The organism is Achromobacter sp. 01N37, assembly GCF_056399725.1.
The window spans coordinates 282,662-396,629 of sequence record NZ_JBFTRX010000004.1; the positions used below are offsets into that span (position 1 = coordinate 282,662).

Consider the following 113,968-nt stretch of genomic DNA (forward strand, 5'->3'; position numbering starts at 1 on the left):
TGTGCTTGGCGTTTTTGGGCAGGACTTGCTGGGTGGGGAAGAGTTTGCGGGGACGCCAAAGTCGGCCGCGCGGGCGGCCTTTTTTTGCATATGAGGGTGCCTTGCGCTGGGTGTTCGCTGCGCGTTTTGGGGGGATTGTTTGTGGGGGCTGTGGATAAGGGTGTGGGTAAGGCGGTGGATTTTGGGTGGATAGGCGGTGGATAAGGTGGGATAACTTTTGGTGACGCATTTGGTGCGGGCTTGAGTCGGGTTTTCCCTTGATTTCTAGTACGCTGCGCGGTGGCCCGGCGCTTGCCGGGCTGGACTCTGTTTGGATGCACTGTTTGCCATGACCCTGACGTTCAATGGGCGCGCGTTTGCCGCCCTGCTTGCCGTGACCGCGCTGCTGGCGCTGATTGCCCTGTATGGCGCGCCCTATCCGTTCTTGCGTGGGTTTTTGGGGGATGTGATTGCCGTGGGGTGGGCGTATCTGGTGTATCGCACCTTTATCCGGGCGCGCGTGATGACGCTGGCGGTGGCGGCGTTGCTGACGGGGTATGCGGTGGAGTTTGGCCAGTATCTGGCGCGCGTGTACGGGTGGCAGCTTGAGCAGCCGGTGTTGCGCGTGGTGTTGGGCAGCGTGCCCGACTGGTGGGACGTGCTGGCTTACACGGTGGGGTTTGTGGTGGTGTTGATGCTGACGCTGGGTAAAGAGCGGCGGCAGCAGAAGGCTGAATTGCTGAATGCCCGGATGCGGGCCAGCTTGCGCGCCCGCCGTTAGGCGGCGGGGCGATGTAGCCGGGGCGCTCGCCCCGGCTGATTCCGATTGATCACGCTTGGCAGATCGGTTCGTCGTCGTTGCGACGGACTGCGGGGGCGGCTGCGCGCAGCGGTTGCAGGCGGGCGGCGCGGAACGGGGCGAAGAGTTCGGCCCAGGACGAAGGGAACAACGGGGTTGCGTGGCGCACCGCGTCGCGGCGGGCGTAGTGGCTCAACAGTTGCTGGCCGATCGGGGCGTCTCCCAGAGGATGGCGGGTAGTCATGGTATTTCCGTATTGCATTGATAATGTATTCATTGTACTCGGCGAGGCCCTGCTCGTAAACCCTGCCCCGCGTCTGGCTGCTACGCGGCAAGTCATTGATATGCAACGGTCTGACCCTGTTTAGCTTGTGCGTCTTCGGGATTGCCCTAGCAGTTTGAAACGGTAGACGGTATACAATGTTCTTCATGGCCGGGCTGAGCCAGCCTGGAATCTCTCCCACTGGACTGGAGCGTGTCATGGCAGAACTGATGAACCGAGATGAATTCCGCACCGCGTTGGAAAACGCGATCAAGGGCAAGAGCGCGAATGCGTCGCCCTTTTCCATTGCCTGGGCGGAAGGCAAGCTGAGCCGCGAGCATTTGCAGCGCTGGGCGGAAAACCACTATCACTACGTCGGCCCCTTCGCGGACTACCTGGGCTATCTGTACGCCCGCACGCCCGACACCTATACCGAGGCCAAGGACTTCCTGCTGGCCAATATGTATGAAGAGGAAATCGGCGGCGACCGCCATACCGATCTGTTGATCCGCTTTGCCGAAGCCTGCGGCACCACCCGCGAACGGGTGACGAATCCGGACAACATGTCGCCCACTACGCGCGCCCTGCAAAGCTGGTGTTACGCCGTGGCCATGCGCGAGGACCCCATCGTGGCGGTGGCGGGTTTGGTGGTGGGGCTGGAATCGCAGGTGCCGTCGATCTACCGCAAGCAGACGCCGACGCTGCGCGAGAAGTACGGCTTCACGGATGAAGAGGTGGAGTTCTTTGATCTGCACATCGTGTCGGACGAGATCCACGGCGAACGCGGCTATCAGATTGTGCTGGAGCATGCCAATACGGTGGAGCTTCAGCAGCGCTGCCTGAAGATCTGCGAAATCGGCGCGCAGATGCGGCTGCTGTACACCACGGCGCTTTACACGGATTACGTGCAGAGCGACATCAAGCTGCCCGAGCTGGGCCTGGCCGCCTGATTGCCTGGCTGGCCGATACCCGCCGGTTGCACGGTGTATGCCGGGCAACCGGCCCGCAGTTCCTGGACGACAGACTCATGCCTACCGTTGTATTTCATAAAGGCGGCCAGACCTACACCGACGAGGTGAAGGACAACACCAATCTGGTGGTGCGGGCCGGCATCAAGCAGTTTCCGTATCCGCATCTGCGCTACGAATGCGGCATGGGCAAGTGCGCGAAGTGCGCGTGCCGCGTGCTGGCGGGGGCGGAGCATCTGCCGCCGGTGAACTGGAAAGAAAAGAAGCAGCTGGGTGATCGTATCGATCAAGGCTATCGGCTGGCGTGCCAGTTGTGGCTGAGCAGCGATGTGGAATTGCTTCAGGACGTGGAGGCATGACGGCCATGGATTCCGCATACGTGATTTTGACGACCAAGCCCGGCGTGTTCCGCACCGAAGTCGGCGACGAGGTGGACATCATCGAGACCTATGACTACGTGTTCTACGGGCGCGCGCTGGCGGTCTTTCGCATTGCGCGCCTGCATGGCGATACCCGGCTGATCGTCACCGAAGAGACGCCGCCTTACGTGGTGAATCGCGTGCCGTCCAAGTTTCTGGAGAAGTTCTCGTCGGTGGAGGCGGCCCGCAAGGAGCTCGCGCATCTGACGCGCTTTGGCAGTACGGAATCGACCTTGACGCTGCGGCCCGCCGCCGCTGTCGCGGAGCATTGAGCATCATGGTTCAGATCACATTTATTTCGAACGGCGGCAAAGTCGCGACGGCGCCCGAGAACAGCAATCTGCTGCGCGTCTCGTTGAAAGAGAAAGGCGGCATCCCGTTCAAATGCGGGGGCGGCCTGTGTGGCACGTGCAAGTGCCGCATTGAAGAAGGGCTGGAACACACCGACGCCATCAAACCCAAAGAGCGCAAGCACTTGCGGCCCGAGGACTTCGAGGCCGGCTACCGCATGGCGTGTCAGACCTTCGTGAACGGCGACGTGAAGGTGTCGTGGGTGGTGCAGAACGGCAAGGGCGTAGTGGTGGGCGCGGCGTCCGATCCGGTCGAAGCGGCGACTTGAAACGACGCGGCGTGATTAGACGCGCTTAGACGCGCGACGACAAGACGAAAATGAAAAGACGCCAGATGACACGACGCCAGATGACACGACGCAAATGAAAAGACGCAAATGAAACGACCCAAATGAAACGACCCAAATGAAAAGACGGGGGCCTTGCGGCCCCCTCTTCTCTTTGCGCCTTTTTTAGTCCGCCGACCCGTGTTGCTGCGCGTCGGTATACGCCTTGGCGGCGTTGTGTACATGCTGGCTGGCCAGCAGCGCGGCCAGGTCGCCATTGCCGGCGATGACGGCGTTCAGAATCTGCGAGTGCTCGTCCCAGTTCGCCTTGGCGCGATGCATGTTGCTGGGGGCGAACAGCAGCGCCGTGCGGTCACGCAGCGAACGCATCAGATCGGTCAGCACCACGTTGCCGCCAATCGTGGCCAGCATTTCGTGGAACTGCGAATTCAGCGCCAGGAACTTGTCCAGCTGTTCGCTGCGGGCGGCTTCCGTGCCTTCGCGCAGGAACGCTTGCAGGCGTTCAACGGTTTTGGCGTCGCGCCGCTGCGCCGCGAGTTTCGCGTTCAGGCCTTCCAGGGTGGCGCGCACTTCGACCATGTCGTAGGCAATGGCGTCGGACAGCACCGATACCGATGCGCCGCGGCGCGGCTCGATGGTGACGAGCCCTTCGGCGGCCAGCGCGCGCAGCGCCTCGCGCACGGGAATGCGCGACACGCCCATCTCTTCGGATAAGCGGCCTTCCACCAGGCGGTCACCGGGGGTGAATTCGCCGCTAAGAATGCGTTCGCGCAGCTTGTCGCGAATGACGGCGAACAACTGCGGGTGCTGCTCGCCGATCTTCAGTGGTGCGGAAGACTGCGTCTCTACGGCTTGGGTGCTGACAGGCGAAGTGGTCATGGCGAGCATGGTTGGATTAATGGATACATTCTCCATTGTATTACCGGGTGTAGCCGAATGCAGGTTCGGAAGCGACGCAAATCAAGCACCCCAGAACGCCTTGGCCAACACGCCTATCGCGCCCAGCGCGCAAGCCGCGAGCAAAACACTGCGCACGGCATGCGGTGGCAACAGGGTGCGCAACCGGTTGGAGACCGCAAAACCCGCCAGCAGAAAGGGCGCAAGGCTCAGCGCCAGCCCCGCGTGGTAACCCGTATAGCGATCAGCCAGCGCCAGCATCGCCAGCGAGAAAATCGACCCCAGGAACAACACCACACCCAAGGTGGCGCGCAGCTGCGGGGGCGCGGTGTGTTGCAGCACGATGGCGATGGGCGGTGCGCCTACAGAGGTCATCGTGCCCATGATGCCCGAGGCCACTCCCGCGCCCGACACGCGGCCCGGCGTGGCCGTAAAGCGCAAGCCCGCCACGCTTAAGCCCACGGCGGCCAGGATCATGCAGGCGAACAGCACGCCCAGCGTTTGCGGGGCGAAGCGCGCCATGGCGTAGATGGCGATCAGCGTGCCGACCGCGCGGCCGGCCAGCGCATAGGACACGGCGGACCAGTCGATGAAGGCGCGTTCGCGCAGCGCGGTCAATAACGAGATGAAGCCGCCAAGCGTCAGCAGCGGGCCGGGCGCCAGCTGAGGAAAGAACATCGCCGCCACGGGCGCGGCAAACATCGCAAAGCCGATGCCGCCCACGCCTTGCGCCACGGCGGCGCCGAACACCACCACCGCCATGGCGGCGTAGTGCCAGGCATCCGGGAACGTCAGGGTGGATAGCATCTAGGGCTATGTTCCTTTTTGTATACGATAGTCAGATAGGCCTAAGTGGCTGATACCCGAATGCGTCGTAGAGCCTAGGGTAATCCCTTGATTTTCGGCGCTTATTCATGGGTTTTTCAGAATTATCGGTTTCCCTAGGCGCTGCATATTTCGGTTGGTATGGCTTACAACGAAATATAGTATACCGATTGTGGCGACCTAACAGCCACGTCACAAGGGGAATCGCGCATGCAAGCGGACGTCGTGCTCAACGCTGCTCACTGGATGTATCTGATCAGCGTGGCCGCCATCATCCTGACGATGATTTTGCGGGCCAACGTGGTTGTGCCATCGGTAATCGGCACGTTTCTGGTGGTGTTTGCCATCACCGGCAATCCGATCAGCGCGCTGATCGGCATCTTCTCGGCCAGCTTCGTGGCCGCCAAAGAGCTTTTCAATATCTTCCTGGTCATTACCTTCATGACCGCACTGCTCAACGCCTTGAAGACCTTGCAGGCGGATGTGCGCATGGTGCAGCCGTTCCGGCGGGTAATGCGCGGCGGCCACTCGTCGTTCGTGATCATCGCGCTCTGTACCTATGTGATTTCGCTGTTCTTCTGGCCCACGCCCGCCGTGCCGCTGGTGTCCGCGATTTTGCTGCCCGCCGCCATCGCGGCCGGGCTGCCCCCGCTGGCCGGCGCCATGGCGATAGCCATTGCCGGCCAGGGCATGGCGTTGTCGTCCGACTATGTGATCGGGGTGGCGCCCAGCATCAGCGCCAAGGCGGCGGGCGCGGCGGTCAGCGCGGCCGTGGTGGCCGACCGCGCGCTGGTGCTGTCGCTGATCACCGGCGCGGTGGCGCTGGTGACGGCCTACCTGCTGATCCGCAAGCACATCGTGCCCGCCAACGCCGCGCTGCTGGACGCCTGGCAGGCCCGCGCGCAAGACGGCAGCCTGGCGCGCATCGAGCAATCGGGTTCCTTTGACAAGGCCGAGCTGGCGCGCGGCACCATGGGCGCTGATCCGGCATTGCCTACCGGCCCCGCCATCAGCGACGAAGAGCGCCGCCGTGTGCGCTGGTCGAAAACCTTCGCGGTGGTGACGCCGCTGGCGTTCCTGGCGGTGATTGCGGTGATGGTGTTGCCCCGCATGTTTCCGTCGCTGCCCGCCTTGCGCGGCGGCGATGCGGCGGCGCTGGTGGGCGGCGTGGCCTTCGTGGTGATGATGTTCGTGACGCTAGCCGCCGAAGGCCCGCGCAAGATGCTGGACGTCTGCCCCGAACACGTCACGGACGGCTTCGTCTTCGCTTTCAAGGCGATGGGGTCGGTGCTGCCGATTGCGGGCTTCTTCTTCGTGGGCGCCAATGAAACCGCCGCGCAGATCCTGGGCGTGCCGCAGGCGCAAGCCCCCGGCCTGCTGTTCGAAGTCATCTCGGCCGGCCAGCACCTGATCCCCGAGAACCACTTCCTGGTGGCCTTTGGCGTGCTGCTGGTGGGCATGATCACCGGCATCGACGGCTCAGGTTTCGCCGGCCTGCCGCTCACCGGCACGCTGTCTGGCGCGCTGGGTCCGGTGGTGGGCGTGGACCCGGCCACGCTGGCGGCGGTGGGCCAGATGGGCGCGGTGTGGACGGGCGGCGGCACGCTGATCGCGTGGTCGTCACTGATTGCGGTGGCGGGGTTTGCGCGGGTGAACGTGCTGTCACTCGTGCGGGCATTACTGCTGCCGGTGTTGTTGGCGCTGTTCGTTTCGACGATTTGCGCCGTGCTGATCTGGAGTTGACCCGGTCGGCATGCAAAAAGGGCCCTGCGGGGCCCTTTTTCTTATCTCTGGCGGTGCCCCTGACCCCTGACCCATCAGCCAGGGTTTCCACGGATCGTCGCCTACTGATTAAAGTATACAATGTTCATAAGCTATCTCAGACGACCAATCCGGCCACTCCGTATCAACAAAGGAAGCGCACCCGTGGACGATCTTTCGCAGCAGGCCTTCATGAATCACATCGGCGGCGCCTGGGTGCCCAGCGCCACCGGCCGCACGGCCCCGAATATCAATCCGGCGGACACGTCCGACGTGGTGGGCTTGTTCCCCCTGTCCGACGCCGAAGATGCCGGCCGCGCGGTGGCCGCCGCCGACGCCGCGTTCGCCGCCTGGCGCGACGTGCCCATCTCCAAGCGCGCTGCCATCCTGTTTCGCGCCGCCCAATATCTGGAAGACCACGCCGACGCCTTCGCCCGCGAGCTGACCCGGGAAGAGGGCAAAAGCCTGAACCTGGCCAAGGACGAAGTGATGCGCTCGGCGCAGACGATCCGGTTCTACGCGGTGGAAGGGCAGTCTTTCACCGGTGAAACCTTCGTCAACGATGATCCCGACATGGTCGTCTACAGCCAGCGCGAGCCGCTGGGCGTGGTCACCGTGATCTCGCCGTGGAACTTCCCCATTTCGATTCCCGCCCGCAAGATCGCGCCCGCGCTGATCGCTGGCAACACCGTCGTGTTCAAGCCGTCGTCGGATGCGCCGTTGTCCGGCTACCGGCTGACCGAGGCCTTCGTGCAGGCGGGCTTGCCTGCGGGCGTGCTGAACCTGGTGATCGGCCCGGCGTCGGCGGTTGGCCCCGCCATCACCAGCGCGCGCGCTGTGCGCGCGATTTCGTTTACCGGCTCGACCGCCGCAGGCGAACAGATCCACCGCAGCGCGGGCCTGACTACCCGCACGCAGATGGAGCTGGGCGGCAAGAACCCGCTGATCGTGCTGGCCGACGCCGATCTTGACCGTGCTGTAGACCTGGCGGTCAAGGGCGGATTCTCGTTGAGCGGGCAGGCCTGCACCGGCACCAGCCGCGTCCTGGTCGACGCCCGCGTGCGCCAGGCGTTCACCGACAAGCTCGTCGCGCGCGTCAAGACGCTGACCATCGGCAACGGGCTGGACGGCAATTTCGACCTGGGTCCGCTGGCCACGCGCAAGCAACTGGACAACGTGCTGAGCTACATCGCCATCGGCAAGCAGGAAGCCACGCACCTGTGCGGCGGCGACGTGCTCACCGGCCCGGGCTTTGAACGCGGCTATTACGTGACGCCCGCGCTGTTCACCGACGTGACGCAGCAGATGCGCATCGCGCGCGAAGAAATCTTCGGCCCGGTGATCGCGCTGATCGAAGTCGACGGCTATGACGACGCCATCGCCAAAGCCAACGACACCGAATATGGCTTGTCGGCCGCCATCGCCACCACCGACGCGCGCTACGCGCACCGCTTCGCCCGCGACATTCAGGCGGGCACGGTGAAGATCAACCGCACCACCACCGGCAACCTGATCAACGCGCCGTTTGGCGGATTGAAGCATTCCAGCACCTCCACGTTCCGCGAATCGGGACGCGTCGGCCTGGAGTTCTACACGCAGATCAAAACCATCTACCGCGCCGGCTGAACCCGCGCAAACAAAGAGGCTACGAAATGAAGCAGATCTATCGCCTGGAACTGGAAGAAGCCCGCCTGATGGTGCGCGCGGCTATCGCCAAGTCGGAAGCTATCGGCGTCCTGGAATCCATTTGCATCGTGGATGACGGCGGCTATCCCATCGCGCTGGAACGCATGGACGGCGCGCGCATCACCGGCCCGCAGATCGCGTGGAACAAGGCGTTCACCGCAGCCGGGCACAAGCGCTCGACGCATCTGTTCAACACGCCGCCCAACGGCCCCGCGCTGCCCGGCAACGAAGCCTTCGGCATCCAATGGAGTTTCGACGGCAAGTTCGCGGTGTTCGTCGGCGGCTTTCCGATCGTGGTGAATGACGAGGTGATCGGCGGCGTGGGCTTGAGCGGCGGCAACGGCGAACAGGACACGCAAGCCGGCCTGGCCGCCTTGGCGGCATTGGCCGAACTGCTGGAGCCGCGCGGCATGAAAGTGCTGGTGCAGGCCGACATCAAAAAATAACGACGAAACGAGCGAGGCCGCGATGGCATACCGCGTGCATATCCTGGAAACGGACGAGGCGTTCGTTGTGGAGCCGGACGAATCCGTGCTGGACGCCGCCGTGCGCGCGGCGGTGAAGCTGCCGCACGAATGCACGTTCGGCGGCTGCGGCACCTGCCGCATCAAGCTGGAATCCGGCGCCGTGCGCTACGACGAATTCCCCATGGCGCTGACGCCCGAGGAAGCCGCCGACGGCTACGCGCTGGCCTGCCAGGCCCGCCCGGAAAGCGATTTGTGCATCAGCGTGGCCAGCAGCCGGCAGCAGTTTCCCGAGCCGCGCCAACTGCCGGCCACCGTGCACCGCATTGAGGCGTACACGGACGACATCATTCATCTGACGTTGGCGCTGCCCGATGACGCGCTGGACTACGTGCCGGGCCAGTACATGAATGTGCTGCTGCCCGATGGCGAAACGCGCAGTTTTTCGATGGCGTCGGCGCCTGCCAGCGGGCTGCTGGATTTCCATGTGCGCCGCATTCCCGGCGGCCGGTATACCGACCACTGGCTGGGGCAGGCGCAGGCTGGCGCAACATTGAATATCGAAGCGCCGCTGGGCGTGTTCAGCTATCACGAGGAAGACTGGCGTCCGCTCATCATGATGGCCACGGGCACCGGCATTGCGCCGATCAAGGCCATTCTGGAATCCTTGCTGGACAAGGAAGACTGCCCGCCGGTCAGCCTGTATTGGGGCATGCGCACCGAAGCCGACTTGTATCTGCAAGACGAGATCGCAAGCTGGGCAGGGCGCTTGTACGAATTCACCTACGTGCCGGTGCTGTCGCGTGCAAGCGCCAGCTGGGAAGGCCGGCGCGGCCATGTGCAGGACGCGGTGTTGCAAGACCACGCCGACTTGTCCGAGCACGCCTTCTACCTGTGCGGGGCGCCCGCGATGATCCTGGACGCCAAACACCAGCTGGCCGCGCGCGGGGCCAGCCTGGACCATCTGTACGCCGACAGCTTCACCTTCCAACACGCGCTGGCGCCTGTCGCCTGACGCGGCCCGACGTGGCGTGGCGGCGTCCGGCTCGGACGCCGCTAGCATCGCCACCTTTGCCTGCGCTGCGCTACCGGAACACCAGCACCGGTAGCCGCGTCTTGTTCAGCACGCGCTGCGTTTCACTGCCCAACAGAAAGCCGGTCATGCCGTGCCGCCCGTGCGAGCCCATGATGATCAGGTCGCAGCCTTCGCTTTTCGCGGTCTCGACGATGGCTTCGTGCGGGTGATCGTTGACCATGACAACGGTGCTGCAAGGCACCAACGCATGGCGGGCTTCCATCTCCAGGCCTTCCAGATAGCTCTGCGCGTTTTTCCGCGCCTGGTCAGTATGGTGCGCTTGGGTCGTGCCCAGCATCTCGGCCTGATAGACCAGCAGATGGTCCTCCGGTATGGCGCGGATAACGGTGATGGTCGCGCCCATTTCCTTGGCGAAAACGAGCGCGCGCTTGAAAGCCGATTCGGACAGCAGGGAGCCATCCACGGCGATGAGCAAGTGCCGATACATGTCGCTTCTCCTTTAGAAAAAGGAATGTCGAGCAACGAAGGTCGAGCAACGGCGAAATCAGTATAGGCTCGCCGTTATCGGCAATCCAGTCCCGCATAAGGACGAGGCAGCTCTCGCCTTCAGGCGCGGCGGCGCAACGCGTCGTCGCGGGTCGCCAGGCCCTGGGGCAGTGCGTCGATCAGGCTGCGCGTGTAGGGGTGGCGGGGGTGGCGCCATAGGGTGGCGTTGGGGCCTTCTTCCACGATCCGGCCCGCATTCATCACCAGCACCCGGTCCGCCAGATAGTGCACCACCGACAGATCGTGCGAAATGAACAGGTACGACAAGCGGAACTCGGCCTTCAGGTCCACCAGCAGATTCAGAATCTGTGCCTGCACGGACACGTCCAGCGCGGACACTGGCTCGTCGCAGATGACAACGGCCGGCCGCAGCACCAGCGCCCGGGCGATGCCGATGCGCTGTCGTTGCCCGCCCGAGAACTCGCTGGGATAGCGCGCCAGCGCCGCCCGTGGCAAGCCCACGGCATCCAGGATGTGGTCGATGCGCCGCCGCCGCTCATGCCGGTCCGACACACGGTGGATGCGCAGCGCCGCTTCCAGAATGTCGTTCACCGTATGCCGGGGGTTCAGCGACGCATACGGGTCCTGGAAAATCATTTGCACGCTCTGGCGGTAAGCGGCCAGGCGGCGGCGGTCCAGTTGCGCGGTGTCTTCGCCACGCAGCAGGATGCGGCCGGACGCCGGTGTCAGCAGGCGCACCAGCGTGCGCGACAAGGTGGATTTTCCGCAGCCGGATTCGCCGACCAGCCCCAGGGTTTCCCCGGGCGCCAGCTGGAATGACACCCCGTCCACCGCCGTCGCCGCGCCTTCGCGCGTGGCGTATTGCACGCGCAGGTTTTCCACTCGCAGCAAGGGCGGCGTGCCGGGCGGCGCGGGGTCATTGGCCGCGGCGGCCACGCGCGGGGGCGTGACCAGGCCAAACACCGGCCGCCCAGACTCCGGGTCCAGGCGGGTGCGGATTTCCGGCAGGCGGCGCGTGCGGTAGTGGGTGGCGTCGTCCAGCTGTAACGAGGCGCCCAGCAAGCCTTGTGTGTACGGATGGCGCGGCTGGCTCAGCAGTGTTGCCGCCGGACCTTCTTCGACCTTCTCGCCGCCCACCATCACGGCCACACGGTCCGCCCATTCCCCGACCACGGCCAGATCGTGGGTGATCAGCAGCAGCCCCATGCCAAGCTCGGCGCGCAGGTCGTCCAGCAATTGCAGAATCTGCGCCTGCACGGTCACATCCAGCGCCGTGGTGGGCTCATCCGCCACCAGCAGTGCAGGCTGGCAGGCGATGGCGGCGGCGATCATGGCGCGCTGGCGTTGGCCACCCGACAGCCGATGCGGATAGTCGTCCACGCGGCGCTGCGGTTCCGGCACGCGCACCAGGTCCAGCAATTCGATGGCGCGCGCGCGGGCCGCGCGAGCGCTGGCGCCTCGGTGCAGGCGCAGTGCCTCGCCAATCTGCTCGCCCAGCGTCAGCACCGGGTTCAGGCTTGTCATCGGCTCCTGGAAAATCATGGCGATGCGGTCGCCGCGCAAGGCGCAGCGCTGGCGTTCGGTCAGCGCCAACAGGTCCTGTCCGTTAAACGCGATACGGCCAGCGACGCGCGCATGGCGCGGCAGCAAGCCCAGCAAGGCGAGCGCGGTGGTGGATTTGCCGCAGCCGGATTCGCCTACGAGCGCCAGCGTTTCGCCAGCATGGATGTGCAGGTCCAGCCCGCGTACGGCCTGATGCCCGGGAAAGGACACGTTCAAGCCTTGGATGTCGATCAGCGTGGTCATGATGGTTCGCAGGGCGGGCTAGCGCGCGGCGGCGGGCGCAACGGCCCGATGGCGGCGCAGTTTGGGATTGAGCGCGTCGTTCACCGCATCGCTCAGCAGGTTCAGCGCCAGCACGGTGGCCATGATGGTCAACCCCGGCAGCGCCGTCATGTACCAGGCGGTGCGCAACGCCTCGCGTCCGGCGCCAACCATGCTGCCCCAGCTGACCACATTGGGGTCGCCCAGGCCCAGGAACGCCAGGCCGGCTTCTGACAGGATGGCGTGTGCGACCAGCACGGCGGTGGTCACGATGATGGGCGGCAACGCGTTGGGCAGAATTTCAAGAAAGATGATGCGCGCATGGCCCGCGCCCAAGGTCTGCGCCGCCCGCACGAACTCGCGTTCACGCAGCGCGATGAATTCGCCGCGCGTCAGGCGCGCGATGCCCGTCCACGACGTCACGCCCAGCGCGAAGATGATGGTGGATAACGACGGCCCCAGAATTGCCACCAGCACAATCGCCAGCAGGAAGGACGGCACCGTCTGGAACAGTTCGGTGATGCGCATCAGCACCGCATCGACGCGCGGCCCCGCATAGCCGGCAAAGGCGCCCACCATCAGCCCGATGAAAAGCGCGATGGCGGCGGACGCGCCGCCCACCAGCAGCGACACGCGCGCACCGTGAAACAGGCCGGCCAGGATGTCGCGGCCCATCAGGTCGGTGCCGGCCGGAAACTCCACGTCTTCGCCGGGCCAGGTAAAGGGCGCGCCGACCATTTCAAGCGGGTCACCCGGGAACAGCCACGACGCCGTTGCGGCAGCGCCCAGCACGATCAACAGGATGCCCGCGCCCACGGCAGCGGAAGGGGCGCGCAAGAGGCGCAGCACGGCCAGCAGATTCTGCTTCATGTCTTTCTTACCCGAGGGTCCAGCAAGCCGTAGGTGGCATCCACGGCAATGTTCATCAAGGCGACCAGCGCCGCGCTCATCAGCAGGATGCCCAGCAACAGATTGACGTCGCGGCTGGCGATGGCTTCGAACGACAGCTGGCCCAGGCCCGGCCACGCGAACACGGTTTCGACCACGATGCTGCCGCCCAGCAACGCGCTGCTTTGCAAGCCCAGCATGGTGATGACGGGCAGGATGGCGTTCTTCAACGCATGCCGCCAGATCACCCGCGCTTCGCCGTTGCCGCGCGCGCGGGCGGTGCGGATGTAGTCCTCTTGCAGCGTTTCAATCATGGAGGCGCGCGACAGCCGCGCGTAGATGGCCACGTAGTAGATCGCAACCGTTGTCACCGGCAGCGCCAGGTGCCGCGCGTAGTCCAGCCACTTTTCCCAGCCGGTGTAGGCCGCGCCCACATCGCGGATGCCGCCCACGGGCAGCCAGTTCAGGTGCACGCCAAAGCCTACGATAAGCATCAGCGCCGTCCAGAACATCGGCGCGGAATACCCCGCCGTGGCCAGGGCCGACAGCAGGGTGTCCAGCACGCCGTGGGGGCGCCGGGCGGCCAGTACGCCCAACAGCACGCCCAGCGCTACCGACAATGCCAGGCCGGTGCCAATCAGCGCCAGCGTTGCGGGCAAACGGCCGGCGATCAGATCGGCCACCGGCTCGCCATAGCGAAACGAATAGCCCAGGTCCAGTGACGCCAGGCTCTTCAGGTAATAGCCCAATTGCGCCCACACGCTTTGGTCCAGCCCATATGCCACGCGCAACTGCGCCACGTGTTCCGGTGTGATGCCGCTGTTTTCAGAGGCGATGACGTCCACCAGATCCCCCGGCACCAGCTTGAGCAGGAAGAAATTGGCGACGGCGGTGGCTCCTACGACAAAAAGAATCTGAAGCAGGTAACGCAAGGGGCGGGGCAGGCGCATGGTGAGGTTCCCGCGGCCGTCAGGCCTTGCCCAGCCAGACGTTGGCAAAGTTGTTGCGCGAATGTGAGGACGCGTCCGTCACGTTGCGCACCTGCTTGTCCCACACGCCGAACCAGCGGAATTCAAAGAGCCCGATCAGCGGCAGGTCGCGTTGCGCCAGGCGCTGCACCTCGTTGTATTGCTCGATGCGCTTTTTCGGATCGGTCTCGACCTGGGCCGCTTCAATCGCGCGGTCCATGTCGGGGTTGTTGTAGCCCGACACGTTGTACCAGGGCGTGCCTTTCGCTTCGGCCTTGCTCCAGTACCGCGTTTCCACTCCCAGCTGCGGATCGATCAGCACCGTGCCCCACGAACTGATCAGCTGGAAGTTGTAGTCGGTGAAAACGTTGCGCGTCCACGTCGCCAGATCCAGCCCACGCAAGGTGACGTCTATGCCGATCTTGCGCAGCGCCTGGCGCACGAATTCGCCCGTGCGGCGGTAGTCATCGCCAAAGGGGATGTAGTCATGCGTCAACGCAAAGCGCCAGCCGTCGGCCTTGCGGGGAAAGCCCGCTTCGTCCAGCAGCTTTTCCGCCAGCGCCGGGTCATAGGGATACTGCTGCACGTTCGGGTTGTGATACGGCTTCACCAGCGACGGCACCGGGCTTACGAAGGGTTCGGCATAGCCGTTCCATACCGTCTTCACCAGCACTTGCTTGTTGACCGCGTGGGCGATGGCCTGGCGCACTTTCAGCTGCGACAAAATCGGGTCGCGCAGATTCGCTTCCAGCCACAGCCAGGCAGCAAAGCCGTTGTAGCCCGACGTATCCACCGCCAGCTTGGGCAGTTTGGACAGGCGCGTGGCATCGGTGAAGGCGACAGGGTTGCGTTCGCCGTAGGCCACGCCGCCCGTCTCCAGCGCCGTGGCGCGGCCCGACACATCGGGAATGATCTTCCACACGATGCGGTCCAGGTACGGGCGTTCCGGCTGCCAGTACTTGTCGTTCTTTTCCAGCACGATGTAGTTGCCCCGGTTCCATTCCTTGAACACAAAGGGGCCGGTGCCAATCGGCTTGTTGTTGTAGGGGTTGTTCTGGATGTCGGTGCCTTCGAACAGGTGGCGCGGCAGAATGGGCGCGCCCAACGAGTCGATGGCGTTCAACGCCACGGGCGTGGGTTGCGACAGGTGCAGCACCACGGTGTGGTCGTCGGGCGTTTCCACCTTCTGCAAGTACTGAAACACGCGGCGCGCGCTGGGCGCATGCTTCAACCACACCGCTTCCGCCGACCACTTCACATCGGCCGCCGTGAACGGCTTGCCGTCATGCCACAAGACGCCTTGGCGCAGCTTGAACGTGATGGTCTTGCCGTCATCCGACACGGCCCAGCTTTCAGCCAGTTGCGGGCGCGGCTTCAAGTCCGGTCCGTATTCGACCAGCCCGTCGAAGATCTTGCTGACCACGGCGCCGGTGGGCGTGGACGAGTTCAGGTAGAAGGCCAGCGTGGGCGGCTCGGGGTGGACCACGGCGTTCAGCACGCCGCCGCGCGCCGCGCCGTCCACGGTGTTGGGCAGGCTTTGGGTGTCGGCATAAGCGGGCGCGAAGATCACGTTGGGAAACAGCGCACCCGCGCCCATCAGCGCGCCGGCGCTCAGCAGCCAGCGGCGCAGCGGGTTGGTCGGTTCGTCTTGCGGGTCGAGATGGCCGCCCGGAGGCAGTTGCTGCGTCATGAAGGTTTCCTTCTTTGGAAGAGAGTGCCGGCGGTGTCAGGCGGCCAGGCTGGTCAGAGCGGGAAGTTCGTCGGGGTCCAGGCGCAGCAGCGTGGCCAGCAGTTCGCGGCGCCAGGCGTCATACAGCGCAACATGGTTGCGGGTGTCCAGACCGGTGGCGCGCAGGTTCAACTGCCAGGAATCGCGCAGATAGGGGCCCAGCAGGCGCTGCACGTCCTCGTCAGCCTGGATCAGCCCTGCGACCCAGTCTTCGCGTTGTGCGGGGTCGGCGCGCGCCAGTTTTTCCAGCCACCATTGCGTGATGCGGATGCGGTGCGCTTCTTCATCGGGCAGGATGCGGTTATCGCCGAATTCCCGATGTCCCGCGTCCAGCACGCGTGCCGTGCGCCGGTTCACGAACAGCCGCGCCAGGATGTAGTGCTCGTAATGGAATTGCCAGGCCAGGAAGTTCTGCCAATTGCGCAGCGCGAAGCCGCCAACGAGATCCCAGGCTTCCTGCACGCCTTGCTCAACAGCAGCCAGCGGCGATGCGCCTAGCAGCACCGTCGCGCGGCCGAGCGAAAACTCTGCGTGCGCCGCGTCGTCGCCCAGCTGGCGCGCCAGGGCGAATTGAAAGCCGGTGTCCTCCTTGAACGGGCCAGCAATCGCCTGCGCGGCGACCTGGGTGATGAACAAGTCGTGCACCGTGTTCCAGATGGCGTAATCAGCGGCAGCGTGGCGCTCTTCGGCCGTAGCCAGATCACGCGGTGGCTCCAGACGCACGGCAGGAATGTTGGGCGCGACAACCAGCCGGATGTCGTCGAACAAGCGCGCCTCCAAGGCGCCGTCATAGTCCAGCGTCAGAGGCAAGCGGGGCAGGTCCAGTTCAGGCATGGCAGGTGTCGGACGCGGAAAAGTCTCGACTCTAAGCAAGCGCTGACGCCGCCCGCAAACATTCTTTGGTCATGTCGATATGTGCCTATGCGCGCTGCTAACAGTAGGCAACGGGCGCGCCGCGCGCATATACCGATTTCAAATAACCGCATGAGAAATCCGTCCTTCCGCGTGTAATGGCGCGCCGATAGGCTGCATGTTTCCTCAACGCCGGGGCGCACCATGCCGCACGGGTCCAGCAATACGGCTTCAAGCCTTTCACCCCACCACGAACCGGATCAGGCGCCGCGGCGGATACGCCCGGCCCGCATTCATGACGATGCCCAGGCCATTGCCTCCGCGCACGAGCTGGCCGCCGACTTCGCGTTGGGTGCGGCAGAACGCGACCGCGAACGCGGGCTGCCTTGGCGAGAGATCGAACGCTATACGGCAAGCGGATTGGGCGGCATCACCGTGCCGCGCGAATATGGCGGCGCAGAGGTGTCGCATGTGACGCTGGCCGATGTGTTTCGCATCATCAGCGCCGCTGACCCGTCGTTGGGCCAGATTCCGCAAAACCATTTTGGCTTCCTCAATTTGCTTCGCCTGACCGGCACGCCCGCGCAGCAGCGCCGCTACTACGACGGCGTGCTGGACGGCTACCGGCTGGGTAATGCGGGCCCCGAGCGGCATACGAAACACACTAGCGATATCGAAGCGCGGCTCACGCCCGATGGTGACGGCTACCGCGTCAGTGGACGCAAGTTCTATTCAACGGGCGCGTTATTCGCGCACTGGATACCCGCCAAGGTGTTGGACACCGAAGGCCGGCTGGTGACCGTGATTCTGGAGCGCGGTGCGCCGGGGCTGTCCGTCGTGGACGATTGGTCCAGCTTCGGCCAACGCACCACGGCCAGCGGCACGGTGCTGCTGGATAACGTGCGTGTCGAACCTCATGCCATCTTGCCTGCCTGGCAAGCTCAGCAGGCCTCCGTGTTGATCGGGCCATTCGCGCAACTAATGCAGGCTGCCATCGACGTCGGCATCGCCGAAGGGGCGTTGCAAGACGCGGTGGCGTTTCTGCGCGAGCGCTCGCGTCCGTGGGTAGAGGCCAACGTTGAACGCGCCACGCAAGACCCGTATGTGATTGCGGACGTGGGGCAGCTTTACATCGAACTGCATGCGGCCCAGGCCTTGCTGACGGAAGCTGCGCAGCACCTGGACGATGCCCGTGGGCGCGCGCTGAACGGAGACGACGTTGCCGCCGCGTCGATCTCCGTGGCGCGCGCCAAGGCGTTGTCTACCGAGATTGCGCTGGCGGCCAGTGAAAAGCTGTTCGAACTGAGCGGTGCGCGGGCGTCGCTGGCCGAGTTCAATCTGGACCGTCATTGGCGCAACGCGCGCACGCACACGCTGCACGACCCCGTGCGTTGGAAGTATCACGCGGTGGGCCACTACGTGCTTAACGGCCAGCGCCCCAACCGCCATTCCTGGATCTGACGCGATGACGCACGAGAAAATATCCACGTTGGCGCCGCGCCGCGCCGCTGTCATCGAGTCGGGTGCGCAAGCGTTGTCGGTAGCGCGGGCGCTGGCCGAAGACTTCGCACGCGAAGCCTCCCAACGCGACCGCGAACGGCGTCTGCCGCTGGCGGAGCTGGAGCGCTATTCCTTGTCGGGCCTGTGGGGCATCACCGTGCCGCGCGAGCATGGCGGCGCGGGCGTGTCGCGCGTGACGCTGGCCGAAATCACCGCCATCATCTCGGCCGCCGATGGCTCGTTGGGCCAGATTCCGCAGAATCACTACTACGCGCTGGAAGCGTTGCGCGTGAACGGCAGCGCCGACCAGCAGCGCCGCTTCTACGCACGCGCGCTGGCGGGTGAGCGCTTCGGCAACGCATTGGCCGAAACCGGCACGCGCACGGCAGCCGAGCGCCGCACCCGGCTGGACCCGGATGGCGCGGGCGGATGGCGCATCAACGGCAGCAAGTTCTATTGCACGGGCGCGCTGTACGCGCAGTGGATACCGACGGCCACTGTGGATGGCGACGGCATTCAGCGTCTGGCCATCGTGCGCCGCGACAGCCCCGGTGTGGAAGTCATCGACGACTGGTCAGGCTTTGGCCAGCGCGTCACGGGCAGCGGCACCGTGCATTTCACCGACGTGGCGGTGCCTGCCGAAGACGTGTTGCTGCTGGCCGATCCGGTGGCCCCCCCGAACACGATCAAGCCGCTGGCGCAGATCATCCACGCCGCTATCGATTTGGGCATCGGCCAGGCCGCGTTGCAAGACGCGCTGAGCTTTGTGCGCGAGCGGTCGCGTCCGTGGATCGACGCCAACGTTGAACGTGCCGCCGATGATCCGCTGACGATCAGCGAGTTCGGCCGCCTGTCCATCCGGCTGGAAGCGGCGCGCGGGCTGGTCGCCCGCGCCGGCCGCATTCTGGATGTGGCTACGGCCGACGGCACCGCCGCCAACGTGGCCGCCGCCGCCATCGCGGTGGCCGAGGCCCGTGTGTTGACGACCGAAGCCTCGCTGGCCGCAGGCACCAAGCTGTTCGAGCTGGCGGGCACGCAATCCACGCTGGACCACCTGAATCTTGACCGCCACTGGCGCAATGCCCGCACGCACACGCTGCACGATCCGGTGCGCTGGAAGCGGCACGCGGTGGGCAATTACTACCTGAACGACATTGCGCCCGGCCGCGTGGGCACCACCTGATCCTGACGGAGCCAACTTTCATGGCGAAAAAGAAAATCCTGCTCAACGCGTTCAACATGAATTGCGTCGGCCACATCAATCACGGTTTGTGGACGCATCCGCGAGACACGTCCACGCAATACAAGACGCTGGAATACTGGACGCACCTTGCGAAGTTGCTGGAACGAGGCCTGTTCGACGGCTTGTTTCTGGCTGACATCGTGGGCGTGTATGACGTGTACCAGGACTCGGCGGACCTGACGTTGCGGGAATCGATTCAGCTGCCGGTGAATGACCCGCTGCTGACGGTGTCGGCGATGGCGGCGGTGACGCAGCACCTGGGCTTTGGTGTGACGGTGAATCTGACTTACGAAGCGCCGTATCTGCTGGCGCGTCGCTTTTCCACGCTGGACCACCTGAGCAACGGCCGCATTGGCTGGAACATCGTGACGGGCTATCTGGAAAGCGCCGCGCGTGCGATGGGCTTGTCGGAACAGATTGCGCACGATGAACGCTATGACCGCGCGGATGAGTTCCTGGAGGTGGCCTACAAACTGTGGGAAGAAAGCTGGGACCGCGATGCGGTGAAGGCAGACAAGCGTGCGCGTGTGTATGCGAGCCCGGATGCGGTGCGGCGAATTGATCACGAGGGCAAGTACTACAAGGTGCAGGGCTATCACCTGTCGGAACCGTCGCGGCAGCGCACGCCGGTGCTGTATCAGGCAGGCTCGTCGGGCCGGGGCCAAGCGTTTGCGGCACGTCATGCGGAGTGCGTATTTGTGTCGAGCCAGACGAAGGAAGGCTTGCGTAAGCTGGTGGCAAGCGTGCGCGAGTCGGTGGCGCGCGAGGGGCGTGATCCGCGTGATATCAAGTTCTTCATGGGGGTGACGGCGGTGGTGGGCAAGACGGAAGCCGAGGCTCGGGAGAAGCACTCGGAGTATTTGCGGTATGCGAATCCGGAGGCGGGGCTTGCGCATTACGCAAGTTCTACGGGCATCGACTTTTCACGTTATGCGGCGGACGAGCCAATCCGGTATGTGAAGAACAACGCGATTGAGTCGGCGGTGAAGAATCTGACGGTGTCGAGAACGGATCGGACGGTGACGGATCTGCTTGCCGATATGGCGTTGGGGGGGAGATATCCGGCGCTGGTGGGTAGCGCGTCGCAAGTGGCGGACGAGTTGGAGTCTTGGGTGGCTGAGACGGATATTGATGGGTTCAATGTGGCCAGGACGGTGACGCCGGAGTGCTATGAGGACTTTGTGGATCTGGTGATTCCGGAGTTGCAGGAACGGGGGGCTTATAAGACGGCTTACTCGGAAGGGGGGTTACGGGAGAAGCTGTTTGGGGCGGGTAGGGGGGAGCTGCCGTTGGAGCATGTGGGTAAGCGGGGAGTGCGGGTGTATTGAGTTGTGGTGGGTGCGCGCACACATAACCTCATACCGACTAAGTATTTTTCGCCATCTCATCCCGGTGCCAGAATCCTCAAATCATCTCTCGCTCCGAGCCAAGAATCATGCCCTCGCTTCGTCACCTGTTAGCCGCCTCACTCCTCGCGATTCCGTTCATCACCCCCGCACACGCCGCAGATAAATCCACCATCACCGTTGGCATCTCTGTCGGCACGGCGGAAAAGATATTCGATGTTGTTCAGAAAGTCGCCGCCCGTGACGGCCTCACCATCAAGCTCGTCAAGTTCAACGACTATCAGCTTCCGAACGCGGCCCTCAACGCCGGTGACCTCGATGCCAACGCCTTTCAACACAAGCCGTTTCTCGACAATCAGATCAAAGCCCGCGGCTTCGATATTGTTCCGGTTGGCCTGACGATCACGGCGCCGCTGGGCTTCTACTCGCGCAAAATCAAATCACTCAACGACCTGCCTGAAGGCGCGTCTGTTGGCATTCAGAACGACCCGTCCAATGGCAACCGCGCGCTTCGCTTGCTGGCTGCCTACAAGCTCATCACGCTGAAGCCCGAAGCCGAACAGAAGAACACCGCCACGCCGCTGGACGTTGTATCCAACCCGCGCAAGATCAAGCTGGTGGCGCTGGATGCCGCGCAATTGCCGCGTTCGCTGGATGACTTGACGGCGGCCTCCATCAACAACGACTACGCCGAACAAGCTGGCCTGGTGCCTGCCCGTGACGCTATTGGCCGTGAGGCGGCTGACGGCCCCTATGCGAACTTGATCGCTGTCCGCACCAAAGACCGCGACGAGCCTTGGGTGAAGAAACTGGTGTCTGCCTACCAGTCGCCCGAAGTGCGCGCCTACATCGAGAAGGAATTCAAGGGTTCCCTCATTCCTGCGTTCTGACGCGACCTTTGCGAACCCCCATGAGCATCCTTACCTTGACGGGCAGCCCGTCTCAGCGTTCCCGGTCTTCTGCTTTGCTTCGCCATGCCGCGCAACGGTTGCGCGCGTTGGGGCTGGGTGTCAGTGAACTGGGCTTGCGCGATATTCCGGCCGAAGAATTGATTGAAGGCCATTACTCGGGCGCGGCCGCCGGCGCGTTGCGGGCGCGGGTTGGCGCCGCGGATGCGGTGCTGATTTCGACGCCGGTCTACAAGGCTTCGTTCGCCGGCGGGCTGAAGGCCGTGCTGGATCTGTTGGATGAGAAGGCGCTGGCCGGCAAGGTGGTGCTGCCGATTGCCACGGGCGGAAGCCCTGCGCATTTGCTGGCGCTGGAATACGGGCTGAAGCCGGTGTTGTCGGCGCTGGGCGCCCGCCACATCCTGGCAGGCGTGTACGCCACCGACAAGCAGGTGCGCGTCGATGATGACGGCGCCATTCATATCGACGATGACGTGCGCGCGCGCCTGGACGACGCCGTTGACCGTTTGAGCGAGCAGGTGCTGCCGCGCACCATCGTTGTCAACGAAGCCTATGACCTGGGCCGCCTCGCGCTTGCGGGCGGGTTCAGCGTCTGACCCGGAGCTGCACATGGATGTTTTCTGGTTCATTCCCACGCATGGCGACTCGCGCTACCTTGGCACCAGCCAGGGCGCGCGCGCGGCAAGCTATGACTACTTTCGTCAGGTCGCGGTAGCGGCCGACACGCTGGGCTATGACGGCGTGCTGCTGCCCACCGGCCGGTCTTGCGAAGATGCGTGGGTCGTGGCGTCCAGCCTCATCGGCGCCACGCGCCGGTTGAAGTTTCTGGTGGCGATACGCCCCGGCGTCAGCTCCCCGCAGGTGTCGGCGCGCATGGCCGCCACGTTTGACCGTCTGTCCGAAGGGCGTTTGCTGGTCAACGTGGTGACGGGCGGCGACCCGGGTGAGCTGGAAGGCGACGGTGTCTTTGTCAGCCATGACGAGCGCTACGCCATCACGGCTGACTATCTGCACATCTGGCGCGGAATTCTGGAAAACAGCCATCAGGCCGAAGGCTACAGCTTCGAAGGCGAACAGCTGGTGTCCAAGGGCGGCAAGGTGATTTATCCGCCCGTGCAAAAGCCGTATCCGCCTTTGTACTTCGGTGGCTCGTCCGAGGCCGCACATGCGCTGGCCGCCGAGCAGTTGGACGTTTATCTGACCTGGGGCGAGCCGCCCGAGGCCGTGGCCAAGAAAATCGCGGACATCCGTGCACGGGCGGCGGAGCATGGGCGCACCTTGCGCTTTGGTATCCGCTTGCACGTCATCGTGCGCGAAACGGAAGAAGCGGCATGGGCGGCCGCCGACGAGCTCATCAGCCACTTGAGCGAAGACGCGGTGAGCGCGGCGCAAGCAGCGTTTGCCAAGATGGATTCCGAAGGCCAGCGCCGCATGGCCGCTTTGCATGGCGGAAAGCTTAGCGACGGGCAGGGCGGCCGTTCGCATCTGGAAATCGCTCCAAACCTGTGGGCGGGTGTGGGGCTGGTGCGTGGCGGGGCTGGCACGGCGCTGGTGGGTGATCCCAAGACCGTCGCCGCCCGCATCCAGGAATACGCCGATCTGGGCATCGACACCTTCATCTTCTCGGGCTATCCGCATCTGGAAGAGTCGTATCGCTTTGCTGAGCTGGTGTTTCCGCTGCTGCCTGGCAAGGGCCAGCGCCACGCGGGCAACACGGTGCTGACAGGACCGTTTGGCGAAGTCATGGCGACCGAACTGGTGCCAAAGGAATCGGCAAGCTGATGTCTGCGCACTGGTTGCCGATGCTGTCCACGCCGTCTTCGTTGGTCTCCGCTGCGGCAGAGGCTTGGGGGTCGGGCGACGCATGGGCGCTGCTGCGCGTCAGCGTGTGGCGTGTGTCGGTGGCGCTGCTGTTGGGCGGCGCCGTGGGGGTGGCATTGGGTGCGCTGAACGGGTTGTCGCGCACGGCCGGCAACGTGTTGGACGCAGGAGTGCGCGTGTTGCGCGGCGTGGCGGTGTTGGCGAGCATTCCCTTGCTGCTGCTGAGCGCGGGCGCAATAGGGGAAACAAAAGAAGGCGCAACGCTGGGCCTGTTGGCCGTGGGCGTGTTCTTCCCGGTGTATGCCGCCGCGTTTCAAGGGGTGCGCGGGGTGGACGAAAAGCTGATCGAGCTGGGCCGCACGGCAGGTCTTGCCCGTTGGCCGCTGTTGCGCGACGTGATCTTGCCGGGCGCCTTGCCGTCGTTACTGTCCGGGCTGCGAGGGGCGCTGGTGCTGCTGTGGGGCTTGCTGCTTGGCGTCGAAGCCATTCGCACCCTGGCGGCCCATCCCGATGGCAGCACGGCCGTTGACCGCATCGTGCTGACCTTTTTGATTTACGCCGTGCTGGCCCAGGCGGCCGATCGCTTGCTGTCTGCCTGGTCGCGTCATGCGTCGCGCTGGAGCCGCGCGCGGCCCGCCGCTGGCGCTTATTAGGATTTCAACCATGGCCAAGATTCAAGCCATACGAACAACATCCGTGGCGCAGGCCGCTGAAGCCGATGATGTCACTCCGGCGTTCTCCGCAGACCCGGCGCAGGCGCTGGAAACACTGGCGTCGCAGTTGGCCGCGACCGCTGTCGAGCGCGACCGGCAGGGCGGACACGCCGCGCACGAACGTGAACTGATTCGCGCGAGCGGCTTGCTGCGCTTGTCTGTGCCAACAGAATTTGGCGGCGCGGGCGCAAGCTGGTCCGCGGTGTTGGCGGCGGTGCGCCGCTTGGCCGAAGCCGACAGCGCCTTGGCGCACGTCTTTGGTTTTCACCATTTGCAAGTCGCCGGCGTACTGCTCTACGGCACGCCCGCACAGCACGCGTATTTCTTGAAACCCACCGTCGAACGCAATCTGTTCTGGGGCAATGCGCTGAACCCGCTGGACCGCCGCGTGGTTGCGCGCGCCGAACTGGATGGCTACCGCATCGACGGGGTGAAGAGTTTCAGCTCGGGCTCGGTGGGTTCGGATGTGCTGACGTTTTCTGCCTGGCACAAGGCGTCGGATACCGCGTTGATCGCGGCGGTGCCGACGCGGGCTGAGGGCATTACCGTAAACCCGGATTGGGATGCCTTCGGACAACGCCAGACCGATAGCGGCACGGTGCGTTTCGACCACGTCCGCCTGGAAGCCATTCAGGTGCTGCAAGCGCCGGGCGTGACGGCAACGCCACGCGCCACGCTGCGGTCGCAGGTGGCGCAGCTGATCATGACGAATCTGTACCTGGGGCTGGCGCGCGGCGCATTCCAGGAAGCGCGCCGCTATGTGCGCGAGGATGCGCGCGCGTGGTTTGCCGCAGGCGTGCAGCGCCATGCCGACGACCCGTATGTGCAGGAGCGCTTCGGCGAATTCTGGTTGCGCCTGCAAGCCGCAGAGGCCCTGACGGACCAGGCGGGTCTGGCGCTGGATGCCGCCTTGGAACGCGGCCCGTCCGTGACGGCGGACGAGCGCGGCCGGGTGGCGGTGGCGGGCGCACAAGCCAAGGTGCTGGCGCATCGCGCCGCGCTGGAAGTGGGGTCGGAATTGTTCGACGTCACCGGCGCCAGTTCCACCGCCGCGCGTTTCGGCTACGACCGCTTCTGGCGCAATGCGCGCGTGCACACGTTGCACGACCCGGTGGCCTACAAGGTCCGCGATCTGGGCCGCTACGCGCTGCTGGACCAGATTCCTGAACCCACCGCTTACTCCTGATGCCTTCCCGATGACCCAGATTTCTTCTCTTCCCAGCGCGCCGCAGACCGTGATCCGGCTGGACGCCGTCAGCAAGGCCTACGCCACGCGCGCGGGCCGCTTCGATGCCGTGCGCGATGTGTCCTTGTCGATTCGCGCGGGCGACACCTTCGGCATCATCGGCAAAAGCGGCGCGGGCAAGTCCACGCTGCTGCGCCTGATCAACCTGCTGGAACGGCCAGACGAAGGCGCGGTGCATGTGGCCGGCACGGAATTGACGGCGCTGCCCAAGCGCGCGCTGCGAGGCGCCCGGCAGAACATCGGCATGATCTTTCAGCAATTCAATCTGCTGCAAAACGAGACCGTGTTCGAGAACGTGGCCTTTGCATTGCGCGTGCATGGCGGACGCAGCCGCGAACAGATTGCGGCGCGCGTGCGCGACTGCCTGGACATCGTGGGCCTGACCGACAAGATCGCCAGCTACCCCGCGCAATTGTCGGGCGGCCAGAAGCAGCGCGTGGCGATCGCACGCGCCTTGGCCAGCGAGCCCGCGGTGCTGCTGTGCGACGAGCCCACTTCCGCGCTGGACCCCGAGACCACGCGTTCCGTGCTCGCCGTGCTGCGCGACATCAACAAGCGGCTGGGCGTGACGATTGTGATCGTCACACACGAACTCGCCGTCGTGCGCGCGCTATGCCGCCATGTGGCGGTGATGGAAGACGGCCGCGTGCTTGAGCAGGCAGAAATCTCGGGCGCCAACGTGCACCTGTCGTCCGCGCTGGGCCGCGAGCTCATCCGCGAGGCCACCCACCCGTATGAAGAGGTTGCGTAATGCTGGATACCTTTGTGCAGTTGCTGCCCGAACTGGGCGTGGCGGTTGGCCAGACGTTTCTGATGCTGGCCATCGCCTTGGCGGCGTCGATCCTGTTTGGCGGGCCGCTGGGCGTGCTGGTGTTTCTGACGGGGCCCGGCCAGTCGCTGGACCGTCCGGTGTTGCATCGGCTGCTGAGCTGGACGGTGAATACGGTGCGTTCGTTTCCGTTCATCATTTTGCTGGTGGCGCTGGTGCCGTTTACGCGTGTGATTGCGGGCACGTCGATCGGTCCCGTTGCGGCGGCGGTGCCGCTGTCTTTCGCGGCCATTCCTTACTTTGCCCGCCTGGTCGAGCAATGCCTGCGGGAAGTGCCGCGCGGCGTGATCGAGGCCGCCCATGCGGCCGGCGCGTCGGAGCTTCAGATTGTGCGGCGCGTGCTGCTCGTTGAGGCGCGCTCGGGCCTGGTGCTTGCCTTGACGGTGCTGGCCGTGAGCTTTCTTTCCTATTCGGCGGTGGCCGGCGTGGTGGGCGGCGGCGGCATCGGCGACCTGGCCATTCGCTACGGCTACTACCGCTTCCAGACCGACGTGATGGTGCTGACCGTGGCGCTGCTTGTCGTGCTGGTGCAAATCATTCAGGTAGCGGGCAATACCGTCGCGCGCCATATCGACAAGCGTTGAACGCTTGAGGACTCACATGTCATTCCCTCGACTTGCCCTGTTCGCGGCGCTGGCCGCGCTGACCCTCGGTGCGGCGCATGCCGCCGACCCCGCGAAGAAAGAAATCGTGTTCGGCGCCACGGCCGGGCCGTACAGCGACCAGATCAAACTTGGCATCAAGCCCATCCTGGAAAAGCAGGGCTACACGGTCAAGATCGTGGAATTCAACGACTACATCCAGCCCAACTTCGCGCTGGCGCAGGGCGCGTTGGACGCCAACGCGTTTCAGCACGAGGTGTATCTGAAGAACTTCGCGGCCAAGAACAAGCTGGCGCTGTCCGAGCTGGTGAAGGTGCCCACTGCGCCCATCGCCATCTACAGCAAGAAATACAATAGCGTGGACGCGGCGCCTGACGGCGTCACCGTGGCCTTGCCGAACGACCCGACCAATCAGGCGCGTGCGCTGGTGGTGTTGCAGGAGCTGGGCTGGGTGAAGCTGCGCGATGGCTACGACCCCTTGCAGGCGTCAGAAAAGGACGTGGCCGTGAACGTGAAGAAGATCAAGCTGATTCCGCTTGAAGCGGCGCAGTTGCCGCGTTCGCTGGACGACACCGATTACTCGTTTGTGAACGGCAACTTTGCGCTGGCCTCGGGCCTGAAGCTGACCTCGGCGCTGGCGCTGGAGAAGACCACGCCCACCTACCAGAACCTGGTCGCCGTGCGCACCGCGGATATCGGCAGGCCGTATGTGAAAGACATCGCGGCGGCTTACGCGTCGCGCGAATTCCTGGCGGTGACCGATAAGTCATTTGCGGGCTTCGTGAAGACCGATTATCAGCAAAAGCTGGAGGCGGCCCGCTAGGGTGGCGGCCGGCACGCTGATGTTCATCCCGCCGCAGGAGTTCGAGCTGTTGCAGCATCTGGAGGTGCCTGACCGGGCGCGGCGCGATGACGCGGACGCGCCCGTGGAGGAACCCGGCCGGCCGCTGCGCATCAGCCTGCGCAAGCTGGCCAAGCGGGATGGCGCGCGCGTCGTGCTCAATGGGCTGGATCTGGATATTGCCGCGGGCGAGTTCGTGGCCGTCGTGGGACGTGGCGGCGCGGGAAAGAGCAGGTTGCTGCGCATTCTGGCGGGTCTTGACCGGCCAAGCGGCGCGCAGGGGGGGCCGCCCACGCGTTCGCCCGTGCTGTTCGACAACTTTCCGCAATGGGCGTCCGACGAACGGGTGCGGCTGGTGTTTCCCGAAGACCGGCTGCTGCCGTGGAAGCGCGTGTGGCAGAACGTGGCGCTGGGTGTGCCGGGCGATGCGCGGGGCCGGGCGCTTGATGCGCTGCGGCAAGTGGGCTTGGCGGAACACGCCAGCGACTGGCCGGCGCAGTTGAATGCTGCGCAGCGCCAGCGCGTGGCGTTGGCGCGAGCGGTATTGCGCCGGCCCGGCCTGTTGTTGCTGGATGACCCGTTAAGCGGGCTGGATGCGTTGTCGCGCATCGACGCGCAAGCGCTGATCGAACAGGCGTGGCAGCGCGGCGGTTTTACGTCCGTGCTGGCCACGCGTGACGTGCACGAAGCCGTGGCGCTGGCCGATCGCATTGTGGTGATCGACGAGGGTGCGGTGATTTTTGACGAGCGCGTGGCATTGACGCGCCCGCGCGCACGCGGTTCCGCCGCTTTTGCCGCGCTGGCCGCGCGGGTGTTGCGCGCCATCTTGAAAGAAGCAGAGCCGCCGTTGACCGAGCGGCCGCTTGCGCCCGTGATTCAGATTCGGCATTTGCGGCTGGCGGTGTAGCGCCGTCAGTCATTTCCCTTTTACGTGGCGCCCCGGTGGCGCCGACCCTTTCATCAGGAGCAAGCCATGAGCATTCAATCCATCAACGCCCGTAACCAGTTCCGCGGCAAGATCAAGGAAATCATCCTGGGACCGGTGGTGTCCGAGGTAGACGTGGACACGCCGGCAGGTATCGTCACGTCCGTGATCACCACGCGTTCCGTGAAGGAACTGGACCTGCAAGTCGGCACCGAGGTGCTGGCCTTCGTCAAAGCCACCGAGGTGTCCGTCGCCAAACTGTAAGAAAGCGAGATTGGCGCCGGCGCTTCCCCTGCGCCGGCGTTAGGCATATATTGTCAGCGCGTTATCCGGCGGTTTCTTCCTGGTGTTCAGCTTCATGCGTTGCTACACGGAGAACGGTTCATGCGTCGACTGCAAAGGTGGTTCATCGGCTGGGTGTGCCTGGGGCTTGCAGTCTGCCTGCCCGCCGTGGCGCAGACCAAGCTGGACAATGGGCAGTTGGATCAGCTGATGGCGCCCGTGGCGCTGTACCCTGATTCGCTGCTGTCACAAATCCTGATGGGGGCCACGTACCCCGACGACATTGCCGCTGCGGCCAAATGGTCGGCGGCGCATACGTCCGAGTCGGGCGATGCGGCGGTCAAGGCGGTTGAAGGCGAAAGCTGGGACCCCAGCGTCAAATCCCTGGTGGCGTTTCCTTCCGTCATGGACATGATGGGGCGTCAGCCCGACTGGGTGAAATCCGTGGGCGACGCCTTCCTGGCGCAGCCGGACGGGGTGATGGATTCGGTTCAGCGGCTGCGCACGCAAGCGCAAAAGGCCGGCAACCTGAAGAGCACGCCGCAGCAGACGGTGAAGTCCACGACCACCGACACCAACAAGACGGTGGTGGTGATTGAGCCGGCCGACCCGCAAGTGGTCTATGTGCCCAGCTACAACCCGACGGTGGTGTACGGGGCGTGGTCCTATCCGTCGTATCCGCCTTATTACTATCCCCCGCCTCCGGGCTCGGTATTTGCGACCGCGCTTGTATCCGGCATCGGGTTTGGCCTGGGGGTGGCGGCCGTGAATTCGATGTGGGGCGGATTCAACTGGGGACACAACGACGTTGATATCGACGTGAACCGCTACAACAACATCAACGTCAATAACCGGATCGACAACGCCAGAAACAACAACGTGTCGTGGCAGCACAACCCGGCCAACCGCGGCAACACGCCCTATGCGGATGCGGGCAACCGCCAGCGTTTCGACAGCCAACGCCAGGCGGGTTTGCAGAACCGTCAGGCAGCGCAGGGTCAGAGGCAAGGGCAGGGGCTTGGGCAGAGCCAGGGCGGCCGCGCTGCCGGCGCCGCGCCCGCTGCGAATTCCCGGGAAGCCGCACGTGACCGCGCCGCGCAGTCTTTCGAGGGGCGCACGGGGCAATCGATAGCCGGTCATGAAGAACGGGGCGGGGCTCGCGGCCAAGGCGCAGCGGGCCGGGGCGGCGAGGGCGCAGCCGGGCGAGGCGGCGAGGGCGCCGCAGGTCGAGGCGGCCAGGCTGCGGCGGGCCGGGGTGGTGAGGGTGCGGCAGGCCGGGGCGGCGACGCCGCGGCGAGCCGTGGACAAGGCGCCAACGCAGGCGCCGGGCAAGGCTCCCGCGACCGGGCGCAAAGCGGCGCCACCCACACACCACGTTCTTCCAGCGTTTCCACGCAGGACCACCAGGCAGCGGCCCAACGCCAGCGCGCGGACGAATCCGCCGCCCGCGATCGTGCCCGCGCCTCCAACAGCAGCAGCGCGCTGCACGACGCCGGCAACGGCGACCGGATGCGCCAGCAGAGCCAACGCAGCGAGATGAATCGGGGCGGCGGCGGTGGCGGACATCGGGCTAGCGGCGGCGGCGGCGGACGTGCGGGTGGCGGCGGCGGCGGTCATTTCGGCGGCCGGAGGTAAGCACCATGGACAAGGGAGCTTTCATGACGAATGCCTGGGTTCGTGCCCGTACGCTAAGCGCCGCAACATTGTTGGCGCTGGGCTTGGCCGCGCCGGTGGCGGCGCAAAGCGTGTATCCGACGTCGCAGGCCGCGGCCGACGCCTTTGCCGACGCGCTGGCCACCAGCGATTCCGCCGCCATGGCCAAGGTGCTGGGGCCGAACCATAACCAGATCGTGCCGGGCGGCGTGGCGCAGGACGACATCTACCGATTCCTGTCGGCCTGGGCAAAGAAGCACGAGATCATCGCCGACGGCGGCCGTTCCTGGCTGGCGGTGGGAGATTCCGGCTGGACGATGCCCGTGCCGATCGTGCAGTCGGGCAAGGGCTGGCGTTTCGACCCGGCAGCGGGCAAAGCGGAAATTCAGCGCCGCACGATTGGCCGCAATGAATTGAGCGCCATCGAAGCCTTGAAGCAATTGCAGGCGGCGCAGACCCGGTACATGCAGGGCGTGGGCCAGGGCCGTTATGCGAGCCGCCTCGTCAGCCGGCCCGGCAGCATGGACGGCCTGTACTGGCCCGAAGTGCCCGGCGCGCCCGAGCAGGCGTTTGGGCCGGACGCACTCGTCATGGGGCCGGAAACGCCGGTGGCGGATGCCTATTCCGGTTATCGCTTCAAGGTGTTGCCGGGCAGCCAGGACACGGCATACCGCATCGTCGCGTGGCCCGCGCAGTACGGACGCACCGGCATCGGCACCTTTGTCATCGGACCGCAAGGCGGGGTGCTGGAATCGGACCTGGGGCCGTCATCCGCATCCCGTGCAGCGGCCTTGCGCGAACGCGATATCACCGCTGGCGCGTGGGTCGACGCCGACGCGCAACCCGTTGGAACCAAATGATTTTTTGGTGATTCGGGGGACGCTTCGGGCAGGGGTTGTTGCTGGACGGCAACAGGCGCATTCGTTTGTCGCCAAACCCCTGCTTGTTGCCCTTTTGAAAGGCCGCTGTGCCTAAAATGGCGACCATTGGGATCGGTGCCCGATCCTTACTTGCCGGACCTTGAAATTGAATCTCATGCATTTTGTCCGCTACGCCCTGGCAGGCGTGGGGATGGCGCTTAGCGCAGCGGCGGCATCGGCCCCGATTTTCGTCCTGAATTCCCTGGACGCCAATGTCAGCATCATCGACCCGGTCACCTACAAGGAAGTGCGGCGCGTGCCCACCGGCAAAGAGCCGCACCACCTGTACCTGACGCCTGATGAGAAGTCGCTGATGGTGGCCAACGCTACCGGCAACACCATCACGATGATGGACCCCAAGACGGGTGAAGTGCAGCGCACGCTGACCGGCATCGTCGACCCCTACCAGTTGCAGTTCTCGCCGGACATGAAGTGGTTCGTCACGGCGGCCAACCGCCTGGATCACATCGACATCTACGCCTGGCAGCCGCAGCAAAAGGGCGCCGAGCTGAAACTCGTCAAGCGCGTGCCGGCGGGCAAGACGCCCAGCCACATCATGATCGACAAGAAAAGCACCACGGCCTACGTGACGCTGCAAGACAGCGACCAGCTGATCGCCATCGATCTGGCCACGCAGACGCCCAAGTGGACGGTGTCGGTAGGCAAGACGCCGGCCGACGTGTTCCTGACGCCCGACCAGAAGACGCTGCTGGTGGCGCTGACGGGCGACTCCTTCGTCGAAGCCTATGACGTCAGCAACGGCCCGGCCAAGCTGGTCAAACGCATCCCGACTGCGGCCGGCGCACACGCGTTCCGCGCGCAGGGCGACAAGCGCCACCTGTTCGTCAGCAACCGCACCGCCAACTCCATCAGCCGCATCGACATGCAGACGCTGACGGTTGCCGACACGTTCCCCGTGCCGGGCGGCCCGGACTGCATGGACGTGCTGGCCGACGGCAAGACGCTGCTGGTCACGTCGCGCTGGGCGCGCAAGCTGACGGTGGTGGACCTGGAGCAGAAGAAGGTCGTGAACCAGGTGACGGTGGGCAAGTCGCCTCACGGCGTCTGGACGCTGAACCATGCGCCAACGCGTTAAAGGCCCCCACGCCGCGCCCGCTGTCGCGAGCATGCTGCCCCCCAAGGGGGCTTTTTCGCCTTGGGGCGGCCCGGCGGCGAAAAGCGTTCTGGCCATCTGTCTCGCTATTGCCGTCCCGATGGCAAACGCCGCCCCGGTGCAGGCCACCTGCGACAAACCCGTCTACCTGACGTTCGACACCGGCCACATGGGTGTTGCGCCGTTGATCGCCGACGTGCTCAACCGCCATCACGTGAAGGTCACGTTCTTCCTGGCCAACGAACGCACGAAGACCGAGGGCTCGAGCCTGGACGACGTGTGGGCGCCGTGGTGGAAGGCGCGCGCGGCCGAAGGCCACGCCTTTGGCTCGCACACCTATGACCACGTCTACTGGCAGGGCGACCTGCCCGGCGGCAAGTTCCGCGTGAAGCCCAGCGCCGGCCCCGACACGGGCAAGACGGCGCAGTGGACGGCCGAGCAGTACTGCGCCGAGATCAAGCGTTCCGCCACCCGTTTCCATCAGATGACGGGCCAGAACATGCTGCCGATCTACCGTGCGCCGGGCGGCAAGACCTCGCCCGCCTTGCTGAAGGCGGCCAAGGCCTGCGGTTACGAACACGTGGGCTGGGCGCCTGCCGGCTTCCTGGGCGATGAGTTGCCCAGCGACAAATTCCCCAATGCCAAGCTGCTGGACCAGGCGCTGCGCACCATCAAGCCCGGCGACATCCTGTTGGCGCATCTGGGCATCTGGTCGCGCCAGGACCCCTGGGCGCCCGCGGTGCTGGAGCCCTTGATTGTGGGCTTGCAGCAGAAGGGCTATTGTTTCGCTACCTTGAACACGCATCCCGCTTATCGCGATTGGATCGCTACGCATCATTGATTATGGATACGCTTAGTCAATTCTTCGGGGCTTGCCAGCAATGGCTCTTCGAGACGCTGATCCAGCCCGCTCTGTTCCATTTGGGGCTGAGCAACTTCATCGAAGACGGCTACGACGCCACCATGTGGCTGCTGGTCGGCCTGGTGCAGATCGCCGTTTTGGTGCTGGTGTTCGGCCCGCTGCAACGCCTGCGGCCCGTTGAAGCCGTCACTGACCGCCGCCAGATCGGCATCGACGTGCTCTACACGCTGATCCATCGCCTGGGCGTGTTCCGGCTGGCGCTGTTCTTCACGATCGATCCCTTCTGGGACAGCGTGTTCGGCCAGTTGCACATCTGGGGCTTTGCGCCGTTTCAGCTGGACCAGTACTGGCCCGGCGTTACCGACAAGGCCTGGGTCAGCCTGATCATCTACCTGCTGCTGTTTGACGCGGTCGATTATTTCTACCATCGCGCGCAGCATCGTTTCGGCTGGCTCTGGGCGCTGCACGCCGTGCATCACAGCCAACGCCAGATGACGATCTGGAGCGACRACCGCAACCACYTGCTSGACGACATGCTGCGCGACGTGCTGGTCGTGTTCGTGTCGCAACTGGTGGGCGTGCCGCCCGCGCAGTTCGTGATGGTGGTGGCCATTACTCAGCTGGCGCAAAGCTTTTCGCACGCCAACCTGCGCATGCACTTCGGCGCGATTGGCGAACGTTTGCTGGTCAGCCCGCGCTTTCACCGCCATCACCATTCCATCGCCTACGACGCCTCGTCGCCGGGGCCGGTGGGCGGCTACAACTTCGCCGCGCTGTTCCCCATCTGGGACGTGCTGTTCCGTACCGCCCGCTTCGGCGTGGGCTACGGCCCCACGGGCATCCACGATCAGCAGGCGGAATTGGGCGGGCGCGATTACGGCCGCAGCTTCTGGTCGCAGCAATGGCTGGGATTGAAACGCATGGTGGGCCGCGACCGCGAGCCCGCATCGGCGCCACCCGCGCCTCCTGGCGCGGCAGAACGCGCTTGAGTGCGCAACAGGTTGGTAGGGGCGACGCCATTTGGCGTCGCCTTTTTTTGTCTTTGGGGTGATGGGCGGGACGGAAAAAGCAGGACAGAAAAAGTGGGACTGAAAAAGCGTGACTAAGAAGTCGGGCTACGAATCAGAGTTCTCCAATAGTTTTTTTCTGGGGTTGATAGCACCCTGGCGCGTTGAGATTAGCTCGCGCAAGGCTACGCAGTCTTCCATGGCCATGTGCGCGCACACTTGGGAGCCCGCCATGACCGACAACGCCCCAACCGCACGGCGTTACGCCCCGATGTCTTTCGACGCCCGGGGCCAGCCCTTGTTCCACTGGAGACTCACGCCTACGGCCCTCTGCGATCCGGTCATCCTCCTGGTTCCGCCAGCTGCAATACTGCCGGTCATATTCATCCCGGGCATCATGGGGTCGAATCTGAAGTCAGCGCCAGATGCGGGCGAGGCCGGCGAACCGGTGTGGCGTCTGGATGCGGGTCTGGCAGGCAAGCCTTTGGGGCTGTTCAAGCGTTGGAGCGATGAGTACGCGGGTACACGCCAGACCGTTTTGCATCCCAAACGGGTCGCGGTGGACCCCGACGGAGCCGTCCCCGCACGGGGCGCGGGTTCCGTGATCGAACCTCCTGGCGAATCCGCGGCGCAACGCAAAGACGCGGTCATCGCCCGCTATCGTGAAAGAGGCTGGGGGGAGGTCAGCGAAAGCAGCTATCACGCGTTCTTGCTGTGGCTCGAAGACACCTTGAACAGCGCCTACCTGCCGCATCAGTGGCCGGCGTTCCAACTGAAGTCCATGCATCTGGACATGCCCGAGAATGGCTCGCCCCACCCGATCCTCAAGCCCGGGCTCGATGTGCCGCTGGCAGGGCTGGGTGAACGGCTTCTGCGTGAGTTGCCGCATCTGAAGACGGACGAGCTGTCGGCGCGTGCGGCGTACCGGATGCCGGTCCACGCGTTTGGCTACAACTGGCTTGAGGACAACGAAGACGCGGCGGCAAAACTGGCCGTGCGGATCAATGAGATACGACGCCAGTACGGCGGGAACTGCCAGCAAGTCATTCTGGTCACGCATTCCATGGGAGGGCTGGTGGCGCGTCGTTGTGCGCAGTTGCCTGGCATGGCCGACGTGATCGCGGGCGTGATGCATGGCGCTATGCCGACCAATGGCGCCCCGGTGGCGTACCGCCGATGCAAGGTGGGAATGCAGCAAGAAAGCGCGATGGCCGGCGCGGTGATCGGCAGGACCGGCAAGGAAGTCACCGCCGTCTTTGCCCAGGCGCCCGGTGCGCTGCAATTGCTGCCCACCAAGCGCTATGCATTGGGCTGGCTGCGCTTGCGGGACCAGCACTACGCGCCCGCCATGCCTGCCCGCCCCGAAGCGGACCCGTATGCCGAAATCTATCTGCGCCGTGATCGCTGGTGGGCGTTGCTGCGCGAGGAATGGCTGGCGCCGAAGGGTGGGGTCCCGTTTTTCTGGGAACAATATGCCCGGAACATTGGACTCGCGAAGCAGTTCCACCAAAAGGTAGACGGCGCCTATCACCCCAACACCTATGTGTATTACGGGGCGGACGATAAACAGCCAAGTTTCGAAACCATTACCTGGCAAATGCACCCTGGCCGAGGCTACCCGGAACACCCCCTGGGTGTGCCTCCGGACGCCTTTGTGGTATCCACCATGCAGATGGCGGATGTGCGGGATGAAGGGTCCAGCCCCGTGTACGTGGGGGGCAGGCGCGTTGAACGAGCCGCCGCGCTGAGAGGGGGTTGGCCGACCCAATTCATGGAAGTCAGCCATTGGGAATTGCACTGCTCCATGCAGGATGGCAGCGGCGACGGCACGGTTCCCGTCAGCTCGGGCAAGGCGCCTGCCATGCAGGCACGCGAGGGCCAGGTGCGGGCGCAAGTCGGCGTCACCGGCTTTGACCACGAGGGCGCATTCGGCGTCGTGCAGACGCGGCACTTCACCCTGTACAGCCTGATAAAGATTGCAGCCCAAGCCAAGCGTCCGCTATGCGCCGCCTGATCCCGCTGCTCTGCCTATTGTTGGGGCTGGCCGCTGGCGCGATGGCCCTATTCCACTTCAAGGAGAAGCCCGCCATGACCGCGATCACCTTACCTATGCAGACTTGGTCGGTGGGCAGGCTGTTGATCGAACTTCCCGTCAACTGGGGGCCGCCTTCCAGCAGTCGAGCCATCCTGTATTACGGACTGGGCGCTGATCACAAACGCGTCGAAGTCGATCTGCTGGGGCAGGACATCACGCAAGCGCAATTCGACGAGGCCTTGGCGGAACGCGCACAGCGCATCCGCGCCGAGGTCAGTTCAGCAACCGGAAAGTCCATGCTTGCCGCGGCGGACGAGTTGGCGCCGGGCAAGTGGCTGCTTCAATATCAACAGGCGCGACCCCTCGCCGTGCCGCAAACCCATGAGTTGCATCTGCTGGTGAATGGCACGCATGTTTTGCTGGCGGCCGATTCGTTCGATGGAAACTACGCACCAGTGGAGTCGCGGCTCGCCGAGCTGGCCCCGCAGGTGGTTGCGGTTGGCCAAGCAGAAACGGCGGGTCCCGGCGTGTCGTTGGGGCCTGTCATCATCCGCGGCACGCATGACCATGAAATGGGCATTGTGAGCTTCATGGCGCGAGGTTCGAACGTGAAGTTGCAGATCACATTCAGTGCCGTCACGCCCGATCAGTCGCCACGCGTCATCGCCCGCATGGTCCGAAACTTTAAGACGTTTCGCGCGGAAAACCATGACTTGCTGCGCAAGGGGCCAACCACCCTGGCGGGCAACCCGGCCGAAGAATACCTGTTGGGATACGAGGCGGAAGACCATCGCGAGCTGCTGTTTGTGGCCGAAAACTACCGCGACAACGGTTCCTTGGCGAACCCGTCGATCAATTTTCGTTTGACGGCGGGCGGAGCGCTCAGAAAGCATGTCGACCCGGACATGACGCCAGACAAGATGCTGAATTGGTATCTGCCCAACTTCGTGGATAGGCGCGACCCGCCGTTATGGCAACGCAAGGCGCCGCCGCCGCAAGTAGATCCCGTGCTGAGCAATGCGGAAATCGTGGCGATCTGGGATCACGCCATGCGGTCCGTGCGGCCGCGCTACGGGGCCGTGGCGCCGCCTCGGGTTGAGCCAGAACGATCCTATCGGGGGCCCACTCCCGCGCAAGCGGAAGCAGACCGTAAAACTCTGGATGCGTTTATCGCAAGCGAACCTGGCACCGAGAAATAGCCAAAGGATCAATCAGGCTTGCGGCGTGTCGTGCGTGGTTTCACGTTTGATCTGATCGTGGCGGCGCTCCATTTCCTGGCGCAGTTCGCGGCGCAGGCCGGCGGCTTCGAAGCGTTGCCGTTCTTCCAGGTTGCGCGGTTCCAGCGGCGGCACGGCGGTGGGCGCGCCCTTGTCGTCTACCGCCACCATCGTGAAGTAACAGCTGTTGGTGTGGCGCACGAGTTTCTTGCGGATGTCTTCGGTGACGACCTTGATGCCGATTTCCATCGACGTGCGGCCGGTGTAGTTCACCGCCGCCAGGAACGTGACCAGTTCGCCCACATGGATGGGTTCGCGGAACACAACCTGATCCACGGACAGCGTCACCACGTATTGGCCGGCGTACCGGCTCGCACAGGCATAAGCGACCTGGTCCAGATACTTGAGGATGGTGCCGCCGTGTACGTTTCCTGAAAAATTCGCCATGTCCGGCGTCATCAGGATGGTCATCGTCAATTGGTGGCTAAAGGCGTCGTCCATGGCGGGCGCTCATCATTCGTGAATAAAACGCCTATGGTAGCGGCAGGCGCCTGTCATTGCGCCGACATTCGTACGGCGATCAGGGTTTCTTGGGCGTGGCGGTTGACGGTTTGGCGGGGGCGGCAGCGGGCGCGGCGACAGGCGGCGCGGCCTGCACCAGCGGCGCGGTCTCCGCAGGGGCGGGGGCAGGTTCCATGTGGGGGGCGAGTTCGGATTGGGGTTCGGGTTTGGTCTCCCCCTCATCGCGCACCATTCCCGGCGGCATCCACAGCCCGTCCAGCAAGGCCGGACCCGGCTCGTAGACGCGCAGCAGCAGCGTCACGGGGCCCACGGCCGGCACGGGCAGCCAGTTGGCCTGGACTTCAGGCGCGGGCGGCAGCGCGCTGACATGCACGTCCAGCGATCCGTCGGCGTTGTAGGCCAAGGGCGCGCGGTCACCGAGCGCGTAGCGGTTGAGCATATTAGCCACCGGCATGCCCTGGCCGTCGTATACGGCCAGCGACCACAGGGCGCCTGCGGGCGGCAACTGGTCGCTTTCAAAATGCAGCGTGTAGCGGTGCGCGCCGTCGATCGGCGCACCGTGGCTGTCAGCCGCCAGCAGCAACACGCTCAGGTCTTCTGGCAGGCCGGCGCCGGGCTGGGCCTGGGCCGCCAGCGCGCGGCGCAAATAGCCATTGCCATACACGCCGACGCTGCCCGTTTCCTGCTGCCAGCCGTTCAGGTTGCGCAATGATTGGCCGGCGGCGGCGTCCATGCGTTCGCGCGCGGCGCGCAGGCCCCGGCGCATGCCTTGCTTGGCGGGGTGGTCAAGCTTGTCGAAATCGAAGGTGCGGCCGGGGATGATGCCCACCCGGCGCAGCTGCGCCAGCACGGGCTGGTCGGTGGCGTGCGGCGGGTGCTTGCGCATCAGCTCGGCGGCGTAGGTGAAGAAGGCGTCGGTCGGCATGGATTCCACCTGTTCGCGCACGGCAATCTTCAAGTCCAGGTTCGGGTCCGACTTCACGCGTTGCGATTGCGCGGGCAGGTTCCATTGCGACAGCGGCGTCAGCGTGAAGCCGTCTTGCAAGGCGTTGACGGCAGAAAGGTCCGCCTGCCCGTCAGCCTGGATCAGGATCTTTGCCCACACGTGCGCCGTGGGGGCGTCTAGGCGCGCCATGCCCGAGGGCAGGGTGCCCGTCCAGCCGGGCGGCACGATCACGGTGTTGCCCTTGGCCGTGCCGGTGGTGCGCTTGCCCAGCGTGGCGAAGACGTCTGTCCACATGTCCAGCAGGCTTAGCGTGTACAGACGGCCTTGCGTATCGGGCGCCGACAGCACCACGGGGCCGGCAGTCAGGTCCAGCCAGCCCGTGCTGCGCAGCATGTCGGGGTTGGCCCACGGCGCCGCCGTGCCGGGCTGGGGCAGGGTGCGGCCATGCAGAAAGGTGTTGGCGGGGGCGCCCTGAGCCCCTTGCGACGGGTGGGTGAACTGGCGCCGCGTCAGGTCCATGGTGACCAGCGGGTAGAAGTACAGATAGCCTTCCATCGCCGCCTGCTGCGCGGCTTCGGTGGCGGCAGCGGCGGGACTCAGCGCGGGCCGGGCGGGGGCGGCCAGGGCGGCGGGGGCGGTGGTCCATGCCAGGGCGGCAAGAGACAGGGCCAACGGGGCAAAGCGGCGCATCGGCGCTCCAGCGATCAGGCAAAAAGGGGGCAACAGGGGCAAGCAGGGGACAAGCAGGGGACAAGCAGGGACAAACAGGGTGCAAGCAGCGGTGCAAGCAGGCGTGCAAGCGGGGGGCAAGCGGGCCAAGAACCACGCCGCTGCACATTACGACAGCCGGCAATGGTAGCAGCCGGCCGACCGTCCAAAATCTGCGAACAACTCCCATTTCGCCTGTAAATCCGCGCAGAAAAGGGGGATAGACCCATGGCATGCTGGGTCGGCTTCGGAATATACTCATTGAAATATCCTTGGAAGTTGTAGGGCTTCTTCCTTCGGGCAGGCCTCCGGCTTTCTTCATTCACCAGGAGAGGAGTGCTTCATGGTCAACATGAATCGCCGCCAGTTCTTCAAGGTGACAGGTGCAACCCTGGCAGGCTCCAGCCTGGCATTGCTCGGGGTTGCTCCCGGCACAGCCATGGCCGAAGTTCGCCAGTACAAACTTGCGCGCATGACTGAAACGCGCAACACCTGTCCCTACTGTTCGGTCGCCTGCGGTTTGCTGATGTACGGTCTGGGCGACGGCGCCAAGAACGCGCGCGCCAGCATCATGCACATCGAAGGCGACCCCGATCACCCCGTCAATCGCGGCACGCTCTGTCCGAAGGGCGCAGCCCTGATCGACTTCATCCACAGCCCCAACCGTCTCAAGTTCCCGGAATACCGGGCGCCCGGGTCGGACAAATGGGTGCGGATGTCGTGGGACGACGCCCTGACGCGCATCACCAAACTCATGAAAGCCGACCGCGATGCGAACTTCGTCGAGAAGACCGCGGACGGCAAAACCGTTAACCGGTGGCTGACCACCGGCATGCTGGCCGCCTCGGCAAGTAGCAACGAGGTGGGCTACATCACGCACAAAACCGTGCGCAGCATGGGGATGTTGGCATTCGATAACCAAGCCCGTGTCTGACATGGCCCGACGGTGGCAGGTCTTGCCCCGACGTTTGGCCGTGGAGCGATGACGAACCATTGGGTCGACATCAAGAACGCGGACGTAGTACTGATCATGGGTGGCAACGCCGCCGAGGCCCACCCGTGCGGGTTCAAATGGGTCACGGAAGCCAAAGCCCATAACAAGGCGAAGCTGATCGTCGTGGACCCGCGCTTTACGCGCTCGGCTTCCGTGGCGGACTTCTACGCGCCCATACGCACCGGCACCGACATCATCTTCCTGGGTGGCGTCATCAAGTACCTGTTGGATCACGACAAGATCCAGCACGAGTACGTGCGCAACTACACCGACTTTTCCTACATCGTGCGCGAGGACTTCACGTTCGACGCGGGCCTGTACTCTGGCTACAACGCCGAGAAGCGCACGTACGACAAGGCAAGCTGGGACTACGAGCGCGGCGATGACGGCTTCGTCAAGACGGACCCGACGCTGACGCATCCGCGCACCGTCTACCAGCTGATGAAGAAGCACTACTCGCGCTACACCGAAGACATGGTTGAGCGCGTGTGCGGCACGCCCCGCGACAAGTTCCTGAAGGTGTGCGACATGCTGGCCTCTACGGCCACGACGAATCGCGCCGCCACCATCCTGTACGCGCTGGGCTGGACGCAGCATTCCATCGGGTCGCAGATCATCCGCACTGGCGCAATGGTGCAGCTGCTGCTGGGCAATATCGGTATCGCCGGCGGCGGCATGAACGCGCTGCGCGGGCACTCGAACATTCAAGGCCTGACTGACCTGGGCCTGATGTCGAACCTGCTGCCCGGCTACATGACGCTGCCCAACGAGCCCGAGCAGGATTACGCCAAGTACATCGAGACGCGTGCGTTAAAGCCCTTGCGCCCGAATCAGCTGAGCTACTGGCAGAACTACGGCAAGTTCCACGTGAGCCTGATGAAGGCCTGGTGGGGCAAGTCGGCCACTGCCGAGAACAACTGGGCGTTCGACTATCTGCCCAAGCTCGACAAGATGTACGACATGCTGCAAGTCTACGAGCTCATGGTCCAGGGCAAGATGAACGGCTACATCGCGCAGGGTTTCAACCCGCTCGCGGCGGCGCCAAACAAGAGCAAGCTGAACGACGGCTTCGCCAAGCTGAAGTACCTGGTCATCATGGACCCGCTGGTCACCGAGACCTCGGAGTTCTGGCGCAACGCGGGCGAACACAACGATGTGGATTCGTCCAAGATCCAGACCGAAGTCTTCCGCCTGCCCACCACCTGTTTTGCCGAAGAAGATGGCGCGCTGGTGAACTCCGGACGCTGGCTGCAATGGCACTGGAAGGGCGCCGAGCCTCCGGGCGAAGCCAAGAGCGACATCGAAATCATGTCGCTCATCTTCACGCGCCTGCGCAAGATGTACCAGGAGGAAGGCGGCAAGTACCCCGACCCCATCGTCAACCTGTCCTGGCCGTACTCCAACCCGCAGAACCCCACCGCGGAAGAGTTGGCCAAGGAATATTCGGGCAAGGCGCTGGTGGACGTCATGGACCCCAAGGACCCCACCAAACTCGTGCGCAAGGGCGGCGAACAAGTGGCGGGCTTTGCGGAATTGCGCGACGACGGCTCAACGGCCAGCGGCTGTTGGATCTTCGCCGGCGCCTGGGGCCCCGGCGGCAACCTGATGGCGCGCCGCGACAACAGCGACCCGACCGGCATCGGCCAAACCCTGAACTGGGCGTGGGCGTGGCCGGCCAACCGCCGCATCCTGTACAACCGCGCATCGTGCGACGTGTCGGGCAAGCCATTCAACCCGCGCCGCAGCCTGATCTCGTGGAACGGCAAGATCTGGACGGGCGCCGACATCCCCGACTTCAAGGGCGATGAAAACCCCGATGGCGGCATGGGCCCGTTCATCATGAACCCGGAAGGGGTGGCGCGCTTCTTCGCGAAGGCGGGCATGGCCGAAGGGCCGTTCCCCGAGCACTACGAACCCTTCGAGACGCCGCTGGGCTACAACCCGCTGTATCCGAAGGCCAAGGGTGTCACCAGCAATCCGGCCGCGCGCGTCTTCAAGGACGACCTGGCCGCGATGGGCACGGTGGACAAGTTCCCCTATGTGGCCACCACGTACCGTCTGACGGAGCACTTCCACTACTGGACCAAGAACGTCCGCATCAACGCGATTCTCCAGCCGGAGCAATTCGTTGAAATCGGCGACGCGCTGGCCAAGGAACTGGGCATCGCCAACGGGTCACGTGTGAAGGTCTCGTCCAACCGCGGCTACATCAAGGCCGTGGCGCTGGTCACCAAGCGCCTGCGCGCGCTGACCATCGAGGGCAAGACCGTGCACCATGTGGGCATACCCATCCACTGGGGTTTCGTGGGCCTGGCCAAACCCGGCTTCCTGACCAACACGTTGACGCCGGTCGTGGGCGACGGCAATTCCCAAACACCGGAATTCAAGTCGTTCCTGGTCAAGGTCGAGAAGGCTTAGGAGAACCGACATGTCCCTGCAATCCCTAGACATCAAGCGGCGCTCCGCCACCACGACCCCGCCGCCGGGCATCCGTGAACCCATCACGGGCTCGGTGGCCAAGCTGATCGACGTCTCCAAATGCATCGGGTGCAAGGCTTGCCAAAGCGCCTGTATGGAATGGAACGATCTGCGCGACGAGATCGGCACCAACGTGGGCGTCTACGACAACCCGGCCGACCTGACCGAGCATTCCTGGACCGTCATGCGTTTCTCGGAATACGAGAACCCCGCAGGCGACCTGGAATGGCTGATCCGCAAAGACGGCTGCATGCACTGCGAGGACCCGGGCTGTTTGAAAGCCTGCCCCTCGCCGGGCGCCATCATCCAATACACCAATGGCATCGTGGACTTCCACGAAGAAAACTGTATTGGCTGCGGCTACTGCATCACCGGCTGCCCGTTCAACGTGCCGCGCATTTCCAAGAAAGACCACAAGGCGTACAAGTGCACCCTGTGTTCCGACCGCGTGGCCGTCGGCCAGGAGCCGGCGTGCGTCAAGGCCTGTCCCACCGGCGCCATCGTGTTCGGCACCAAGGAAGACATGAAGCAGCATGCCGAAGAACGGATCGTGGACTTGAAGTCCCGCGGTTTCGATCAGGCTGGCCTGTATGACCCGCAAGGCGTGGGCGGCACCCACGTCATGTATGTGCTGCATCACGCCGACCAGCCCGGGCTGTATCACGGGCTGCCCAAAGACCCGCATATCAGCCCCATGGTGTCGTTGTGGAAGGGGCTGGCCAAACCGCTGGGCGTGGCCATGATGGCCCTGACCGCCTTGGCGGGCTTCTTCCACTACGCCCGCGTGGGCCGCAACGAGGTCTCGGAAGAAGACGAACGCCGTGCCGAAGAGGAGGTGCGCCATGAGTGAAGACCACCGTCACCGCCGGATCAAGCGCTATACACCGGGCGAGCGCACCAACCACTGGATCATTGCCCTCACGTTCATCTTGTTGGCGTTGTCCGGGCTGGCGCTGTTCCACCCGTCGATGTACTGGTTGTCCAACCTGTTTGGCGGCGGCCCCTGGACGCGCATCCTGCACCCCTTCATCGGGGTGGTGATGTTCGCCTGCTTCGTCGTGTTCGCCGGCCACATGTGGCGGCACAATCTGATGACGAAGGCCGACCGCCAGTGGTTGAAGCAACTGAACGACGTGGTCGAGAACCGCGAAGAAAAGCTGCCCGAAGTCGGCAAGTACAACGCCGGCCAGAAGCTGCTGTTCTACGTGCTGGTGCTGTGCATGCTGGGGCTGTTTGCCAGCGGCATCGTGATCTGGCGCGAGTTCTTCGCGTTCTACTTCCCCATCTGGGTGGTGCGGGTGGCGTCCGTCGTGCATGCCGTGACGGCGCTGGTGCTGATCTGCTCGATCATCGTGCACATCTACGCGGCCATCTGGGTCAAGGGATCGCTCACCGCGATGCTGCGCGGTTATGTCACCGCTGGCTGGGCGTGGAAACACCACCGCGCCTGGTTCCGCGAACAGATCCGAAAGTAGCGCCAGTTTTATCCTGACCGCACGGCTGCTATCCTTCTTCGAAGGCTGGCAGCCGTGTTTGTTTTCTTGGAGACGCAATTGCAGCGAATTCTTCCGCGCGGCGAGATCGAAGCGCTAGACCACAATGTCATCCCCCGCGTCAGCCTGCCCGACCGCGCGTCGGTGTTTGCGACGCGTGCCGCGCGCTTGCGGCAATTGGCGGCCGACAGCCCCGTGGCTGACTATCTTTTGCTGATGGCGCAATTGGTTGACGCCCAGCAGCGCGCGCTGAAAGACTGTGCGGCGCCGGGTGCATCGGAAGATCGCCTTGCCCTGGCGCAGGCGCACGGCATGCCGCCGTTGCAAGCCGTGGGCTGGCCGCGCGACCCGATGTGGCGGGGCATCCTGGCGCAATTGGTGGACGACGTTGCGCGCGGCCAGAACGTGCCCGCCGAAGCCGTTGACGTCTGCCGTGCGCTGCGCCGCGCGGTGGACGAAGACCCCGAATCGCTCGAAGACCTGGCCGAAGCCGTGCTGTCCGAACAGGACCAGGGCGTGGACGGCGCCGCCGCCCCGTTTGTGATGGCGGCCTTGCAGGTCTACTGGACGGACCTGGCCAGCCGCTTTGACGACAAGCAATTGCCCGTGGTCAGCCCGTTTGGCGTCTGCCCCGTGTGCGCCAGCCTGCCGGTGGCCAGCGTGGTGCGCGTCGGCGGCCAGTACGAGGGCTACCGCTACCTGTGTTGCAGCCTGTGCGCCACGCAATGGCACATGGTGCGTGTGAAATGCTCGCATTGCGAAGACGTGGAATCGGTGGCGTATCAATCCATCGACGGCCGCTCGCCCGCCATCAAGGCGGAAACCTGCGACCACTGCCACACCTATCGCAAGATCTTCTACCAAGACAAAGACCTGTACGTAGAGCCGGTGGCCGATGACCTGGCCAGCCTGATGCTGGACGTGCTGGTGGGCGAGGCGGGCTATTCACGCGCAAGCGGCAACCCCCTGCTGTGGCACGGCAACGAGGAATAGCATGGCCCAGCACCCGTCAGAAGGCAGTGTGGCCGCCGTTTCCGATATTCCCCCGCTAGACCGCTTGCTGAATGCCGACGCGTTGCGCACGGCGCTGGACACGCATGGCCGCACTCAAGTGGTTGCGGCGTTGCGGCGCGATCTGGATGCCTTGCGCCAACGGGCGCTGGCGGGCGGCTTGATGCGCCAGGAACTCGATGCGCCGGTTGTTGCGGCCCGGGTGTCGGCGGCATTGGATAAAGCGGCCCAGCCGCGTCTGCGCGCCGTCTACAACCTGACCGGCACGGTGTTGCACACCAACCTGGGCCGCGCGCTGCTGCCCGATGAAGCGGTGGCGTCCGTATTGCGCGCGCTGACCACGCCCGCCAACCTGGAGTTCGACCTGGACACCGGCGGCCGGGGCGACCGCGACGATCTCATCGACGAGCTGCTGTGCGAACTGACGGGCGCGGAAGCGGCCACCGTCGTCAACAACAATGCGGCCGCCGTGCTGCTGATGCTGAACGCGCTGGCCGACAAACGGGAAGTGGTTGTGTCACGCGGCGAGCTCGTCGAAATCGGCGGCGCGTTTCGTATCCCCGACATCATGAAGCGCGCGGGCGCCAAGCTGGTTGAAGTGGGCACCACCAACCGCACGCACGCCACCGATTACGACACCGCCATCGGCCCGCGCACCGCGATGCTGATGAAGGTGCATTGCAGCAACTACGCGGTCACCGGCTTCACCAAGAGCGTGAGCGTGGCCGAGGTAGCGGCGCTGGCGCACGCCAAGGGCTTGCCGGCCACGGTGGACCTGGGCAGCGGCACGCTGGTGGACCTGACCCAATTCGGCCTGCCCAAGGAAGACACCGTGCGCGAGACCATCGAGGCTGGTGCCGACCTGGTTACCTTCAGCGGCGACAAGCTGCTGGGCGGCCCGCAAGCGGGACTGCTGGTGGGCCGCGCCGACCTGATCCGCAAGATCAAGAAGAACCCGCTCAAGCGCGCGCTACGCGTCAGCAAGCTGACGCTGGCCGCGCTGGAGCCCGTACTGGGCCTGTACCGCGCACCGGAATTCCTGTCGCAACGCCTGACCACGCTGCGCCTGCTGACGCGGCCGCAACGCCAGATTCAACCGCAAGCCGAAGCCCTGCGCGCCACGCTGGCGCATGCCGTGGGGCCGAACTACGCGGTTGAAGCCGTGCCGATGTTCAGCCAGATCGGCAGCGGCGCGTTACCGGTAGACCAGTTGCCCAGCTACGGCCTGGCCGTGCGCTATACGGGCAGCGGCCGCCCCGGACGCCATCTGGACAAGCTGGAAGCGCAGCTGCGCCGCTTGCCCACACCGGTTATCGGCCGCATTGCCGACGACGCGCTGTGGCTGGATTTGCGCTGCCTGGAAGCGCGCGACGAAGCCGCGTTTGCCGCGCAATTGGCGGAGCCGTTGGCATGATCATCGGCACCGCGGGGCATATCGACCACGGCAAGACCACCTTGGTACGCGCGCTGACGGGCGTGGACACCGACCGCCTGAAGGAAGAGAAGGCGCGCGGTATTTCCATTGAACTCGGCTACGCCTACACGCCGCTGGCCAATGGCGACGTGCTGGGCTTCATTGACGTGCCCGGCCATGAAAAGCTGGTGCACACGATGGCGGCGGGCGCCAGCGGTATCGACTTCGGCTTGCTGGTAATCGCGGCGGACGACGGCGTGATGCCGCAGACGCGCGAGCATCTGGCCATTCTGTCGTTGCTGGGCGTGGCGCAAGGCGCCGTCGCCCTGACCAAAGCCGACCGCGCCGACGCCGCGCAACAAGCTGCCGTGCACGCGCAGATTGCCGAGCTGACGGCAGGCACGTTTCTGGATGGTGCGCCGGTGTTCGCCGTGTGCGCGTCACAACCCAGCGACGCCGCTACGGCCGAACTCAACACCTATTTGCACGCGCAAGCCGAAGCGTTGCGTCAGCGCGATGCGGCGGGCCTGTTCCGGCTGGCCGTGGACCGCGTGTTCACGCTGGCGGGCCACGGCACGGTGGTGACCGGCACGGCGCACGCGGGGCAGGTGCGCGCGGGCGACGACGCAGCCGATCTGCGCCTGATGCCCGCTGGCACACGTGTGCGGGTGCGCAGCATCCATGCGCAGAATCAGCCCAGTGAAACCGGCGTGGCAGGTCAGCGTTGCGCCTTGAATCTGGCCGGCATCGACAAGCAGGCCATCGCACGCGGCGACTGGATTGCGGATGCGCGCTGCTTTCTGCCGTCGCGCCATGTTGATGTGGCGTTGACCCTGCTGCCGTCCGCCGATGCGCCCGTGCGCGCCTGGGCGCCGCTGCATGTGCACATCGGCGCGGCGCGCCATGTGGCGCACGTGGTGCCGCTTAGCGCCGAAACCTTGGCGCCCGGGCAGTCAGGCTGGGTGCAGCTGGTGTTCGACGAACCCGTCTGCGCCATGCCGGGCGACCGCTACATCGTGCGCAATGCGCAGGCCACGCGCACCGTCGGCGGCGGCCGGGTGCTGGACCCGAACGCGCCCGACCGCAAGCGCCGCGCCGCCTCGCGCCTGCAAGGCTTGCAGGCGCTGTCCGACATGCTGGATGGCGGCGGCCTGGCGCCGGTGCTGGAGCATGCACCGTTGGGTCTGGACGAAGCCACATTGCAACGCCTGACCGGCAAGCCGGTACGCGACATCGAAGCGCCGCACGGCGCTTTGTGGCTCGAGACGCGCAATGCCCAAGCCCCGCGCACCTTGATCTTGTCTGCCCATTGGGACGCGCTGCGCGCGCGCGTGGAACAAGCGTTGGCGGCCTTCCACCACAGCGCGCCGGATGAACCCGGCCCCGATGGCGCGCGCTTGCGCCGGATGGCGATGCCGGTGGGGCCCGACGCGTTGTGGACGGCGGTGCTGGATGCGCTGCAACGCGATGGCCGCATTGTGCGCAACGGGCCGTGGCTGCATCTGCCGGCGCACACATCCACGTTGGCAGATGCCGAAATCGCCCTGGCGGCGCGGCTGTTGCCGCTGCTGGAGGCCGGTGCGTTTGATCCCCCTTGGGTGCGGGATCTGGCGCGATCACTGGAAGCGTCCGAAGAGCAGGTGCGGCAATTGCTGCGCAAGCTGCTGCGGCGCGGCGAGGTGGCGCAGGTGGTCAAGGACCTGTTCTATCACCGCAATCAGGTGCGTGTGTTGGCGGGGTTGGCAGCGGATCTGGCCGCGCAGCCGGGCGGTTTGAACGCAGCCGTGTTCCGTGACGCCACGGGGCTGGGCCGCAAGCGCGCCATCCAGATTCTGGAATTCTTTGATCGCGTGGGCTACACGCGGCGGGTGCGGGACACGCATGTGCTGCGCGCCGAAAGCGCGTATGCCGTTGCGCAAGGGGTGCAGCAAGAGCGTCCGTAATACGGACGGCAAGAGCGGCTGCAAAAATCGCAGCAGCCGGTATCATAGGCGGTCCGCTGCGGAAGGCATTCGTGCCCGGCGGCACGGCTGGGCTTCAAACCCAGTTGGGGGCGTCAGACGCTCCCAGGTAGGTTCGACTCCTGCTGCCTTCCGCCACGTTGTTTCAGGTGCGCAATTCAGCGGCCCACGTCAACAACGCAAGACATCCGCGCGAGTCATCCGCGCAATTCAGCTGCGCAGCATCCGCGTCACCACGCTCGTCACGCGCGCCGACGTCCAATCCAGTTCCCCCAAGTGCCAATACCGGATTGATCCGCCTCGGTCCACCAGGTAGTTGGCGGGTAACCCAATCGCTTCCCACTTCTTCGACGCCGCGCTGTTGCGGTCATGCAAGACCGTGCCGGCCACCGGCCATTTCGCCAGAAAGGTCGACACCTTGCCCAGCGCTTCGCCCACGTTCACCGCAACCAGCCGCAGGCCTTCTTCGCGATGGCGCTTGGCCATGGCCGACATCAACGGAATTTCATCGCGGCAGGGATCGCACCAGGTCGCCCAGAAGCTGACGATGACGACGTTGCCGCGCCAGGCCGACAGCTTCTGTTCGCGGCCGGAAAGGTCAGGAAGGATGAGCGGGGGGGTGGGCGCGGTCCAGGGCGCCCAGTCGGGGCCGGTGGCGGTTTTCAGCGCAGAGTCGGTGGCGGCCCGCACCCAGGCAGGCACGGCCGCCAACGACAGGCCGGATTGAAGCAGACGGCGACGACTGATCAAGGCGGCTTCCTCCGCAGGGGTCAGATGGACACGGGTTTTGCCGTGAGCGTGTAGCTGAAGCTTGCCGGGTCCAGGCTGTCCAGACGCCCGGCGGCCGTCTCGCCGTTGGGGTACATCAGGAACGGCACGGGGTCATGCGCGGAACCGGGCAGGACGACATCGTGGCCGTGGTTATAGGCGACCCAGTTCATTTCCCAGGCGCCAAACAACATGACGCGCGCGGCGCGCACCTTGGCGTCGGTCAAGGGCAATTCGCCGGGCGGCTCTTCCAGCATGACCTTGCGCACGTCCGCCGGGTCGACCGGCACCCAGCCATAGCCCGACGCATAGAACTCGGCGCGGCAGTGCTGCGCCTTGGTGACGTCGCCCGCTTTGCCCAGGCTCTTGTAGCCCAGCTCGGAATTCGCCACGCGCAGGCCGTAGGCATCGCGCGCGGGAATGCCGGCCGCGCGCGCCAAGGCCACGAACAGCGCGTTGATGTCGGCGCACTTGCCGTTCAAATCATTGGCCGTGAGCATGTAGCGCACGTCGCCCACGCCGCAGCCGCGCGTGGATGCCGTGCGGCAGGTGTTTTCAACGACCCATTCGTAGATGGCGCGCGCACGCGCCACGTCGCCCTGATGGCCGCGTGTGATCTGGTCGGCGGTGGTTTTGACGATGCCGTCGGTGGGCAGCAGCGCGGTGGGCTTCAAGTATTCGCGCAGCGCGTCGGGCGTTTCCAAGACGGCATCGGCGGACGGTGGCGCGGTCAGGTCCACGCGCCGGTTGCGCGTCTGGAAGCGGCTTGTCATCGTGACCGCGCGCGGGGTCTGTGCATCGGGCCATTGCACGGCCAGCATCTGCACGTCGTAGCCCGGCGCCCGCATTAACTGGGCGGTGCCGCCGCCGCTGACTTGCCACGTGGTTTGCGCGCCGCGCTGGTAAGCAGTGTCGGTGGCGTAAGGCACCGGAATCCAGATGCGCGTGTGCGCGCCGGGGTCGGTGACTCGAATATCGGTGGTGAGTTCGAAGCTGCGCCAACCGGCGCTGACGGGCACCTGCTGCGCGCGCAGCGCTTGCGGCAAGGCGGTTGTGGCGGCGCACAACGCGCCTGAGAAACGGAGAAAGTGTCGGCGATCCATGAAGCCCCCACGCACGGTGAAGATTGGCTGTCGGTGCGCCCGGAGCCGGGCGGCCGTCCGTTGCTGCTGAATGCGATGCGATCTGCCAAAACATCATAGGGCCAACAGCGGGGCCGATGCTATCCTTTTTCGATTGATCCACGGAGACTGAAATGACCCAGGACGTCGCGGCCCCGCCCGCACCGCGTTTGACTTCGCTTTCGCACGGTGGCGGCTGCGGCTGCAAGATTGCGCCGGGCGTGCTGTCGGAATTGCTCAAGCGTTTCGGGCCTGCCGCCAGCTATCCGAATTTGATGGTGGGCACTGAAACCGCCGACGACGCGGCGGTGTATCGGCTGAACGACGAGCAAGCGCTGATCGCCACCACTGATTTCTTCATGCCCATCGTTGACGACCCGCACGACTTCGGCCGCATCGCGGCCACCAACGCGCTGTCGGACGTCTACGCAATGGGCGGCACGCCCATCATGGCGCTGGCGATCGTCGGCATGCCGATCAACGTATTGCCGCACAGCGTCATCGCCGACATCCTGCGCGGCGGCGAATCGGTGTGCGCGGAGGCCGGCATTCCGGTGGCGGGCGGCCACAGCATTGATTCCGTCGAACCCATTTACGGCTTGGCGGTGATGGGGCTGGTGCACCCGGATCGCGTCAAGCGCAATGCTGATGCGCGCGCGGGCGACGTGCTGATTCTGGGCAAGGCGCTTGGGGTGGGCATTTTGTCGGCCGCACTGAAAAAGAATCGGCTGGACGAGGCCGGCTACCGCGTCATGATCGACACCACCACCCGCTTGAACCGCCCCGGTGCGGCGCTGGCCACGCTGGATGGCGTGCACGCGGTGACCGACGTGACGGGCTTTGGTTTGCTGGGCCACGCACTGGAGATGGCGCGCGGCGCAAAGCTGACGGCGCGGCTGCATCTGGATGCCTTGCCCTGGCTGCCGGGCGTGGAAGCCTTTGCGGCCGAAGGCATCATCACCGGCGCGTCTGGCCGCAACTGGGCGTCGTATGGCGACGCCGTGCGTTTGGGCGCTGGCGTCACCGACACGCAGCGCGCCTTGCTGACCGATCCGCAAACGTCGGGCGGTTTGCTCGTGTCATGCGCGCCCGAGGCCGTGGAATCGGTGCTGGCGCTGTTCCGCAGCCAGGGCTTTGATCAGGCGGCGGTGGTGGGCGAGATGATCGCGGGCGATGGGCAGGTGCAGGCCGGCTGACCCGCGTCAGTGCCGCGCTTGCGATTGCACCTGGTGGTTGATCTGCCAGAGCATCAGCTTGGGGTAGGCGGCAAGCCGCGCCTGTTCTTCGCGCTGCGCCGGCGTGGTGGCCTGCTCGTTGTCTAGCGCCAGGCCCGTTGCGTTGGCCCAGGGCAGAATCTTGCCCGGCTGGTTGCGCCGGTAAGCGCCGTCTTGCGTGATCGTGACGTTCGGGTCATTGATGCCAAAACACCAGACCGGGTCCGGCTGCGCCGCCAGCAAATCGCAGCCGCTGCGAAAGTAGGGCGTGCCGGGCAGGCTCAGCTGATACAGCGTGGGCATGATGTCTTTGTGGCTGCCCACGCGGGCCGGGTCAAACACGGCGCGGCTGCGGTACCCCTGCGGCACGTACAGGTAGAACGGCACGGCGCGGGCCAGCGCGGCGTCGCGCTCGTCCGGGTAATGCAGGCCAAGCAGGTTGTGGTCGCCCGTTGCTGCAACGATGGTGCGGGCGCCGCTGGGCGATGCCTTGACGCGAGTCAGGAAGCGGCCCAATTGGTCGTTGGCGTAGCGCAGCGTGTCAAAGACGTCTTCCGCCGAATCCCAGGATTTGAAGTACGGCAGGCGCGTCACATCGTTCAGCGCCAGGCCGCCGCGTGGGGCGCCTTTGGGCGTGATGAAGGGCGGGTGGTGGGTCGTGGACAGCGCGATGATGAACAGCGGCGTGCCGTCGCGGTCGGCGTCGGCCAGGCGGCTTTCGATGTAGCGGAACATGTATTCGTCAGGCACGCCCCAGGTGCCGGCTTCGGCCTCGGGATACTTGGCGCGCAACGTCTGCTGGTCGATGAATTCGTGCGCGCCCAAGTGCGTGGCGAAGGTGCCCAGGTTGCGCCAGGTGGCGGCGCCTGACGTCACGAACAGCACGCGGTATCCGCGCGCCAGATACGGTGTGAAGGCGTTGCTGGCGAAGGTGTCATCGGCGGCTGACGATTGGCCGATGGCTGGCACCGGGCTGCGCACCAGCAGACGGGACAGCGAATCAATCGTGCCATTGCCTTCCGACAGGAAACGGTCAAAGCGCCAGTCCTGTTCCCAGTGCGGGCGCAGCGCGCCCAGCAGATCCCGCCCCGGCTGATCGTAGGTGTTCAGGTGATGGCCCATGCTTTCCATGACTTGCAGCACCACGTGCGGGGGCCGCGCCTGCGCGGCGGGGTGCGCGCCGGTGACGGCCATGAACGGTTGCAGGTCCGGCGTTCCCGGCGCCCCAAGAAAGCGCGCGTACAGCGCTTCGCCTTCAGCCGCCGTGACCGGCACAAAGCGCTTGTCGTTGCCGCGTTCGCCCAGCGCCCAGAAAAACGCGGAGATGCCGTTGGGCGCAATGGCGTTCAAAAAGCGCATGTTGGAAATGCTGGTGTCGTCCCGGTTCAGCGGAAACCGCCCCACCGACCCGCGGCACGCCAGTACGGTGATGGCCAGGATGAGCAGCAGTTGCAGCACCGTCGGCAGCAGCCCCCGGCGGCGCAAGGAAATGCGCATCACGTTGCGCCGCCAGCGCGACCCCATCCACCAGGTGCAGGCCAGCACGGCCGAGAGCAGCAGGCCCGCCTGCACCACGGGGTAGCCGTGCCACAGCGTCATCAGAATGGCGCGCGTGTCGTCGTCGACCATGCCGAACACGAAGATGTCGATGGACCGCGAGAACGTGGCGAAGTAGCAGACGCTTACGACGGTGGATGCGGCAAACAGGGCGGCCAGGCCCGCGCCGACCCCCGGCGCCAGCCGCAGCCAACGCGCATATAGCGGCCGGCTGCCCGCCGCCAGCATCGCCATCGCCAGCAAGGCCGAGAACACGATGCTGGCCACTTTGATGTCAAACAGCAGCCCGATTCCCAGGGTGCGGCCAACATCTTGCGGCAGCGCCGTATAGGTGGCCGCGGGGGCGTACTTCACCAGCAGATAGCTGCGGCCAATGAACTGCGCCAGCACGCTGACCAGCCAGGGCGCCAGGATCAGCAGGAAGGCGCGCTGAACATTCAGAAACCAGTCTTGCCACGCGTCGGTGAGACGTAAACGCTTCATCTGCATCAATGGGGTGGGCTAAGCAAAAACGCCGATAACGGCGACAAAACGCCCTTGGCCCCAGTCTCGGGGGCCTTCAAGGGAAGGGATGCATGCAAGAAACTCCGGCCCCAATATCAGGGACAGCACCGGGAAGGGGCGCCGGAATAGCTGGAGCAATCAGCGGTGATCGTGGTTCGGGTTATGGCCGCTGTTCGCCATGCAGCGCGAACTGTACTTGAGGCGCATCGGAAATGTACAAAGGTTTGTATAGCTTTGTGAGTGCCGTGTACCGGTGGGCCTGATTCAGGGGAACCGCAGAATCAGGGGCCGTAGGGCGTCGGGGCGGCAGCGTCTGAGGCCCCTTTATTCAACGCAGATTCATCACGTAGATCGCGCTCGGTGGCCGCAGCTTGCTCCATCAGCCACTGCGCGACCACATCGGCGTCGGGTGTGCTGCGCCGCGCATTGCGCACCAGCCAGTACGCGTGTTCAGTGGCCAGGGCCGCCTGTCCGCCTACCGCGTGCAACCGGCCATCAGCCAGCATGGGCGCAATCAGCGCCACCCGGCCCAGGGCGATGCCGTGGCCGGCCAGCGCCGCCAGCACGATCTGGTCGTATTGGTTAAAGCGCAGCATGCCTTTGGCGCGCGCCCGGTTCAGCCCGCGCGCGTTCAGCCATTCCGACCATTGCAGCCAGGGCCGCGTCGGGTCGTCGAATTCCAGCAAAACATGGCGTTGCAGTTCTCGCGCGTCCAGCTCGCGGGCGTCCAGCGACGGATGCGCCACTGGCACGACCGATTCGCCGAACATCCAGGCTGCGGCGTCTGGAACCATGGCTCGCAAGCTGTAGCGGATGGCGATGTCCACGCTTTCGCGGTCGATATCGATCAGGCGGTTGTCGGCCGCCACACGCACGTCGATATGCGGATGCGCCGCCTGGAACGCGCCCAGCCGAGGCAGCAGCCACAGCGAGGCCACGCCGATGGTTGTGGTGACGGTAACGGGCGTGCGGCGCTCCGGCGCGCGCAGTTGTTCGGTCAAGTCGCCCAACTGGCTTAGCCAGACGTCGGCCATGCGAAACAGCTGCGCCCCTTCAGACGTAAACGACACGCTGCGAAATCCGCGCACCAGCAGCGGCACGCCCAGATGCGCTTCCAGCGCCCGGATCTGGCGGCTGACGGCAGACTGCGTCACATGCAGATCCTGCGCGGCAAGGGTGATGCTCATGCGGCGGCCCACGGCGACGAAGCCTCGGACCAGATCAAGGGGCGGGAGTTTGGCCAGCGGATATGACATTCGTAAAACTCATGCGTATCGGGCGGAAATGTCGCTTGAGCAATAGTACGCCGACGGCGTTCAATAGAAGCCTGTGACGGGCGCTTGGCCTTACCGCTTGCCATTACCGCTTGCCCTTGCCGCCTGCCATAACCGCTTGTCCCTGCCGTTCGCCTCTGCCGTTCGTGTCGTTCGCCCCTACCTTTCGCGCCCCATTCCCGCCGGAGCCTTCCCGATGACCGCGCCTTCGCCTGACTCGCCCCGCATGCAGATGTGGTTCGATTTCGCAAGCCCCTACAGCTATCTGGCCATTGAGCGGGTCGGTGCATTGGCTGAAGCGGCGGGCGTCGTGGTCGATCTGCGCCCTTTTCTGCTGGGTCCGATCTTCCAGGCGCAGGGGTGGAATGATTCGCCGTTTCGCCTGTTTCCGGGCAAGGGCGCGTACATGATGCGCGACATCGCCCGTCTGGCCGACAAGTACGGCGTGACGTACAACCGCCCGCGCCTGTTCCCGCGCATGAGCGTGCTGCCCGCGCGCATTGCGCTGCTGGGCCAGGACGAACCGTGGGGCCGGGACTTTTGCGTGGCGGTGTTTCGCGCCAATTTCCAGCACGACCTGGACATCCAGGCCGAAGATGTCGTGCATCAGGTGTTGAACGATCTGTCGCTGGACGCCGACATGTTGATCGAACGCGCCAAGACCGAAGCCGCCAAGGAGGCGCTGCGCCGCCAGGTGGATCGGGCGCGCAACCTGGGTTTGTTCGGCGCGCCGACGTTCTTTGTCGGCGATGAAATGTTCTGGGGCAATGACCGCCTGGAAGACGCCTTGGAGTGGGCTCGAAAATGAAGAATGCCAGCAGTGCTTATCGTGGCGCGCCCATGCCGGGCGGCCGCTCGTTCACGCAGTTCCGCGCCGCCCGCATTCGGCGGGTGTCGTTTCAGTGGGAGCAGGCAGCGCAGGCCGATTTGCAGCCGGCGATGCCGCAGCCGACGATGCCGCATGCAAAGGGGCCGCATGCGAAGGGGCCACATGCAAAGGGGCCACATGCAAAGGGGCGCCCCGGCGCCCATCGCGGCAAGGGCGGTTGATTCACCCCTTCGTCACGGGCGCCACTTGCGCCCATTCCTCATCGGAGTACAAGCGCGACCGCAGCAGGAAGCGTTTGCCTTCCGCGCTGTCCAGTGAGAATGCGCCGCCGCGCCCCGGCACGGCGTCGATGATGAGCTGGGTGTGCTCCCAATACGCGAACTGGTCTTCGCCCATGTAGAACGGGCAGCCCTCCAGTTCGCCCAGCAGCACGTCCGATCCGCCCACCATGAATTCGCCCAGCGCGTAGCACATGGGCGAGCTGCCGTCGCAGCATCCTCCCGATTGGTGAAACATCAGCGGGCCGTGCTTCGTGCGCAGCGTGTCGATCAGTTGGCGCGCTTCGTCGGTGGCGACGACGCGTGGCGTGGGTTCTGCCATGTTGTGACTCCTGTCTGGCGTGTGTTCCGATGCACTTCGATTCCGCTTCGGCGTCGGCGTCGGCTTCCGCTTCCGCTTCCGCCTCCGCCTCCGCGTGCCTTGCCCGCGCGCCAGGCCCGAAGGCCCGGCGCGCGGATTGCGGCAGGTGCAGGATGCGCGATCAGAAGAAACCCAGCTTCTTCGGCGAATAGCTCACCAGCAGGTTCTTCGTCTGCTGATAGTGGTTGAGCATCATCTTGTGGTTCTCGCGTCCGATGCCCGATTGCTTGTAGCCGCCGAAGGCCGCATGCGCCGGATACGCGTGATAGCAGTTGGTCCACACGCGTCCGGCCTTGATGGCGCGTCCCATCCGGTAGCACGTGTTGGCGTCACGCGACCACACGCCGGCGCCCAGGCCATAGAGCGTGTCGTTCGCCAGCGCCAGCGCGTCATCGGCGTCTTTGAACGTCGTCACGGCCACGACCGGCCCGAAGATTTCCTCCTGGAACACGCGCATCTTGTTGTGGCCCTTGAAGACGGTGGGCTGCACGTAATAGCCGCCTTCCAGCGCGCCTTGCATCTGCGCGCGCGAGCCGCCGGCCAGCACGTCGGCGCCTTCCTGCTTGCCGATGTCCAGGTACGACAGGATTTTTTCCAGCTGCTCGGTGGACGCCTGTGCGCCCAGCATGGTGTCGCCGTCCAGCGGGTTGCCCTGCTTGATTTCCGCCACACGCTTGAGCGCGCGTTCCATGAACTTGTCGTAGAGCGATTCCTGGATCAGGGCGCGGCTGGGGCACGTGCACACTTCGCCTTGGTTCAGCGCGAACATCACGAAGCCCTCGATGGCCTTGTCCAGGAAGTCGTCGTCTTGCGCGGCCACGTCGGCGAAGAAGATGTTGGGCGACTTGCCGCCCAGCTCCAGCGTGACGGGGATGATGTTCTGCGACGCGTACTGCATGATCAGCCGGCCGGTGGTGGTTTCACCGGTGAACGCGATCTTGGCGATGCGCTTGCTTGAGGCCAGCGGCTTGCCGGCTTCCAGGCCAAAGCCCGTCACCACGTTCAGAACGCCCGGGGGCAGGATGTCGCCAATCAGCTCCATCAGCAGCAGGATGCCCAGCGGGGTTTGCTCGGCGGGTTTGAGCACCACGCAATTGCCCGCGGCCAATGCCGGCGCGAGCTTCCACGCGGCCATCAGGATGGGGAAGTTCCACGGGATGATCTGGCCGACCACGCCCAGCGGTTCGTTGAAGTGATAGGCCACGGTGTCGCTGTCGATTTCCGACAGGCCGCCTTCCTGGCTGCGGATGCACGAGGCGAAATAGCGGAAGTGGTCGATGGCCAGCGGGATGTCGGCGGCGCGGGCTTCGCGGATGGGTTTGCCGTTGTCCCAGGTTTCGGCGGTGGCCAGGCGTTCCAGGTTGGCTTCCATCACGTCGGCAATCTGCATCAGCATGCGCGCGCGTTCGGCGGCCGGGGTCGCACCCCATTTCGGCGCGGCACGATGCGCGGCGTCCAGCGCCAGGTCGATGTCGCGTTCCTTCGAGCGCGCGTTGCGGCTCAGCACCTGGCCCGTGACCGGGGTGACGTTATCGAAGTACTCACCGTCTGCCGGCTTCTGCCACTTTCCATCAATGAAATTGTCGTACTGCGTTTTCAGGTCCAGACGGGTGCCATACGAGTCCGGGGTGATGCGGGTCGCGATGTCCATACTTGTCTCCGATATTGTTGGGATAGCGGCAGTCGGCTGCCTATCCCTTACCAAGCAAGGACCATGCCAAGGTGCGGGCTTCCCCGCTGGACAGCGCGCGTCCCGGCGTGCGAAAGTTGACCAACCCGCGCAACGGACTCGGCGCGGGCAACATCCAGTGCCGTTTTTTGCGACATTGTCGCGGAACAGGTGTCGCAGAACGCCTGTCCTAGGAGACACGCATGGCCACTCATTCCCGTCAGCACGCGCTGACGCAAGCGCGCCTGCTGTTCAACCAGCAGGGGGCGGTGCCGGGCGGCATCGTCGCGGAACCCATCCTGCGATCCTGGCGGCGTTGTGCCGACCTGGGCTTCGACATGCGGGGTGTGCGCCGCGCCGAACTCATGACGCAAGGCGAACTGCGCGAAGCCCAGCAGCGCAACGAAGCGTTGCGCCGGCTGTCCGAACCCGCCATGTCGTATCTGCGCCGCGAGGCGGGCGGCAGCGGCAACCTGGTGATTCTGTCTGACGCCCAAGGGCTGGTGCTGGATAGCGACGGCGATGCGGGGTTCGCCAGCCGCGCGTCGCGCGTGGCGCTGATGCCCGGAGCACCGTGGGACGAAGCTGCCGCAGGCACCAACGCCATCGGCACCGCGCTGGTCGAAGGCCGGCCCATCACCGTGCATGGCGCGGAACATTACTTCGAACCCAATCGCATCCTGACCTGCGCCGCGGTGCCCATTACCGATAACGAAGGCCGCACGCTCGGCGTGCTGGATTTATCCAGCCAGGCGCGCGATATCCGCCCTGACGTCCTGGAGCTGGTGCGCGCCGCGGTTGATCTGATCGAACACCGCTTGTTCGAACAAGCCTATGACCACCATGCCGTGCTGCGGCTGCACGACCACCATTCCGGCCTGGGCGCACCGGGCGAAGGCCTGCTGGCGTTTCAGGGCGATGTGCTGATCGGCGCCAACCGCCGCGCCTTGCAGGCGCTGGGGCTGGCGGCAACGGCGTTGGGGGTGTACCGCTACAGCGATGTTTTCGATGGCGCACTGGAACGTTGCCCCGATGCCGCTGGCCGCGTGCATACGCGCACCGGCACGAGCTATCACGCGCGGCTGCGCTTGCCGCGTTCGCGTCCGCCGCAGCCGGTGGCGCCGGCCTTGCCAAGCGCCGATGCCACGCGCCCGGCCGCGCCCAGTTTCGACGCCGCCACACTCGGCGCACTGGCGCGCGCCGTGCACCTGTCAGACGCGGGCGTGTCCATTTTGCTGCAAGGCGAAACGGGCGTGGGCAAAGAGGTCTTCGCGCGCCAATTGCATGCGCGCGGCAAGCGGGCGGCCGGCCCGTTCGTGGCGGTGAATTGCGCCGCCTTGCCTGAAAGCCTGATCGAATCCGAATTGTTCGGCTATGAAGATGGCGCGTTCACGGGGGCGCGGCGTCAAGGCAGCAAGGGTTTGCTGCGGCAGGCGCATGGCGGCGTGCTGTTCCTGGATGAGATCGGCGACATGCCGCTGATGCTGCAATCGCGGCTGCTTCGCGTGTTGCAGACGCGCGAGGTGTCGCCGCTGGGCGCGGCGCGGCCGGTGCCGGTGGATTTTGCGCTGGTGTGCGCCACGCACCGTCCGCTGGCGCACGAAGGGGCCGATGCGCCGGTGCGCCCCGACCTGTATTTCCGTATCGCCGAATACACCGTCACGCTGGAGCCGTTGCGCACGCGCGCCGACGGTCTTGAATTGCTGCGGGCGCTCTGGGCGGCGCAAGGGGCGGGGCCGGTGTTGCCGCCGCCCATCGAAGCGCTGCTGGCTGCGTACCCGTGGCCGGGCAATTACCGGCAGTTGGTGGCCGTGCTGCGCACCTTGCATGTGTTGGCGGGGCCGTCGGGCGTGGTCGATGCGGACATGCTGCCTGCCGAACTGCGGCCCGTGACGAATAACGCGCATGCCGCCGCCGCCGCGCCGCCCGAAGGCGGTACGGCAGATCTGCAATCGATGACGGATGCCGCCGTTCGCGGCGCACTGGCCGCGCATGGCGGCAATGTCAGCAGAGCGGCGCGGGCGCTGGGTGTGCACCGCAGCACCGTGTACCGGCGCGCGGCGGCGTTGGGTTTGCCGCGCGCGCGATAGCCTGGGTAAGCGGCGTTAGCCGACCAGGCGTGCGAGTTCGGCGCCCGGGTCTTTGGCGCGCATGAATGCTTCGCCCACCAGGAAGGCGTTGACCTTGTGGTCGCGCATGAGCTTGACGTCTTCCGGCTTGAGAATGCCGCTTTCGGTCACGACGCGCTTGCCTGCCGGGATGTTGGGCAGCAGGTCCAGCGTGTTCTTCAGGCTGGTCTCGAAGGTGCGCAGGTTGCGGTTATTGATGCCCAAGAGCGGCGTCTTCATGGTCAGCGCCACGTCGAGCTCGCGGGCGTCATGCACTTCCACCAGCACGTCCATGCCCAGTTCCATCGCCAGCGTTTCGTAGTCACGCAGTTGTGCGGGCGTGAGGGCGGCCACGATCAGCAGCACGCAGTCGGCGCCCATCGCGCGCGCGGCGATGATCTGGTACTGATCGATCACGAAGTCCTTGCGCAGCACCGGCAACGAGCAGGCGGCGCGCGCCTGGCGCAGGTGGTCGTGTGAACCCTGGAAGAATTGCACGTCGGTCAGTACCGACAGGCAGGCCGCGCCGTGCACCGCGTACGTCGACGCGATGTCGGCGGGGGCGAAAGTCTCGCGCAGCACGCCTTTGGACGGCGATGCTTTCTTGATTTCGGCGATGACGCCGGCTTTGCCCTGCGAGATCTTGTCTTCGATGGCTTGGGCGAAGCCACGCACGTCCTGCCGCGCCTGCGCTTCGCGCAAGACTTCGGCTTCGCTGCGCATCTGGCGAGCGGCGGCGACTTCCTCAACCTTGACGGCGAGGATCTTCGCGAGAATATCGTTCATTTCAGGAATTTCCGGGTGGTTGCGCAGAATTCTTCCAGCTTGGCTCGCGCCGCACCGGTGGCAATCATTTCAAATGCTAGCGCTAAGGCTTCGGGAATGGAATCGGCTTTATTGCCGGCGTAGATGGCGAGACCTGCGTTCAGGGCGACGATGTCTCGGGCGGTGCCCTCGACATTTTCCAGCGCCTCGATGACAAGTTCGCGTGACTGCTCGCGATTGGACACCTTGATAGACCGATTGGACATCATGGATAGCCCGTAGTCCTCGGGGTGGATTTCATATTCCCGTATTTGACCATCTTTCAATTCACCGACCAGCGTGGCCCCGCCCAGCGACGCTTCGTCCATGCCGTCCTTGCCGTGAACGACCAGCACGTGGCGCGATCCCAGCCGTTCCAGCACGCGCACCTGGATGCCGACGAGGTCGGGGTGGAACACGCCCATCAGCTGGTTGCCGGCGCCGGCCGGGTTGGTGAGCGGCCCCAGGATGTTGAAGATGGTGCGCACGGCCAGTTCCTTGCGCACGGCGGCCACGTTCTTCATCGCGCCGTGGTGGGCGGGGGCGAACATGAAGCCGATGCCGGTGGTCTGGATGCACTCGGCGACTTCTTCCGGCGTCAGCACAAGGTTGGCGCCCAGCGCTTCCAGCACATCGGCGCTGCCGCTGGAGGACGACGCGCTGCGGTTGCCGTGCTTGGCGATCGGCACGCCAGCCGCCGCCGCCACGAACATGGCGGTGGTGGAAATGTTGAACGTGTGGCTGCCGTCGCCGCCCGTGCCGCACATGTCCAGCAGGTCTTCGGGGTTGGGGGTGACGACAGGGGTGGCGAACTCGCGCATGACCTGGGCGGCCGCGGTGATCTCGCCGATGGTTTCCTTCTTGACGCGCAGGCCCATCAGCAGCGCGCTGGCGATCTGCGGCGTCATCTCGCCGCGCATCAGCATGCGCATCAGATGCAGCATTTCGTCGTGGAAAATTTCGCGGTGTTCAATGCAGCGCGTCAGGGCTTCGGTGGGGGAAATGGTCACGATGCGTCCTTCTTGTCTTAGGCGAGGTTCAGAAAATTGCGCAGCAGGGCGTGGCCGTGCTCGCTGAGCACCGACTCCGGATGAAACTGTACTCCGTACAAGGGCAGCGTCTTGTGACGCACGCCCATGATGTCGCCGTCGGGCGCCGTGGCCGTCACGGCCAGGCAGTCGGGCAGGGTGGCGGGGTCGATCGTCAGCGAGTTGTAACGGATCACCGTGTACGGCGTGGGCAGGTCCGTGAAGATATCGGTGCCGGTGTGCGAGATGCGCACGGTCTTGCCGTGCATGATCTGCTGGGCGCGCACGATGTCGCCGCCGTAAGCCGCGCCGATGGCCTGATGGCCCAGGCACACGCCCAGAATGGGCTTCTTGCCGGCAAAGGCCTGAATGGCGGCAACCGAGATCCCGGCTTCAGCCGGCGAGCACGGGCCGGGCGACACGCAGATGCGGTCCGGGTTCAGGGCGGCAATCTCTTCCAGCGTGATCTGGTCGTTGCGCGCCACGCGCACGTCTTCGCCCAGTTCGCCAAAGTACTGGACCAGGTTGTAGGTAAAAGAGTCGTAGTTATCGATCATCAACAGCATTTTTTTCTCCGTGCGGGCAGGGTTCGTTTTGGCCGTGGCCGGAATCAGAGGGGTTCGTCCAGGCCGTGCTGCACCTGCTCGGCGGCGCGCAGCACAGCGCGGGCCTTGGCTTCGGTTTCGGCGTATTCGGCTTCGGGGTTCGAATCAGCCACGATGCCGGCGGCGGCTTGCACGTACAGCGTGCCGTCCTTGATGACGCCGGTGCGGATGGCGATGGCCACGTCCATTTCGCCGCCGTAGCTCAGGTAGCCGGCCGCACCGCCATAGATGCCGCGGCGCACGGGTTCGAGTTCGTCGATGATCTTCATGGCTTCGACCTTGGGCGCGCCCGTCAGCGTGCCCGCCGGGAACGACGCGCGCAGCACGTCCATGCTGCTCATGCCCGGGTTCAGGTTGCCGGTCACGTTGGACACCAGGTGCATCACGTGCGAATAGCGTTCGATGACCATGGTGTCGCTGACCTTCACCGAGCCCACTTCGGCTACCCGGCCCACGTCGTTGCGCGCCAGGTCGATCAGCATCACGTGTTCGGCCACTTCCTTGGGGTCGGCCTTCAGTTCGGCGGCAAGCGCCGCATCTTCCTCGGGCGTGGCGCCGCGCTTGCGGGTGCCGGCCAGCGGGCGGATGGTGATCTGCGACTTCGGCACGCCGTTGTCCACCACGCGTTCCTGGCGCACCAGAATCTCGGGCGACGCGCCCACCACCTGGAAGTCACCGAAGTTCCAGAAGTACATATAGGGGGAGGGGTTCAGCGACCGCAGCGCGCGGTAGAGGGACAGCGGGGAATCACGGAAAGGCTTGGCGATGACCTGGCCGATCTGGACCTGCATCAGGTCGCCAGCGGCGATGTGTTCCTTGGCGCGCAGCACAGCCGCCAGATAGTCTTCTTTCTTGAAATCGCGCCGCTCTTCGGTCTGCATGCTGGCGTGGCTGTACGGAATTTCCACGGGGCGTCGCAGGCGGGCGCGCAGATCATGCAGGCGCTGCTGCGAGCGGCTGTAGGACTCGGGCTGGCTGGGGTCGGCATAGACCATCAGGTAGATACGGCCGGCCAGGTTGTCGACGATGACCAGTTCGTCCACGTGCATCAGCATCAGGTCGGGCGTGCCGCCGTCCATGCCGGCCGGGAAGGGCTTCACGGCCGGACCCAGGCAGGGCTCGATGTGGCGCACGGTGTCGTAGCCGAAGTAGCCGGCCAGACCGCCGCAAAAGCGCGGCATGCCGGGGCGCAGCGCCACCTTGAAGCGGCTTTGGTACTGCTCGATGAAGGCCAGCGGGTCGCCTTCGTGCGTTTCCACGACCTGGCCGTCGTGCAGCACTTCCGTCTGCGTGCCGCTGGCGCGGATGACCGTGCGGGCGGGCAGGCCGATGAAGGAGTAGCGGCCGAAGCGTTCGCCGCCCACCACCGATTCCATCAGGCACGTCATGCGGCCGGCCAAGGGGCCTGCATGCGCCAGCTTCAGGTAGATGCCCAGCGGCGTGTCCAGGTCGGCATAGGTTTCGGCCACCAGCGGGATGCGGTTGTAGCCTTGGGCGGCGAGGGCTTTGAATTCGATTTCGGTCATGGCGGGTCTCGTAAGCGATTTTTGATTTGCTTTCAGACCGGGCGCACAACAAAAAAGCCCGGTCCAGGTAACTGGTTCCGGGCTTGGCTCTGTGTTTACACAGCTACGGCACTAGGCGGCATACGCGTCCAGGGCCGGGAGGGATCATCGCCACCCGGAAGACAAACGCCACCAGCGCCACGAGGCGCCGAGCATTTGGTTCTGGGGGTAAGCGTTCATTGATCCGGGTGTGTGTATTCAGGTGTTCGGGTTGCCGACACCGATTCAGGGGGGAAATCAGGAAGCGATTTTTGCGGCGTTCTGGTTTTGGTTCCAGAGCGCTACCCACTGAGCGGCGTTCACAAGCGTGTCCACTATACCATCGACATCCAGCTCGCGCACGTCACGGCCTTCGTTGTAGCCGTAAGGCACCACCAGCACCTGCGTGCCGGCCGTGCGCCCGGCCTGGGCGTCGTTGATCGAGTCGCCGATGGTGACGGCTTCGGTCACGGCCACGCCCAGCAGCTCGCAGGCGTGCAGCACCTGGTCGGGGTCGGGCTTGCGGCGCTCGCAGGTGTCGCCGCAGACGACCGCGTCGAAAAAGCCCGCCAGGCCGGTGCGTTGCAGCAGCGGCAGCGTGAATTCGGTGGGCTTGTTGGTGACGACGGCCAGCTTCAGGCCCTGGTCGCGCATGTGCTTTAAGCCATCAAGCACACCGGGGTAGACCTGCGCGCGTTCGCCGTTGACCAGGTGGTAGTGGCGGTAAAAGGCCTCGCGGGCGCGGGCGAAATCTTCTGCCGACGGGTCGGCGGCGTCCAGGCTGCCCGCCAGGCTGCGGCGCACCAGGTTGTCCACGCCCTTGCCCACGAAGGTGGCCACCACGTCTTCGCGCAGCGCGGTCATGCCGAGTTCCACGCGCATGGCGTTGGCGGCGAAGGCCAGGTCGGGAATGGAGTCGAGCAGGGTGCCGTCCAGGTCCAGCAGCGCGGCGCGAAAAGCGGTCATGTCGATTCCTGATTAAACGGCGGTGGTTTCGCCGATGGCGATCTGTTCGCGCATCGATTTGATGATGCCGGCGTAGTCGGGCTTGCCGAAAATGGCGGAGCCGGCCACGAAGGTGTCGGCGCCCGCGCGGCGGATCTCGGCGATGTTGTCGATTTTGACGCCGCCATCCACTTGCAGCATGATTTCCTGGCCGCCGGCCTGCGTCCAGGCGTCGATGCGGGCGCGCGCTTCGCGCAGCTTGGTCAACGCGCCGGGAATGAAGCTCTGGCCGCCAAAGCCCGGGTTCACCGACATGATCAGGATCAGGTCGATCTTGTCCATGACGTAGTCCAGGTAGGACAGCGGCGTGGCGGGGTTGAAGACCAGGCCGGCCTTACAGCCGTTTTCGCGGATGAGCGACAGCGTGCGGTCCACGTGGCGGCTGGCGTCCGGGTGGAAGCTGATGTAGTCGGCGCCGGCCTTGGCGAACATCGGAACCAGGTCGTCCACCGGTTCAACCATCAGGTGCACGTCGATCGGCACTTCGACGTGGGGGCGGATCGCCGCGCACACCATCGGGCCGATGGTCAGGTTGGGGACATAGTGGTTGTCCATCACGTCCACGTGAATCCAGTCGGCGCCTGCGGCGACGACGTTGCGGACTTCCTCGCCCAGGCGGGCGAAGTCAGCCGACAGGATGCTGGGGGTGATGCGAGTGGAGGCCGTGGAGGATGACATGATGTTCGGGATCGGGGAGGGCATAATGTGCCATTATTGCAGTTTGGGGCGCGGGTTCGGGAAAGACCCGGTTCCGCGGGCCGAAAACTGCGTCTTCAAAACGCTCAGGCGCCGCGCTTCGGCCCCCGCGTCCAGCAGCCACACAGGGAAGGACTGTGAAACCTTACGACCTTAGCGTCTCTGTCACTCCGCGCTTCGTGCCTGAACAGTCCGATCCCGGCGAACAGCAATTCGTGTTTGCCTATACCGTGCGCATCACCAATACGGGGGAACACCCCGCCCAGGTGATCAGCCGGCACTGGGTCATCACCGACGGCAACCAGCGCGTGCAAGAAGTGCGCGGGCTGGGCATTGTTGGCCAGCAACCGTTGCTGGCGCCCGGCGAGACCTTCGAATACACCAGCGGCTGTCCCTTGCCCACTCCGGTGGGCACGATGCGCGGCACGTACCACTGCGTCGGCGAGAACGGCATTCCGTTCGAAGTGCCGATCTCCGAATTCGTCCTGGCCATGCCTCGCACCCTGCATTGAATGGCCCGGCCCGTCGCCCGTTTTTCCAATTGCTCATGAAGCGCATTCTTAGCCTGTCCCTGCTGCCGATTCTGCTGGCGGCATGTTCCACGCCCTCGGAAGTTCCCCCTGAATCTGGCGCGCCCGGCACCCCCGGCGTGCGTACCCCGGCGGCTGACGGCCCCTTGGTGGTGCCGTCGCTGTCGGCCTTGCCCGATACCCCGCCGCGCGCCCTGGCCGGCAAATTCAAGGCCGGCACCTGGTCTGAAATGCCCGGCTGGAGCACCGACGACCTGACCCAGTTCTGGCCGCTGTTCCTGCGCAATTGCCGTGGGCTGATGCGGCCCACCAGCGGCAACCTGGCCGCACCCGCCCGCGCCACCCCGCGCGCGTGGCAGCCAGTGTGCGCCGCCGCCATCGACCCGTCCCGGGCGCCGGCGGCAGGCGATGCCGAAGGCGTGCGCCGCTTCCTGCAAACCTATCTGCAACCGTGGCGCCTGAACGCCGCAGACGGCAAACCGGCCACCAACACGGTCACCGGATACTACGAACCGCTGGTGCGCGGATCGCGCCGCCAGGGCGGCAACTATCAATGGCCGCTGTACGCAGTGCCGGCGGATCTGCTGACGATCGACCTGGGCGCGGTGTACCCGGACCTGGCTGGCAAGCGCGTGCGCGGCAAGCTCGAAGGCAAACGTGTGGTGCCTTACGACACCCGCGCCGCCATCGAATCGTCTGGCCGCCGCCCGCCCGTGGTGGTCTGGGTGGACGACCCGGTGGATAACTTCTTCCTGCAAGTGCAGGGATCGGGCCGCGTCCAGCTGACCGACGGGCCCGACACGGGCAAGACCATCCGCGTGGCCTATGCCGACCACAACGGCCAGCCTTATGTGTCGATCGGCCGCTGGCTGATCGACCGCGGCGAGCTGACTGCCGACCAGGCGTCCATGCAGAACATTCGCGCCTGGGCGCAGCGCAATCCCAAGCGCGTGCCGGAAATGCTGAACGCCAACCCGGCAGTGGTTTTCTTCCGCGAAGAGCCGGTGATTGACCCCGAACAAGGGCCCAAGGGCGCGTACGCGATTCCGCTGGCGCCCAAGCGCTCGATCGCGGTCGACGCCACCTTCGTGCCGCTGGGTACGCCGGTGTATTTGGCCACCACATTCCCGGCGTCTGACCGGCCGCTGCAACGCCTGGTGTTCGCGCAGGACACGGGCACGGCCATCCGGGGCGCGGCGCGCGCCGACTTCTACTGGGGTTACGGCGAAGAAGCCGGCCAGCAGGCGGGCCGCATGAAACAACGGGGCCAGATGTGGGTGCTGTGGCCCAAGCAAGCTGGGGAGCCCTCGGCACGATGAGCCATCAAATTGTTGTTTGCGGGGCCGGCATCGTCGGCCTGTCGACGGCCCTGGCGCTGGCCCGGCGCGGCCAGCGCGTGGCCGTCCTGGCGCCGCGCACGGCCGTGCCCGCCGCCGACCCCAACCGCTATCACCCGCGTGTCTACGCCATTTCGCCCGCCAGCCAGCGTTTTCTGGCTGACCTGGGCGTCTGGGACGCCATGCCCTCGGGCCGGTTGATGCCGGTCGAGGCCATGGAAATCCATGGCGACGCCGACGGGCAGGTCAACCTGAACGCCTGGCAGGCGGCGCTGCCGCAGCTGGCCTGGATTGTGGAGTCCGGCGAGATCGAGCGCGTGCTGATCCAGGCGGTGCGGATGTTTGGCATCCCCTGGCTGGAAGACCGCTGCACGGGCTACCGGGATGGCGAGATCGATACCGAAAGCGGTGCACGCATTCAGGCTGAATTGTTCGTGGGCGCTGATGGCGCGGCCTCGCCGCTGCGCACGGCGGCCGGCATGAAACATGACGCCGTGTCCTACGAGGACACGGGTTTGGTCGTGCATCTGGACGCCGAGCGCGCCCACCATGGCACGGCCATCCAATGGTTCCGCGACGACGGCGTGCTGGCTTTGCTGCCGCTGCCCGATACGGCGGACGGCCCGCAGGTGTCGATGGTGTGGTCCATGCGCAATGAACCGGCCCAGGCGCTGCTGGCGTTGCCGCCAGAAGAACAGGCCGCCCGGCTTGAAACTTTGTTGGCCCAAGCGGCCGAGGGCCGGTTGGGCCGCTTGAAAGTGCGCAGCAAACTGCACGGCTTCCCCTTGACGCTGGAGCGCGCCCAGATGGTTGCGCCCGGGATCGCACTGGCGGGCGACGCCGCGCACCGGCTGCATCCGCTGGCTGGCCAGGGCTTGAACCTGGGGCTGGGCGACGTCGAAGCGCTGGCCCGCACGGTGGCGGGCCGCGAGCCTTACCGCACGGCGGGCGACTTGCGCGTGCTGCATCGTTATCAGCGCGCGCGCGCCGAACCGGTGCTGGCCATGCGCCTGGCAACCGACGGCCTGCACAAGCTGTTCGCCTCGCACGCGACCCCGCTGGTGTGGCTGCGTAACGCCGGCATGCACTGGGTGGAAAAGGCCCCGCTGATCAAGCGCCGCCTGATCGCGGGGGCGTCGGCCAACTGACGGGGACGGATGCCGGTTTGAGACATCGGGGTGTAGAAATTCCGGTTGGAGGCATCCTGGTTTGAGAAGTCCGGGTTTGAGAAATCCTTTTGGAACCTTGAGGGCGGGCAGACGTCTGACAGACACTGCACCCCTCTCTCTCAAAACCATCCCGGCTCAGCCCCCCGCCCGGATGCGTTACGCTTCCCACCAAAGAACACGATAAGTACAGGAGTACAAATGAACTTCCGCATCTCCGCCACGCTGGCGGCATGTTTCCTGGCCGGTGGCCTGGGACTGACCGCCACCGCCCACGCGCAAGCGCCCGCCAAGGGTGACAAGGCCGTCTCCACGCAGTCCGTCGGACAGCCGGGCAAGGGCGAAAAAAGCGTGTCCACCACGCAGATCGACCCCGTGGCGGAGGCCGTGAAGGAACGTTTCCAGCAGCGCTTCACCGGCATGGACGTCACCACCGTGCGCCAAACGCCCTATGGCCTGTTCGAAGTCCAGTTGGGCATGGACCTGATCTACACGGATGAAAAGGTTACCTGGGTCATGGAAGGTCCGTTGATAGACGCGATGACCCGCCGCGACGTCACCCGTGAATCCCAGGAAAAGCTCAGCGCCGTCACGTTCGACCAGTTGCCGCTGGAACTTGCTATCAAGCAGGTCAAGGGCAATGGCGCGAAGAAGGTTGCGATCTTCGAAGACCCCAACTGCGGCTACTGCAAGCAATTGCGCCACACGATGGAAGAGCTGGACAACGTCACCGTGTACACCTTCATGTACCCGATTCTGTCGCCGGATTCCAAGACGAAGGTGCGTGACGTCTGGTGCGCCAAGGACCAGGGCAAAGCCTGGGACGACTGGATGGTGCGCGGCAAGAAGCCGGCTACCGCCAGCTGCGACGTACCCGAAGACAAGCTGCTTGCCCTGGGCCAGCAACTGATGGTGCGCGGCACGCCCACCCTGTTCTTTGCCGATGGTTCGCGCGTTAGCGGCGCCATCCCGCTGGACCAACTCAAAGCCCGTTTGAACTGACCGGCGCCCCGCGCGCCGGCCGGGTGGCTGGCGCGGCAGGCGCCTCGCCACCCGGAGACATGACTTGAAAATCGCAATACTCGACGATTACCACGACGTAGCCCGGCGCTATGCAGATTGGACCTCGCTGGGCGGTGACGCCGAGGTGCAGATCTTCAACAACTTCATCCCGGCCGAACAGGTCGACGTCACGCTCGAATCTTTCGACGTGATCGTGGCGATGCGCGAACGCACGCCGTTCCCCGCCGAGCGCATCCGCGCGCTGCCCAAGCTGCGCCTGTTGATCACGACCGGCATGCGCAACAACGCCATCGACATGGCCGCCTGCACCGAGCAGGGCATCGTCGTGTGCGGCGCACCCGGCAGCGCCGACGCCAATACCGCCACCGCCGAACTGGCGTGGGCGCACATCCTGGGCCTGTTCAAGCATCTGACCACCGAAGACGCGGCGATGCGTCGTGGCATGTGGCAAACCGCCATGCCCGAGCCGCTGGCTGGCAAGCGGCTGGGTGTGTTGGGCCTGGGCAAGCTGGGCGCTGCCGTCGCCAAGGTGGGGCAGGCGTTCGGCATGGATGTCGTGGCCTGGAGCCCCAACCTGACCGACGAACGCGCCGAAGCGGCGGGCGTGAAGCGGGTCGACAAGCATGAACTCTTTGCCACGTCCGACGTGGTCAGCCTGCACCTGATTCTGTCTGACCGCAGCCGCCACGTGGTGGACGCCGCGGCGCTTGCCGCGATGAAGCCGACGGCCTATCTGGTGAACACATCGCGCGCCGGCCTGGTGGACCACGAAGCGCTGATGGACGCACTGGTCAAATTCCGCATCGCGGGCGCCGGCCTGGACGTCTATCCCGAAGAGCCGCTGTCGCCCACCGACACCGTGCGCGATCTGGACAACGTGATTCTGACGCCGCACCTGGGCTATGTCAGCCGCGAGAATTTCGAGGCGTTCTACCAGAACGCGCTGGACGCCGTGAAGGCGTTTCAGGCGGGCAAGCCGATTCGGGTGCTGAACGCGTAGCGGGGCGAGTCCGGGCTTGAACCCCGGACCCGCACCCGCATCACCGCGCGTCTTATTCCCGGGGTATCACCCGGCCCATCATCCACCTGGGCCGAATGCTCCACCGGTCGCGACGGCGTCCTCCAGATATTTCCATAAGCGATTCAGCACCGGCCCTTGCGGCCGGTCGCTGCGTCGCGCCGCCACCAGCGCTTCGATGCTGCCGGGCAGATGGCGGCTGGTGATGTCCAGCAGCCGCCCATCGCGCAATTCATCCTCGATCAAAAAGCGCGGCAGGTGGCCCCAGCCCATGCCTTGCAGGATGACCTCTTTTTTCATCTGCTGATCCGCCACCGTGCATTGATGCGCGCCTTCGATCATGAAGTAGTTGCGCGCGGGCGTATGGCGCGCGGTGTCGCGCATGACGCACTGCGTGTAGTCGCGCAGCAAACGCGGCGTGATGGGTTGCTGGGCCGTCGCGGGCAGAAAGCCCGGCGCCACGACGGGCGTGAACGGCACCGCCAGCAAATCCAGGCACTCGATGCGGGACTCGCCGTCATCCACCCGGTGCAGGATCAGGTCGGCATCCCCGTCCAGCAAGCGTTCCACCGGCCCGCCCACCGCCTCGAAGTGCAGGTGCAGGCGTGTGGCCGGACACTGCGCGAAGAAGCGGCTCAGCAGGCCCAGCATCTGTGGCCGGGGACACAGATCGCCAATCACCACATGCAGCTCGCTTTCCTCACCCATCGCCAATTGCGCGGCATGCGTGCGCAAGGCGTCCAGCTCGCGCAGCAAACCTTGCGCCTGCCGGTGAAACGATTCGCCTGCCGGCGTGGGCCGCACGCGGTAGCCGCCGCGGTCGAACAGCGTCAGGTCCAGTTGGCGTTCCAGCTTGGCTACCGCGGCGAACACGGCGGGATGCGAGCGGTGCAGTGCAGCCGCCGCCGCCTGGAATCCGCCCAGGCGCACCACGGCGTCAAAGCACTGGAGGTCGTGCAGGGTGAAGTCGCTCATGTCTGCTTTTCCGACAAAGACTGTGCGAACTTTGTAATTTCTTCTTCAATCCGCCGCAACTACGCTGTGCGTCATGTTCAACGCTCAAGGCGGATTCCTCATGCAAGCACGCTCCACGTTCACCACCGGCGATGGCGTCCGAATCGCCTACCAGATTGACGGGGGCGACCGTCTGCCCGTGCTGGTGCTATCGAATTCCATCGGCACCACGCTGCACATGTGGGACGGCCAGATCGACGTGCTGTCCCAACGATTCCGGGTGCTGCGTTACGACACGCGCGGCCATGGCGCATCCGGCGTGCCGGCGGGCGCGTATTCAATGGACCGCCTGGGCCGCGACGTGATCGAGCTGCTCGACGCATTGGGCATTGCCCGCGCGCATTTTCTGGGGCTGTCGCTGGGCGGGTTCATCGGCCAGTGGCTGGGCGTGCATGCGCCCGAGCGCATTGACCATTTGATTCTGGCCAACACGTCTTCCTACCTGGGGCCCGCGCCACAATGGGACGCGCGCATCGCCGCGACCTTGCAGGCGCCGGACATGACGGACACCGCCGCGATGTTTCTGGGGAACTGGTTTCCGGCAGCCATGTTGAAAGCGGGCGGCCCGGTCATTGATCACTTCCGCACCATGCTGCTGGCGACGAACCCCCAAGGTCTTGCGGGCGCCTTCGCGGCAGTTCGGGATGCAGACTTGCGACGCACGATTGCCCTGATCAATCGCCCGACGCTGGTGATTGCCGGCCGCGACGATACGGTCACCGCCGCGAGCCATGGCGCACTGATCGCCGCCACGGTGCCGGGTGCGATGTGGGTGGAAATGCCCACCGTGCATTTGTCGAACATTGAACGGCCCGCAGAGTTTGTGGACGCGGTGCTGTCGTTCTTGCCGCGGCCTTGAATCAATTCTGGCCACGAAAAAGAGAAGGGCCGCTGTGGGCGGCCCTTTCTCGTGACTTGCTTGCGTGGCCTGTTCTCCGAGTTTTGTCTCGGGGCCTGGCCTTTTACTGACGCGTGAACATCACTTTCTTTTCAACAATCGCACCCGGCTCCAACGCTTCGGGCGTGTCGCCGCAGGCTTCGTCCGCGTCGTCATCCGGGTCCACCGCGTCAAACGCCGTGTCGCCATTGGCGTCCGGCACGCCGGTGGGCTTTAAGCCCACGAAATCGAACAGGTCGCGGTCCATCAAATGCGACGGCACCACGCGCGACAGCGCATTGAACACGTTCCACGAACGGCCCGGATGCTGCTTGTCCCAATCCTTGATCATCCGGCCCACTTCCTTGCGCTTCAGGTTTTCCTGCGAGCCGCAGAGGTTGCACGGAATGATCGGGAATTGCTTTAGTTCGGCATAGGCAATCAGGTCCGCTTCCGCCACATAAGCCAGCGGGCGGATCACCGTGTGGCGGCCGTCGTCGGACACGAGCTTGGGCGGCATGCCCTTGGCCTTGCCACCGTAGAACAGGTTCAGGAAGAACGTGGCCAGGATGTCGTCGCGGTGGTGGCCCAGCGCAATCTTGGTGGCGCCCAGCTCAGACGCGACGCGGTACAGAATGCCGCGGCGCAAGCGCGAACAGAGCGAGCACATCGTCTTGCCTTCTTCCAGCACGCGGGTCACGATGGAATACGTGTCCTGCGTCTCGATGTGGAAGGGCACGCCCAGATCTTTCAGGTACTGGGGCAGGATGTGGTCGGGAAAGCCCGGCTGCTTCTGGTCCAGGTTGACCGCGATCAGCTCAAACTTGAACGGCGCGCGCTTTTGCAGCTGGAGCAGGATGTCCAGCATCGCATAGGAATCCTTGCCGCCCGACAAGCAGACCATGACGCGGTCGCCTTCTCCGATCATGTTGTAGTCGGACAGGGCGCGCGTGGTTTCGCGCGCCAGGCGCTTGGTCAGCTTGTTGCCTTCGTGGCGGGCTTTTTCTTCGGCTTCCGTGCGGAAGCGGATGCCAGGGGGAGCGATATCGTTCATGGTCAACGCGTGATCTGAATTTCCACGCCCACCGCCGCACAGTCGGAAAAGGCCATGGGCTTGCTGATGCGCAGGCGCAGCGAGCGGATTTCCTGGAAGTCGGCCAGCAGGCGCGCGGCCACTTGTTCGGACAGGGTTTCGATCAGGTTCACATGCGCCTGCGTGCATTCTTCAACGATGGCTTCGCGCAGGCGGCGGTAGTCCAGCACGCTGTGGATATCGTGGTCGTCGACCGAGCGCTGGATATCCACGTCGAATTCGGCGTCGACATGCAGGGGCTGGGTAGCGCGGCGCTCGTGCTCGAGGATGCCGATGCGGGCGTCGAGCGCAAGCCCGGAAAGGATGATGCGGCGTGTGGGCATGATGGAAACCTGGTGGGACAGCCGGAATTGTAAAGGGACAGCGGATCGGGGGCGGCGCGCTGGCTACAATTCGGCCATGTCCGGGCGCCCGAGAGACGCCGGCGCAGTCAATAAGGGGTGAAATGCAACAGTTGCACGATGCGGTCATTGTAGGCGGCGGGCCGGCGGGCGCTTCCTGCGCGCTCTGGCTGGCCAGACTTGGTTTGTCCCCATTATTGGTGGAAGCCAGCGCCCGCCTGGGCGGTTTAAGCAGTGACAACCCGTTTTCCGACGACTGGATCGCCGTCTTGCCCGGCGTGACCGGCCAGCAGGTGGCGGCCAATATCGATACCAGCGTGCGCGCGGCCAATGTGCCGCTGCGGCTGGAAACCCGCGTGACCCGCGTCTTGCCGTGCAAGGGCGGCATCCAGGCCACGCTGCACGGGCCGGATGGCGAAACGTCCGTGCGCGGCCGCACCTTGGTGATTGCCTCGGGCGTGCGCGCCAAAGGCCTGCCGGATCACCCGCCGGGCGCCAACTGGCCCGGTGTGCTGATCGGCCCGGGTTCGCCCATCGTCGCGCAGGACTATTCCGGTTTGTCGGTGGCCGTGCTGGGCGGCGGCGACAACGCGTTTGAGAATTACGTCTACGTGCGCAACCGCGGCGCGCGCGCCGTGCACTTGTACGCCCGCAGCGTCCGCGCGCAGCAGCAATGGGTGACGCGCGCCGGGCGGGATGGCGTGCGCATCGGCCCCTATACCGTCGACCCCGAGACCCGCAGCGTGGATGGCCGTCAATACGATCTGATCCTGGTCTTCTACGGCTGGGAACCGCAAGCCGCCTTCGCCGACAGCCTGCAATTGGCCCGCGACGAACGCGGCTATATCCGCACCGACTTCGCTACCGCCGAAACCAGCGTGCCCGACATTTATGCCGTGGGCGAAGTGGCGCACCGCATGCATCCTTGCGTGGTGACGTCGATGGCGGATGGCGTGGTCGCGGCCAAGGCCATCCAGCGCCGGTGGGAACGGGCCGCGGGGTAAGGTGAGGGGAGAGGCGGCGGTTGAAAGGGCCGCGGGGTAAGGCGAGGGCAAAGGCGGCGGTTGAAAGGGCGGGCCGACGCGCGTTCAGCTCAGGCGAAGCCTGACCTCCACATTGCAGAATAGGCATTTGCCAGCGCGGCGCACACACTCCTCCCACAAGTTGATCAATCAATGATCACGTCGGGAGACAAGCATGTTGCACTCGCATCGCTGGCTGGCTGCCGGCGCGATGGCCTTCGCCTTGGCGGGCCCCGCGCACGCCGCTTGGCCTGAACGGCCAATCACCCTCATCATTCCTGCCGCGCCAGGCGGCACCACCGACATCGCTGCGCGGCTGATTGCCGACAAGCTGGGCGCCAAGCTTGGCCAGCAGGTCATCGTTGAGAACCGCGCGGGGGCCGCCGGCATCATCGGCGCGCAAACGCTGGCCCGCGCCAAGCCCGACGGCTACACGCTGCTGATGGGCAACATCGGCCCCAACGCCATCAACTACGCGCTGTACAAGACGCTGCCCTACAAGCCTGCGGACTTTGCACCCGTCACGCTGGTGATCTCGGTGCCTAACGTGCTGGTCGTGAATGAAGCGTCACCCGTGCGCTCGGTGGCTGACCTTCAGGCGCAGTCCAGGCGGGACCCGTCCAAGGTGTCGTTCGGAAGCTCCGGCGCCGGCCAATCGCCGCATCTGTCGGGCGAACTCTTCAAGCAACGCGCGGGGGTGGCCGGCACGCATATCCCGTACAAGGGCGCCGGCCCCGCCGTGGCCGCGCTGCTGGGCCAGCAGTTCACCTTCATGATCGACAACCTGCCCAGCTCCATGCCGTACATCCAGTCGGGCAAGCTGCGTGCGCTGGCCGTCACCAGCGAGCGGCGGCTGGCTGAATTGCCCGACGTGCCGACCATGGCCGAAGCCGGCGTGAAAGACATGGTGGTGACCGCCTGGTTCGGGCTCATCGCCCCGGCTGGCACGCCAGAAGACGTGGTCGGCAAGCTCTACGCCGCCACCCGCGATGTGGTGCGCAGCCCCGATATCTCCGACCGGTTCAAAGCCATGGGCGGGCAGGCGGGCGGCAACACGCCGGCCGAGTTCACGGCCTTCATCAACCAGGAACGCACCCGCTGGAAACAGATCGTGGACGCGGCCGGATTGGCGCAGGAGCAATAAGTGATCGACAAAATTCAAGCATCCATGGCCGACGCCATTGCCGTCATTCCCGATGGCGCGTCCGTGCTGGTGGGCGGGTTTGGCGAAGCGGGCGTGCCTTACGAGCTTTTGCATTGCCTGGCGGAATCGGGCCGGCGCGATCTCACCATCATTTCGAACAATGCGGGCACCTTCGAACGGGGCATCGCCGCGCTGCTGATTCGCAAGCAGGTCAGAAAGATCATCTGCTCGCATCCGCGTCCGCCCAATTCCGACGCGTTTGCGCGCGCCTACCGCGCGGGCGAAGTCGAACTGGAATGCGTGCCGCAAGGCACCTTGGCTGAACGCCTGCGCGCGGCCGGCGCGGGCCTGGGCCCGTTCTACACGCCCACGGGCTATGGCACCGAGCTGGCCGAGGGCCGCCGCCAGGAAGTGATCGACGGCGTGGGCTACGTGCTGGAACACCCCCTGCGCGCCGACTACGCGCTGATTCGTGCGCACTTGGGCGACCGCTGGGGCAACCTGATGTACCGGCACGCCGCGCGCAACTTCAATCCGGTGATGTGCATGGCCGCGGGCCACGCGATTGCGCAGGTGGACGAAGTGGTGCCGTTGGGCACGTTCGTGCCAGAGCAGGTCATGACGCAAGGCATCTTCGTGAAATCCGTGGTGCGGGTGGAGGCCTGACATGCAACACACACAAGGCACACAAGACACGCAACCCATCACGGGCCTGACCCGGCAACAGATCGCGCAGCTGCTGGCCAGCGATATCCCCGACGGCTCCATCGTCAACCTGGGTATCGGCATGCCCACGCTGGTGGGCGACTACCTTCCGCCCGACAAAGACATCCTGCTGCACAGCGAAAACGGCATCCTGGGCATGGGCCCCGCCGCCAGCGGCGAGCACGTGGACCCGGACCTGATCAACGCCAGCCGCCAGCCCATTACCTTGCTGGACGGCGCATCCATCACCGAGCACACCATCTCGTTCGCGATGATGCGCGGCGGCCATCTGGACTACGCGGTGCTGGGCGCGTTTCAGGTGTCGGAAACGGGCGACCTGGCCAACTGGAAAACCGACGCCGCCGACGCCATTCCCGCCGTGGGCGGCGCCATGGACCTGGCGGTGGGCGCCAAGCAGGTGCTGGTCACGATGGAGCATCGGGGCCGCGACGGCACGCCCAAGGTGCAGCGCGAATGCACGTATCCGCTGACGGGCAAGGGCGTGGTCACGCGTATCTATACCGATCTGGCCGTGATTGATGTGACGCCAGAGGGGCTGAAGGTTCACGCCATGACGGCGGGCGTCAGCGCGGCGTATCTGCGGTCGGTCACGGATGCACCGTTGAACTTCCCGGAGACACCGCGCGTGATCGTGCTGGATGCCGCCGGCGCGCCGCGTTACGCCTGACGGCGGGGGCACGGAGGCGCCCGCGCTCCGGTCCCGCCCTTCGATCCCGGTCTCTTCGATCCCGCCCCTTCGATCCCGCCCTTCGATCCCCGCCCCTTCGATTCCGGCCCTCGGGCCAAGGAGACTGCTGATGATCCGTTCCCTGCTGGCCGCAGCGTCGCTGTGCGTGTTGTCCATCGGCGCCGCGCAGGCCGCCCCGGTCTACCCCGACAAGCCCATCACCCTGCTGATTCCGTATCCGCCCGGGGGCAGCGCCGACATGCTGGCGCGTCCCTTGGGGGCGGAGCTGCAAAAGAAGTGGGGCCAGCCCGTGGTGCTGGAATACAAGCCGGGCGCGGGCGGGGCGATCGCGTCGGCTCAACTGGCGCGCGCCAAGCCCGATGGCTACACCTTGCTGATGGTGCTGGCGGCGCACGCCATCAACCCCAGCCTGTATCCGTCTTTGCCCTACGACACGCGCAAGGATTTTGCGCCGGTCTCGCTGGTGGCGACCTTGCCGATGCTGGTGGCCGCGCCATTGAATACGCCCGCCAACACGGTTCCCGAACTGATCGCCTACGCCAAGAGCCATCCCGGCAAACTCAGCTTCGCGTCTGCCGGCAACGGCAATACCAGCCATCTGGCCGCCGAAATGTTCAAGCACCAGACGGGCATCGACATGATGCATGTGCCGTACAAAGGCAGCGGCCCGGCGGTTGTCGCCTTGCTGGGCGGCGAAGTCTCGCTGATGTTCGACAGCATTTCCACATCGCTGCCCCAGGTGCAGGCCGGCAAGCTGAAGGCCATTGCCGTAACGGGCGAACGGCGTTCGCCTTTGCTGCCCGATGTGCCGACGGTGGCCGAAAGCGTGCCGGGCTTCGTGGTCAATGGCTGGTACGGCGTGTTGGCGCCTGCTGGCACGCCGCCTGATGTCGTCAACGCCCTGAGCCGGGGTATCGCGGACGCGGTAGCGCTGCCTGCCTTGAAGCAGCAGTTGGCGGGCTACGGATATGAAACGGTCGGCTCCACGCCCGCTGAATTTGCGGTGCATATCGACCATGAGTTGGGGGCATGGAAAGAGGCGGTAGAGGTGTCGGGAGCCAAGCTCAACTGATATTTCTGTAATGCCCTGCGCAGATGTGTTGTGCATCGTCCTCACCGCAGGGCCGCAAAATTTTCTTTGAGAAATTTCTCGTATTTCACGACCGATGGATTCGAAACAATGCTTCTGGTCCTCTGCTCTGATCAAGTGACGGCTTCGTCCTGATTCTGCGCGGCGGACCAAGGTGTGGCAGGTCGCCCGCCTTGGTGAGAAGTCAGTCGGAGAGTGCGGTGAATAAGAAGATTGTTGCGGCAGGCCTGGCATTGTCGTCATTGGTACTGTGCGGCAGTGCGTTGGCGGCGGATGTGAAGTTGGTGTTCAAGGGCGAGGTGTCTTCCTCCACCTGCAAAATCGAGGGCGTGGCCAGCGAAGGCGTCAAACAGGTGTCGCTTGACCCCGTCAGCGTCAGCGCTCTGGCTAACCAAAATGATGTCGCCGGCCGTAAGCTCGTCGAATTGAACCTGACTGGCTGCACGGGCAGCAAAGTGACAACGCGCTTTAACCGTGATTCGAACGTCGATCCTTCCACGGGCGCCTTGATCAACCAGGCGGCGTCCCAAGATGGCAAGGATGCTTCCAGCGCGCAGGTGCAGTTGCTGAACAGCAAATATCAGCCCATCAACCTGTTTACGGGCGATGGCGCTGAAACGGTCAGCATCGATGCTGGCACGGCAAAGCTCGAGTTCTACGCCCAGTACCTGGCCGCAACCGCAGCCACCACGGCGGGTCTCGTCCAGACCGAAGTGCTGCTGGACCTGATCTACGAATGAAGCCGGCTCCCCTTGAGCGCACGCTCAGGGGGCTTTCAGATTCCGCCAGCCGGGCCATGCTCCGCCATCTATGCGCGGCGCTATGCCTGGCTTGTGCGACCCTGCTGCCCCCTTCCGCCCAGTCCAACGTGGTGATCGGCGGCACGCGCATCATCTATCCCGCCCAAGAACGCGAAGTCACCTTGCGCTTGACCAACGACGGCGGCCAGCCAGCATTGGTGCAGGCCTGGATCGACGACGGCGACGCGAACTCCACCCCGGATGAAGTGAACGTGCCGTTCATGATCATGCCGCCGCTTGCGCGCATCAACCCGGGCAAGGGCCAGACGCTGCGCATCGCCTATGCGCCGTCATCTGGCGTGCCTTCCGACCGCGAATCCGTTTTCTGGATGAACGTGCTCGACGTCCCGCCGCTGCCGGGCGCACAAGTGGCGAACCACATGCAGCTGGCCTTCCGCAGCCGCATCAAGCTGTTCTTCCGCCCGATGGGCCTGTCCGGCACGGTGGGCGAGGCAGCCGCGCAGTTGCAATGGCGCATCGTGCAAGGCAGCAACGGCCCGACGCTGCAAGTGCGCAATGACAGCGCTTTTCATGTGTCATTGACCACCGTCGAACTGACGCTGCAGAACGGGCGCGCCCTGCCGGTGCCGAGCCGCATGCTGGCCCCAAAGTCCGTAACGGAACTGGGCGGCGGAAAACTGCCGAACGCGGCGGGCGCCAAGGGCGCCGTAGTGTTCGAATGGATCAACGACTACGGCGCCACGGTTCGGCGCGAAAGTCGCCTTGCTTCTTAGCGGCGTCATGTTCCGCCGTCTACGCATCGGCCATTGGCTTCTACTTGGGTCCGGTTTGGCAAGCGCAGCGGCCCAGGCCAGCGAGTCCGTCGAATTCAACCCCGCATTCTTTGGCAGCCGCCGAGGGCAAACGGTGGACTTGTCGCGCTTCCAGCGCGGCAATTCCCTGGAGCCGGGTGTCTACCAATTGGACCTGTACCTGAACGGAAACCGGGTGGGCCGTGAGCAGGTCTACGTCAAGGCCATGCCGTCGCCCACGTCCCCGGGCCAGCCGGCGGTGCAGCCCTGTCTGCCGGCCAAGGTCTATGAGCGGCTGGGGGTCAATCTGGCAATGTTGGCCACGCCCTCGGGCGCTGTGGAGCAGGAAACTGACTGCCTGGGCGTTGACAGCCTGCCGCCCGCGAGCCAATTCGATGTCGATTTGGGTGACCTGCGCGCCGATCTTTCCATTGCTCAGCTCTACCTGAAGTCGGTGGCGCGCGGTTACGTGCCGCCGGAGGAATGGGACTCGGGCGTGGATGCCGGCTTTCTGGGATACGGGCTTAACCTGTCGTCCAACCGTGTCGGCAATCGCACGCAACGCCGCTTCTACAGCAGCGCGAACGCGGGCGTCAATCTGGGCGAGTGGCGCTTTCGGCACAACGGCTCTTTCAGCTATACCGACGACCCCGGCGCATCCGAGCGCAGCCGCTATCAGGCATTGAGCACCTACGTGCAGCGCGATGTGACGGCGGCCAGTGCGCAACTGACCCTGGGGCAGTTCTACACGCCGGGCAATCTCTTTGACAGCGTGCCGTACACCGGCGTCCAGCTCAGCAGCGACGAACGCATGCTGCCTGACTCGATGCGCGGCTTTGCACCGGTGGTGCGCGGCGTGGCCGACACCACAGCCAAAGTCAGCGTGCGCCAGGGCAACAACCTGCTATACGAAACCAAGGTATCGCCCGGGCCATTTGCCATCGACGATCTGTACAACACCGGTTACGCGGGCGATCTTGACGTCACGATCACCGAAGCGGATGGGCGCAGCAAGCACTTCGTGGTGCCTTATGCGTCGGTGGCGCAGTTGCTGCGCCCCGGCAGTTCGCGCTTCAGCGTGACGGGCGGCCGGTATCGCGACGACGCCCTCAGTACGCCGCCCGCGTTTGTGCAGGGCACGTATCAGCGCGGCCTGTCCGATAGGGTGACGGGCTATGGCGGCGTCATCGCGGCGCAGCAGTATCGGGCCATTCAGGCCGGCGTGGCGGTGAGTACGCCGCTGGGGGCGTTAGCGGCGGATCTGACGCAGTCGCACGCAACGGGTCTGGGCGGGCGATGGGGGCAGTTGAACGACCTGTCGCGTGACTCGGAAAATGACGCGGCAACCCGCGTTGCAGACAACCCTGCCGGCAGCTCTTCAAGCGGGCGCAGCGTGCGGCTAAGTTATAGCAAGCTGCTTGAGCCCACTTCCACAAATTTCAGCGTGATGGCGTATCGGTTTTCAAGCGAGGGCTATCTGGGCTTTGGGGAATTCGCACGGGCGCGTGAATCGCGCGGCGCATGGGCATACGGCGGCAAAGAGCGCAGCCGGTTCCAGTTCAATATCAGCCAACCCTTGGGCGATGGCTGGGGGCACGTGACGCTGTCTGGAATCGCGCAGAACTACTGGAACCGCAACCGCCGCGATACGAGCTACTACACCAGCTACTCCAACGGCTACGCGTGGGGCAGTGTCACGATCAGCATGTCGCGCACGCGCGACGAGCGCGGCCGCTTCGGTAATCAGTATTTGCTAAGCCTGAGCCTGCCATTGGGACGCGGCGCGAATGCGGCGTATCTCAGCACATCCATGAATTTTGAAGGCAACGGCAAGCGCAGCGCCAACGCGTCTGTCAGCGGGTCCGCAGGCGATACGGGGCAGTTCGGCTATGGCGTTTACGGATCGTATGACCGCACGAACGGCCAGGGCAGTGGCAACCAGGGCGGCAGCCTGCGCTACGACACCGCGCACGCCAACTACACGCTGTCTGGCAGCGGCGGCACGGGCGGCAGCGGCGGTAGCAGCTATCGCCAATTCGGCGCAGGCATGCGCGGGACCTTGATCGCCCACGCGGGAGGCATCAACGCGACCCAGGCCCAAGGCGAAACCATGGCGGTGCTTGAAGCACCCGATGCCCATGGCGCCGGAATTGTCTCGGGTTCGCGTGGCCGCATCGGTCGTAATGGATACGGCGTCGTGGCGGGCCTGATGCCCTACCGCCGCAATGAAGTCGCGCTTGATCCCAAAGGCACGTCGCGAGATGTCGAATTGGCAATGACGTCGCAGCAAGTATCACCGCGCGCGGGCGCGATCGTGTTGTTGCGCTATCCCACCGTGGCGGGCCGGCCCATCCTGTTGAAACTGGTGCGCGACAACGGCGCAACCATTCCCATGGGCGCCGAAGTCATCATCCCGGGCATGGATGCCATCACCCTGGTGGGTCAGGGCGGCCGGGCTTTCGTGCGTGGCTTGCAGGGGCAAGGGCAACTGGCGGTCAAGTGGGGAGAACAGGCCGATCAGCAATGTCAGGCCATCTATCAGGTCGACGAGCAAACGGCGTCCGAAGACGCGCATTACTACCCGCAGCTGGAGTTGCCATGCACGCCAGTCCAACCATCGTCACGACAGGATTCGGCATCATGAAAACAACCTTGCGACTCGCGGCCTTCGGGTTTGCATTGTTGATGTTCGCGGGCCGTCCAGCGTGGGCGGCATGCACTGGTGAGTCCCTGTCTACGACCATTACCGCGCAGAATCTGCAAGAAATGAAACCGCCGCGAGACGCGCTGGTGGGCAGCACGATCTACACGAAATTCATCGACGAGGGCATTGGCTATCTTCGCTGCACCACCAACGGCGAGTGGTTCGCGTATGGTTTGCAACCGGGCGCGAAGGCGGTGCCGGGCTACGAACACGTGTATGAGTCCGGCATTCCGGGTATCGGCATGCGGATATTCTGGACGCACGAGGGCGGGGTCTACATGAACTACCCGGGACATCGGCACCGGATCAGAAACTGGCAGTATTACCCGCCGCAGAAGTTCGTGTTTGAACTCATCAAGATCGGCCCGATCAAATCCGGCGTGTCCTTCGCGCATCGCGCTGAAGTCTATTACGGTGCGTTGCGCAGCAATATGGTGGACTTCAGCAACGTGGCTTACGAGGCCAGCAGCATTGGTTGCACGGTCAGCGAGAAAACGGTAGAGGTGGAGCTCCTGACGATCAACAACCGTCACCTGGGTCATCGCGGCGCCACGGCCGCGGACAAGGCGTTTGACATCAAGCTGGAATGCGATCAAGGCGTCAAGGTGGCCTATCGGATCGATGCGGACGGCACGCCCGAACACGTCATCAAGAACGCCCAAGGGGGCGATATGGCGCGGGGCGTTGGCGTGCAATTGCTGCAGGGCGAACTCGGCAGCAATGTCATCCAACCGCTTGCGACCCGCACTGAATTCACGACCGCCGTGACGACGGTTGACAAGGAACAGCTGACGATCCCGCTGGTGGCGCGGTACTACCAAACCGATGACACACTGGTGGCGGGGCACGTCAACGCTACCGCCACCGTGACGCTGTTCTACGAATAAGGACCCGTGAACAGGGCGGGCCGAGAGATCGGCCCGCCTGCTTTCTTACACCGTCAGCACGCAGTCCAGCGCTTCAGGCGCGCGCAGCTTCACGCGGTACGCGCGCAGCTCATCGCGGCGGAACACGTGCACGATCACGCGGTCGCCGGGCCGGTATTGCGCCAGCAGCAGATCCAGGCCGGCGGGCGCATCGACCCGCAACCCCCCCACCGCGACCAGCACATCGCCCGCCGACAGCCCGGCCTGATGACCCGCGCCGCCTTCCAGCACCGTCGCCAGCGTCAGCGTGTCGCCCTGCTTGCGCGTGCGCACATCCATCGACGGAATGTTGGCCGTTGCTTTCCAATGCATCGAAATGCCGTGGGGCGCCAGCAGTTCCGCCAGCGGGACATCCGCCGTGCCATAGGCGTGGCGCGCGATGAAGCGGCGGGTATCAACGCCCGTGGCCTCCTGAATCAGCGCAGGCAAGCCGTCTTCCGGCAGGCCTTGCGGCTTGCCCTGATAGAAGTCGCGGCCATAACGGTCCCATAGCAGGCGCATCACGTCATCAAGCGAGTGGACGCCCGCGCTGTCGCGGCGGATCAGCAAGTCCAGGCCCAGGGCCACCAGCGCGCCCTTGGTGTAATAGCTGACCAGCGCGTTGGGCGAGTTCTCGTCCTGCTTGTAATAGCGTGTCCAGGCGTCGAAGGAACTTTCCGCCACCGATTGCTTGGCCCGGCCGGGCGTGCGATGCACGCTGGTGATGGTCTTGGCCAAGAGGCGCAGGTAGTCGGATTGTGGGATCACGCCCGAGCGCAGCAGCAGCAGGTCGTCGTAATAAGACGTGAAACCTTCAAACACCCACAACAGACGCGTCAGGTCGGGCTGCTCAAGATGGTAGGGCGCAAACGCCTGCGGCTTGATCCGCTTGACGTTCCAGGTGTGGAAGTATTCGTGGCTGACCAAGCCCAGAAAGCCGCGATAGCCTTCGCCCTGGCCTTGCTGGCCCAGCACGGGCAAGTCCTTGCGCGAGGTCATCAGCGCGGTGCTGGCGCGATGTTCCAGGCCGCCGTAGCCGTCGCCGGTGACCATCGTCATGAATACGTAGCGATCAGCGCTGTCCAGGAACGGCGCGCGTTTGGTGCGCGGTTCAAAGAACTCAATCTGGGTTTCGCAGATTTTCTTTACGTCGGCCGTGATGCGCGCCAGATCCAGATTCGCGGCAACACCGGTGAACACCAGTTCATGCTCGGCGCCATGGGCGGTAAAGCGGGCGACTTGCGGCGTGCCCATTTCCACGGGGTGATCAATCAGCGCGTCATAGTCCGGCGCCAGGTACAGGCCGAAGCCGTGGCGGCGCGCCGCGCCCTGATGGCCGCGCGCTTCCGGCAAGCTGGTGTAGACCTTCCAGCCGTCCAGGCCACGCGGCGGCGCCAGGTCGACGAGGCAGGGCAGATGGTCCTGTCCATGCACGCGCAGGAAGACGCTGGTGCCGTTGAAGAAGCCGTGGCTGTCATCCAGATGCGCGCCGCGCACCGACAAGTCCCAGGCGTAGACGACGTATTCGATTTGCAGCGGGCCGTCGCATGGCGCGGCCTGCCAGGTGTGGTTGTCCATTTTGTCGACATTCACGCGCTTTGATCCGGCACGCGCCGAGACGGATTCGATTTGGCGGGAAAAGTCGCGGATCAGGTAGCTGCCCGGAATCCAGGCCGGCAACGACAGGCGCTGGCCGTCGGGCGAGGGCGTATCGATCGTTAGGGTTATCCGGTAGCGGTGTCCGGCGGGATCATGAGGCTCAAGGCGGTAAAGTATCGGAAAAGCGGCATCTGATTTTTTCATGCTTCTATCTTATTACTGGAGACATTCAATGAGCGAGTCGTTTGTACTGGTCGAAACCCGGGGCCGCGTTGGGCTGTTGACGCTGAACCGCCCCAAGGCGCTCAACGCGCTGAACGATGAACTGATGGATGAGCTCGGGGCGGCGCTGCTGGCGTTTGAAGCCAATGCCGACGTCGGCTGCGTGGTCATCACCGGCAGCGAAAAGGCGTTTGCCGCCGGCGCCGACATCGGCGCCATGAAAGATTGGTCGTACATGGACGTGTACGGCAGCGAATACATCACCCGCAACTGGGAAACCCTCAAGCGCATCAAGAAGCCCGTGATTGCGGCCGTCGCCGGCTACGCGCTGGGCGGCGGCTGCGAACTCGCGATGATGTGCGACATCATCATCGCCGCCGACACCGCCAAGTTCGGCCAGCCCGAAATCAAGCTGGGCGTGATCCCGGGCGCAGGCGGCACGCAGCGTCTGCCGCGCGCGGTGGGCAAGGCCAAGGCCATGGACCTGGCGCTTACCGCTCGCATGATGGGCGCCGAGGAAGCCGAGCGCGCGGGTCTGGTGTCGCGTGTGGTCGCCGCCGACAAGCTGATGGAAGAAGCGCTGGACGCCGCCACCGTCATCGCATCGATGTCGCTGCCGTCCGTCATGATGGCCAAGGAATGCGTGAACCGCGCCTTTGAAGGTTCGCTGAACGAAGGCCTACTGTTCGAACGCCGCGTGTTCCATTCGCTGTTCGCCACCGAAGACCAGAAGGAAGGCATGGCCGCGTTTACTGAAAAGCGTAAACCGGACTTCAAACACCGTTAAGCCTTGTTACGTCCGTGCTTTTGATGCGGACAGGCCTGAATAGTGACGGCGCGCCCCATGTGGGCGCGCTTTTTCTTGGACGGCAAGCAGGGATTTGGCGTTGCGCTTTGAAACGTCTAGGCAGCACCTTGTTGCAGGCTTCTTCCCTATCCTGAAAAAGCGTCATCTAGAGGTGCCGCGCCAGAGCGGCTTGCCCCACCTGGCAAGTTCCGCGCGGCGGCTCGCTCGCAAACAAAATCAAGAAGGAGCCTTGCATGCGTACTTTTATCGCTAACCGCCGGTGGTCGACCGCGGTACTCGCCGGCGCGTTGAGCGCCTGCTTCATGACCGCCACTCAGGCTCAATCGCCGCAGCCTACGCTGCGCCTGGTGTCCGAAACGCCTTACTCGGCGCCCGCGCCGCAGATGAGCGAGCAGGAACTGCGCGACACCGCCATCGACGCTTACGTCTACGCGTACCCCATGGTGTTGATGGAACTGGCGCGCCGCAAGGCCACCGCCGTGCAAAGCCCGCTGGAGGGCCGCGCGCCGGTGAATCAATTTGGCCACAAGGCCGCTTTCCCTGATCCGCGCGCGGCGGATACGCCGTGGCCCACCGCCGACGCCCTGTATTCCAGCCTGTGGTTTGACGTGACGAAAGCCCCGCTGGTGGTGAACCTGCCCGACACGGGCAACCGCTACTTCGTGCTGTCGGCGCTGGATATGTGGAGCGATGTGTTCGCCTCGCGCGGCACGCGCACCAATGGTCCGGGCGCGCAATCCTTCGTCATCGTCGGCCCCAACTGGCAGGGCAGCGTGCCCGCCGGCGTCGACGTGATCCGCAGCCCGACCTCCACCGGCTGGCTGATCGGCTGGACGCAAACGGGTGGCCCGCAAGACTATGCCGCGGTCAATCAGATTCAGGCGGGCATGACGGCATCGCCATTGATCACGGCAACCGCCGCCACGCCGCCGATGCGCGGCCGCGCCCCGGCCTCTGCGTATCCGCAGACGGGTTCGGGCGTGGGTTCGGCGCCCATCGGCAGCGACTTGCCGATGCCGACGCCGGTGAATCTGCCCGAAGGCACGCCGGCGGAGCAAGCCGCCAGCATGGACGCCGCGTCTTTCTTCACGGTGTTCTTCGATGTGCTGCGCAACAACCCGGCGCACGCCAATGACACGCCCATCATTGACCGCATGCGCCGCATTGGTCTGGATAGCCGCCAGCCGTTCTCGTATGGGCGCTTGAGCCCGGCCGTGCAGCAGGCGCTGGCCGACGCGCAGCCGCTGGCCGGCCGCCGCATTGCCGATGGCGTGTCGCGCCTGGGTACGCCGATCAACGGTTGGAACACGGTGCTGTCGGGTATCGGCACCTATGGCACCGACTACGCGCGCCGCGCGTCCATCGCGTATGCGGGGCTGGGCGCGCCAACGCCGGAAGATGTGCTGTACCCGGTCACCGTGTCGGATTCCAAGGGCCGCGCCCTGAATTCCAATGAAGACTACGTGCTGCATTTCGACAAGGGCCAGCTGCCGCCGGCCAACGCGTTCTGGTCGTTGCAGGTCTACAACGACAAGCACGGCTTTGCGGATAACCCCGCCAACCGCTATGCGCTGCGCAGCACCGACCAGCTGAAGTACAACTCGGACGGCTCGCTGGACATCTATATCCAGCGCCGCGACCCGGGCGAGAAGAAGCGTTCGAACTGGTTGAGCACGCCCGCCACCGATGGCCCGTTCCTGCTGAGCATGCGCTTGTACTGGCCGCAAGACACGGCACTGGACGGCCTGTGGGCGCCGCCGCCGGTCAAGGAAGATTGATGCTGAAGGCCTGATAGCACCGCCAGGCAGAACAAAGCGGCCCCCATTGCGGGGGCCGCTTTTTCGTCCCTAATTTTGGTACGATGCGCCCGTTGTTGGCACCTTACAAACGCCCGAAAGTTCATTTGCTTGGCGAAAAAGATTCAAGCTATACTCTGCGGGTTTGACGCTTGCGGGATGAGAACACGTGGCGGCTGGTAAGCAGTGGATGGGAACGGATTGCGTGAATGTGGCAGAAGTAGCGAAGCGAAACCAACGCAATGCAATGCAACGCAGGCAAGCCGAACCGAGACACTAGCGCGCACTGAAGTACGGTGTCTTTGCTCTATGTAGGGCCAAAGCATCCGGTTTCAAGTGCGGGCACGCCGGTTCTGATAGGAGCAAGAAGTAAAGCGGGGATGTTTGATGCAGAACTCGATGCAAAATGTGCAGCAGGGTTTGTTGGACCAGGATGATGAGATCAAAGTTCTGGTTCTCAGCGATGCGGATCGCGCAGCGCTGAATGCTCAAGCAAGCCGCGGGCTCCTGTTGGCATTGGCGGCGCAAGGCGCCATGGGGCTCGCAGCAGCAGTAATTGCGGGGGTTGTCGGAGGGGCGGCGGCTGGTTGGTCGGCGCTGGCGGGGGCGGGAGCGTATTTCATACCCAATGCATTGTTTGCATTGCGCCTGGTTGTCAGCGTTCGGGCCGGCAAGGCCAGTCCCTTTACCTTTCTCTCTGGTGAGTTGATCAAGTTGTTCGCAACGGCGTTGCTGTTGTGGCTGCTTTCGCGTGTGGCGCAGGACAGTCTGGTTTGGCCTGCCGCATTGATCGGTTTGATACTCACATTGAAGGGCTACCTCCTGCTCTTGATGTTCCGCAAGTTGTCTTAGCGCCGAGTAGTAAGTAGCGGCAAACGTGATCGTGGAATCGTCCGGCTCGCAAGGGCCGGGCATACAGCAAATAGGGTAGGATTCAAATGGCTGCTGCCAGCGACGTGTCGCCTCAGTCCGCGTATATTCAGCATCACTTGGTGCACCTGAACAATACCGGTGAGAAACAGAGCGCAATTGCTCAGTTCGACATCATCAATTACGACTCGTTGTTCTGGTCCGGCCTGATGGGCCTGATCGTCATTTTCTTCCTGTGGCGCGCAGCTCGCCGCGCCACCAGTGGCGTGCCGACCCGCTTCCAGGCATTTGTGGAAATGATCGTCGACATGGTCGACGACCAGGCCAAGGGCATCGTCCACAACGCCAAAAGCCGTCTTTTCATCGCCCCGCTGGCGCTGACCGTGTTCCTCTGGATCATCCTGATGAACGCGCTCGACTTGCTGCCGGTTGACCTGTTGCCCTCCATCTGGCGCCTGACCGGCCTGGGTGCCGAGCACGGCGATCCCCTGTACTACCACCGCATTCTGCCGACGGCCGACCTGAACGTGCCGATGGGCATGTCGCTGGGCGTGCTGCTGTTGATGTTCTATTACGGCATCAAGATCAAGCACCCGGGCGGCTTCGTCAAAGAACTGTTCACTGCGCCGTTCCATGCGCATGGCATCGGCGCCGTTGTGCTGGCCCCGTTCAACCTGCTGCTGAACCTGATCGAATACGCCGCCAAGTCCGTGTCGCTGGGCATGCGGTTGTTCGGCAACATGTTCGCCGGCGAACTGATTTTCATGCTGATCGCCCTCTTGGGTGGCGCCTGGACCGGCTTTAACGGTGCCAGCATCGGCTTGGGAATCGGCCACATCCTGGCCGGCTCCATCTGGGCGATCTTCCACATCCTGATCGTCCTTCTGCAGGCCTTCATCTTCATGATGCTGACGCTGGTGTACCTCGGCCAGGCACACGAAGGCCACTGATCCCCCGAATTTCTCGCGCTGGCCACCCGGCCAGCGTGGGATAGCAAGATTATCTTGCATTGAGCTGTACCCCTTTTTCAATTTTTGACTTCAGATTTCTAACCAAGGAGTTGTCATGACCAACGTCGCTTTCGTTGCCCTCGCTTGCGGTCTCATCATCGGTTTGGGTGCTATCGGCGCTTGCATCGGCATCGCACTGATGGGCGGCAAGTATCTGGAAGCTTCGGCTCGTCAGCCTGAGCTGATGAACGCTCTGCAAACGAAGATGTTCCTGCTGGCTGGCCTGATCGACGCGGCATTCCTGATCGGCGTGGGTATTGCCATGCTGTTCGCCTTCGCCAACCCGTTCGTCGGCTAAGGCAGCGCCCGCCGGCGAATAGGCGGGTCATGACGTTGGCGGCGATGTGGGCACAAGCCCCGTCGCCGGCCAGCAAAGTATCGAGTGCTCCGTGACGCCCCTTTCCGGGTGCGGTCGGAGCCGCAAGGTGTTAAAGGAACGACCGTGAATCTGAACGCGACGATCATTTTCCAGATGCTCGTGTTCTTCGTTCTGGGCTGGTTCACGATGAAATTCGTGTGGCCTCCTCTGACGAAGGCGATGGACGAGCGCCGCCAAAAAATCGCCGACGGCCTTGCCGCCGCCGAGAAGGGCAAAGCCGACTTGGCTCAAGCCCAGGCGCGTGTCAGTCTGATCGAGGCTTCTGCCAAGTCCGAAAACCACGCCCGCATCATCGAGGCCGAGAAGCAAGCCGCCTCCCTGATCGAGCAAGCCCGCCGTGAAGCGGAAGCTGAACGCGCCCGTATCGTGGCTCAAGCCGCTCAGGATGCCGCGCAGGAAGTCCAGCGCGCTCGTGACTCGCTGCGCGACGATGTTGCCGCGTTGGCTGTCAAGGGTGCTGAACAGATCCTCAAGCGCGAGGTTGACGCCCGCGCCCACGCCGAGCTGCTCAACCAGCTTCGCGCGCAGCTTTAATCCGGGACCGTCATGGCTGAACTTTCCACTGTTGCCCGGCCCTACGCTGAAGCGCTCTTCAGCGCAGCGCGCGACGACAAGGCCGGCTTGCCGGCTTGGGCCGACCTGGTCAGCGAAATGTCGCAGGTCGCCTCCAACCCCGACGTGCGCGAGGCCATGGCCGACCCGCGTCTGGGTGACAAGCAGCGCGTCGAGCTGTTTTCCGGCCTGATCAAGGCCGAACTGCCCCAGGCCGCCCGTAATTTCATCGAGCTGCTGGTCGAAAATGACCGGCTGCTGCTGCTGCCCGATATCGCCACGCAATTCGTGGTGCTGCGGAATCGTCACGAGGGCACGGCGCAGGCGGAAATCACCAGCGCGTTCGAACTGAGCGACGCCCAGGTCAAAGAACTGGTCGCCGCGCTCGAACAAAAATTCGGCCTCAAGCTCAAGCCCAACGTCACCGTCGACCAGTCGTTGATCGGCGGCGTGCGCGTGGCTGTCGGTGACCAGGTGCTCGATACTTCCGTACAAGCCCAATTGGTCCGCATGCGCGATCAGCTCGCCGCTTAAGGCAACTAACAGGATTCCAGGAGTCAATATGCAACTCAATCCCTCCGAGATCAGCGAACTGCTCAAGAGCCGCATCGAGGGCCTGGGCGCTTCGGCTGATGTCCGTACTCAGGGCACCGTCGTGTCCGTGACCGACGGTATTACCCGCATCCACGGCTTGTCCGATGTGATGCAGGGCGAAATGCTCGAATTTCCCAACAACGTTTTCGGTCTGGCGCTCAACCTCGAGCGCGATTCCGTCGGCGCCGTTATTCTCGGTGACTACACCGGCATCTCCGAAGGCGACCAGGTCAAGACGACCGGCCGCATTCTGGAAGTTCCGGTTGGTCCCGAACTGAAAGGCCGCGTGGTCAACACGCTGGGCGAGCCGATCGACGGCAAGGGCCCGATCAATGCCAAGGCTACCGACATCATCGAAAAAGTGGCGCCTGGCGTTATCGCCCGCCGCTCGGTGTCGCAGCCGCTGCAAACCGGCGTCAAGGCTATTGACTCGATGGTGCCGATCGGCCGCGGTCAACGCGAACTGATCATTGGCGACCGCCAGACCGGCAAGACCGCCGTCGCTGTCGACACGATCATCAGCCAGAAGGGCAAGGGCGTCACCTGCGTGTACGTCGCTATCGGCCAGAAGGCTTCCACGATCAACAACGTGGTTCGCAAGCTGGAAGAGCACGGCGCGATGGAATACACCATCGTCGTGGCCGCTACCGCTTCTGACTCCGCCGCCATGCAATACCTGGCCGCTTACGCCGGTTGCACGATGGGCGAATACTTCCGCGATCGTGGCGAAGACGCCCTGATCGTTTATGACGATCTGACCAAGCAAGCCTGGGCCTATCGCCAAGTGTCGCTGCTGCTGCGCCGTCCGCCGGGCCGTGAAGCCTACCCGGGCGACGTGTTCTACCTGCACTCGCGTCTGCTGGAACGTGCTGCCCGCGTGAACGAAGACTACGTCGAAAAGTTCACCGATGGCGCCGTCAAGGGCAAGACCGGTTCGCTGACCGCACTGCCGATCATCGAAACGCAAGCGGGTGACGTGTCCGCCTTCGTTCCGACCAACGTGATCTCGATCACCGACGGCCAGATCTTCCTGGAAACCGACCTGTTCAACGCCGGTGTCCGCCCCGCAATCAACGCCGGTATTTCGGTGTCGCGTGTGGGTGGCGCTGCTCAGACCAAGGTCGTGAAGAAGCTGTCCGGCGGTATCCGTACCGACTTGGCGCAGTACCGTGAATTGGCCGCCTTCGCGCAATTCGCTTCCGACCTGGACGACGCAACCCGTCGCCAGCTGGAACGCGGCAAGCGCGTGGTCGAACTGCTCAAGCAGCCGCAATACCAGCCGCTGCAAGTGTGGGAACTGGCCGTCACGCTGTACACGGTCAACAACGGCTACCTGGATGACGTGGACGTGGCCCAAGTGCTGTCGTTCGAGAAGTCGCTGAAGGATCAACTGAAGGCCAAGCATGCGGCCATGATCCAGCGCATCGAAGACACCAAGGAACTGTCCAAGGACGACGAAGCCGAATTGGCTACCGCCGTTCAGGAATTCAAGAAGCACGGTGCTTTTTAAGAAAGTGATGGGTTAGGCGTCTGCAACGCCTCACCCATCCTTACCGGATGGTTGAGGCGTGAGCGGAACCCATCGGCCAGTCTTCACAGGAAAGCGCAATGCCCGGAATTAAGGAAATCCGAACCAAGATCAAGAGCGTGCAAAACACGCGCAAGATCACCAAGGCGATGGAAATGGTCGCCGCATCCAAAATGCGCAAGGCGCAGGAACGGATGCGTGCTGGTCGTCCGTACGCCACCAAGGTGCGCGAGATTGCTGCGCACCTGATGCAGGCCAACCCCGAGTACAGCCACCCGTACCTGGTCGAACGCGAAATCAAAGCGGTCGGCGTGGTCATGGTGACGACGGACAAGGGTTTGTGCGGCGGCTTGAACACCAACATCACTCGCGTGACGTTGAGCAAGCTGAAAGAGTTCGAGAAAAACGGCGTTGCCGTGCAAGCGACCGCTTTCGGCAACAAGGGCGTGGGTGTGCTGACCCGTATCGGCGCCAAACTGGTTTCCCAGGAAGTGCAACTGGGCGACAAGCCGCAACTGGACCGCCTCTTGGGCGCGATCAAGGTGCAGCTGGACGCCTACCTGGATGGCCGCATCGACGCGCTGTACGTGGCTTCGACCCGCTTCGTCAACACGATGAAGCAGGAGCCGCTGTTCTTGCGCCTGCTGCCGTTGGCCAATGGTTTGGAAGATCCGTACCAAACGGGTGCTGAGAGCCTGGCCAAGACGTCGGAAGTGAAGTCGGACTACAGCTGGGATTACATCTACGAACCCGACGCCCGTAGCGTGATCGACGACCTGCTGCAGCGTTACGTTGAAGGCCTGCTGTATCAAGCCGTGGCCGAGAACATGGCTTCGGAGCAGTCGGCCCGGATGGTCGCCATGAAGGCGGCGTCGGACAACGCCAAGAAGGTCATCGGAGAGCTGCAACTGGTCTACAACAAGACCCGTCAGGCCGCGATCACCAAAGAAATTTCGGAAATCGTAGGGGGCGCTGCCGCCGTTTAAGGCAGGCAGCTCCCGTCTAAAGCTATCAAGCAAGGAATCGACATGAGCAACGGAACCATCGTTCAGTGCATCGGCGCCGTGGTGGATATTCAGTTCCCCCGCGATCACATGCCCAAGATCTATGAAGCGCTTACTCTGGCTGAGGACGAGTCTTCGTCGTTCGCCGAAAAGGGTCTGACGCTGGAAGTGCAGCAACAGTTGGGCGACGGCGTGGTGCGTACCATTGCGCTGGGCTCCAGCGACGGTCTGCGCCGCGGCATGAAGGTCAACGGCACGGGCGCCCCGATCTCGGTGCCGGTCGGCACCGGCACGCTGGGCCGCATCATGGACGTGCTGGGTCGTCCCATCGACGAAGCTGGCCCGATCCAACACGAAGAAAAGCGTGGCATTCACCAATCGGCTCCCCGTTTCGACGAACTGTCGCCGTCGGTGGAACTGCTGGAAACCGGCATCAAGGTTATTGACTTGGTCTGCCCGTTCGCAAAGGGCGGCAAGGTCGGCCTGTTCGGCGGCGCCGGCGTGGGCAAGACCGTGAACATGATGGAACTCATCAACAACATCGCTAAGCAGCACAGCGGTTTGTCGGTGTTTGCCGGCGTGGGTGAGCGTACCCGTGAAGGCAACGACTTCTACCACGAAATGGAAGAGTCGAACGTTCTGGACAAGGTCGCCATGGTGTTCGGTCAGATGAACGAACCCCCGGGCAACCGTCTGCGCGTGGCGCTGACCGGCCTGACGATGGCCGAGAAGTTCCGTGACGAAGGCCGTGACATCCTGTTCTTCGTGGACAACATCTACCGCTACACCCTGGCCGGTACCGAAGTGTCCGCACTGCTGGGCCGTATGCCGTCGGCCGTGGGCTACCAGCCCACGCTGGCTGAAGAAATGGGCAAGCTGCAAGAGCGCATCACGTCGACCAAGACGGGCTCGATCACGTCCATCCAGGCCGTGTACGTCCCTGCGGATGACTTGACCGATCCGTCGCCTGCCACGACCTTCCAGCATTTGGACTCCACCGTCGTGCTGTCGCGTGACATCGCTTCGCTGGGTATCTACCCGGCCGTGGACCCGCTGGATTCGTCCAGCCGCCAGCTCGACCCGCAAGTCGTTGGCGAAGAGCACTACTCGGTTGCTCGTGGCGTGCAGCAAACGCTGCAGCGCTACAAGGAACTGCGCGACATTATCGCGATTCTGGGTATGGACGAACTGTCGCCGGACGACAAGCAGGCCGTGGCCCGCGCGCGTAAGATCCAGCGCTTCCTGTCGCAGCCGTTCCACGTTGCTGAAGTGTTCACCGGCTCGCCGGGCAAGTACGTTCCGCTGGCTGAAACCATCCGTGGTTTCAAGATGATCGTGAACGGCGAGTGCGATTCCCTGCCGGAACAGGCCTTCTACATGGTCGGTTCGATCGACGAGGCCTTCGAGAAGGCCAAGAAACTGCAATAAGGAACCGATATGGCTACCCTGCATGTGGATGTCGTCAGCGCAGAGGAAGCGATCTTCTCCGGTGAGGCGAAGTTCGTGGTGCTGCCTGGCGAAGCGGGTGAACTGGGCATTCTGCCCGGCCACACCCCGCTGATTTCGCGCATACGCCCCGGGACGGTCAAGATCGTTCGTGCCGACCAAGGCGAGGAAAACATCTTCGTCGCCGGGGGCATTCTGGAAGTGCAGCCGGGCAGCGTGACGGTTTTGGCCGACACCGCTATCCGTGCTTCCGACCTGGACGAAGCCCGCGCCGTGGAAGCGCGCAAGAAGGCCGAAGAGGCCCTTGCGAACGCCAAGGACAAGGCTGACATCGCGGTTGTCGAAGCCGAACTCGCCATGCTGGCTGCGCAAGCCATCGCGGCGCGTAAGCTGCGCCAAGGCGGTCGCTCGCACTAAGCGGCAAAGCAGTACGCCGGGGTTCGCCCCGGTTTGGAAAAAGCGGCCATTGGCCGCTTTTTTCATGCGCGCACGGTTTGCGGCGAGGGGATGACGTTTTTATCTGCATCGCCCGGCGGGGCGACCGCAATGCGTTCGATACGAATAGCTGGCCCGGTTTTGCACCAGTAGCCTTCAACTTTGCCAATTGAGCCAAAGGGGGAAGCGTGCGAAAAGTCCTGGATTGCGGCGTGCTGCTGGCGCCCGGCCACGAAGATGACATGCGCGAGTGGGTGGCCCTGCATCGGGGTGGGCTGCCACGCATCCGGCTGCACCTGGTGCCGTTGGCCCCCCTGGCGGCCGCTGTGCAAGACGCCCCGGCGCCGGCACCGCCCGATCCCTTGCGGGCCACGCCAGACACTTCGCAAGACGTGCAGGCCTTGGCGCGGCTTGCGGTCTCGCTGCGGCGTTATGACAGCTGCATCCTTCCCGTTGCTCCGTCTTCGGTGGCGTGGGCGCGCATGGCGCTGTCGCAAGCCGGGGCGTTGCTGACGACGCCCATCCTGCTGTTGATGAACGGCATGAAAGCGCCCGCCATCGAAGACCTGCTCGGTTTGGGCGCGGCCGACTTCATGGCGCAGCCGGCGTGTTTGGAAAGCATGCGTGTGCGGCTGGGGCGACTGGGCCGGCCACTGCTCTGGCGGCAGGCGTTGCAGGCGGGCGTGCAAGAGCCGCCAGCCGATTATCACGCCGCAGGCAGCGGGTCTGCGGCCCTAAGGGATGCCGCAAGGCCGCGAGTATCTGTGGACGTGTTGGAGGATGCCTTGGCGGGGGTGCTGGAGTGGGATGGCTATTCCAGACGCAGCCCGCGGCAAGACATTCGGCACGACCTACGGCACAACGACCGGCACGACGACCGGCGAAATTTGCGACTGAACCCGCAGCCAGACCCGCAGCCAGACCCGCGCCGAGACCCCCGCCATCCTTCCGCGCAGGAATCGTTTCGTCTGGCCAAAGCGCGTGTGGTGGATGGGTTTGAGCGCGATTACATTTGCCGCGCGCTGTCCAGGCATGGCGGCAACGTGGCGCAGGCGGCCCGCGCTTGCGCCAAGCATCGGCGCGCCTTCTGGGCACTGATGCAAAAGCACGGCATCGAAGCCGCGCCGTACCGGCATGCCGCGCACGTGCGACGGCTGTTGGGATGAGTTGTGCGGCAAACGATGCGTGGTGAACGTTACGTGGTGAACATCGCGTGGTGAACCTTGCGCGGCAAACATTGTGCGGTGAACATCGCGCGGCAAACCGCGTCTTGCGCACCGGTCTTGAGGCCCGACAAACCATGCTTTCCGGCTGGCCGCGCCTTGTCAGCTAGGGGAAGTAAAATCACGGCTTCCGATCATCGAGGATAGTCGTGTCTGCTTCCAGCTTGAAGAACGATGTGTTCTTGCGCTCGCTCTTGCGCGAGCCCGTGCCCTACACCCCGATCTGGCTGATGCGCCAGGCGGGTCGCTACCTGCCCGAGTACCGCGCCACGCGCGCGCGCGCAGGTTCCTTCATGGGCCTGGCTCAAAATCCGGACTACGCCATGGAGGTCACATTGCAGCCGCTGGCGCGCTTTGACCTGGACGCAGCCATCCTGTTCTCGGACATCCTGACCGTGCCGCACGCGATGGGCCTGGGCCTGGACTTCGCGGAAGGCGAAGGCCCGCGCTTCGCGCACCCGGTGCGCACCGAAGAAGACGTGGCCCGTCTGGCCGTGCCTGACATGGACAAGCTGCGCTATGTGTTCGACGCCGTCAGCGTCATCCGGCGCGAGCTGGACGGCAAGGTGCCGCTGATCGGTTTTGCCGGCAGCCCGTTCACCATCGCCTGCTACATGGTTGAAGGCAAGGGCAGCGACGATTACCGCCTGATCAAGACGATGCTGTATTCGCGTCCTGACCTGCTGCATCGCATCCTGGAAATCAACGCCGAAGCCACCCTGCAATATCTGAACGCGCAGATTGCTGCGGGCGCGCAGGCCGTCATGCTGTTCGACAGCTGGGGCGGCGTGCTGGCTGATGGCCTGTTCCAGCAATTCTCGCTCGCCTACACGAAGAAGGTCGTGGCCGGCCTGACCCGCGAACACGAAGGCCGCCGTGTGCCGGTCATCGTGTTCACCAAGGGCGGCGGCCAATGGCTTGAGCAGATCGCCGCTTGCGGTTGCGACGCCGTGGGCCTGGACTGGACCGTTGACCTGGCGGCGGCGCGCCGCCGCACGGGTGACTCCGTGGCCTTCCAGGGCAACCTGGACCCGATGGCGCTGTTCGGTGGCGGCCCGGCTATTCGCACGGAAGCCCGCCGCGTGCTGGATGCCTTCGGCCCGGTGGGCAAGGGCGGCCACGTGTTCAACCTGGGACACGGCATTTCGCGTTTCACTCCGCCAGAAGCGGTAGCCGAATTGGTCGACGAAGTCCACCAACACAGCCGCTCGCTGCGGGGGTAAGTGAGTGGACGCTTCGGTCCGAAGGGCCGAAGTTTGAGGGCCCCGGCGAGCACTTGTGCACAGCAAGATTTCGCTCGGGGAAAACCCTTTATAACCTGGTTTACAATCTTGGAAGCTGCCTTAAGCTATTGTTTTTAAAGCTTAAAGTTGAGTTTTCCACCGGATTGCACCGTGCTGCGCAATCTAGGCTTATTCCAAAATTTGATGTTGCTCCAGCCTTTTCCCCAAAGTTATCCACAGGCGGGTCTGGAGCAAGCGACGGCCGCCGGGCGACAATTGCCCGGCCGCGCCATTCCCCTGTCCTTTTCCGCCTTGCAGGCGACTCCCGCCCCATGATCCTTCCGAGCATCCATGTCTGAACTGCCGTCTATGCCGACTCCCGCAGCCGTTTGCTGGGTGCGCGTGGCGCTGGACGTGCCGTTGCCCGGCCCCTTCGACTACCGCAGCGATGCGCCGGTCCCCGTGGGCTTGCGGGTCATCGTTCCTTTCGGGCGGCGCAAGATGATCGGGGTGGTGGTGGAAAATCCGGCCGAACCTTCGTTCGACCCGAAACAGATCCGGCCCATCGAGCAGGTGCTTGACGACCTGCCCCCCTTTGACGAGGACTGGCTGCGCCTGGCCCGTTTCGCGGCCGAGTACTACCAGCGGCCCCTGGGCGAGGTGATGTTGCCAACGCTGCCGCCGCCGCTGCGCAAGCCGACGGCGTATCAGGGCAAGCGCTCGGCAGGCGGCCCGGTGGCGCGGCTGGACAACCGCAAGCGCAAGGCGGCGCGCGCGCCCGCCAAAGCCGATCAGCCGCCGGAATTGAACGACGCGCAACGCACTGCGGTGGATACCATCGGCGCGCTGACGGGGTTCAAACCCGTGTTGCTGCATGGCGTGACGGGCAGCGGCAAGACCGAGGTTTATCTGCGGGCGGCCGAAAAAGTGTTGGCCCAAGGGCGGCAGGTGCTGCTGATGGTGCCCGAAATCAACCTGACCCCGCAGCTGGAAGGCGCATTGCGTGCGCGCCTGGAAGCCTTGGTGGGGCCGGATGGGCTGGCCGTCATGCATAGCGGGCTGTCGGATGGCGAACGCCTGCAAGCCTGGGCCCGCGCCCAGCGCGGCGACGCCCGCATGCTGTTGGGCACGCGCATGTCGATCTTCGCGCCGCTCAGCAAGCTGGGCTTGATCGTGGTGGACGAAGAGCATGACGCGTCTTACAAGCAGCAAGATGGCCTGCGCTATTCGGCGCGCGACCTGGCCGTGTGGCGCGCGCATGACCTGAACATTCCCGTGGTGCTGGGGTCGGCTACGCCGTCTTTGGAAACTTGGCAGCACGCGGAGCGCGGCCGGTACCTGCGCCTGACGCTGCCGGGCCGTGCCCGGTCCAGCACGCTGCCGTCCATGCGGCTGGTGGACACGCGCCGGCTACAGATGAAGCACGGGATGTCGCCGCAACTGCTGGAGGCCATCGGCCTGCGCCTGGAGCGCAAAGAGCAGTCGCTGATCTTCCTGAACCGGCGCGGCTATTCGCCCGTGCTGCATTGCCAGTCGTGCGCGTGGGTCAGCAATTGCCCGCGGTGCACCGCGTTTACCGTGTTGCACCGTACGGACGGCCGCGGCCATCGCCTGCAATGTCACCACTGCGGTTACCAAGCGCCGGTGCCGCGCGCCTGCCCCGAATGCGGCGACCAGGATCTGGCCCCGATGGGCCGTGGCACGCAGCGTGTCGAAGAGCATCTGGCCGAGCTGTTCCCCGAGGCGCGCATTCTGCGTATCGATGCCGACAGCACGCGCAAGAAGGGCAGCGCCGAGGCCCTCTTCGCGTCGGTGCATGCGGGCGATGTGGATATCCTGGTTGGCACGCAAATGGTGGCCAAGGGCCATGACTTTGCGCGGCTGGGTCTGGTGGGCGTGCTGAATTCCGATTCGATGCTGTTCGCCCACGATTTTCGTGCGCCCGAACGCCTGTTCGCGCAGCTGATGCAAGTGGCGGGCCGTGCCGGCCGCCATCAAGGCAACGGCGAGGTGCTGATTCAGACGGGCTACCCCGAGCAGCCCGTCTACCAGGCGCTGCTGCGTCACGACTACGCGGGCTTTGCGCGCCACGCGCTGCATGAACGCGAAAGCACGGGCCTGCCCCCATTTGTGTATCAGGCGCTGCTGACCGCTGAAGCGCGCGAGCTGAAGGTGGCGCAGGCCTTCCTGGAGCGCGCCCGCGTATTGCCAGAAGGCGAATGGGCGGCGGACTTTCCGGGCCTGGACGCCATCATGCTGTATGACCCCGTGCCGCTGCGCGTGGTGCGCGTGGCGAACATCGAGCGCGCGCAGTTGCTGGTGGAAAGCAGCAGCCGGCCGGCCTTGCAGGCCTTCCTGGCGTCGTGGTCGCACCACCTGCCTTACATCGCCAACGAAGCGCGCGTGCGTTGGCAACTGGAGGTCGATCCGCTGGAGATCTGACCCCTCGGTCTGTACCGATGCGTGCTCCAACTGATTGATCTATGATCTTCATCCTCTATCGCGCTGGCGCGGCCGCCACCGCATGACGACGCCAGCAACACGGGCGTCAGCGCAAACTGGCGGCCCCCCGCACTGCATGACCATCCCACTCAAAAATGTCCGCTAGCGAAACCATTGCTCTAGGTATGAACCCCGCCCAGAAAGAGGCGGTGTTGTACCTTGACGGCCCCTGTCTGGTGCTGGCCGGCGCGGGCAGCGGCAAGACGCGCGTCATCACGCAGAAGATCGCCTATCTGCTGCGTGAATGCGGCTACATGGGCCGCAACGTGGTGGCGCTGACCTTCACCAACAAGGCCGCGCGCGAGATGGACGAACGCGTGAAGACGCTGGTCGACCGCAAGCTGTCCAAGGGCCTGATCATCAGCACGTTCCACTCGCTGGGCGTGAAGATGCTGCGCGAAGAAGCGCGCAACGCAGGGCTCAAGCCCACGTTTTCCATCCTGGACGCCGATGACGCCATGTCCATCATCCAGGAACTGCTGGCCACCACCGACAAGGCGCGCCTGCGCCACGTGCAGGGCATTATCTCGTTGTGGAAAAACGCGTTGCTGGAACCGGACGACGCCGCGCGCGAAGCCGTGACGCCCGGCGACGTCGAAGCCGCCAATGTCTACCGCAGCTACGCCGCTACGCTGGCGGCCTATCAGGCGGTGGATTTCGATGACCTGATTCGCATCCCCGCCTTGCTGCTGGCCAGCAACGAAGAAGTGCGCACGCGCTGGCAGAACCGCGTGCGCTATCTGCTGGTGGATGAATATCAAGACACCAACGTGTGCCAATACCGGCTGGTGCAATTGCTGACGGGCTCGCGCGCCATGTTCACGGCGGTGGGCGACGACGACCAGGCCATCTACGCCTGGCGCGGCGCCACCATTGAAAACCTGGCCAAGCTCACCACCGATTACCCCAACATCAAGCTCATCAAGCTCGAACAGAATTACCGTTCGGTGCAGCGCATTCTGGCGGCCGCCAACCAGGTCATTGAAAAGAATCCCAAGCTGTTCGAAAAGAAGCTGTGGTCCGAGCTGGGCGTGGGTGAACCGATCCTGGTGTCGGCGATGGACGGCGAAGAGCAGGAAGCGGAATCCATCGCCATGAAGGTCTCGGCCTCGCGCTTCGAGCGTCAGGCGCAGTGGAAAGATTTCGCCATTCTGTATCGCAGTAATCATCAGTCGCGCATTCTGGAGCAGGCGCTGCGCAACCTGAAGATTCCATACACGATCTCGGGCGGGCAGAGCTTTTTCGACAAGGCCGAAGTGCGCGATGTGCTGGCGTATCTGCGGCTCCTGGCCAACGACGATGACGACCCCGCGTTCATCCGTGCGGCCACCACGCCCAAGCGCGGCATCGGTCAGGCGACCTTGCAGGTGCTGGGCCAATACGCGGCCACGCGCGAGCAGTCCTTGTTGTCGGCCGTGGCCGAAACCGGTATTGAAAGCCTGCTGGCCCCGCGCCAGCTGGAACCCCTGCGCACGTTCGCGGAATTCATCCGGCGCATGCAGTGGCGCGCCGGCCGTGGCGCGGCATCGGGCAAGGACGCCGCGCCGGCCGAACCGGCGGGCGTCATCCTGGACGATCTGGTTGAAGCCATCCAGTACGAGCGCCATCTGTTCGAGCTGTTCGAAGAACGCCCCGCGCAGACGCGCTGGCAGAACGTGCTGGAGCTCACCGGCTGGCTCAAGCGCAAGGCCGAAGAAGACAACATGTCGCTCTTCGATCTGGTCCAGCACGTGGCGCTGGTGACGATGCTGGAACGCGGCGAAGAAGACGAGCCCGACGCCGTCAAGATGTCGACGTTGCATGCGTCCAAAGGTCTGGAGTATCCGCACGTGTATCTGGCCGGCGTGGAAGAGGGCTTGCTGCCCCACCTGGGTAAAGACGACGAAGTGGGCGACCCGGCGCGTGCGGCCGAGAACCTGGCGTCACGCATCCAGGAAGAACGCCGGCTGATGTACGTGGGCATCACGCGCGCGCAACGCAGCTTGAACCTGAGCTGGTGCAAGCGCCGCCGACGTGCGCGCGAAGACTTGGTGCGCGAGCCGTCGCGCTTTATCGAAGAAATGGGCCTGGGCGATGTGCGCATCCAGGAAGACGAGGCCACAGCCGCCATGAATCCCAAAGAGCGCATGGCGATGCTGAAGGCCTTGCTCAAGAAATAACGCACGCATAGGGATGGCGGGGCCATGAAAGACGACGTCCGATACCACCCTGTTCCCGGCACCCCTGGCCTGGTGCTCGGGCAAGCGCGCTTCAGTGAATTCGAGTTCGACCGCCACTACCATGTGGACTATCACATCGGTCTTGTCACCCAAGGCGTGCAGCGCCAGCGGTTCCGCGGCAAGAGCATTCTGCTGGGCCCGGGCGGCATCGCGTTGATGCCGCCAGGCGAAATCCACGACGGCGCGGGGGTCAGTGACTACGGCACGGCCTACACGTTGAAAACGTTCCGCTTATCTGCCGAGCTGATGCGCAGCTTCATTGAAGATGTGTCGGGGGCGGCTGCCAACGAGCGCTTCTTCGGCACGCTGGTGGAAGACGCGGCGCTGGCCGGCCGCTTCATGGCGCTGCACAGCGCATGGATGTCCGGCGCCCCGGATGAGCCTTTGGCGCAGGAGTCGCAGTCGCTGGCGTTGATGGGCGCGTTGTTCGCGCGCACCGGCGCCGTGTCACCCCAGGAAATCCGGGGCGGGTTGTCGGCGGCGCATCTGCGCGCGGTGCATGACTACTGTCAGGCGCATTTGTGCGAAAAGATCGCACTGGACGATCTGGCGCGGCTATGCGGGCTGAGCCGCTTTCAGTTTCTGCGCCGCTTCACGCATTCCGCTGGACTGACGCCGCATGCGTGGCTGGTCCGCCTGCGGCTGGAACGCGCATGCGCCGCGCTGGCCACGTCCCGCGTGTCGGTGGCACAAGTGGCGGCGGACGTGGGCTTCTACGATCAAAGCCATTTCAACCGAGCGTTCCGCATGGCTTACGGCGCGCCGCCCTCCGCGTATCAGCCCGCCGCATAAGGGCGGGCACCCAACGCTAAGCCACCTGCGCGCGCAACGCCGACAGGAAGTAATCCACCTCTTGTTCCTGCGTGGCGAACGACGTGACCAGGCGCACCACGCCCGGGCCCCAACGGTCGTAATAGAAGCGGAAGCCTTGCTCCAGCAGGCCCTCGATGGCGTGGGCCGGCAATTGGCAGAACAGGATGTTGGCGTCGGCCGAGCCTTGCAGCGTGACACCCGGCAGCCCTTGCATGCCCGCGGCAAGCCGCGTGGCCATGGCGTTGGCCTGGCGCGCATTCTTCAGCCATAAATCGTCGGTCAGATACGCTTCCATCTGCGCGGACAGCAGACGCATCTTCGAAAACAGATGGCCGCCACGCTTGCGGCGAAACGCCAGTTCGCGTGCGCGCGCCGGGTTGAACAGCACGATGGCCTCGGCGCCCAGCACGCCGTTTTTCGTTGCGCCAAACGACAGCGCTTCGACGCCCGCCTTCCACGTCATCTCGGCCGGCGTGCAGCCCAGGCTGACCCGCGCATTCGCAAAGCGCGCGCCGTCCATATGCAGCGGCAAGCCCGCGTCGCGGCAGATGCCGCCAATGGCTTGGATCTCGTCCAGCGTATAGACGCTGCCGGTTTCGGTCGCCTGGGTAATGCTGACGCACGACGGTTGCACGGAATGCACGTCGCCCACTTTGCGGCGCGCTTCGGCCGCCAACTGCACCGGGTCGATCTTGGCGGCCTCGCCACCCAGCAGCATCAGCCGCGCGCCGTTGGTAAAGAACTCCGGCGCGCCGCATTCATCGTTGGCGATATGGCTTTGCGTGTGGCACAGCACGGCGCCCCAGGGCGGCGTCATGGCGGCCAGGCTGAGCGAGTTGGCGGCGGTGCCGGTGGGCACCAGCAGCACCTCGACGTCATGTTCGAAGATCTCGGCCAGCTTGCGTTGCACGCGCAGCGAGCCGTCATCGGCGCCGTAGGCGGGGGCCTGACCGGCATTGGCGCGCAGCAATGCCTCCATGACTTCAGGGCTGGCGCCCGCGATGTTGTCGCTGGAAAAACCCTGTTGCAGGGCGGGGACGGATGAGGGCGTATTCAAGATGCGGTTCCGGGGTGATCGGGAAAGGGGACACTATGCCGGGGCGTGGTCACGCAAGCTTGTAGAAAATTGCAGGTGGCTCCTACACTGGGCAGTCTGTCTTGAAGGAGCGCATCATGTGTCGTTGGCTGGCTTACACCGGTAGTCCCCTGCAGATGGAGAGTGTGCTGTTCAAGGCCAAGCACTCGCTGATCGACCAGAGCCTGCATTCGCGGCTGGGCGCAACCACAACGAATGGCGACGGCTTCGGGCTGGGCTGGTATGGGCGGCCGCAGGCTGATGTGCCGCCGGATGCGCCCTTTCGCTACCGCAGCGTGCACCCCGCGTGGAACGATCGCAATCTGCGCGAAGCCGCGCGTGCGATTCACGCATCCTTGTTTGTGGCGCACATCCGCGCGGCCACCGACACGCCCGCGCAAGAAACCAACTGCCATCCGTTCCGGCATGGACAGTGGCTGTTCGTGCACAACGGCCTTATCCGCGACTATCCGCTGCTGCGCCGCGACTTGATGCTGATGATTGCGCCGGCGTACTTCGGGTCGCTGGAAGGGTCCACCGATTCCGAAGTCATGTTCCTGCTGGCGCTGACGTTCGGGCTGGAGGAAGACCCCATCCCTGCGTTGGCCCGCATGGTGGGCGCGGTGGAAGAGACGGGCCGCCGACACGGCGTGGCGCATCCCATCAACATGACCGTGTGCGCGCTGGATGGCGAACGGCTGATTGCGGTGCGCTATTCCAGCGAAGGCGATTCACGCACGCTGTTCCACAACACCTGCGTGCGGCATCTGCGCGAGCTCTATCCCGACAATCCGCAACTCGCGACGCTGGACGACAGCGCCTTCCTGTTGCTGTCTGAACCGCTGAGCGAGATGCCCGGTGTGTGGGAAGAAGTGCCGGAGGCCACCGCGATCATCGCGGGCAGGGGCGATGTGACGCACTATCCGTTCACGCCGATCCCACCGGGTGAATGACGCATTTGCCCGTCTGGCAAGGTAATTGGGTCAAAAACGGCCGAAAACGAGCGATATATTGGGGTCATCAAGCACGCCTCGCCCATATAGGGGAGAATGCGTGTCGCATGACTTTGCGACGTCCTGGGCCGCGAAAGCACCCCAACTTGATAAGGAAGTTGCATGACTGATAGCAAAACCCCGCAGGTCTCAGACGCATTGGCGGTGTTTACGCACACGGGGAGCGCCCCGGTTTGCTTTGAATTGCATGACAAAGGTGTGGTTCGCCAACAAGGCGACGCACGTCAATACACCGCGTTCGCGGATGTTCTGGACCTTTGCCTGTTCGCCTCCGGGCCGGACGCCACGGCAGGTTCTATCAACCAATTTGCCTACCGCACGCACGCGACGCAGGACTGGACCATTGTGTCCGGCGACGTCAGCGAGTTTGCCCAGTTCATGGATGCGTTCCGCTCGCGCTACGTCGCGCAACGCCTGCCGGTGCTGGAAGCTGCGATCGCGGAAGGCGAGCGTGTGACGTTCCGTTATATCGAGGCCGGTGAGTTCCCCAGCCTGCAAACGCAGGAATTGGCCCTGTCGGCCGAAGGCCTGCACATTGATGGCATGACCTGGTCCTTCGAGTCGCTGCAACGCATCGACCTGAACGATTGGACCGAGACGATCACGCTGCAAGACGACAGCGGCAAGACCGTGTTTTCGTGCCTGGGCACGCGGATTCTCAGCTCCGATCTGCTGGTGAACCTGGTGTACGACCAGTTGGGACAGACGGCGGAATACGCCTGAGCGGTACATCCCCGCAAGCGGCGTAACGGGCGCGCTTGATGTTCGGGAAATAAGAAAGGGCCGCTGACTTCGCGGCCCTTTTCCATTTGGACTTTCCGTTCAATGTCCGGAGTGCAGCGCCGGATTCAAGGTGCCCCACGCCGCCGTGCGCACCAGCGCTTCCACCGCGCCCGTCTGCGAGTTGCGGCGAAACAGCAGGCCATGTTGGCCGGCGAGTGCGGCGGCCTTCACGACGGCGCCTTCGGGCGTCAGTACGCGCGTGCCGGCGGTGATGTAGCAGCCGGCTTCCACGACGCAATCGTCACCTAACGAAATGCCGATGCCGGAATTCGCGCCCAACAGGCAGCGCTTGCCGATGGACACGACTTGTTTGCCGCCGCCCGACATGGTGCCCATGATGGACGCGCCGCCGCCGATGTCGCTGCCGTCGTCGACGATGACGCCTGCACTGATGCGGCCTTCAACCATCGAGGCGCCCAACGTGCCGGCATTGAAGTTGCAGAAGCCTTCATGCAGCACGGTGGTGCCGGGCGACAAGTGCGCACCCAGCCGCACGCGCGCGGTGTCAGCGATACGCACGCCGGCAGGCACGACGTAGTCGGTCATGCGGGGAATCTTGTCCACGCCGCGGATTTCCAGCGTCTGCCCGGTGGCGCGCAATTGCCAGCGCAGCGCATCCACTTGATCGACGGCGCAAGGGCCAACAGACGTCCAGGCGACGTTGGACAACACGCTGAACAAGCCATCGAGGTTGGCGTCGTGCGGGCGGATCAGACGATGGCTGAGCAGATGCAGCCGGAGGTAGGCGTCATGCGCGTCGGCGGGCGGTTCATCCAGCGAGGCGATGGCGGTGCGGACCGCAACGATATCGACTTTGCGGCGCGTGTCACGAATGAGCGCCGTCGGCACATGCTCGCCCAGCGCAGCACGCGCTTCTTCAGGCGTGAGATGACGCGTGCCGGCAGCGGGCGTGTGATCGGCCAGCGACGGGCGCGGATACCAGGTATCAAGGACGGAGCCATCGGAGGCTAATGTGGCGAGACCGTAGGCGATGGCGCTGATGGGGGCGGCGGACATGATGTTTCGGGATGAGAGACGGATGGGGAATTCTAGGCGATGTGAATTCCTGGTGTCAGACTTCGGGATGGTTGTGTCTTTGGGGGGATGGTCGTAGATCTTCGTAGGTCGCCCGTCGTCGGGGTGGGCGTGACGGCGCGCGCCCACGATTGCGGTCCGGAGCCTTCGCTCCGGACGTCCCCTCGTCATCTTCGTCCAGGCCTTCGGCCTTCCCTTCAGATTCCCTCGGGCGCATCGAGGTTGCGCGCCGTCACGCCCACCCCGACGACGGGCTGCTGTCGTTTTGGTTCGTAGCGCTGCTAGGGTGTGCCTTAGTGACGAGTGCTGCGGGGCCCGCCGAGTGGCGGCCGCGCGGGCGGCCTTACTCGGCATACGCGGTGGTGGGCGTTTGCGCGGTGTTCGCTTTCGCGAATGTGGGGGAGTCGTTTGCTAGTGGTCCCCCCCGCACGTTTTTGGGGGGTAGAAGGGTGGCGCGCGTCCGGCACTGCCTTGCGCGTGCCGACCCGTCGCGCGCCACCGCGCCGGAGTTCAACGGGTGACCGTGCCTCGCGGGATGGGTAAAGCGCGGCAATCCATCAAGAAGAACCTGTGCAATGCCGCCACACGCGAAGCGAACACCGCGACGACGTCCCACCACGCGTAAGCCCCCAAAGGCCGCCCGCGCGGCCGGCCGGGGGCGGGCCCCGCAAAATCTTCCACCACCCAAATCCTCGTGGCGAGAACCTCAAGAACCCTGATCGCCCCAGCTGACGTCAGATTGCAACTACCAGAGCCCGTGAGGCCGGCGCCCTGGGGTGCGCGGGGCGTCGATAAGCCCGAGGGAATCCGAAGGCAGTTGCCGCAGGCAACAAAGAGGATGACTACGGGGCAATCCGGAGCGAAGGCTCCGGACCGCAATCGTTGCCCCGCGCACCCCAGGGCGCCGGCCTCACGGGCGTCTAAAGAACCAACACCCGCCAACAGAAAACCCTTAAGCCAATTCCTTCAACAACAATTCCCAAAACTTCAACCGCTGCTCCAACGTCGACACCAGCACATACTCATTCAACGTATGCGCCCCATCCCCATCAGCACCCAATCCATCCAGCGTCGGAATCCCCATCGCTGACGTAAAGTTGGCATCGCTGCCACCCCCCGTCATCGGCGCGTCTTCCAGCAGGAAGCCTGCCCGATCCGCATAACCCTGCACCAGCGCCAGCAGTGCCGAAGCTGCTTCCGTCTTCACCATCGGCGGACGATTCAGTTCCACGTTGATGTCCAGTTCAACGTCCGGACCCACCGCGCACAACTCACGCATCCGGCGCAGCACGTCTTCGGCGGCCCCCATGTCCGGCACGCGGAAGTCCACCACGCAACGGCACAGGGCCGGCACGGTGTTGGTCACGGTGCCGCCTGCGATCGTGCCCACGCTGACCGTGATGCCGCGGTCGTAGTCGGTCATCGCTTCCAGCGCCAGCACCTGGTGCGCCATTTCGCGGATCGCGCTGCGGCCTTTCTCGTGCTGCATGCCGGCGTGCGCCGGGCGGCCCTTCACGTTCAGGTTCAGCATCCCCGTGCCCTTGCGCGCCGTTACGCACTTGCCGCCGTTCGGGCGGGCCGGTTCGCAGACCAGCGCGTACTTGGCGTTGGCGGCAAAGCGTTCGATGTGCACGCGCGAAGCGTGGCTGCCGGTTTCTTCGTCGGGCACCACCAGGAAGTCCACCGGCAGTTGCGTTGCGCCGGGGCGCGCCACGCCGGCCAGCGCCGTCAGCGCCAGGTAGATGCCGGCCTTCATGTCATAGCTGCCCGGGCCGTAGAGGCGGTCGCCGTCGATGCGCACCGGGTTCTCAAGCAGCGTGCCCACCGGATGCACCGTGTCCATGTGCGCCAGGATCAGGATGCCCGGGCGCGTGTCGCCCGGCGCGCGGTTGGTCGCGTACAGCAGCGGGCCCGTGGTGGGGCCCAGCGACGACAACTCCACGGTCAGGCCGGCAGCGGCTGCGTAGTCGGCGATGATGCGCGCCATCGCGGCGATGCCGTCGGGGAAGTTCGACGGCGACTCGCATTGCAGCCAGCTTTGAATGCCAGCGACGATCTGTTCAGTGCTCTGAGTGTTGGACATGGCGGTATCGGGTTTCAGCAATGAAAAAAGAAAGGGCGATCAGGCGACCTGCTGGCCAGCCAGGCGGGCCAGTTCGGCGTCGTCGGGCATCTTGCCGTCGAACCACAGGCTGGCGCACACGGCCGACATGGCGCGGCCGTCGTGGCCGATGCCGGGCACCACTTGCAGCGTCCAGCCAAACGGCACGCCGCGGCGCTCGGCTTCCTGCTTGCCGAACTCGTAGTAGTTCTTGGCGCGCGCGAAGCGGTGCGGGCCTTGGCGCATGGCGGCGGGTTCGGCGGGCAGGTTGGGGTCGTCGGTGGCGATGTCCTGGTCGCCCGCCAGAATCGTCATCGGATAGGCCAGCAGCTTCACCAGATGCTCTTCGGTCAGGCCGACGCCATCCATGCCTTCGGGGAACGGGTGATCGAACGTGGGCAACGTGTACCAGCCGGGGTTGCCGGCCGTGACCGCCTTGAACGGCGCGTGCGACTGGCTGCTCATCAAGCGGTGCACGAACTGGCCGCCGGCCGAATGGCCGAACAGGTAGACGTTCTGGCCGTCGGTGATTTCACCGTCGATCATGTCTTTGATGACGTTGCCCACCAGCGCATACGTCCAGCCATCGATGTGGCGCGGATTGCCGCCCGCCGAGAACACGCGGCCGTTGTTGTAGCTTTCAACGCCAGGCCAGATTTCGTTCGAGAACGTCAGCGCCACGATCAGCAGCTTGTGCTTGTCGGCGGCTTCAACCCAGAAGTCGCGGTATTCATCGCCGTTGCGCAGCACGCCGTGCTGCACGATGACGACCGGGCGGTCCGGCGTGTAGCCGTAAGGGCGGTACGTTTGCAGCTTGAAGGGACGATCCGAATTGCGGTCTTCGTCGATGTACTGAATGGTGTTGCGGCCCGCATGGCCCATTTCGATGGCGATGCGGTCCACATTGGACATGTCGGAGGGTTTCATCAGGCGCTCGCTTCGTTCAGGTGACAGGCCGACCAGTGGCCCGCCGAGATTTCTTTCAGGACCGGCGCCTGCTCGCGGCAGCGCGGCATGGCGTGGGGGCAACGGGGGTTGAACGTGCAGCCCGGGGGCGGGTTCAGCGGCGACGGGATTTCTCCCTTGATCGGCGTGAACTTGCGGCCGCGGCGGGCCACGTCCGGCACTTCGGCCATCAAGGCCTGAGTGTAGGGGTGATTGGCGCGCGCGAAGATCTCGGCTGACGTGGAGATTTCCACGATCTTGCCCAGATACATGATCGCGACGCGGTCCGAGATGTGCTTGACCACACCCAGGTCATGGCTGATGAACAGATACGTAAAGCCGTGCTGTTCGCGCAAGTCCATGAACAGGTTGATCACCTGCGCCTGGATGGACACGTCCAGCGCGGCCACGGGCTCGTCGCACACCAGGAACTTCGGCGCCACCATCAGCGCGCGGGCGATGCCGATGCGCTGGCGTTGGCCGCCGGAAATCTGGTGCGGGAAACGGTCGCGGTATTCGGCGTCCAGGCCCACTTCCTTTAGCGCCTGGTCAATGCGCGCCGGGATCTCGGCAGGCGGCGCCAGCTTGTGGACCTTCAGCGATTCGCCCAGGATCTGGCGCAGGCGCTGACGCGGATTCAAGGACGCTTGCGGGTCCTGGAAAATCATCTGCACGCCCAGCGTATACGCCAGCTTTTCAGCGCCGCGCAGGCGCACGGCGTCATGGCCTTGATACAGCAGTTCGCCTTCGGTCTGGCGGTGCAGGCCCGCAACCACGCGGCCCAGCGTGGACTTGCCACAGCCGGATTCACCCACCAGGCCAACCACTTCGCCGCGCTTGATGGACAAGTCCACGCCATTGACGGCATACACCGTGCGGCGGTCGATGGGGCGGCCGGTCAGGGCCAGGATGCGTTGGGCCAGGTCGGGTCGCTGCTCGAAGCGCTTGTGGACGTTCTTGAGCTCGATGACGGGAGTATCGGCTTGGCTCATGCTTGCTGTGCCTCGCGGGCTATCGGCACGTAACAGCGGTAGCTGCGCGGACCTTCGGTGGTAACGGAGGGGGCTTGTTCGGTGCACCGGGGGATAACCTTGGTGCAACGCGGACGGAACGCACAGCCCGACGGGCGGCCCGCCAGGCTGGGCGCCATGCCGTTGATCTGATGCAGGCGCGCGCCGGGTTGCGTGGCGCCGGGCATCGAATCCAGCAGGCCCTTGGTGTAGGGGTGGCGCGGCGATGCCAGCACCTGTTCAACCGGGCCGCTTTCAACAATGCGGCCGGCATACATCACGGCCACGCGGTCGGCCAGTTCGGCCACCACGCCCAGATCGTGCGTAATCCAGATAAGCGCGGTGTTGTGTTCACGGCAGATCTCTTGCATGCGGTAGAGAATCTGGCCCTGGATGGTGACGTCCAGCGCGGTCGTGGGCTCGTCGCAGATGATGAGATCAGGCTTGTTCAGCATGGCGATGGCGATTGCCACGCGCTGACGCATGCCGCCCGAGAACTCGTGCGGGTAGCTCTTCAAACGCTTTTCAGGCGCAGGAATACCCACCATCGCCAGCGCTTCGCGGCAGCGTTCCTCTGCCTCGGCGCGCGACACGTTCTCGTGCGTGAGGATGGCTTCCATCATCTGCTCGCCGATGCGCAGCACCGGGTTCAGCGTCATCAGCGGGTCTTGGAAGATCATGGCGATGCGGTTGCCGCGCAACTGGCGCATCTGCTCTTCCGTGAGCTTGCGCAGGTCGGTGCCCTTGAACTTCACTTCGCCCTCCACGACTTCCCCGGGCGGGTCGATCAGACCCAGCAGCGAGAAGCCCGTGACGGATTTGCCGGAACCGGATTCACCGACCAGGCCCACGATTTCGCCGCGGCGGACAGTCAGGTCGACACCGTCGACCGCCAGCCACGCGCCGGCTTCGGTATGGAATGCAGTGCGCAGGCCGCGCACATCAAGAAGAATGTCGCTCATGCTCGTCGCGGGTCCAGGCTTTCACGCAGGCGGTCGCCCACGATGTTGATGGAAAGGATCAGCAGCAGCAGGGCAATGCCCGGGAACAAGCTGATCCAGTAGTCGCCCGACAGCAGGTATTGGAAACCGTTCGA

Annotated in this window: 105 protein-coding genes and 1 tRNA gene (1 of these 106 only partly in view); 72 read left to right on the top strand and 34 right to left on the bottom strand. The window is 64.6% G+C overall.

All coding sequences use genetic code 11. The annotated features are described in order from the left end of the window. The first annotated feature begins 328 nt into the window (after positions 1–328). Positions 329–760 (top strand): ribosomal maturation YjgA family protein, encoded by a 432-nt coding sequence (locus tag AC1DSJ_RS10215; protein WP_054421397.1) that lies wholly within the window; start codon positions 329–331, stop codon positions 758–760. A 49-nt stretch (positions 761–809) separates the two neighbouring features. Here the strand turns inward: AC1DSJ_RS10215 and AC1DSJ_RS10220 are convergent, their stop codons facing one another. Further along, complete coding sequence (locus tag AC1DSJ_RS10220) at positions 810–1,022, bottom strand: hypothetical protein (RefSeq protein WP_175170606.1); 213 nt, start codon at positions 1,020–1,022, stop codon at positions 810–812. Between the two features lie 236 nt (positions 1,023–1,258). On the opposite strand from AC1DSJ_RS10220, the gene AC1DSJ_RS10225 reads away from it, so the two are divergent. From AC1DSJ_RS10225 to AC1DSJ_RS10240, 4 genes are all read left to right on the top strand, one after another. Further along, complete coding sequence (locus AC1DSJ_RS10225; protein ID WP_054421153.1) at positions 1,259–1,990, top strand: iron-containing redox enzyme family protein; 732 nt, start codon at positions 1,259–1,261, stop codon at positions 1,988–1,990. Positions 1,991–2,067: 77 nt separating this feature from the next. Continuing rightward, positions 2,068–2,367 carry a 2Fe-2S iron-sulfur cluster-binding protein gene (locus AC1DSJ_RS10230; RefSeq protein WP_054421154.1) on the top strand — a complete coding sequence of 100 codons (300 nt, stop codon included), beginning with the start codon at positions 2,068–2,070 and terminating at the stop codon, positions 2,365–2,367. Positions 2,368–2,372: 5 nt separating this feature from the next. Then, positions 2,373–2,699, top strand: a complete 327-nt coding sequence (locus tag AC1DSJ_RS10235; protein WP_441371383.1) for a ferredoxin — start codon at positions 2,373–2,375, stop codon at positions 2,697–2,699. After that, positions 2,696–3,046 (top strand): 2Fe-2S iron-sulfur cluster-binding protein, encoded by a 351-nt coding sequence (locus AC1DSJ_RS10240; protein ID WP_346552417.1) that lies wholly within the window; start codon positions 2,696–2,698, stop codon positions 3,044–3,046. The genes AC1DSJ_RS10235 and AC1DSJ_RS10240 overlap by 4 nt, the downstream gene beginning before the upstream one ends. A 183-nt stretch (positions 3,047–3,229) precedes the next feature. Here the strand turns inward: AC1DSJ_RS10240 and AC1DSJ_RS10245 are convergent, their stop codons facing one another. Together AC1DSJ_RS10245 and AC1DSJ_RS10250 are read right to left on the bottom strand one after the other, a co-directional pair. Then, a complete protein-coding gene (locus AC1DSJ_RS10245; protein WP_175170602.1) occupies positions 3,230–3,943 on the bottom strand; it encodes a GntR family transcriptional regulator in 714 nt (237 codons plus the stop codon). Positions 3,944–4,024: 81 nt separating this feature from the next. After that, positions 4,025–4,768 (bottom strand): sulfite exporter TauE/SafE family protein, encoded by a 744-nt coding sequence (locus AC1DSJ_RS10250; RefSeq protein ID WP_054421156.1) that lies wholly within the window; start codon positions 4,766–4,768, stop codon positions 4,025–4,027. 228 nt (positions 4,769–4,996) lie between these two features. Here AC1DSJ_RS10250 and AC1DSJ_RS10255 point away from each other — a divergent pair, with 228 nt between their 5' ends. The 4 genes from AC1DSJ_RS10255 (at position 4,997) to AC1DSJ_RS10270 (ending at position 9,712) form a co-directional block, all read left to right on the top strand. Next, the gene (locus AC1DSJ_RS10255) at positions 4,997–6,529 is read left to right on the top strand and encodes a hypothetical protein (protein WP_441371384.1); all 1,533 of its coding nucleotides are present in this window, start codon (positions 4,997–4,999) and stop codon (positions 6,527–6,529) included. Between the two features lie 210 nt (positions 6,530–6,739). Then, on the top strand, positions 6,740–8,173 hold the full coding sequence (locus AC1DSJ_RS10260) for an aldehyde dehydrogenase family protein (protein ID WP_425286178.1): 1,434 nt from the start codon (positions 6,740–6,742) through the stop codon (positions 8,171–8,173). A gap of 26 nt (positions 8,174–8,199) precedes the next feature. Then, entirely contained in the window at positions 8,200–8,679 is a 480-nt protein-coding gene (locus AC1DSJ_RS10265) for a GlcG/HbpS family heme-binding protein (RefSeq protein WP_054421158.1), read from the top strand. A gap of 22 nt (positions 8,680–8,701) precedes the next feature. Further along, positions 8,702–9,712, top strand: a complete 1,011-nt coding sequence (locus tag AC1DSJ_RS10270) for a 2Fe-2S iron-sulfur cluster-binding protein (protein ID WP_441371385.1) — start codon at positions 8,702–8,704, stop codon at positions 9,710–9,712. 70 nt (positions 9,713–9,782) lie between these two features. Here the strand turns inward: AC1DSJ_RS10270 and AC1DSJ_RS10275 are convergent, their stop codons facing one another. The 6 genes from AC1DSJ_RS10275 to AC1DSJ_RS10300 all read right to left on the bottom strand — a co-directional run bounded on the left by AC1DSJ_RS10275 (position 9,783) and on the right by AC1DSJ_RS10300 (position 16,483). Beyond that, on the bottom strand, positions 9,783–10,220 hold the full coding sequence (locus AC1DSJ_RS10275) for a universal stress protein (RefSeq protein ID WP_054421160.1): 438 nt from the start codon (positions 10,218–10,220) through the stop codon (positions 9,783–9,785). Positions 10,221–10,339: 119 nt separating this feature from the next. After that, positions 10,340–12,046: an ABC transporter ATP-binding protein gene (locus tag AC1DSJ_RS10280; RefSeq protein WP_441371386.1), complete on the bottom strand. Its 1,707-nt coding sequence runs from the start codon at positions 12,044–12,046 to the stop codon at positions 10,340–10,342. An 18-nt stretch (positions 12,047–12,064) separates the two neighbouring features. Further along, entirely contained in the window at positions 12,065–12,934 is an 870-nt protein-coding gene (locus AC1DSJ_RS10285) for an ABC transporter permease (protein WP_175170600.1), read from the bottom strand. Continuing rightward, positions 12,931–13,902, bottom strand: coding sequence for an ABC transporter permease (locus tag AC1DSJ_RS10290; protein WP_054421162.1), 972 nt, complete (start codon positions 13,900–13,902; stop codon positions 12,931–12,933). Before AC1DSJ_RS10290 ends, AC1DSJ_RS10285 begins: the two co-directional genes overlap by 4 nt. Before the next feature lie 19 nt (positions 13,903–13,921). Further along, entirely contained in the window at positions 13,922–15,610 is a 1,689-nt protein-coding gene (locus AC1DSJ_RS10295; RefSeq protein ID WP_054421163.1) for an ABC transporter substrate-binding protein, read from the bottom strand. Between the two features lie 36 nt (positions 15,611–15,646). Beyond that, positions 15,647–16,483: a hypothetical protein gene (locus tag AC1DSJ_RS10300; protein ID WP_441371387.1), complete on the bottom strand. Its 837-nt coding sequence runs from the start codon at positions 16,481–16,483 to the stop codon at positions 15,647–15,649. Positions 16,484–16,705: 222 nt separating this feature from the next. Here AC1DSJ_RS10300 and AC1DSJ_RS10305 point away from each other — a divergent pair, with 222 nt between their 5' ends. From AC1DSJ_RS10305 to AC1DSJ_RS10400, 20 genes are all read left to right on the top strand, one after another. Next, positions 16,706–17,962, top strand: coding sequence for an SfnB family sulfur acquisition oxidoreductase (locus AC1DSJ_RS10305; RefSeq protein ID WP_175170598.1), 1,257 nt, complete (start codon positions 16,706–16,708; stop codon positions 17,960–17,962). Positions 17,963–17,966: 4 nt separating this feature from the next. After that, positions 17,967–19,184, top strand: coding sequence for an SfnB family sulfur acquisition oxidoreductase (locus AC1DSJ_RS10310; protein WP_441371388.1), 1,218 nt, complete (start codon positions 17,967–17,969; stop codon positions 19,182–19,184). Between the two features lie 20 nt (positions 19,185–19,204). Continuing rightward, complete coding sequence (locus tag AC1DSJ_RS10315; protein ID WP_054421167.1) at positions 19,205–20,572, top strand: LLM class flavin-dependent oxidoreductase; 1,368 nt, start codon at positions 19,205–19,207, stop codon at positions 20,570–20,572. 107 nt (positions 20,573–20,679) lie between these two features. Then, a complete protein-coding gene (locus AC1DSJ_RS10320) occupies positions 20,680–21,480 on the top strand; it encodes a MetQ/NlpA family ABC transporter substrate-binding protein (protein ID WP_441371389.1) in 801 nt (266 codons plus the stop codon). A gap of 20 nt (positions 21,481–21,500) precedes the next feature. Next, positions 21,501–22,094 carry an NADPH-dependent FMN reductase gene (gene ssuE / locus AC1DSJ_RS10325; RefSeq protein ID WP_054421169.1) on the top strand — a complete coding sequence of 198 codons (594 nt, stop codon included), beginning with the start codon at positions 21,501–21,503 and terminating at the stop codon, positions 22,092–22,094. A gap of 13 nt (positions 22,095–22,107) precedes the next feature. Next, positions 22,108–23,280, top strand: coding sequence for an FMNH2-dependent alkanesulfonate monooxygenase (ssuD, locus tag AC1DSJ_RS10330; protein ID WP_054421170.1), 1,173 nt, complete (start codon positions 22,108–22,110; stop codon positions 23,278–23,280). Further along, a complete protein-coding gene (locus AC1DSJ_RS10335) occupies positions 23,280–23,972 on the top strand; it encodes an ABC transporter permease subunit (protein WP_441371390.1) in 693 nt (230 codons plus the stop codon). The genes ssuD and AC1DSJ_RS10335 overlap by 1 nt, the downstream gene beginning before the upstream one ends. 10 nt (positions 23,973–23,982) lie before the next feature. Further along, positions 23,983–25,218: an acyl-CoA dehydrogenase family protein gene (locus AC1DSJ_RS10340; protein WP_441371391.1), complete on the top strand. Its 1,236-nt coding sequence runs from the start codon at positions 23,983–23,985 to the stop codon at positions 25,216–25,218. A 10-nt stretch (positions 25,219–25,228) separates the two neighbouring features. Continuing rightward, a complete protein-coding gene (locus AC1DSJ_RS10345) occupies positions 25,229–26,029 on the top strand; it encodes a methionine ABC transporter ATP-binding protein (protein ID WP_427951604.1) in 801 nt (266 codons plus the stop codon). Next, positions 26,029–26,691 (top strand): methionine ABC transporter permease, encoded by a 663-nt coding sequence (locus AC1DSJ_RS10350; protein ID WP_391568240.1) that lies wholly within the window; start codon positions 26,029–26,031, stop codon positions 26,689–26,691. The genes AC1DSJ_RS10345 and AC1DSJ_RS10350 overlap by 1 nt, the downstream gene beginning before the upstream one ends. Before the next feature lie 16 nt (positions 26,692–26,707). Next, on the top strand, positions 26,708–27,532 hold the full coding sequence (locus AC1DSJ_RS10355) for a MetQ/NlpA family ABC transporter substrate-binding protein (RefSeq protein WP_441371392.1): 825 nt from the start codon (positions 26,708–26,710) through the stop codon (positions 27,530–27,532). Between the two features lie 19 nt (positions 27,533–27,551). After that, positions 27,552–28,457, top strand: coding sequence for an ATP-binding cassette domain-containing protein (locus AC1DSJ_RS10360; protein ID WP_427951597.1), 906 nt, complete (start codon positions 27,552–27,554; stop codon positions 28,455–28,457). A 66-nt stretch (positions 28,458–28,523) separates the two neighbouring features. Continuing rightward, a complete protein-coding gene (locus tag AC1DSJ_RS10365) occupies positions 28,524–28,739 on the top strand; it encodes a TOBE domain-containing protein (RefSeq protein WP_006227327.1) in 216 nt (71 codons plus the stop codon). 120 nt (positions 28,740–28,859) lie between these two features. After that, on the top strand, positions 28,860–30,392 hold the full coding sequence (locus AC1DSJ_RS10370; protein ID WP_441371393.1) for a DUF3300 domain-containing protein: 1,533 nt from the start codon (positions 28,860–28,862) through the stop codon (positions 30,390–30,392). Between the two features lie 5 nt (positions 30,393–30,397). Continuing rightward, on the top strand, positions 30,398–31,270 hold the full coding sequence (locus tag AC1DSJ_RS10375) for a DUF2950 family protein (protein ID WP_342067469.1): 873 nt from the start codon (positions 30,398–30,400) through the stop codon (positions 31,268–31,270). Positions 31,271–31,445: 175 nt separating this feature from the next. Continuing rightward, positions 31,446–32,426, top strand: a complete 981-nt coding sequence (locus AC1DSJ_RS10380) for a YVTN family beta-propeller repeat protein (protein WP_054421177.1) — start codon at positions 31,446–31,448, stop codon at positions 32,424–32,426. A 118-nt stretch (positions 32,427–32,544) separates the two neighbouring features. After that, positions 32,545–33,285, top strand: a complete 741-nt coding sequence (locus AC1DSJ_RS10385) for a polysaccharide deacetylase family protein (RefSeq protein ID WP_175170589.1) — start codon at positions 32,545–32,547, stop codon at positions 33,283–33,285. 2 nt (positions 33,286–33,287) lie between these two features. Next, a complete protein-coding gene (locus AC1DSJ_RS10390) occupies positions 33,288–34,295 on the top strand; it encodes a sterol desaturase family protein (RefSeq protein ID WP_476760305.1) in 1,008 nt (335 codons plus the stop codon). A 250-nt stretch (positions 34,296–34,545) separates the two neighbouring features. Then, positions 34,546–36,327, top strand: a complete 1,782-nt coding sequence (locus AC1DSJ_RS10395) for a lipase family alpha/beta hydrolase (protein ID WP_441371394.1) — start codon at positions 34,546–34,548, stop codon at positions 36,325–36,327. A gap of 74 nt (positions 36,328–36,401) precedes the next feature. Next, on the top strand, positions 36,402–37,547 hold the full coding sequence (locus AC1DSJ_RS10400) for a T6SS immunity protein Tli4 family protein (protein ID WP_441371395.1): 1,146 nt from the start codon (positions 36,402–36,404) through the stop codon (positions 37,545–37,547). Positions 37,548–37,559: 12 nt separating this feature from the next. On the opposite strand, the gene AC1DSJ_RS10405 is transcribed toward AC1DSJ_RS10400, so the two are convergent. After that, positions 37,560–38,066 carry an acyl-CoA thioesterase gene (locus AC1DSJ_RS10405; RefSeq protein WP_054421179.1) on the bottom strand — a complete coding sequence of 169 codons (507 nt, stop codon included), beginning with the start codon at positions 38,064–38,066 and terminating at the stop codon, positions 37,560–37,562. A gap of 79 nt (positions 38,067–38,145) precedes the next feature. After that, positions 38,146–39,723, bottom strand: coding sequence for a DUF1254 domain-containing protein (locus AC1DSJ_RS10410; protein WP_441371396.1), 1,578 nt, complete (start codon positions 39,721–39,723; stop codon positions 38,146–38,148). Between the two features lie 361 nt (positions 39,724–40,084). Between AC1DSJ_RS10410 and fdnG the strand changes: the two genes are divergently transcribed. From fdnG to AC1DSJ_RS10445, 7 genes are all read left to right on the top strand, one after another. Beyond that, the gene (gene fdnG / locus AC1DSJ_RS10415; protein ID WP_156336342.1) at positions 40,085–43,153 is read left to right on the top strand and encodes a formate dehydrogenase-N subunit alpha; all 3,069 of its coding nucleotides are present in this window, start codon (positions 40,085–40,087) and stop codon (positions 43,151–43,153) included. Positions 43,154–43,163: 10 nt separating this feature from the next. After that, positions 43,164–44,063 (top strand): formate dehydrogenase subunit beta, encoded by a 900-nt coding sequence (gene fdxH / locus AC1DSJ_RS10420; RefSeq protein ID WP_175170585.1) that lies wholly within the window; start codon positions 43,164–43,166, stop codon positions 44,061–44,063. Next, entirely contained in the window at positions 44,056–44,688 is a 633-nt protein-coding gene (locus AC1DSJ_RS10425; protein ID WP_054421183.1) for a formate dehydrogenase subunit gamma, read from the top strand. The genes fdxH and AC1DSJ_RS10425 overlap by 8 nt, the downstream gene beginning before the upstream one ends. Positions 44,689–44,766: 78 nt before the next feature. Next, positions 44,767–45,699, top strand: a complete 933-nt coding sequence (gene fdhE, locus AC1DSJ_RS10430) for a formate dehydrogenase accessory protein FdhE (RefSeq protein WP_441371397.1) — start codon at positions 44,767–44,769, stop codon at positions 45,697–45,699. 1 nt (position 45,700) lies between these two features. Then, positions 45,701–47,131, top strand: a complete 1,431-nt coding sequence (gene selA / locus AC1DSJ_RS10435) for an L-seryl-tRNA(Sec) selenium transferase (RefSeq protein ID WP_054421185.1) — start codon at positions 45,701–45,703, stop codon at positions 47,129–47,131. Further along, positions 47,128–49,074, top strand: a complete 1,947-nt coding sequence (gene selB / locus AC1DSJ_RS10440; protein ID WP_441371398.1) for a selenocysteine-specific translation elongation factor — start codon at positions 47,128–47,130, stop codon at positions 49,072–49,074. Before selA ends, selB begins: the two co-directional genes overlap by 4 nt. Positions 49,075–49,134: 60 nt before the next feature. Beyond that, positions 49,135–49,230 (top strand) — tRNA-Sec (locus tag AC1DSJ_RS10445). Between the two features lie 72 nt (positions 49,231–49,302). On the opposite strand, the gene AC1DSJ_RS10450 is transcribed toward AC1DSJ_RS10445, so the two are convergent. Beyond that, positions 49,303–49,842, bottom strand: coding sequence for a TlpA disulfide reductase family protein (locus AC1DSJ_RS10450; RefSeq protein ID WP_054421187.1), 540 nt, complete (start codon positions 49,840–49,842; stop codon positions 49,303–49,305). Between the two features lie 20 nt (positions 49,843–49,862). Continuing rightward, positions 49,863–50,963, bottom strand: a complete 1,101-nt coding sequence (locus AC1DSJ_RS10455) for a transglutaminase-like domain-containing protein (RefSeq protein WP_346552409.1) — start codon at positions 50,961–50,963, stop codon at positions 49,863–49,865. Between the two features lie 152 nt (positions 50,964–51,115). Here AC1DSJ_RS10455 and selD point away from each other — a divergent pair, with 152 nt between their 5' ends. Next, on the top strand, positions 51,116–52,177 hold the full coding sequence (selD, locus tag AC1DSJ_RS10460) for a selenide, water dikinase SelD (RefSeq protein WP_441371399.1): 1,062 nt from the start codon (positions 51,116–51,118) through the stop codon (positions 52,175–52,177). Between the two features lie 6 nt (positions 52,178–52,183). Here the strand turns inward: selD and AC1DSJ_RS10465 are convergent, their stop codons facing one another. Continuing rightward, positions 52,184–54,235, bottom strand: coding sequence for an LTA synthase family protein (locus AC1DSJ_RS10465; protein ID WP_441371400.1), 2,052 nt, complete (start codon positions 54,233–54,235; stop codon positions 52,184–52,186). 302 nt (positions 54,236–54,537) lie between these two features. Beyond that, positions 54,538–55,512, bottom strand: coding sequence for a LysR substrate-binding domain-containing protein (locus tag AC1DSJ_RS10470; RefSeq protein ID WP_346552407.1), 975 nt, complete (start codon positions 55,510–55,512; stop codon positions 54,538–54,540). 214 nt (positions 55,513–55,726) lie between these two features. Between AC1DSJ_RS10470 and AC1DSJ_RS10475 the strand changes: the two genes are divergently transcribed. Continuing rightward, entirely contained in the window at positions 55,727–56,338 is a 612-nt protein-coding gene (locus tag AC1DSJ_RS10475) for a 2-hydroxychromene-2-carboxylate isomerase (protein ID WP_441371401.1), read from the top strand. 243 nt (positions 56,339–56,581) lie between these two features. Here the strand turns inward: AC1DSJ_RS10475 and AC1DSJ_RS10480 are convergent, their stop codons facing one another. Together AC1DSJ_RS10480 and adh are read right to left on the bottom strand one after the other, a co-directional pair. Further along, positions 56,582–56,959: a DUF779 domain-containing protein gene (locus AC1DSJ_RS10480; protein WP_054421193.1), complete on the bottom strand. Its 378-nt coding sequence runs from the start codon at positions 56,957–56,959 to the stop codon at positions 56,582–56,584. Between the two features lie 160 nt (positions 56,960–57,119). After that, positions 57,120–58,649, bottom strand: coding sequence for an aldehyde dehydrogenase (adh, locus tag AC1DSJ_RS10485; protein WP_054421194.1), 1,530 nt, complete (start codon positions 58,647–58,649; stop codon positions 57,120–57,122). Positions 58,650–58,870: 221 nt separating this feature from the next. Between adh and AC1DSJ_RS10490 the strand changes: the two genes are divergently transcribed. After that, positions 58,871–60,757 (top strand): sigma-54-dependent Fis family transcriptional regulator, encoded by a 1,887-nt coding sequence (locus AC1DSJ_RS10490; RefSeq protein ID WP_441371402.1) that lies wholly within the window; start codon positions 58,871–58,873, stop codon positions 60,755–60,757. Positions 60,758–60,772: 15 nt separating this feature from the next. Here AC1DSJ_RS10490 and trpC read toward each other — a convergent pair whose 3' ends face one another. The 6 genes from trpC to rpe form a co-directional block, all read right to left on the bottom strand. Further along, positions 60,773–61,561, bottom strand: a complete 789-nt coding sequence (gene trpC, locus AC1DSJ_RS10495) for an indole-3-glycerol phosphate synthase TrpC (protein ID WP_054421196.1) — start codon at positions 61,559–61,561, stop codon at positions 60,773–60,775. Further along, a complete protein-coding gene (gene trpD, locus AC1DSJ_RS10500; protein WP_054421197.1) occupies positions 61,558–62,589 on the bottom strand; it encodes an anthranilate phosphoribosyltransferase in 1,032 nt (343 codons plus the stop codon). Before trpD ends, trpC begins: the two co-directional genes overlap by 4 nt. 17 nt (positions 62,590–62,606) lie before the next feature. After that, a complete protein-coding gene (locus AC1DSJ_RS10505; RefSeq protein WP_054421198.1) occupies positions 62,607–63,173 on the bottom strand; it encodes an aminodeoxychorismate/anthranilate synthase component II in 567 nt (188 codons plus the stop codon). Between the two features lie 44 nt (positions 63,174–63,217). Then, positions 63,218–64,738, bottom strand: a complete 1,521-nt coding sequence (gene trpE, locus AC1DSJ_RS10510) for an anthranilate synthase component I (protein ID WP_441371403.1) — start codon at positions 64,736–64,738, stop codon at positions 63,218–63,220. Positions 64,739–65,014: 276 nt separating this feature from the next. Beyond that, a complete protein-coding gene (locus AC1DSJ_RS10515; RefSeq protein ID WP_342067459.1) occupies positions 65,015–65,722 on the bottom strand; it encodes a phosphoglycolate phosphatase in 708 nt (235 codons plus the stop codon). 12 nt (positions 65,723–65,734) lie between these two features. Then, positions 65,735–66,463, bottom strand: a complete 729-nt coding sequence (rpe, locus tag AC1DSJ_RS10520) for a ribulose-phosphate 3-epimerase (protein WP_054421201.1) — start codon at positions 66,461–66,463, stop codon at positions 65,735–65,737. Between the two features lie 131 nt (positions 66,464–66,594). On the opposite strand from rpe, the gene apaG reads away from it, so the two are divergent. The 5 genes from apaG to AC1DSJ_RS10545 all read left to right on the top strand — a co-directional run bounded on the left by apaG (position 66,595) and on the right by AC1DSJ_RS10545 (position 71,513). After that, positions 66,595–66,969, top strand: a complete 375-nt coding sequence (gene apaG / locus AC1DSJ_RS10525; protein ID WP_006227296.1) for a Co2+/Mg2+ efflux protein ApaG — start codon at positions 66,595–66,597, stop codon at positions 66,967–66,969. A gap of 35 nt (positions 66,970–67,004) precedes the next feature. Then, positions 67,005–68,306 (top strand): murein transglycosylase A, encoded by a 1,302-nt coding sequence (gene mltA, locus AC1DSJ_RS10530; protein WP_054421202.1) that lies wholly within the window; start codon positions 67,005–67,007, stop codon positions 68,304–68,306. Next, entirely contained in the window at positions 68,303–69,472 is a 1,170-nt protein-coding gene (locus AC1DSJ_RS10535; protein WP_054421203.1) for a UbiH/UbiF family hydroxylase, read from the top strand. Before mltA ends, AC1DSJ_RS10535 begins: the two co-directional genes overlap by 4 nt. A 219-nt stretch (positions 69,473–69,691) precedes the next feature. Beyond that, complete coding sequence (locus AC1DSJ_RS10540) at positions 69,692–70,492, top strand: DsbC family protein (protein WP_054421204.1); 801 nt, start codon at positions 69,692–69,694, stop codon at positions 70,490–70,492. A gap of 64 nt (positions 70,493–70,556) precedes the next feature. After that, on the top strand, positions 70,557–71,513 hold the full coding sequence (locus AC1DSJ_RS10545; protein WP_054421205.1) for a D-2-hydroxyacid dehydrogenase family protein: 957 nt from the start codon (positions 70,557–70,559) through the stop codon (positions 71,511–71,513). Between the two features lie 78 nt (positions 71,514–71,591). On the opposite strand, the gene AC1DSJ_RS10550 is transcribed toward AC1DSJ_RS10545, so the two are convergent. Next, entirely contained in the window at positions 71,592–72,506 is a 915-nt protein-coding gene (locus AC1DSJ_RS10550; protein ID WP_441371404.1) for a LysR family transcriptional regulator, read from the bottom strand. Between the two features lie 100 nt (positions 72,507–72,606). On the opposite strand from AC1DSJ_RS10550, the gene AC1DSJ_RS10555 reads away from it, so the two are divergent. After that, a complete protein-coding gene (locus tag AC1DSJ_RS10555) occupies positions 72,607–73,404 on the top strand; it encodes an alpha/beta fold hydrolase (protein ID WP_441371405.1) in 798 nt (265 codons plus the stop codon). 103 nt (positions 73,405–73,507) lie between these two features. On the opposite strand, the gene ttcA is transcribed toward AC1DSJ_RS10555, so the two are convergent. Continuing rightward, complete coding sequence (gene ttcA / locus AC1DSJ_RS10560) at positions 73,508–74,476, bottom strand: tRNA 2-thiocytidine(32) synthetase TtcA (RefSeq protein WP_427950146.1); 969 nt, start codon at positions 74,474–74,476, stop codon at positions 73,508–73,510. Between the two features lie 2 nt (positions 74,477–74,478). Beyond that, positions 74,479–74,838: a dihydroneopterin aldolase gene (gene folB, locus AC1DSJ_RS10565; RefSeq protein ID WP_006217044.1), complete on the bottom strand. Its 360-nt coding sequence runs from the start codon at positions 74,836–74,838 to the stop codon at positions 74,479–74,481. Positions 74,839–74,960: 122 nt separating this feature from the next. Here folB and AC1DSJ_RS10570 point away from each other — a divergent pair, with 122 nt between their 5' ends. From AC1DSJ_RS10570 to AC1DSJ_RS10610, 9 genes are all read left to right on the top strand, one after another. After that, positions 74,961–75,860, top strand: a complete 900-nt coding sequence (locus AC1DSJ_RS10570) for an NAD(P)/FAD-dependent oxidoreductase (protein WP_441371406.1) — start codon at positions 74,961–74,963, stop codon at positions 75,858–75,860. Between the two features lie 193 nt (positions 75,861–76,053). Continuing rightward, on the top strand, positions 76,054–77,022 hold the full coding sequence (locus AC1DSJ_RS10575; protein WP_054421210.1) for a Bug family tripartite tricarboxylate transporter substrate binding protein: 969 nt from the start codon (positions 76,054–76,056) through the stop codon (positions 77,020–77,022). Continuing rightward, the gene (locus AC1DSJ_RS10580; RefSeq protein WP_054421211.1) at positions 77,023–77,688 is read left to right on the top strand and encodes a 3-oxoacid CoA-transferase subunit A; all 666 of its coding nucleotides are present in this window, start codon (positions 77,023–77,025) and stop codon (positions 77,686–77,688) included. 1 nt (position 77,689) lies between these two features. Continuing rightward, positions 77,690–78,415: a 3-oxoacid CoA-transferase subunit B gene (locus AC1DSJ_RS10585; protein ID WP_441371407.1), complete on the top strand. Its 726-nt coding sequence runs from the start codon at positions 77,690–77,692 to the stop codon at positions 78,413–78,415. A gap of 130 nt (positions 78,416–78,545) precedes the next feature. Beyond that, positions 78,546–79,508: a Bug family tripartite tricarboxylate transporter substrate binding protein gene (locus tag AC1DSJ_RS10590; RefSeq protein ID WP_175170571.1), complete on the top strand. Its 963-nt coding sequence runs from the start codon at positions 78,546–78,548 to the stop codon at positions 79,506–79,508. A gap of 218 nt (positions 79,509–79,726) precedes the next feature. Next, entirely contained in the window at positions 79,727–80,266 is a 540-nt protein-coding gene (locus AC1DSJ_RS10595; RefSeq protein WP_054421214.1) for a fimbrial protein, read from the top strand. A gap of 56 nt (positions 80,267–80,322) precedes the next feature. Then, positions 80,323–81,060, top strand: coding sequence for a fimbria/pilus periplasmic chaperone (locus tag AC1DSJ_RS10600; RefSeq protein ID WP_441371408.1), 738 nt, complete (start codon positions 80,323–80,325; stop codon positions 81,058–81,060). Between the two features lie 7 nt (positions 81,061–81,067). Then, positions 81,068–83,722, top strand: a complete 2,655-nt coding sequence (locus AC1DSJ_RS10605) for a fimbria/pilus outer membrane usher protein (RefSeq protein ID WP_441371409.1) — start codon at positions 81,068–81,070, stop codon at positions 83,720–83,722. Continuing rightward, the gene (locus AC1DSJ_RS10610) at positions 83,719–84,669 is read left to right on the top strand and encodes a fimbrial protein (RefSeq protein WP_175170568.1); all 951 of its coding nucleotides are present in this window, start codon (positions 83,719–83,721) and stop codon (positions 84,667–84,669) included. Before AC1DSJ_RS10605 ends, AC1DSJ_RS10610 begins: the two co-directional genes overlap by 4 nt. 45 nt (positions 84,670–84,714) lie before the next feature. Here AC1DSJ_RS10610 and AC1DSJ_RS10615 read toward each other — a convergent pair whose 3' ends face one another. Next, the gene (locus tag AC1DSJ_RS10615; protein ID WP_441371410.1) at positions 84,715–86,490 is read right to left on the bottom strand and encodes a M61 family metallopeptidase; all 1,776 of its coding nucleotides are present in this window, start codon (positions 86,488–86,490) and stop codon (positions 84,715–84,717) included. 28 nt (positions 86,491–86,518) lie between these two features. On the opposite strand from AC1DSJ_RS10615, the gene AC1DSJ_RS10620 reads away from it, so the two are divergent. The 16 genes from AC1DSJ_RS10620 to AC1DSJ_RS10695 all read left to right on the top strand — a co-directional run bounded on the left by AC1DSJ_RS10620 (position 86,519) and on the right by AC1DSJ_RS10695 (position 104,889). After that, on the top strand, positions 86,519–87,295 hold the full coding sequence (locus tag AC1DSJ_RS10620) for an enoyl-CoA hydratase (RefSeq protein ID WP_441371411.1): 777 nt from the start codon (positions 86,519–86,521) through the stop codon (positions 87,293–87,295). Between the two features lie 254 nt (positions 87,296–87,549). Next, on the top strand, positions 87,550–89,094 hold the full coding sequence (locus AC1DSJ_RS10625) for a DUF1254 domain-containing protein (RefSeq protein WP_054421219.1): 1,545 nt from the start codon (positions 87,550–87,552) through the stop codon (positions 89,092–89,094). A gap of 417 nt (positions 89,095–89,511) precedes the next feature. After that, entirely contained in the window at positions 89,512–89,964 is a 453-nt protein-coding gene (locus AC1DSJ_RS10630) for an ATP synthase subunit I (RefSeq protein WP_156336384.1), read from the top strand. A gap of 86 nt (positions 89,965–90,050) precedes the next feature. Beyond that, on the top strand, positions 90,051–90,932 hold the full coding sequence (atpB, locus tag AC1DSJ_RS10635) for a F0F1 ATP synthase subunit A (protein WP_006217057.1): 882 nt from the start codon (positions 90,051–90,053) through the stop codon (positions 90,930–90,932). Positions 90,933–91,047: 115 nt separating this feature from the next. Further along, positions 91,048–91,290: a F0F1 ATP synthase subunit C gene (atpE, locus tag AC1DSJ_RS10640; RefSeq protein WP_003815363.1), complete on the top strand. Its 243-nt coding sequence runs from the start codon at positions 91,048–91,050 to the stop codon at positions 91,288–91,290. Positions 91,291–91,434: 144 nt separating this feature from the next. After that, positions 91,435–91,905 (top strand): F0F1 ATP synthase subunit B, encoded by a 471-nt coding sequence (locus AC1DSJ_RS10645; RefSeq protein WP_006227275.1) that lies wholly within the window; start codon positions 91,435–91,437, stop codon positions 91,903–91,905. A 12-nt stretch (positions 91,906–91,917) separates the two neighbouring features. Further along, complete coding sequence (locus tag AC1DSJ_RS10650; RefSeq protein WP_054421221.1) at positions 91,918–92,457, top strand: F0F1 ATP synthase subunit delta; 540 nt, start codon at positions 91,918–91,920, stop codon at positions 92,455–92,457. 28 nt (positions 92,458–92,485) lie between these two features. After that, positions 92,486–94,027, top strand: a complete 1,542-nt coding sequence (gene atpA / locus AC1DSJ_RS10655) for a F0F1 ATP synthase subunit alpha (RefSeq protein ID WP_175170565.1) — start codon at positions 92,486–92,488, stop codon at positions 94,025–94,027. A gap of 98 nt (positions 94,028–94,125) precedes the next feature. Beyond that, positions 94,126–95,031 (top strand): F0F1 ATP synthase subunit gamma, encoded by a 906-nt coding sequence (atpG, locus tag AC1DSJ_RS10660; RefSeq protein WP_054421223.1) that lies wholly within the window; start codon positions 94,126–94,128, stop codon positions 95,029–95,031. 42 nt (positions 95,032–95,073) lie between these two features. After that, complete coding sequence (gene atpD / locus AC1DSJ_RS10665; RefSeq protein ID WP_054421224.1) at positions 95,074–96,477, top strand: F0F1 ATP synthase subunit beta; 1,404 nt, start codon at positions 95,074–95,076, stop codon at positions 96,475–96,477. Between the two features lie 9 nt (positions 96,478–96,486). Beyond that, positions 96,487–96,912, top strand: coding sequence for a F0F1 ATP synthase subunit epsilon (locus AC1DSJ_RS10670; protein WP_006217064.1), 426 nt, complete (start codon positions 96,487–96,489; stop codon positions 96,910–96,912). A gap of 206 nt (positions 96,913–97,118) precedes the next feature. Then, a complete protein-coding gene (locus AC1DSJ_RS10675; protein WP_441371412.1) occupies positions 97,119–98,096 on the top strand; it encodes a helix-turn-helix domain-containing protein in 978 nt (325 codons plus the stop codon). A gap of 206 nt (positions 98,097–98,302) precedes the next feature. Then, positions 98,303–99,376 (top strand): uroporphyrinogen decarboxylase, encoded by a 1,074-nt coding sequence (hemE, locus tag AC1DSJ_RS10680; protein WP_054421225.1) that lies wholly within the window; start codon positions 98,303–98,305, stop codon positions 99,374–99,376. A gap of 351 nt (positions 99,377–99,727) precedes the next feature. After that, positions 99,728–101,818 carry a primosomal protein N' gene (locus AC1DSJ_RS10685; RefSeq protein ID WP_175170564.1) on the top strand — a complete coding sequence of 697 codons (2,091 nt, stop codon included), beginning with the start codon at positions 99,728–99,730 and terminating at the stop codon, positions 101,816–101,818. Positions 101,819–101,973: 155 nt separating this feature from the next. Continuing rightward, positions 101,974–104,037, top strand: coding sequence for a UvrD-helicase domain-containing protein (locus AC1DSJ_RS10690; RefSeq protein WP_054421227.1), 2,064 nt, complete (start codon positions 101,974–101,976; stop codon positions 104,035–104,037). Positions 104,038–104,061: 24 nt separating this feature from the next. Beyond that, on the top strand, positions 104,062–104,889 hold the full coding sequence (locus AC1DSJ_RS10695; RefSeq protein WP_441371413.1) for a helix-turn-helix domain-containing protein: 828 nt from the start codon (positions 104,062–104,064) through the stop codon (positions 104,887–104,889). Positions 104,890–104,905: 16 nt separating this feature from the next. Here the strand turns inward: AC1DSJ_RS10695 and AC1DSJ_RS10700 are convergent, their stop codons facing one another. After that, positions 104,906–105,967, bottom strand: a complete 1,062-nt coding sequence (locus AC1DSJ_RS10700; RefSeq protein WP_441371414.1) for a threonine aldolase family protein — start codon at positions 105,965–105,967, stop codon at positions 104,906–104,908. Positions 105,968–106,083: 116 nt separating this feature from the next. Here AC1DSJ_RS10700 and AC1DSJ_RS10705 point away from each other — a divergent pair, with 116 nt between their 5' ends. Together AC1DSJ_RS10705 and AC1DSJ_RS10710 are read left to right on the top strand one after the other, a co-directional pair. Beyond that, on the top strand, positions 106,084–106,938 hold the full coding sequence (locus AC1DSJ_RS10705) for a class II glutamine amidotransferase (protein ID WP_441371415.1): 855 nt from the start codon (positions 106,084–106,086) through the stop codon (positions 106,936–106,938). Between the two features lie 162 nt (positions 106,939–107,100). Then, complete coding sequence (locus tag AC1DSJ_RS10710) at positions 107,101–107,721, top strand: hypothetical protein (RefSeq protein WP_054421231.1); 621 nt, start codon at positions 107,101–107,103, stop codon at positions 107,719–107,721. Between the two features lie 99 nt (positions 107,722–107,820). Here the strand turns inward: AC1DSJ_RS10710 and dapD are convergent, their stop codons facing one another. From dapD to AC1DSJ_RS10740, 6 genes are all read right to left on the bottom strand, one after another. Continuing rightward, entirely contained in the window at positions 107,821–108,798 is a 978-nt protein-coding gene (gene dapD / locus AC1DSJ_RS10715; protein WP_054421232.1) for a 2,3,4,5-tetrahydropyridine-2,6-dicarboxylate N-succinyltransferase, read from the bottom strand. Positions 108,799–109,768: 970 nt separating this feature from the next. Further along, positions 109,769–110,899: a M20 family metallopeptidase gene (locus AC1DSJ_RS10720; RefSeq protein WP_054421233.1), complete on the bottom strand. Its 1,131-nt coding sequence runs from the start codon at positions 110,897–110,899 to the stop codon at positions 109,769–109,771. Between the two features lie 39 nt (positions 110,900–110,938). Then, positions 110,939–111,844 (bottom strand): prolyl oligopeptidase family serine peptidase, encoded by a 906-nt coding sequence (locus AC1DSJ_RS10725; protein ID WP_054421234.1) that lies wholly within the window; start codon positions 111,842–111,844, stop codon positions 110,939–110,941. After that, entirely contained in the window at positions 111,844–112,854 is a 1,011-nt protein-coding gene (locus AC1DSJ_RS10730; RefSeq protein ID WP_054421235.1) for an ABC transporter ATP-binding protein, read from the bottom strand. The genes AC1DSJ_RS10725 and AC1DSJ_RS10730 overlap by 1 nt, the downstream gene beginning before the upstream one ends. Beyond that, complete coding sequence (locus AC1DSJ_RS10735; RefSeq protein WP_054421236.1) at positions 112,851–113,834, bottom strand: ABC transporter ATP-binding protein; 984 nt, start codon at positions 113,832–113,834, stop codon at positions 112,851–112,853. The genes AC1DSJ_RS10730 and AC1DSJ_RS10735 overlap by 4 nt, the downstream gene beginning before the upstream one ends. Further along, a protein-coding gene (locus tag AC1DSJ_RS10740; RefSeq protein ID WP_054421237.1) for an ABC transporter permease crosses the window boundary here: on the bottom strand, positions 113,831–113,968 show its 3' end. It continues 783 nt past the right edge of the window; the window shows 138 of its 921 coding nt (coding positions 784–921); its start codon lies beyond the right edge, outside the window; its stop codon occupies positions 113,831–113,833. Before AC1DSJ_RS10740 ends, AC1DSJ_RS10735 begins: the two co-directional genes overlap by 4 nt.

Excerpts from the sequence above, each read along its gene's own strand:
- AC1DSJ_RS10215 (WP_054421397.1), top strand. The coding sequence starts at position 329 with ATGACCCTGACGTTCAATGGGCGCGCGTTTGCCGCCCTGCTTGCCGTG.
- AC1DSJ_RS10220 (WP_175170606.1), bottom strand. The coding sequence starts at position 1,022 with ATGACTACCCGCCATCCTCTGGGAGACGCCCCGATCGGCCAGCAACTG.
- AC1DSJ_RS10225 (WP_054421153.1), top strand. The coding sequence starts at position 1,259 with ATGGCAGAACTGATGAACCGAGATGAATTCCGCACCGCGTTGGAAAAC.
- AC1DSJ_RS10230 (WP_054421154.1), top strand. The coding sequence starts at position 2,068 with ATGCCTACCGTTGTATTTCATAAAGGCGGCCAGACCTACACCGACGAG.
- AC1DSJ_RS10235 (WP_441371383.1), top strand. The coding sequence starts at position 2,373 with ATGGATTCCGCATACGTGATTTTGACGACCAAGCCCGGCGTGTTCCGC.
- AC1DSJ_RS10245 (WP_175170602.1), bottom strand. The coding sequence starts at position 3,943 with ATGACCACTTCGCCTGTCAGCACCCAAGCCGTAGAGACGCAGTCTTCC.
- AC1DSJ_RS10250 (WP_054421156.1), bottom strand. The coding sequence starts at position 4,768 with ATGCTATCCACCCTGACGTTCCCGGATGCCTGGCACTACGCCGCCATG.
- AC1DSJ_RS10255 (WP_441371384.1), top strand. The coding sequence starts at position 4,997 with ATGCAAGCGGACGTCGTGCTCAACGCTGCTCACTGGATGTATCTGATC.
- AC1DSJ_RS10260 (WP_425286178.1), top strand. The coding sequence starts at position 6,740 with ATGAATCACATCGGCGGCGCCTGGGTGCCCAGCGCCACCGGCCGCACG.
- AC1DSJ_RS10265 (WP_054421158.1), top strand. The coding sequence starts at position 8,200 with ATGAAGCAGATCTATCGCCTGGAACTGGAAGAAGCCCGCCTGATGGTG.
- AC1DSJ_RS10270 (WP_441371385.1), top strand. The coding sequence starts at position 8,702 with ATGGCATACCGCGTGCATATCCTGGAAACGGACGAGGCGTTCGTTGTG.
- AC1DSJ_RS10275 (WP_054421160.1), bottom strand. The coding sequence starts at position 10,220 with ATGTATCGGCACTTGCTCATCGCCGTGGATGGCTCCCTGCTGTCCGAA.
- AC1DSJ_RS10280 (WP_441371386.1), bottom strand. The coding sequence starts at position 12,046 with ATGACCACGCTGATCGACATCCAAGGCTTGAACGTGTCCTTTCCCGGG.
- AC1DSJ_RS10285 (WP_175170600.1), bottom strand. The coding sequence starts at position 12,934 with ATGAAGCAGAATCTGCTGGCCGTGCTGCGCCTCTTGCGCGCCCCTTCC.
- AC1DSJ_RS10290 (WP_054421162.1), bottom strand. The coding sequence starts at position 13,902 with ATGCGCCTGCCCCGCCCCTTGCGTTACCTGCTTCAGATTCTTTTTGTC.
- AC1DSJ_RS10295 (WP_054421163.1), bottom strand. The coding sequence starts at position 15,610 with ATGACGCAGCAACTGCCTCCGGGCGGCCATCTCGACCCGCAAGACGAA.
- AC1DSJ_RS10300 (WP_441371387.1), bottom strand. The coding sequence starts at position 16,483 with ATGCCTGAACTGGACCTGCCCCGCTTGCCTCTGACGCTGGACTATGAC.
- AC1DSJ_RS10305 (WP_175170598.1), top strand. The coding sequence starts at position 16,706 with ATGCCGCACGGGTCCAGCAATACGGCTTCAAGCCTTTCACCCCACCAC.
- AC1DSJ_RS10310 (WP_441371388.1), top strand. The coding sequence starts at position 17,967 with ATGACGCACGAGAAAATATCCACGTTGGCGCCGCGCCGCGCCGCTGTC.
- AC1DSJ_RS10315 (WP_054421167.1), top strand. The coding sequence starts at position 19,205 with ATGGCGAAAAAGAAAATCCTGCTCAACGCGTTCAACATGAATTGCGTC.
- AC1DSJ_RS10320 (WP_441371389.1), top strand. The coding sequence starts at position 20,680 with ATGCCCTCGCTTCGTCACCTGTTAGCCGCCTCACTCCTCGCGATTCCG.
- ssuE (WP_054421169.1), top strand. The coding sequence starts at position 21,501 with ATGAGCATCCTTACCTTGACGGGCAGCCCGTCTCAGCGTTCCCGGTCT.
- ssuD (WP_054421170.1), top strand. The coding sequence starts at position 22,108 with ATGGATGTTTTCTGGTTCATTCCCACGCATGGCGACTCGCGCTACCTT.
- AC1DSJ_RS10335 (WP_441371390.1), top strand. The coding sequence starts at position 23,280 with ATGTCTGCGCACTGGTTGCCGATGCTGTCCACGCCGTCTTCGTTGGTC.
- AC1DSJ_RS10340 (WP_441371391.1), top strand. The coding sequence starts at position 23,983 with ATGGCCAAGATTCAAGCCATACGAACAACATCCGTGGCGCAGGCCGCT.
- AC1DSJ_RS10345 (WP_427951604.1), top strand. The coding sequence starts at position 25,229 with ATGACCCAGATTTCTTCTCTTCCCAGCGCGCCGCAGACCGTGATCCGG.
- AC1DSJ_RS10350 (WP_391568240.1), top strand. The coding sequence starts at position 26,029 with ATGCTGGATACCTTTGTGCAGTTGCTGCCCGAACTGGGCGTGGCGGTT.
- AC1DSJ_RS10355 (WP_441371392.1), top strand. The coding sequence starts at position 26,708 with ATGTCATTCCCTCGACTTGCCCTGTTCGCGGCGCTGGCCGCGCTGACC.
- AC1DSJ_RS10360 (WP_427951597.1), top strand. The coding sequence starts at position 27,552 with ATGTTCATCCCGCCGCAGGAGTTCGAGCTGTTGCAGCATCTGGAGGTG.
- AC1DSJ_RS10365 (WP_006227327.1), top strand. The coding sequence starts at position 28,524 with ATGAGCATTCAATCCATCAACGCCCGTAACCAGTTCCGCGGCAAGATC.
- AC1DSJ_RS10370 (WP_441371393.1), top strand. The coding sequence starts at position 28,860 with ATGCGTCGACTGCAAAGGTGGTTCATCGGCTGGGTGTGCCTGGGGCTT.
- AC1DSJ_RS10375 (WP_342067469.1), top strand. The coding sequence starts at position 30,398 with ATGGACAAGGGAGCTTTCATGACGAATGCCTGGGTTCGTGCCCGTACG.
- AC1DSJ_RS10380 (WP_054421177.1), top strand. The coding sequence starts at position 31,446 with ATGCATTTTGTCCGCTACGCCCTGGCAGGCGTGGGGATGGCGCTTAGC.
- AC1DSJ_RS10385 (WP_175170589.1), top strand. The coding sequence starts at position 32,545 with ATGGCAAACGCCGCCCCGGTGCAGGCCACCTGCGACAAACCCGTCTAC.
- AC1DSJ_RS10395 (WP_441371394.1), top strand. The coding sequence starts at position 34,546 with ATGACCGACAACGCCCCAACCGCACGGCGTTACGCCCCGATGTCTTTC.
- AC1DSJ_RS10400 (WP_441371395.1), top strand. The coding sequence starts at position 36,402 with ATGACCGCGATCACCTTACCTATGCAGACTTGGTCGGTGGGCAGGCTG.
- AC1DSJ_RS10405 (WP_054421179.1), bottom strand. The coding sequence starts at position 38,066 with ATGGACGACGCCTTTAGCCACCAATTGACGATGACCATCCTGATGACG.
- AC1DSJ_RS10410 (WP_441371396.1), bottom strand. The coding sequence starts at position 39,723 with ATGCGCCGCTTTGCCCCGTTGGCCCTGTCTCTTGCCGCCCTGGCATGG.
- fdxH (WP_175170585.1), top strand. The coding sequence starts at position 43,164 with ATGTCCCTGCAATCCCTAGACATCAAGCGGCGCTCCGCCACCACGACC.
- AC1DSJ_RS10425 (WP_054421183.1), top strand. The coding sequence starts at position 44,056 with ATGAGTGAAGACCACCGTCACCGCCGGATCAAGCGCTATACACCGGGC.
- selA (WP_054421185.1), top strand. The coding sequence starts at position 45,701 with ATGGCCCAGCACCCGTCAGAAGGCAGTGTGGCCGCCGTTTCCGATATT.
- selB (WP_441371398.1), top strand. The coding sequence starts at position 47,128 with ATGATCATCGGCACCGCGGGGCATATCGACCACGGCAAGACCACCTTG.
- AC1DSJ_RS10455 (WP_346552409.1), bottom strand. The coding sequence starts at position 50,963 with ATGGATCGCCGACACTTTCTCCGTTTCTCAGGCGCGTTGTGCGCCGCC.
- selD (WP_441371399.1), top strand. The coding sequence starts at position 51,116 with ATGACCCAGGACGTCGCGGCCCCGCCCGCACCGCGTTTGACTTCGCTT.
- AC1DSJ_RS10465 (WP_441371400.1), bottom strand. The coding sequence starts at position 54,235 with ATGAAGCGTTTACGTCTCACCGACGCGTGGCAAGACTGGTTTCTGAAT.
- AC1DSJ_RS10470 (WP_346552407.1), bottom strand. The coding sequence starts at position 55,512 with ATGTCATATCCGCTGGCCAAACTCCCGCCCCTTGATCTGGTCCGAGGC.
- AC1DSJ_RS10475 (WP_441371401.1), top strand. The coding sequence starts at position 55,727 with ATGACCGCGCCTTCGCCTGACTCGCCCCGCATGCAGATGTGGTTCGAT.
- AC1DSJ_RS10480 (WP_054421193.1), bottom strand. The coding sequence starts at position 56,959 with ATGGCAGAACCCACGCCACGCGTCGTCGCCACCGACGAAGCGCGCCAA.
- adh (WP_054421194.1), bottom strand. The coding sequence starts at position 58,649 with ATGGACATCGCGACCCGCATCACCCCGGACTCGTATGGCACCCGTCTG.
- AC1DSJ_RS10490 (WP_441371402.1), top strand. The coding sequence starts at position 58,871 with ATGGCCACTCATTCCCGTCAGCACGCGCTGACGCAAGCGCGCCTGCTG.
- trpC (WP_054421196.1), bottom strand. The coding sequence starts at position 61,561 with ATGAACGATATTCTCGCGAAGATCCTCGCCGTCAAGGTTGAGGAAGTC.
- AC1DSJ_RS10505 (WP_054421198.1), bottom strand. The coding sequence starts at position 63,173 with ATGCTGTTGATGATCGATAACTACGACTCTTTTACCTACAACCTGGTC.
- trpE (WP_441371403.1), bottom strand. The coding sequence starts at position 64,738 with ATGACCGAAATCGAATTCAAAGCCCTCGCCGCCCAAGGCTACAACCGC.
- AC1DSJ_RS10515 (WP_342067459.1), bottom strand. The coding sequence starts at position 65,722 with ATGACCGCTTTTCGCGCCGCGCTGCTGGACCTGGACGGCACCCTGCTC.
- rpe (WP_054421201.1), bottom strand. The coding sequence starts at position 66,463 with ATGCCCTCCCCGATCCCGAACATCATGTCATCCTCCACGGCCTCCACT.
- mltA (WP_054421202.1), top strand. The coding sequence starts at position 67,005 with ATGAAGCGCATTCTTAGCCTGTCCCTGCTGCCGATTCTGCTGGCGGCA.
- AC1DSJ_RS10535 (WP_054421203.1), top strand. The coding sequence starts at position 68,303 with ATGAGCCATCAAATTGTTGTTTGCGGGGCCGGCATCGTCGGCCTGTCG.
- AC1DSJ_RS10540 (WP_054421204.1), top strand. The coding sequence starts at position 69,692 with ATGAACTTCCGCATCTCCGCCACGCTGGCGGCATGTTTCCTGGCCGGT.
- AC1DSJ_RS10550 (WP_441371404.1), bottom strand. The coding sequence starts at position 72,506 with ATGAGCGACTTCACCCTGCACGACCTCCAGTGCTTTGACGCCGTGGTG.
- AC1DSJ_RS10555 (WP_441371405.1), top strand. The coding sequence starts at position 72,607 with ATGCAAGCACGCTCCACGTTCACCACCGGCGATGGCGTCCGAATCGCC.
- ttcA (WP_427950146.1), bottom strand. The coding sequence starts at position 74,476 with ATGAACGATATCGCTCCCCCTGGCATCCGCTTCCGCACGGAAGCCGAA.
- folB (WP_006217044.1), bottom strand. The coding sequence starts at position 74,838 with ATGCCCACACGCCGCATCATCCTTTCCGGGCTTGCGCTCGACGCCCGC.
- AC1DSJ_RS10570 (WP_441371406.1), top strand. The coding sequence starts at position 74,961 with ATGCAACAGTTGCACGATGCGGTCATTGTAGGCGGCGGGCCGGCGGGC.
- AC1DSJ_RS10575 (WP_054421210.1), top strand. The coding sequence starts at position 76,054 with ATGTTGCACTCGCATCGCTGGCTGGCTGCCGGCGCGATGGCCTTCGCC.
- AC1DSJ_RS10585 (WP_441371407.1), top strand. The coding sequence starts at position 77,690 with ATGCAACACACACAAGGCACACAAGACACGCAACCCATCACGGGCCTG.
- AC1DSJ_RS10590 (WP_175170571.1), top strand. The coding sequence starts at position 78,546 with ATGATCCGTTCCCTGCTGGCCGCAGCGTCGCTGTGCGTGTTGTCCATC.
- AC1DSJ_RS10600 (WP_441371408.1), top strand. The coding sequence starts at position 80,323 with ATGCTCCGCCATCTATGCGCGGCGCTATGCCTGGCTTGTGCGACCCTG.
- AC1DSJ_RS10605 (WP_441371409.1), top strand. The coding sequence starts at position 81,068 with ATGTTCCGCCGTCTACGCATCGGCCATTGGCTTCTACTTGGGTCCGGT.
- AC1DSJ_RS10610 (WP_175170568.1), top strand. The coding sequence starts at position 83,719 with ATGAAAACAACCTTGCGACTCGCGGCCTTCGGGTTTGCATTGTTGATG.
- AC1DSJ_RS10615 (WP_441371410.1), bottom strand. The coding sequence starts at position 86,490 with ATGAAAAAATCAGATGCCGCTTTTCCGATACTTTACCGCCTTGAGCCT.
- AC1DSJ_RS10620 (WP_441371411.1), top strand. The coding sequence starts at position 86,519 with ATGAGCGAGTCGTTTGTACTGGTCGAAACCCGGGGCCGCGTTGGGCTG.
- AC1DSJ_RS10625 (WP_054421219.1), top strand. The coding sequence starts at position 87,550 with ATGCGTACTTTTATCGCTAACCGCCGGTGGTCGACCGCGGTACTCGCC.
- AC1DSJ_RS10630 (WP_156336384.1), top strand. The coding sequence starts at position 89,512 with ATGCAAAATGTGCAGCAGGGTTTGTTGGACCAGGATGATGAGATCAAA.
- atpB (WP_006217057.1), top strand. The coding sequence starts at position 90,051 with ATGGCTGCTGCCAGCGACGTGTCGCCTCAGTCCGCGTATATTCAGCAT.
- atpE (WP_003815363.1), top strand. The coding sequence starts at position 91,048 with ATGACCAACGTCGCTTTCGTTGCCCTCGCTTGCGGTCTCATCATCGGT.
- AC1DSJ_RS10650 (WP_054421221.1), top strand. The coding sequence starts at position 91,918 with ATGGCTGAACTTTCCACTGTTGCCCGGCCCTACGCTGAAGCGCTCTTC.
- atpA (WP_175170565.1), top strand. The coding sequence starts at position 92,486 with ATGCAACTCAATCCCTCCGAGATCAGCGAACTGCTCAAGAGCCGCATC.
- atpG (WP_054421223.1), top strand. The coding sequence starts at position 94,126 with ATGCCCGGAATTAAGGAAATCCGAACCAAGATCAAGAGCGTGCAAAAC.
- atpD (WP_054421224.1), top strand. The coding sequence starts at position 95,074 with ATGAGCAACGGAACCATCGTTCAGTGCATCGGCGCCGTGGTGGATATT.
- AC1DSJ_RS10670 (WP_006217064.1), top strand. The coding sequence starts at position 96,487 with ATGGCTACCCTGCATGTGGATGTCGTCAGCGCAGAGGAAGCGATCTTC.
- AC1DSJ_RS10685 (WP_175170564.1), top strand. The coding sequence starts at position 99,728 with ATGTCTGAACTGCCGTCTATGCCGACTCCCGCAGCCGTTTGCTGGGTG.
- AC1DSJ_RS10690 (WP_054421227.1), top strand. The coding sequence starts at position 101,974 with ATGTCCGCTAGCGAAACCATTGCTCTAGGTATGAACCCCGCCCAGAAA.
- AC1DSJ_RS10695 (WP_441371413.1), top strand. The coding sequence starts at position 104,062 with ATGAAAGACGACGTCCGATACCACCCTGTTCCCGGCACCCCTGGCCTG.
- AC1DSJ_RS10705 (WP_441371415.1), top strand. The coding sequence starts at position 106,084 with ATGTGTCGTTGGCTGGCTTACACCGGTAGTCCCCTGCAGATGGAGAGT.
- AC1DSJ_RS10710 (WP_054421231.1), top strand. The coding sequence starts at position 107,101 with ATGACTGATAGCAAAACCCCGCAGGTCTCAGACGCATTGGCGGTGTTT.
- dapD (WP_054421232.1), bottom strand. The coding sequence starts at position 108,798 with ATGTCCGCCGCCCCCATCAGCGCCATCGCCTACGGTCTCGCCACATTA.
- AC1DSJ_RS10720 (WP_054421233.1), bottom strand. The coding sequence starts at position 110,899 with ATGTCCAACACTCAGAGCACTGAACAGATCGTCGCTGGCATTCAAAGC.
- AC1DSJ_RS10725 (WP_054421234.1), bottom strand. The coding sequence starts at position 111,844 with ATGAAACCCTCCGACATGTCCAATGTGGACCGCATCGCCATCGAAATG.
- AC1DSJ_RS10730 (WP_054421235.1), bottom strand. The coding sequence starts at position 112,854 with ATGAGCCAAGCCGATACTCCCGTCATCGAGCTCAAGAACGTCCACAAG.
- AC1DSJ_RS10735 (WP_054421236.1), bottom strand. The coding sequence starts at position 113,834 with ATGAGCGACATTCTTCTTGATGTGCGCGGCCTGCGCACTGCATTCCAT.